This is a genomic window from Bowmanella denitrificans, from assembly GCF_039522935.1.
In the GTDB taxonomy this organism is placed as follows: domain Bacteria; phylum Pseudomonadota; class Gammaproteobacteria; order Enterobacterales; family Alteromonadaceae; genus Bowmanella; species Bowmanella denitrificans.
The window spans coordinates 1-115,343 of record NZ_BAAAEI010000024.1 but is presented as its reverse complement, the minus strand read 5'-3'; the positions used below and the strand labels follow the sequence as shown (position 1 = coordinate 115,343).

General features: G+C 51.6%; 94 protein-coding genes and 1 riboswitch (1 of these 95 running past the window's edge). Of the genes, 53 read left to right on the top strand and 41 right to left on the bottom strand.

The annotated features are described in order from the left end of the window. Nucleotides 1-737, top strand: the 3' portion of a protein-coding gene (locus ABD028_RS20140) for an ATP-grasp domain-containing protein (RefSeq protein WP_343847237.1). It extends 127 nt beyond the left edge of the window; only the last 737 of its 864 coding nucleotides appear in the window; its start codon lies beyond the left edge, outside the window; it ends in the stop codon at nucleotides 735-737. A 211-nt stretch (nucleotides 738-948) separates the two neighbouring features. Here ABD028_RS20140 and ABD028_RS20135 read toward each other — a convergent pair whose 3' ends face one another. The 4 genes from ABD028_RS20135 to ABD028_RS20120 all read right to left on the bottom strand — a co-directional run bounded on the left by ABD028_RS20135 (nucleotide 949) and on the right by ABD028_RS20120 (nucleotide 7,270). Beyond that, nucleotides 949-1,464, bottom strand: a complete 516-nt coding sequence (locus ABD028_RS20135) for a GAF domain-containing protein (protein WP_343847236.1) — start codon at nucleotides 1,462-1,464, stop codon at nucleotides 949-951. A gap of 102 nt (nucleotides 1,465-1,566) precedes the next feature. Further along, nucleotides 1,567-2,184: a GTP cyclohydrolase II gene (gene ribA, locus ABD028_RS20130; protein ID WP_102797650.1), complete on the bottom strand. Its 618-nt coding sequence runs from the start codon at nucleotides 2,182-2,184 to the stop codon at nucleotides 1,567-1,569. Nucleotides 2,185-2,832: 648 nt separating this feature from the next. Continuing rightward, nucleotides 2,833-5,613, bottom strand: coding sequence for an EAL domain-containing protein (locus tag ABD028_RS20125; RefSeq protein WP_343847235.1), 2,781 nt, complete (start codon nucleotides 5,611-5,613; stop codon nucleotides 2,833-2,835). A gap of 208 nt (nucleotides 5,614-5,821) precedes the next feature. Next, nucleotides 5,822-7,270 (bottom strand): protein adenylyltransferase SelO, encoded by a 1,449-nt coding sequence (locus tag ABD028_RS20120; RefSeq protein ID WP_343847234.1) that lies wholly within the window; start codon nucleotides 7,268-7,270, stop codon nucleotides 5,822-5,824. 71 nt (nucleotides 7,271-7,341) lie between these two features. On the opposite strand from ABD028_RS20120, the gene ABD028_RS20115 reads away from it, so the two are divergent. After that, nucleotides 7,342-7,647 carry a c-type cytochrome gene (locus ABD028_RS20115; protein ID WP_343847233.1) on the top strand — a complete coding sequence of 102 codons (306 nt, stop codon included), beginning with the start codon at nucleotides 7,342-7,344 and terminating at the stop codon, nucleotides 7,645-7,647. Then, nucleotides 7,647-7,958 carry a response regulator gene (locus ABD028_RS20110; protein WP_343847232.1) on the top strand — a complete coding sequence of 104 codons (312 nt, stop codon included), beginning with the start codon at nucleotides 7,647-7,649 and terminating at the stop codon, nucleotides 7,956-7,958. Before ABD028_RS20115 ends, ABD028_RS20110 begins: the two co-directional genes overlap by 1 nt. Nucleotides 7,959-7,985: 27 nt before the next feature. On the opposite strand, the gene recQ is transcribed toward ABD028_RS20110, so the two are convergent. Further along, complete coding sequence (gene recQ, locus ABD028_RS20105; protein ID WP_343847231.1) at nucleotides 7,986-9,800, bottom strand: DNA helicase RecQ; 1,815 nt, start codon at nucleotides 9,798-9,800, stop codon at nucleotides 7,986-7,988. A gap of 194 nt (nucleotides 9,801-9,994) precedes the next feature. On the opposite strand from recQ, the gene ABD028_RS20100 reads away from it, so the two are divergent. Next, complete coding sequence (locus tag ABD028_RS20100) at nucleotides 9,995-10,468, top strand: thioesterase family protein (RefSeq protein ID WP_102797642.1); 474 nt, start codon at nucleotides 9,995-9,997, stop codon at nucleotides 10,466-10,468. A gap of 112 nt (nucleotides 10,469-10,580) precedes the next feature. On the opposite strand, the gene ABD028_RS20095 is transcribed toward ABD028_RS20100, so the two are convergent. Then, nucleotides 10,581-14,489 (bottom strand): chitinase N-terminal domain-containing protein, encoded by a 3,909-nt coding sequence (locus ABD028_RS20095; RefSeq protein ID WP_343847230.1) that lies wholly within the window; start codon nucleotides 14,487-14,489, stop codon nucleotides 10,581-10,583. 213 nt (nucleotides 14,490-14,702) lie between these two features. Beyond that, nucleotides 14,703-16,187 carry a ketol-acid reductoisomerase gene (ilvC, locus tag ABD028_RS20090; RefSeq protein WP_343847229.1) on the bottom strand — a complete coding sequence of 495 codons (1,485 nt, stop codon included), beginning with the start codon at nucleotides 16,185-16,187 and terminating at the stop codon, nucleotides 14,703-14,705. Nucleotides 16,188-16,335: 148 nt separating this feature from the next. Here ilvC and ilvY point away from each other — a divergent pair, with 148 nt between their 5' ends. Beyond that, nucleotides 16,336-17,193, top strand: a complete 858-nt coding sequence (gene ilvY, locus ABD028_RS20085) for an HTH-type transcriptional activator IlvY (RefSeq protein WP_343847228.1) — start codon at nucleotides 16,336-16,338, stop codon at nucleotides 17,191-17,193. A gap of 85 nt (nucleotides 17,194-17,278) precedes the next feature. Continuing rightward, nucleotides 17,279-18,130: an EamA family transporter gene (locus ABD028_RS20080; RefSeq protein ID WP_343847248.1), complete on the top strand. Its 852-nt coding sequence runs from the start codon at nucleotides 17,279-17,281 to the stop codon at nucleotides 18,128-18,130. 290 nt (nucleotides 18,131-18,420) lie between these two features. Here the strand turns inward: ABD028_RS20080 and ABD028_RS20075 are convergent, their stop codons facing one another. The 3 genes from ABD028_RS20075 to ABD028_RS20065 all read right to left on the bottom strand — a co-directional run bounded on the left by ABD028_RS20075 (nucleotide 18,421) and on the right by ABD028_RS20065 (nucleotide 22,710). Next, nucleotides 18,421-20,307, bottom strand: a complete 1,887-nt coding sequence (locus ABD028_RS20075) for an SUMF1/EgtB/PvdO family nonheme iron enzyme (RefSeq protein ID WP_343847227.1) — start codon at nucleotides 20,305-20,307, stop codon at nucleotides 18,421-18,423. Nucleotides 20,308-20,510: 203 nt separating this feature from the next. Beyond that, on the bottom strand, nucleotides 20,511-22,025 hold the full coding sequence (locus tag ABD028_RS20070; protein ID WP_343847226.1) for a YifB family Mg chelatase-like AAA ATPase: 1,515 nt from the start codon (nucleotides 22,023-22,025) through the stop codon (nucleotides 20,511-20,513). A gap of 70 nt (nucleotides 22,026-22,095) precedes the next feature. Continuing rightward, a complete protein-coding gene (locus tag ABD028_RS20065) occupies nucleotides 22,096-22,710 on the bottom strand; it encodes a trimeric intracellular cation channel family protein (RefSeq protein WP_343847225.1) in 615 nt (204 codons plus the stop codon). Between the two features lie 349 nt (nucleotides 22,711-23,059). On the opposite strand from ABD028_RS20065, the gene ilvG reads away from it, so the two are divergent. The 5 genes from ilvG (at nucleotide 23,060) to ilvA (ending at nucleotide 29,503) form a co-directional block, all read left to right on the top strand. Then, the gene (ilvG, locus tag ABD028_RS20060; RefSeq protein ID WP_343847224.1) at nucleotides 23,060-24,718 is read left to right on the top strand and encodes an acetolactate synthase 2 catalytic subunit; all 1,659 of its coding nucleotides are present in this window, start codon (nucleotides 23,060-23,062) and stop codon (nucleotides 24,716-24,718) included. Continuing rightward, nucleotides 24,715-25,014: an acetolactate synthase 2 small subunit gene (ilvM, locus tag ABD028_RS20055; RefSeq protein ID WP_102797634.1), complete on the top strand. Its 300-nt coding sequence runs from the start codon at nucleotides 24,715-24,717 to the stop codon at nucleotides 25,012-25,014. Before ilvG ends, ilvM begins: the two co-directional genes overlap by 4 nt. A 13-nt stretch (nucleotides 25,015-25,027) precedes the next feature. Next, the gene (locus ABD028_RS20050; RefSeq protein WP_102797633.1) at nucleotides 25,028-25,957 is read left to right on the top strand and encodes a branched-chain amino acid transaminase; all 930 of its coding nucleotides are present in this window, start codon (nucleotides 25,028-25,030) and stop codon (nucleotides 25,955-25,957) included. Nucleotides 25,958-26,102: 145 nt separating this feature from the next. Next, a complete protein-coding gene (ilvD, locus tag ABD028_RS20045; protein WP_343847223.1) occupies nucleotides 26,103-27,956 on the top strand; it encodes a dihydroxy-acid dehydratase in 1,854 nt (617 codons plus the stop codon). After that, nucleotides 27,953-29,503, top strand: a complete 1,551-nt coding sequence (ilvA, locus tag ABD028_RS20040) for a threonine ammonia-lyase, biosynthetic (RefSeq protein ID WP_343847222.1) — start codon at nucleotides 27,953-27,955, stop codon at nucleotides 29,501-29,503. The genes ilvD and ilvA overlap by 4 nt, the downstream gene beginning before the upstream one ends. Nucleotides 29,504-29,549: 46 nt before the next feature. Here ilvA and ABD028_RS20035 read toward each other — a convergent pair whose 3' ends face one another. Beyond that, entirely contained in the window at nucleotides 29,550-29,732 is a 183-nt protein-coding gene (locus ABD028_RS20035; RefSeq protein ID WP_343847221.1) for a hypothetical protein, read from the bottom strand. A gap of 30 nt (nucleotides 29,733-29,762) precedes the next feature. Then, nucleotides 29,763-30,143, bottom strand: coding sequence for an MAPEG family protein (locus tag ABD028_RS20030; protein ID WP_343847220.1), 381 nt, complete (start codon nucleotides 30,141-30,143; stop codon nucleotides 29,763-29,765). 107 nt (nucleotides 30,144-30,250) lie between these two features. Between ABD028_RS20030 and ABD028_RS20025 the strand changes: the two genes are divergently transcribed. Then, nucleotides 30,251-31,246, top strand: a complete 996-nt coding sequence (locus tag ABD028_RS20025) for a GlxA family transcriptional regulator (protein ID WP_343847219.1) — start codon at nucleotides 30,251-30,253, stop codon at nucleotides 31,244-31,246. Nucleotides 31,247-31,607: 361 nt separating this feature from the next. Here the strand turns inward: ABD028_RS20025 and ubiK are convergent, their stop codons facing one another. The 4 genes from ubiK to ABD028_RS20005 all read right to left on the bottom strand — a co-directional run bounded on the left by ubiK (nucleotide 31,608) and on the right by ABD028_RS20005 (nucleotide 33,091). Further along, nucleotides 31,608-31,862: a ubiquinone biosynthesis accessory factor UbiK gene (gene ubiK / locus ABD028_RS20020; RefSeq protein WP_102797626.1), complete on the bottom strand. Its 255-nt coding sequence runs from the start codon at nucleotides 31,860-31,862 to the stop codon at nucleotides 31,608-31,610. A 76-nt stretch (nucleotides 31,863-31,938) separates the two neighbouring features. Continuing rightward, on the bottom strand, nucleotides 31,939-32,310 hold the full coding sequence (locus ABD028_RS20015; protein ID WP_102797625.1) for a DUF2750 domain-containing protein: 372 nt from the start codon (nucleotides 32,308-32,310) through the stop codon (nucleotides 31,939-31,941). A gap of 4 nt (nucleotides 32,311-32,314) precedes the next feature. Beyond that, the gene (locus ABD028_RS20010; protein WP_102797624.1) at nucleotides 32,315-32,563 is read right to left on the bottom strand and encodes a TIGR02647 family protein; all 249 of its coding nucleotides are present in this window, start codon (nucleotides 32,561-32,563) and stop codon (nucleotides 32,315-32,317) included. Nucleotides 32,564-32,599: 36 nt separating this feature from the next. Continuing rightward, nucleotides 32,600-33,091, bottom strand: coding sequence for a hypothetical protein (locus tag ABD028_RS20005; protein ID WP_343847218.1), 492 nt, complete (start codon nucleotides 33,089-33,091; stop codon nucleotides 32,600-32,602). A 47-nt stretch (nucleotides 33,092-33,138) separates the two neighbouring features. On the opposite strand from ABD028_RS20005, the gene ubiD reads away from it, so the two are divergent. Together ubiD and fre are read left to right on the top strand one after the other, a co-directional pair. Then, nucleotides 33,139-34,620: a 4-hydroxy-3-polyprenylbenzoate decarboxylase gene (gene ubiD, locus ABD028_RS20000; protein WP_343847217.1), complete on the top strand. Its 1,482-nt coding sequence runs from the start codon at nucleotides 33,139-33,141 to the stop codon at nucleotides 34,618-34,620. A 6-nt stretch (nucleotides 34,621-34,626) separates the two neighbouring features. Continuing rightward, nucleotides 34,627-35,325, top strand: coding sequence for an NAD(P)H-flavin reductase (gene fre, locus ABD028_RS19995; protein ID WP_102797621.1), 699 nt, complete (start codon nucleotides 34,627-34,629; stop codon nucleotides 35,323-35,325). A gap of 88 nt (nucleotides 35,326-35,413) precedes the next feature. On the opposite strand, the gene ABD028_RS19990 is transcribed toward fre, so the two are convergent. From ABD028_RS19990 to ccoG, 6 genes are all read right to left on the bottom strand, one after another. Next, nucleotides 35,414-36,037 (bottom strand): thiol:disulfide interchange protein DsbA/DsbL, encoded by a 624-nt coding sequence (locus ABD028_RS19990; protein WP_343847216.1) that lies wholly within the window; start codon nucleotides 36,035-36,037, stop codon nucleotides 35,414-35,416. Between the two features lie 117 nt (nucleotides 36,038-36,154). Then, nucleotides 36,155-36,778: a thiol:disulfide interchange protein DsbA/DsbL gene (locus tag ABD028_RS19985; protein WP_102797619.1), complete on the bottom strand. Its 624-nt coding sequence runs from the start codon at nucleotides 36,776-36,778 to the stop codon at nucleotides 36,155-36,157. 151 nt (nucleotides 36,779-36,929) lie between these two features. Continuing rightward, the gene (gene glsB, locus ABD028_RS19980; protein WP_343847215.1) at nucleotides 36,930-37,853 is read right to left on the bottom strand and encodes a glutaminase B; all 924 of its coding nucleotides are present in this window, start codon (nucleotides 37,851-37,853) and stop codon (nucleotides 36,930-36,932) included. Between the two features lie 106 nt (nucleotides 37,854-37,959). Continuing rightward, entirely contained in the window at nucleotides 37,960-39,882 is a 1,923-nt protein-coding gene (locus tag ABD028_RS19975) for a TonB-dependent receptor domain-containing protein (protein ID WP_343847214.1), read from the bottom strand. Nucleotides 39,883-39,979: 97 nt separating this feature from the next. Next, nucleotides 39,980-40,170: riboswitch (cobalamin riboswitch) on the bottom strand. Nucleotides 40,171-40,223: 53 nt separating this feature from the next. Beyond that, on the bottom strand, nucleotides 40,224-41,195 hold the full coding sequence (locus tag ABD028_RS19970; RefSeq protein ID WP_343847213.1) for a serine/threonine protein kinase: 972 nt from the start codon (nucleotides 41,193-41,195) through the stop codon (nucleotides 40,224-40,226). 7 nt (nucleotides 41,196-41,202) lie between these two features. Then, nucleotides 41,203-42,630 (bottom strand): cytochrome c oxidase accessory protein CcoG, encoded by a 1,428-nt coding sequence (gene ccoG / locus ABD028_RS19965; protein ID WP_102797615.1) that lies wholly within the window; start codon nucleotides 42,628-42,630, stop codon nucleotides 41,203-41,205. A gap of 437 nt (nucleotides 42,631-43,067) precedes the next feature. Here ccoG and ABD028_RS19960 point away from each other — a divergent pair, with 437 nt between their 5' ends. Beyond that, nucleotides 43,068-43,421, top strand: a complete 354-nt coding sequence (locus ABD028_RS19960; protein WP_102797614.1) for a hypothetical protein — start codon at nucleotides 43,068-43,070, stop codon at nucleotides 43,419-43,421. Between the two features lie 9 nt (nucleotides 43,422-43,430). Here the strand turns inward: ABD028_RS19960 and ABD028_RS19955 are convergent, their stop codons facing one another. Next, entirely contained in the window at nucleotides 43,431-44,039 is a 609-nt protein-coding gene (locus ABD028_RS19955) for a TetR/AcrR family transcriptional regulator (protein WP_343847212.1), read from the bottom strand. Between the two features lie 178 nt (nucleotides 44,040-44,217). Between ABD028_RS19955 and ABD028_RS19950 the strand changes: the two genes are divergently transcribed. The 4 genes from ABD028_RS19950 to ABD028_RS19935 all read left to right on the top strand — a co-directional run bounded on the left by ABD028_RS19950 (nucleotide 44,218) and on the right by ABD028_RS19935 (nucleotide 49,555). Beyond that, nucleotides 44,218-45,423 carry an efflux RND transporter periplasmic adaptor subunit gene (locus ABD028_RS19950; RefSeq protein ID WP_343847211.1) on the top strand — a complete coding sequence of 402 codons (1,206 nt, stop codon included), beginning with the start codon at nucleotides 44,218-44,220 and terminating at the stop codon, nucleotides 45,421-45,423. Between the two features lie 12 nt (nucleotides 45,424-45,435). Next, a complete protein-coding gene (locus ABD028_RS19945; RefSeq protein ID WP_343847210.1) occupies nucleotides 45,436-48,609 on the top strand; it encodes an efflux RND transporter permease subunit in 3,174 nt (1,057 codons plus the stop codon). A 28-nt stretch (nucleotides 48,610-48,637) separates the two neighbouring features. Next, entirely contained in the window at nucleotides 48,638-48,838 is a 201-nt protein-coding gene (locus tag ABD028_RS19940; protein ID WP_343847209.1) for a tautomerase family protein, read from the top strand. A 96-nt stretch (nucleotides 48,839-48,934) separates the two neighbouring features. After that, nucleotides 48,935-49,555, top strand: a complete 621-nt coding sequence (locus ABD028_RS19935) for a TetR family transcriptional regulator (protein WP_102797738.1) — start codon at nucleotides 48,935-48,937, stop codon at nucleotides 49,553-49,555. A gap of 15 nt (nucleotides 49,556-49,570) precedes the next feature. On the opposite strand, the gene ABD028_RS19930 is transcribed toward ABD028_RS19935, so the two are convergent. Both ABD028_RS19930 and ABD028_RS19925 read right to left on the bottom strand, forming a co-directional pair. Further along, a complete protein-coding gene (locus ABD028_RS19930) occupies nucleotides 49,571-52,666 on the bottom strand; it encodes an efflux RND transporter permease subunit (RefSeq protein WP_343847208.1) in 3,096 nt (1,031 codons plus the stop codon). Between the two features lie 4 nt (nucleotides 52,667-52,670). Further along, a complete protein-coding gene (locus ABD028_RS19925) occupies nucleotides 52,671-53,825 on the bottom strand; it encodes an efflux RND transporter periplasmic adaptor subunit (RefSeq protein WP_343847207.1) in 1,155 nt (384 codons plus the stop codon). A gap of 335 nt (nucleotides 53,826-54,160) precedes the next feature. Here ABD028_RS19925 and ABD028_RS19920 point away from each other — a divergent pair, with 335 nt between their 5' ends. The 4 genes from ABD028_RS19920 (at nucleotide 54,161) to ABD028_RS19905 (ending at nucleotide 62,276) form a co-directional block, all read left to right on the top strand. Continuing rightward, nucleotides 54,161-57,814: a PAS domain-containing protein gene (locus ABD028_RS19920; protein ID WP_343847206.1), complete on the top strand. Its 3,654-nt coding sequence runs from the start codon at nucleotides 54,161-54,163 to the stop codon at nucleotides 57,812-57,814. A gap of 58 nt (nucleotides 57,815-57,872) precedes the next feature. After that, on the top strand, nucleotides 57,873-58,706 hold the full coding sequence (locus ABD028_RS19915) for an arylamine N-acetyltransferase family protein (protein ID WP_343847205.1): 834 nt from the start codon (nucleotides 57,873-57,875) through the stop codon (nucleotides 58,704-58,706). A 119-nt stretch (nucleotides 58,707-58,825) separates the two neighbouring features. Next, complete coding sequence (locus tag ABD028_RS19910; RefSeq protein WP_343847204.1) at nucleotides 58,826-59,941, top strand: M14 family metallopeptidase; 1,116 nt, start codon at nucleotides 58,826-58,828, stop codon at nucleotides 59,939-59,941. A 322-nt stretch (nucleotides 59,942-60,263) separates the two neighbouring features. Further along, the gene (locus ABD028_RS19905; protein ID WP_343847203.1) at nucleotides 60,264-62,276 is read left to right on the top strand and encodes a S8 family serine peptidase; all 2,013 of its coding nucleotides are present in this window, start codon (nucleotides 60,264-60,266) and stop codon (nucleotides 62,274-62,276) included. 36 nt (nucleotides 62,277-62,312) lie between these two features. Here the strand turns inward: ABD028_RS19905 and ABD028_RS19900 are convergent, their stop codons facing one another. Next, on the bottom strand, nucleotides 62,313-63,212 hold the full coding sequence (locus tag ABD028_RS19900) for a LysR family transcriptional regulator (RefSeq protein ID WP_343847202.1): 900 nt from the start codon (nucleotides 63,210-63,212) through the stop codon (nucleotides 62,313-62,315). A gap of 91 nt (nucleotides 63,213-63,303) precedes the next feature. On the opposite strand from ABD028_RS19900, the gene ABD028_RS19895 reads away from it, so the two are divergent. Both ABD028_RS19895 and ABD028_RS19890 read left to right on the top strand, forming a co-directional pair. Continuing rightward, a complete protein-coding gene (locus tag ABD028_RS19895) occupies nucleotides 63,304-64,224 on the top strand; it encodes a DMT family transporter (RefSeq protein WP_343847201.1) in 921 nt (306 codons plus the stop codon). Between the two features lie 8 nt (nucleotides 64,225-64,232). Continuing rightward, complete coding sequence (locus tag ABD028_RS19890) at nucleotides 64,233-65,669, top strand: MFS transporter (protein ID WP_343847200.1); 1,437 nt, start codon at nucleotides 64,233-64,235, stop codon at nucleotides 65,667-65,669. A gap of 2 nt (nucleotides 65,670-65,671) precedes the next feature. Here the strand turns inward: ABD028_RS19890 and ABD028_RS19885 are convergent, their stop codons facing one another. The 8 genes from ABD028_RS19885 to gmk form a co-directional block, all read right to left on the bottom strand. Further along, complete coding sequence (locus ABD028_RS19885) at nucleotides 65,672-66,433, bottom strand: class I SAM-dependent methyltransferase (RefSeq protein WP_343847199.1); 762 nt, start codon at nucleotides 66,431-66,433, stop codon at nucleotides 65,672-65,674. Beyond that, the gene (gene recG, locus ABD028_RS19880) at nucleotides 66,433-68,511 is read right to left on the bottom strand and encodes an ATP-dependent DNA helicase RecG (RefSeq protein ID WP_343847198.1); all 2,079 of its coding nucleotides are present in this window, start codon (nucleotides 68,509-68,511) and stop codon (nucleotides 66,433-66,435) included. Before recG ends, ABD028_RS19885 begins: the two co-directional genes overlap by 1 nt. A 3-nt stretch (nucleotides 68,512-68,514) precedes the next feature. Then, the gene (locus ABD028_RS19875; protein ID WP_343847197.1) at nucleotides 68,515-69,147 is read right to left on the bottom strand and encodes a peroxiredoxin-like family protein; all 633 of its coding nucleotides are present in this window, start codon (nucleotides 69,145-69,147) and stop codon (nucleotides 68,515-68,517) included. 56 nt (nucleotides 69,148-69,203) lie between these two features. After that, nucleotides 69,204-69,947: a tRNA (guanosine(18)-2'-O)-methyltransferase TrmH gene (trmH, locus tag ABD028_RS19870; RefSeq protein ID WP_343847196.1), complete on the bottom strand. Its 744-nt coding sequence runs from the start codon at nucleotides 69,945-69,947 to the stop codon at nucleotides 69,204-69,206. Between the two features lie 4 nt (nucleotides 69,948-69,951). Further along, on the bottom strand, nucleotides 69,952-70,338 hold the full coding sequence (locus tag ABD028_RS19865; RefSeq protein WP_343847195.1) for a RidA family protein: 387 nt from the start codon (nucleotides 70,336-70,338) through the stop codon (nucleotides 69,952-69,954). Nucleotides 70,339-70,349: 11 nt separating this feature from the next. Next, nucleotides 70,350-72,470, bottom strand: a complete 2,121-nt coding sequence (gene spoT, locus ABD028_RS19860) for a bifunctional GTP diphosphokinase/guanosine-3',5'-bis pyrophosphate 3'-pyrophosphohydrolase (protein WP_102797597.1) — start codon at nucleotides 72,468-72,470, stop codon at nucleotides 70,350-70,352. 119 nt (nucleotides 72,471-72,589) lie between these two features. Continuing rightward, a complete protein-coding gene (rpoZ, locus tag ABD028_RS19855; RefSeq protein WP_102797596.1) occupies nucleotides 72,590-72,865 on the bottom strand; it encodes a DNA-directed RNA polymerase subunit omega in 276 nt (91 codons plus the stop codon). A 97-nt stretch (nucleotides 72,866-72,962) separates the two neighbouring features. After that, complete coding sequence (gene gmk, locus ABD028_RS19850) at nucleotides 72,963-73,595, bottom strand: guanylate kinase (RefSeq protein ID WP_425427705.1); 633 nt, start codon at nucleotides 73,593-73,595, stop codon at nucleotides 72,963-72,965. Nucleotides 73,596-73,697: 102 nt separating this feature from the next. Between gmk and ABD028_RS19845 the strand changes: the two genes are divergently transcribed. The 4 genes from ABD028_RS19845 (at nucleotide 73,698) to ABD028_RS19830 (ending at nucleotide 78,530) form a co-directional block, all read left to right on the top strand. Next, entirely contained in the window at nucleotides 73,698-74,366 is a 669-nt protein-coding gene (locus tag ABD028_RS19845) for an alpha/beta hydrolase (RefSeq protein WP_343847194.1), read from the top strand. A 198-nt stretch (nucleotides 74,367-74,564) separates the two neighbouring features. Next, nucleotides 74,565-75,500, top strand: a complete 936-nt coding sequence (gene hemC / locus ABD028_RS19840; protein ID WP_343847193.1) for a hydroxymethylbilane synthase — start codon at nucleotides 74,565-74,567, stop codon at nucleotides 75,498-75,500. Next, nucleotides 75,493-77,367: a uroporphyrinogen-III C-methyltransferase gene (locus tag ABD028_RS19835; RefSeq protein ID WP_343847192.1), complete on the top strand. Its 1,875-nt coding sequence runs from the start codon at nucleotides 75,493-75,495 to the stop codon at nucleotides 77,365-77,367. The genes hemC and ABD028_RS19835 overlap by 8 nt, the downstream gene beginning before the upstream one ends. Next, complete coding sequence (locus ABD028_RS19830) at nucleotides 77,364-78,530, top strand: heme biosynthesis HemY N-terminal domain-containing protein (protein WP_343847191.1); 1,167 nt, start codon at nucleotides 77,364-77,366, stop codon at nucleotides 78,528-78,530. The genes ABD028_RS19835 and ABD028_RS19830 overlap by 4 nt, the downstream gene beginning before the upstream one ends. Here the strand turns inward: ABD028_RS19830 and ABD028_RS19825 are convergent. Further along, a complete protein-coding gene (locus ABD028_RS19825; protein WP_343847190.1) occupies nucleotides 78,527-79,417 on the bottom strand; it encodes a LysR family transcriptional regulator in 891 nt (296 codons plus the stop codon). The two genes, ABD028_RS19830 and ABD028_RS19825, sit on opposite strands and share 4 nt — an antisense overlap. Before the next feature lie 94 nt (nucleotides 79,418-79,511). Here ABD028_RS19825 and ABD028_RS19820 point away from each other — a divergent pair, with 94 nt between their 5' ends. The 3 genes from ABD028_RS19820 (at nucleotide 79,512) to ABD028_RS19810 (ending at nucleotide 82,509) form a co-directional block, all read left to right on the top strand. Further along, nucleotides 79,512-80,720 (top strand): multidrug effflux MFS transporter, encoded by a 1,209-nt coding sequence (locus ABD028_RS19820; RefSeq protein ID WP_343847189.1) that lies wholly within the window; start codon nucleotides 79,512-79,514, stop codon nucleotides 80,718-80,720. 84 nt (nucleotides 80,721-80,804) lie between these two features. Beyond that, entirely contained in the window at nucleotides 80,805-81,665 is an 861-nt protein-coding gene (locus ABD028_RS19815) for a discoidin domain-containing protein (protein WP_343847188.1), read from the top strand. A gap of 52 nt (nucleotides 81,666-81,717) precedes the next feature. After that, complete coding sequence (locus tag ABD028_RS19810; protein ID WP_343847187.1) at nucleotides 81,718-82,509, top strand: substrate-binding periplasmic protein; 792 nt, start codon at nucleotides 81,718-81,720, stop codon at nucleotides 82,507-82,509. An 11-nt stretch (nucleotides 82,510-82,520) separates the two neighbouring features. On the opposite strand, the gene ABD028_RS19805 is transcribed toward ABD028_RS19810, so the two are convergent. The 3 genes from ABD028_RS19805 to ABD028_RS19795 form a co-directional block, all read right to left on the bottom strand. Beyond that, nucleotides 82,521-84,551: a GGDEF domain-containing protein gene (locus ABD028_RS19805; RefSeq protein ID WP_343847186.1), complete on the bottom strand. Its 2,031-nt coding sequence runs from the start codon at nucleotides 84,549-84,551 to the stop codon at nucleotides 82,521-82,523. Nucleotides 84,552-84,878: 327 nt separating this feature from the next. Beyond that, nucleotides 84,879-86,516 carry a chaperonin GroEL gene (gene groL / locus ABD028_RS19800; RefSeq protein WP_343847185.1) on the bottom strand — a complete coding sequence of 546 codons (1,638 nt, stop codon included), beginning with the start codon at nucleotides 86,514-86,516 and terminating at the stop codon, nucleotides 84,879-84,881. 38 nt (nucleotides 86,517-86,554) lie between these two features. Next, on the bottom strand, nucleotides 86,555-86,848 hold the full coding sequence (locus ABD028_RS19795; protein WP_102797584.1) for a co-chaperone GroES: 294 nt from the start codon (nucleotides 86,846-86,848) through the stop codon (nucleotides 86,555-86,557). Nucleotides 86,849-87,065: 217 nt separating this feature from the next. On the opposite strand from ABD028_RS19795, the gene ABD028_RS19790 reads away from it, so the two are divergent. The 7 genes from ABD028_RS19790 (at nucleotide 87,066) to ABD028_RS19760 (ending at nucleotide 91,823) form a co-directional block, all read left to right on the top strand. Next, nucleotides 87,066-87,611, top strand: coding sequence for a GNAT family N-acetyltransferase (locus tag ABD028_RS19790; RefSeq protein ID WP_343847184.1), 546 nt, complete (start codon nucleotides 87,066-87,068; stop codon nucleotides 87,609-87,611). 734 nt (nucleotides 87,612-88,345) lie between these two features. After that, nucleotides 88,346-88,663 (top strand): hypothetical protein, encoded by a 318-nt coding sequence (locus ABD028_RS19785; protein WP_343847183.1) that lies wholly within the window; start codon nucleotides 88,346-88,348, stop codon nucleotides 88,661-88,663. Nucleotides 88,664-88,790: 127 nt separating this feature from the next. After that, complete coding sequence (locus ABD028_RS19780; RefSeq protein WP_102797579.1) at nucleotides 88,791-89,033, top strand: type II toxin-antitoxin system Phd/YefM family antitoxin; 243 nt, start codon at nucleotides 88,791-88,793, stop codon at nucleotides 89,031-89,033. Then, nucleotides 89,030-89,293, top strand: coding sequence for a Txe/YoeB family addiction module toxin (locus tag ABD028_RS19775; RefSeq protein WP_206593040.1), 264 nt, complete (start codon nucleotides 89,030-89,032; stop codon nucleotides 89,291-89,293). The genes ABD028_RS19780 and ABD028_RS19775 overlap by 4 nt, the downstream gene beginning before the upstream one ends. A 78-nt stretch (nucleotides 89,294-89,371) precedes the next feature. Further along, nucleotides 89,372-89,704 carry a hypothetical protein gene (locus ABD028_RS19770; RefSeq protein ID WP_343847182.1) on the top strand — a complete coding sequence of 111 codons (333 nt, stop codon included), beginning with the start codon at nucleotides 89,372-89,374 and terminating at the stop codon, nucleotides 89,702-89,704. A 1,052-nt stretch (nucleotides 89,705-90,756) separates the two neighbouring features. Further along, the gene (locus tag ABD028_RS19765; protein ID WP_343847181.1) at nucleotides 90,757-91,371 is read left to right on the top strand and encodes a hypothetical protein; all 615 of its coding nucleotides are present in this window, start codon (nucleotides 90,757-90,759) and stop codon (nucleotides 91,369-91,371) included. Further along, nucleotides 91,371-91,823, top strand: a complete 453-nt coding sequence (locus ABD028_RS19760; RefSeq protein ID WP_343847180.1) for a hypothetical protein — start codon at nucleotides 91,371-91,373, stop codon at nucleotides 91,821-91,823. Before ABD028_RS19765 ends, ABD028_RS19760 begins: the two co-directional genes overlap by 1 nt. Nucleotides 91,824-92,085: 262 nt before the next feature. On the opposite strand, the gene ggt is transcribed toward ABD028_RS19760, so the two are convergent. Both ggt and ABD028_RS19750 read right to left on the bottom strand, forming a co-directional pair. Next, nucleotides 92,086-93,732 carry a gamma-glutamyltransferase gene (ggt, locus tag ABD028_RS19755; protein WP_343847179.1) on the bottom strand — a complete coding sequence of 549 codons (1,647 nt, stop codon included), beginning with the start codon at nucleotides 93,730-93,732 and terminating at the stop codon, nucleotides 92,086-92,088. Between the two features lie 62 nt (nucleotides 93,733-93,794). Then, nucleotides 93,795-94,280, bottom strand: a complete 486-nt coding sequence (locus ABD028_RS19750) for an FxsA family protein (protein ID WP_343847178.1) — start codon at nucleotides 94,278-94,280, stop codon at nucleotides 93,795-93,797. 116 nt (nucleotides 94,281-94,396) lie between these two features. Between ABD028_RS19750 and cutA the strand changes: the two genes are divergently transcribed. The 8 genes from cutA (at nucleotide 94,397) to ABD028_RS19710 (ending at nucleotide 104,781) form a co-directional block, all read left to right on the top strand. After that, nucleotides 94,397-94,714 (top strand): divalent-cation tolerance protein CutA, encoded by a 318-nt coding sequence (gene cutA, locus ABD028_RS19745; RefSeq protein WP_343847177.1) that lies wholly within the window; start codon nucleotides 94,397-94,399, stop codon nucleotides 94,712-94,714. After that, nucleotides 94,711-96,480 (top strand): protein-disulfide reductase DsbD, encoded by a 1,770-nt coding sequence (locus ABD028_RS19740; protein ID WP_425542143.1) that lies wholly within the window; start codon nucleotides 94,711-94,713, stop codon nucleotides 96,478-96,480. Before cutA ends, ABD028_RS19740 begins: the two co-directional genes overlap by 4 nt. Nucleotides 96,481-96,705: 225 nt before the next feature. Continuing rightward, nucleotides 96,706-98,133 (top strand): lytic polysaccharide monooxygenase, encoded by a 1,428-nt coding sequence (locus ABD028_RS19735; RefSeq protein WP_343847176.1) that lies wholly within the window; start codon nucleotides 96,706-96,708, stop codon nucleotides 98,131-98,133. A 51-nt stretch (nucleotides 98,134-98,184) separates the two neighbouring features. After that, nucleotides 98,185-100,788, top strand: coding sequence for a glycosyl hydrolase family 18 protein (locus ABD028_RS19730; RefSeq protein WP_343847175.1), 2,604 nt, complete (start codon nucleotides 98,185-98,187; stop codon nucleotides 100,786-100,788). 424 nt (nucleotides 100,789-101,212) lie between these two features. Beyond that, nucleotides 101,213-101,656, top strand: coding sequence for a type II 3-dehydroquinate dehydratase (aroQ, locus tag ABD028_RS19725; RefSeq protein ID WP_343847174.1), 444 nt, complete (start codon nucleotides 101,213-101,215; stop codon nucleotides 101,654-101,656). Between the two features lie 29 nt (nucleotides 101,657-101,685). Next, entirely contained in the window at nucleotides 101,686-102,141 is a 456-nt protein-coding gene (accB, locus tag ABD028_RS19720; RefSeq protein WP_102797568.1) for an acetyl-CoA carboxylase biotin carboxyl carrier protein, read from the top strand. Between the two features lie 14 nt (nucleotides 102,142-102,155). After that, nucleotides 102,156-103,505 carry an acetyl-CoA carboxylase biotin carboxylase subunit gene (accC, locus tag ABD028_RS19715; RefSeq protein WP_102797567.1) on the top strand — a complete coding sequence of 450 codons (1,350 nt, stop codon included), beginning with the start codon at nucleotides 102,156-102,158 and terminating at the stop codon, nucleotides 103,503-103,505. Between the two features lie 97 nt (nucleotides 103,506-103,602). Further along, nucleotides 103,603-104,781 (top strand): methyltransferase, encoded by a 1,179-nt coding sequence (locus tag ABD028_RS19710; protein ID WP_343847173.1) that lies wholly within the window; start codon nucleotides 103,603-103,605, stop codon nucleotides 104,779-104,781. A 25-nt stretch (nucleotides 104,782-104,806) separates the two neighbouring features. Here ABD028_RS19710 and ABD028_RS19705 read toward each other — a convergent pair whose 3' ends face one another. After that, nucleotides 104,807-105,541, bottom strand: a complete 735-nt coding sequence (locus ABD028_RS19705) for a substrate-binding periplasmic protein (protein WP_343847172.1) — start codon at nucleotides 105,539-105,541, stop codon at nucleotides 104,807-104,809. Between the two features lie 132 nt (nucleotides 105,542-105,673). On the opposite strand from ABD028_RS19705, the gene prmA reads away from it, so the two are divergent. The 6 genes from prmA to cobN all read left to right on the top strand — a co-directional run bounded on the left by prmA (nucleotide 105,674) and on the right by cobN (nucleotide 114,974). After that, nucleotides 105,674-106,546 carry a 50S ribosomal protein L11 methyltransferase gene (gene prmA, locus ABD028_RS19700; RefSeq protein ID WP_343847171.1) on the top strand — a complete coding sequence of 291 codons (873 nt, stop codon included), beginning with the start codon at nucleotides 105,674-105,676 and terminating at the stop codon, nucleotides 106,544-106,546. Between the two features lie 351 nt (nucleotides 106,547-106,897). Next, the gene (locus ABD028_RS19695; protein WP_343847170.1) at nucleotides 106,898-108,847 is read left to right on the top strand and encodes a TonB-dependent receptor plug domain-containing protein; all 1,950 of its coding nucleotides are present in this window, start codon (nucleotides 106,898-106,900) and stop codon (nucleotides 108,845-108,847) included. A 24-nt stretch (nucleotides 108,848-108,871) separates the two neighbouring features. Continuing rightward, nucleotides 108,872-110,002 (top strand): HmuY family protein, encoded by a 1,131-nt coding sequence (locus ABD028_RS19690; protein WP_343847169.1) that lies wholly within the window; start codon nucleotides 108,872-108,874, stop codon nucleotides 110,000-110,002. Between the two features lie 85 nt (nucleotides 110,003-110,087). After that, nucleotides 110,088-110,672 (top strand): MotA/TolQ/ExbB proton channel family protein, encoded by a 585-nt coding sequence (locus ABD028_RS19685; RefSeq protein WP_343847168.1) that lies wholly within the window; start codon nucleotides 110,088-110,090, stop codon nucleotides 110,670-110,672. Next, nucleotides 110,659-110,979: a DUF2149 domain-containing protein gene (locus ABD028_RS19680; protein WP_102797561.1), complete on the top strand. Its 321-nt coding sequence runs from the start codon at nucleotides 110,659-110,661 to the stop codon at nucleotides 110,977-110,979. Before ABD028_RS19685 ends, ABD028_RS19680 begins: the two co-directional genes overlap by 14 nt. A 26-nt stretch (nucleotides 110,980-111,005) precedes the next feature. Further along, nucleotides 111,006-114,974, top strand: a complete 3,969-nt coding sequence (gene cobN, locus ABD028_RS19675; protein WP_343847167.1) for a cobaltochelatase subunit CobN — start codon at nucleotides 111,006-111,008, stop codon at nucleotides 114,972-114,974. The last annotated feature ends 369 nt before the right edge of the window (nucleotides 114,975-115,343 follow it).

Sequence of the window (115,343 nt, the reverse complement as noted above, 5' to 3'; positions counted from 1 at the left end):
TTGACTGGGCGCGCTTTGATGTGGTGGTGATCCGCAGCCCCTGGGATTACCAGCAGGATGCCGGGGCTTTTTTGCGCTGCCTGGAAGGTATTGATGCTTCGGGGGCCATGTTGGCCAACTCGTTGGCACTGGTACGCTGGAATATTAACAAAGGTTACTTACGCGATATCCAACAGCGGGGTATCGCTATCGTGCCCAGTTTGTGGCGTGATGACTTTCATCTGGCCGACTGTCACAGCGCGTTTGAGCATTTTGCTTGTGACGAACTGATTATTAAGCCGCTGGTCAGCGCCAATGCAGACGACACTTACCGGCTAAATCGACAAAGGCTGCAAGACCAGGCCGCACTGCTGGCTGAACGTTTTGCCGGTCGTGCTCATATGATACAACCATTTGTACCGGCTATTTTGCAGGAAGGTGAGTATTCACTATTTTTCTTCGGCACCGAGTACAGCCATTGTATTGTTAAGCGGCCCAAGGCGGGAGATTTTCGCGTGCAGGAGGAACATGGCGGTTATCTGCAGGCGGTTGAACCCGAACCGGCCTTGCTGGAACTGGCGCGGCAAACCCTGGCGGCCTTGCCCGAAGCCACCTTGTATGCGCGGCTGGATTATGTGCGTCTGGCAGACGGCCTTGCGGTGATGGAACTGGAGCTGATTGAGCCTTCGTTGTATTTCAATATGGACGCTGCTTCACCCCAGCGCTTTGTGGATGCCTTTGTTGCCCGCTTCGGCTGAACTTTCACCACGAACCTGCGGTAAAGAATTTGTTTACCACAGAGACACAGAGGACACGGAGAAGAGCAGGAGAATAAACTAACTTATTGAAATAAATATTTTTCTTGGTCTCGACTGTGAGTGCAAAGGTCCTCTCGCTAGGATACTACCCTCAAAAACTCTGTGTGCTCTGTGCCTCTGTGGTTTTTATGCTTTTGGTAGGAAAAGCGGGTTATTTGGTCAGGGAGTGCATGGCGGCGCTGATAATGTCGGCAGCCATGGTCAGGATTTGCGCGTCCACTTCGTCAAAGCTGTCGGTTTTAATCGAGAACACCTTAATTACCCCCACTACCTTGTCAGCATACTTGAGCGGTACCACCAACATAGACTGCAACCCCACCGCCTGGCAGGCCTGCCTGTCTACCCGTGGGTCTTGGCTGGCGTCGCGGCAGTTCAGTACTTTATTTTCTTTAATACATAAACCAGACAGGCTGCTGTCCTTATGCAGTCGCATACCCAAACGGCTTTGCGCTTTGCCGGTGGCGGCGCGATAGACCATTTCATCGCCGTCCAGCATCTCTACCACCGCCCCCGAGGCAAAAGTCAGCTGCTCGGCCAGCATGGCCATTTTTTGCATCACTTGGGTAAGGTTTAAGCCGCCGCCAATAATATCGGACTGGGCCTGGATAATGGAAAGTAACTGGTCCTTAGTCACCAGAGAAACAGACTCTGTTGACAGATTTGACATGTTGAAACAACCAATTTATCAATCAGGGATAGATTAAGAATAATGCCAAAGGCTGTGTCTTAACAGCCTTATTTGCGTTTTTGTTGCGGCATTCTTTGTATGTTATTTCAGCAGGTGCGGGTCGAATTCGTGCCCCAGTTTCTGCGTCTTGGTGCGGATATAACCGCGGTTGTCGTCGGTAATACCGTGGTCGATGGGGGTACGGCTGACCACTTCGATTCCGAGGTCGGTCAGGGCCTTGATTTTACGTGGATTATTGGTCATTAACTGAACTTTGCTGATATTCAGGTGATCCAGCATAAAACGGCAAATGCGATAATCGCGCAGGTCGGCGTCAAAGCCCAGATGTTCGTTAGCTTCGACCGTATCCATACCGTTGTCCTGCAAATGATAGGCGCGGATCTTGTTGAGCAGACCAATACCACGCCCTTCCTGGCGCAGATACAGAATCACCCCCTTACCATGCTCGACAATATTCTGCAGGGCCTTTTCAAGCTGGAATCCGCAGTCACAGCGGGTGCTGAACAGGGCGTCGCCGGTCAGGCATTCTGAATGGATGCGAATGGGCACCACTTCGTCTTTTTGCCAATCGCCGTAGGACAGGGCCACATGTTCCTGGTCCGTGGCGACTTCTACAAAGCCATGGATGGTGAACTGGCCAAACCGGGTGGGCAATTTGGCACTGCTGATATATTCGAAAGGCGAATCCGCGTTAGTCATGGTCTGAACTTGGCCGTTTTATCGAGTTTAGTACAGTATCGGGCGCTCGCACTATGCAGGCTGCCCGCCAAGGGAGGCACAATATAGCGGCAAAGGCCGACAATGGAAAATCAAAATAGTGAATTGGTTAATCTAATAAGTTGAATGGTTGGCTTTTATCGCTCGCTTTGTCTGAGCTTTCACCACGACCTTCGGTAAAGATTTCTTTTACCACAGAGGCACAGAGGGCACTGAGAAGAGCAGGAGACAAAACTAATATTATTGAAATGTAGGATTTTTATGTGCCTAGAAGGTGAGAGAATATGGTCTCATCTGGGACTAACACCTTCAGCCACTCTGTGTTCTCCGTGCCTCTTTGGTTATTTACAACTTAGTTCAGATCAATGTCACCACAGAGACTCAGAGGTCACGGAGAAAAGCAGGAAGCTAAACTAATTTATTGAAATATATAGATTTTATAAGTCACGGTGATGAGTGCAGATGCCTTCACAGTGAATTAGCCCCTTCAACCACTCTGTGTTCTCTGTGCCTCTGTGGTTATTTATGCTTTTAGGCACATATATTTCCACTAAAGCGGCATACAGTAGATCATTCAATCTATGCCCTGAAGACTCGGCGTCCTCTGCGAGAGATGATGTAATATTGTGATCAGGCGAGGGGGGTGAAGTCGCGCAGTGGGGCGGGGCGGGCCACGCCATAGCCCTGGGCGTAATCAACGCCCATTTTGCCCAGTTCCACCATGATTTCCTTACTTTCAACAAACTCGGCCACGGTTTTCATGCCCATGGCCTTGGCTACGTCTTTAATGGAACTGACCATCGCCATGTCCACCGGGTCGACCAACAGGTCTTTCACAAAGCCGCCGTCGATTTTCACGTAATTCACCGGCAAACTCTTCAGGTAACCGTAAGAGGAGAAACCGCTGCCGAAATCGTCCAAAGCGAAGGTGCAGCCTAGCTGGTGGAAGGTTTTAATAAACTCCAGGGTTTCATCCATTTTAATAATGGCCATGCTTTCGGTGATTTCGAAGCAGATTTTATTGTAAGGAATACCGTGTTTTTCAAAGGCGTTAAGTACAAACAGGCGCAGTTCCTTGTCGCCCAGAGAATGGCCGCTTAAATTGATATTGGCCCGCACCAGACTGTTTTTATGCTCCGGATTGGCGGCCAGCCAGCGGAAATAATGCTCCACTACCCAGCGGTCGATTTGCGCAGTCAGATTATAATGTTCGGCGGCCGGTAAAAACGATGCTGGCGACACAATCTGCTCGGGTTCGTCGCCCTGCATACGTAGCAGTATTTCATAATGGTAGCCGCGGGAGATTTTATTCAGCGGATGGTAGTGCTGGTAGTACAGTTCAAACCTGTCTTCCTGCAGGGCCTTATTAATCAGTGAAACCCAATGCAATTCGGTTTCATAGCGCTGAATTTTGTCATCCTGCTTGGAGTAGGTATGAATCTGATTGCGGCCCTGTTCCTTGGCCATATAACAGGCCGAATCAGCCATGCTGAGCAATTGCTCGGGCGAATGAATGGCACGGTGGTATGGCACCAGGCCGATGCTGATACCCAGGGTAAAAATACGGTTGTCCCATACAAAGCGGAATTGCTGCACCACATTCAGCAGTTTGTTGGCCAGCAGGTAGGCATGTTGATCATTAGCCTGTTCACCTTCCAGCAACACGCCGAATTCGTCGCCACCTAAGCGGGCCAGAATACCTTTGTTTTCCACTACCTGATTTAACTGCTGGGACAACTGCTTGATCAGGATGTCGCCGGCCTTATGGCCACAGGTGTCGTTGACCACTTTAAACTGGTCCAGATCCATATACAGCAGTGTTAATTCCTGTTCAGCATCTCTGGCCTGGCTCAGGCCCCGGCGCAGACGCAATTCAAATTCGCGGCGGTTATATACTCCGGTGAGCGGGTCATGCGTGGCCATGTATTCCAGGCTCATGCTGGATTCTTTGCGCTCGGTAATATCGAAGATGGTGCCGAACAGGTAATCCTCGTTGTGCTCATGGCGCAACTGTACCGAAATGGAGAACCAGAACTGGCTGCCGTCACGGCGTACTCCGCGGATCTCGCGGCCCATCACCACCCCTTGTTTAACCAGTTCTTCCACTAAGGTCAGCCTGTCCACCTGGTTGGCATAAAACTGTGAGGTATTGCCGCATTCTTTCAGCATCTGCTGTTCGTTGTCATAGCCAAACAGCTTACACATGGCAGGGTTGGTGGTAATCAGTTTGCCAGCCAGGGTTGAGGTATACAGCCCCTCGGCCGAGTTGCGGAACAGCTCGTAAAAGCGCCTTAAGTCATTGATGGTGTTGCTCTGGCGTTCGTAACGGGACAGCACCTGGGCTTGTTGATGGGCTTCTACCGCCAGGGCAATCAACAAGATGCCAAATAAGGTCAGTAAGGTCAGATATAGGCTCAGGGTGGATTCCAGAATCACGCCACTTAAATAGAAACCCGACTGCAATAAGGCAATCAGGCTGATGCTGGACCAGCCGATGGCGTAAAGGCGGTTGGGGCGGCCGTCCTTACGGTCGCTGTAGCGCCAGGCCACGCCCAGTTGCACTACCAAGGTTGCGCCAGCCAGGCCGATAGCAGCAATAATCTGCCAGTAATCGTTCAGTACAAAGGCGCACAACAGCAGCAGGTAAGAGGCACTGTAAGACACATAGCGCCAGTACATAGGTACGCCGCGCAACATCAGATGCGACACTTTGGATGCATTGAAAAGTGCCAGGGCCACCAGGCATAGGGTTAGCAGCGAGATATAGCCAGACAGCCCCGGTACAATCTGTACCAGCACCCCTTCCACATTTAAAAACAGCAGTAAGAAGCTGAAACTGGCCATGGAAAACCAGAAGCGTACCGGACTGCGCAGCAGCACATAGGTAATCAGGTAATAAAATGCCAGAATCGACAGGGCGCCGCCGATCATGCCGATAATAGCCAGGTTGGCCTGTTCTTCGGCAATCAGTACTTCGTCACGCCATAACTGCACGGGGAATACCAGCGGACCTTTGTCGGCAATGCGGAAATAAATATCCAGCTGTTCCCCTGGCGTCATATCCAGGCGGATCAGAAAATGTCGGTGATTCAGTTCTCTGGCGCTGAAAGGTCGCAAAGCCCCCATCATTAACGAGCGGCGGATACGGCCCCGGTCATCCAGCAGGTACAGATCCACTTCGTCCAGGGTTGGATTGGCAATCACAAAAGCGAATCTGGCCTGATTGCCTGCCTGCTGCACAACCTTGAAACGGCCCCACAGGCTCTGCTGCGGCGACAGAGGTTGAATATCCAATTGGCGCTGCCAGTCGGGGCTGGCTTGTACGTCAGACAACTGCGCGTATTTTTCGGCACGCAGATATTCGATCTGGCCGTTGAGTTCCTGACTGGTAAAGGCCGAATCCAGAATCAAAGGCTGTCCCTGACATGGCAACATCGAACCGAGCAGCAGGCATGCAAGCAGCAGAATGTAAGAGGTGAGTTTCAACGTTGGCTTTGATTACTTTTTTATCGTTGTAGCCACAGTATAAATTCTTTGGCGGCGCTTAAAAGCCCTGATTTGTAATTGGTTATCAAACCCTTGGCTCAGGCTTGGCCCTGCAGGCGAAATTGCAGCGTCTCTAACTGCTGCATGAAATCTCCAGCGACTTACCCCAATCCGGCGGTGGTTTGGCATAAGTGTCAAACTGTGGTTGCTCAGTAAAAGGGTGTTTCAGTACCTCAAACAGGCGCTCAAATTCGTCAAACTCGCCTTGCTGTGCTTGTTCAATGGCCTGCTGGGCCAGGTAATTACGCAGCACGAATTTGGGGTTAATGGCCTGCATGGCCTGTTGACGCTCCTGGTGCGACTGCGGCTGGGTCGCCAGTTTTTGTTGATATCGGGTAAGCCACTGGCTGGCCTGGTCACGGTTGATAAAGTAATCCAACAACGGCGCTTCCTGGCCGGGCTGGTAGTGACTGAGCAGCCGAAACGCGCAGTGATAATCGCGTCGCTGCTGACTGAGCATGCTTAGCCAGTCGCCAATCAGTTTTTCATCCCGGTTGTCCTGCTCATCGGCATTCTGCAGGCCCAGCTTTTTTGCCATCAGGTCGAAATAGTGACTTAGCAGGTGGGGCTCGTAGTGGGCCAACGCCTGTTTGAGCTGGTCAATATCCAGATGACCACTAAAGGCATGGGCCAGCGCATTGAGGTTCCACAGGGCAATGCCGGGCTGACGGTCAAAAGCATAACGGCCCTGATGATCAGAATGATTACAGATAAAGTCCTGCTGAAAGTCGTCTAAAAAAGCGTAAGGCCCGAAGTCGAAACTGATGCCATGGATAGACATATTGTCGGTATTCATAACCCCGTGGGCAAAACCGAAGGCCTGCCATTTGGCAACCAGTTCGGCGGTGGTCAGTACAATGCGCTCAAGCAGGGCCAAATACGGATTGTCGCAGCCCTGCAGGTCTGAAAAATGCTGGGTCAGGCAATAATCAAACAGTCTTTGCAGCTTGTCGCTCTGACCACTATGGAAAAAATACTCGAAATGGCCGAAGCGAATATGGCTCTGGCAGGTGCGGATCATCATTGCCGCGGTTTCTTGTTGCTCACGTTGCACCGGTTCCTGACTGGCAATCAGACACAAGGAGCGGGAACTGGGAATGCCAAGGTGGTGCATGGCTTCGCCCACCAGGTACTCACGCAGGGTGGAACGCAGCACGGCGCGGCCGTCACCAAATCTGGAATAGGGTGTTTGGCCGGCCCCTTTTAGATGCAGGTCTACCGGCTTACCTTGCATATCCCGGGTTTCGCCAAGCAGCAATCCGCGCCCGTCGCCCAGTTGCGGGTTCCATTGGCCAAACTGGTGGCCACCGTATTTTTGTGCCATGGCCTGACGGTTAAGGATTCCCTGTGCTTCGAACAATTCAGCAAATAATCTTTTTTGTTCAAACAGTTGTGGATCCAGATCAAGATCGGCTAGCAGGGCATGGTTAACATGGGCTAACCAAGCCTCCTGCGGCGCTTGTACCCGCACCTGACTTCCCAGGTCTGCCAATTGTTGGGCGTAAGTGTGAGCCAAATACACAGTGTTGCCGTATGGAAAAGTGAAAACTTGGGCTATTGTAACATTCAATAAGACCACTACCCGGAGTTGTTATGAAGAAACTTGCTGTACTGTTCGCTTTGTTTGCATCCTATCCTGCGCTGGCCGGTGATATTGCCGCCGGTAAAGCCAAGTCGGCGACTTGTGCGGCTTGCCACGGGGCCAATGGTATATCTCCAATCCCCATGTACCCCAATCTGGCTGGCCAGAAAGAGCAATATCTGGTGCTGCAACTGAAAGCCTTTCGTGACGGTGAGCGTAAAAATATGGTGATGGCGCCTATGGCCAAACCCTTGTCTGACGACGATATCGCTAATTTGGCCGCCTATTACGCCAGTCTCGACCCTGTCGGAAAATAGTGCGGATTCTGCTTGTTGAGCAGCAAGCCCGGCTTAGAAAGGACCTGACCCTGGTGCTGCAAAGCACCGGTGGTTTTGATGTGATGGACTTCGCTACACCGGAGCAGGCCGTGGTGGCTATGATTGCCAGGCCCTTTGATGTCTTGCTGGGCAGGCAACCAGTGCTGGCTACTATGCCTGCCAGTATCACCAAAATAGGCTATGGGGCTGCGCCTGACACTCTGCCCGAACATTGTCTGGGGTGGGTAGCAAACTGGCAGCCACTGCCTGGCTTTGCCGAGCAGGTGCGACGTTTGCTGCAGAAGTTATAGCAGCAGGGATCGTGCTGATTTAGCCTGTTACCCTGCCAAATGATCGCGGATCAGACTTAAAAAGGCCTCGCCATAGCGGCTCAGTTTGGTTTGCCCTACACCGCTGACCTGCAACATATCACGCTCGCTGGTGGGCAGGATTTCTGCCATATGCGACAAGGTCATATCGGAAAACACCACAAAAGGCGGTACTTCGTCTTCTTCGGCAATGGCTTTGCGCAGCTTTTTCAATTTGGCAAACAGCGCCCTGTCGTAGTTGCGGTTATCCAGCTTGGCTTTTTTACCCAGATTCAAACTCATTCTGGGCACCGCCAGACTAACAGGTAGTTCCCCTTTGAGTACCGCGCGGGCGGCCTCATTCAGTTTAAGCATGGCATTCTGGGTAATATCCACCCTGACCAGCCCCTGGTGTATCAGTTGATTGATCAGGTTGTGCCACCAGGCATCACTTTCGTCTTTGCCTATACCATAGGTGCTGAGCTGGTCATGGCCGCTGTCGACAATACGTTTCAGCTTTTTACCGCGCAATACATCAATCAGATACTGGCTGGCCACCGATTGGTTCAGGCGGTAAATGCAGGACAGCACTTTCTGCGCGGCTACCGTGCCGTCAAAGGCCTTGGGGGGATCCAGGCAGATATCACAGTTGCCGCAGGCCGAGGCGTTGTATTCACCAAAGTAGTTCAGCAACACCTGGCGTCGACAGGTTTGCGCTTCGGCAAAGGCCTCCATGGCAGCAAAGCGTTGCAACTCCACTTCCTGACGGTGAGGATTGTCGGTGAGACTGATCCATTCACGAATGCGCGCCACATCTTTTTCGTCAAACAACAACAGTGCTTCGGCCGGGCTGCCGTCCCGCCCGGCGCGGCCGGTTTCCTGATAATAAGACTCGATGGTACGGGGCAGATCAAAATGCACCACGTAGCGCACATTCGGTTTATTGATGCCCATGCCGAACGCAACAGTGGCAACAATCACATCAATATTGTCTTTGAGAAAGTTACGCTGGGTAATGTCACGGATCTCGGCTTCCATACCGGCATGGTAACCGGCACAGTTAATCCCACGATTGGCCAGTTTAAAGGCTACATCTTCCACCTTTTTGCGGCTGTTACAGTAAATAATGCCGCTGCCTTCCTGGCCCTTTATATAAGCTTCAAGCTGTTCCATGGGCTTGTATTTCTGCAACTGGGTGTAGCGAATATTGGGGCGGTCAAAACTGCCCTGATAGATCATGGGTTGGTGCAAACGAAGTTGCTGCAGTATATCCATGCGGGTGGCCGGGTCGGCAGTGGCGGTCAGCCCCATCATTGGTACATGGGGAAAGAAATGCTTAAGCTGGCCAAGGGCCATATAGTCATGGCGAAAGTCATGGCCCCAGTGTGACACGCAGTGAGCTTCATCAATGGCAAACAGGCTGACCTGAATATGTTGCAAACGCTGAATAAATTCTGGCTGGACCAGCCGTTCCGGGGCCACATACAACAGTTTGTATTTACCATCCTGCACGCCGGCCAGCACGTTAAGTTGCTCGGGGCGGGTCAGCGCTGAGGTCAGATAGGCGGCACTGACGCCGGAGGCATGTAAGGCATCCACCTGATCTTTCATCAATGAAATCAGCGGAGACACCACCAGGGTCAGGCCGGGTAGCAGCAGTGCCGGCACCTGGTAGCACAGCGACTTACCGCCGCCGGTGGGCATCAGTACCAGACTGTCCTGCCCATCCAGGCAGGCCTGAATGACTTGTTCCTGACCGGGCCTGAAACTGTCGTAGCCGAACACTTCCCGCAATACGCTTGCCGGGGTGGGTTGTGTTAGGGTGGAGGCCAGAACGTCAGACATGGTTTCGGGGTCAGAAAAACAGGGCCGCTAGTCTACCCCAAAGTTATCAGGAATTCATGACTGCTCGCACTCTAATCTGCAAGCTTTGTGAGCTGTGGTTAGGGGGCGTCAGAATTCGTGAATATCTGTATGGCTTGCCAAGTCCCTGGGCCGGGCTGCTATGATGGGAACAGGTCCAACCAGAAAGAATGACAATGCAAAAGACTACCTTGCTGGACAGCCGCCAACTGGCGGATTACGTGGCCGGCGTATTTCGCGACCATATGCCGTTTAACCACTTGCTGGGGCTGCAAATCAGTCAGTTTGACGGTGAAGGTGTGGAAGTGCGTTTACCCTGGCACGACGGGCTGATGGGCAATCCTATCCAGAAAATTCTGCATGGTGGTGTCACGGCCGCTGTGCTGGATACCGTGGGTGGGTTAATGGCCATTTTGCATGTGGTGCGGGACATGGAAGATCTGACCCTGGAGCAATTTCAGCAGCGGCTGGCGCGGATTGGCACCATAGATATGCGGGTTGATTATTTGCGCCCCGGTAAGGGCGAAGAATTTATTGCCACCGCCAGTGTGATCCGTAAAGGCAGCAGGGTGGCGGTATGCAGAATGGAATTGCATAACGAGCACGGTGAGCATATTGCCTTTGGTACTGGTACCTATATGGTGGGTTAAGGGAGATATATTCAGGGTTTGCCCGGCGATAAATCACATGGCGGAAAATGCAGCAAACACAGCAGGGAAGTACCATCACCCGATGTTTATCGGGTGATGGTGTGACTTGCAGTTACTGGGGATTCAGACCCATGGCTTGCAGTACTTTAAAGAAATTGGCTTTTCTGTCAGCCAGACCGTCTACCGGTCCGCTGATGGGGCAGGTGCTGTCGGGACAGCCGCGGTTGACGATACCGGAAATATCATCAATAAAACCACTGCCCTGCAAACCGCCGGCCACATAAGCCTTCAGTTCTTGATAGTAGTTCCAGCCTTCATAGGGGCCACCGGTATTGTCATAGCCCTGTACTTCGTTCATCCAGTAGAACAGGCCGGCAATCCATTTGATTTCTTTGTGTTCCTCGGTGCTGCACACCAGTTCCGGGTTTTGGCACAGGTCCATATCGCCGTACAGCGGGTTGCTGGGGGCGGCGACCACCTGCATACCTTCAACCACCTGACCGACCAAGTCGGGATCCACATGGCTGCGACCCAGGAAGTGATTCAGCTTACCGAAGTTGAAGCGGCCTGTGGTTTGAATCACACCACGACCCCACCAGCCACAGCCTTCTACTGACTTGCCAGCGCTGCCGTCCCAGATAAATTTACCGGCTTTTTGCTCGTCGTACACTTTACACTCGTCACGCAGCCAGGCTTGTTTAGTCAGATCGGCGCTGCCGGTTTGGCCGCTGCAATCTGCAGAGTAGTTCCATTTACCTACATGGCCGTTGACCAGTAAGCCTTGTTCTTCCAGTACCGCATCCGGTGCCACAAACAACGGGGCTGGTGCACCATACCATTTGGCATGGGTCACCGCGGTCATCTCCATCTTCATATTGACCGGACAGGAATACGGGTAGTCATTGCCGGTGGCGGGATTGACGCCATAGTCCGAGTAGTTTTGCTGTAACTGGCCACAAGACGAAGACAACGGATAGTTAACCGGGTCGCCGGTGTTGATTGACCAGTTGTTCTCATCGCAGGCATTGTACTGAATGGTTTCCTTCATACTTTGTGCCAGGAAGGCCGCGATGGCGACTTTGGCATACAGAATGTTGGTGGCTTCATCGGCGTTTTCGTCAATCAGCCAGAACTTCACGTCGCCCACGCCCTGGTTATGCATGGCATTCAGCGCCGACAGGAAGTCGCCCCACTTGTACACCGTAGATGGGATCCACGAATTAGACGGGGTCTGATACAGGAACACCTCATTGTTCACCACAGATTCAATGCTTTCCAACTCGGTGTTCAGCGCGGGAATAGAGGTTAATGGGGTGGAACTGCTTGGCCCGGCGATATGGTATAGCGGCACGCCGCCGTTATCCTGGTAGGCCACAATTTTGTTTTTCAGCCAGCCATTGTCGTTATGACTACCCAGTGGCACCACGGTGGTGCTGGTGGGGCTGCCCCACAAAATGGCGAACACGTTGGCAAAGGCGGCATGACGCAGGCGACTAACCCCCCAGTCATGGTTGCTTTCCTGTCCAAGCAAGGCCGCGACGCTGGTAGCGTTGTCATAGTTGTTGGCATCCAGGGCGATATTCAGTACCGCCGGGCGGATCGCCGACAGGTTAGTGCCAATGTTCTTGTCACCCATAAAGTAGCTGCCGGCACTGGCGGAATGATTTGCCAGATCATAACTACCGGTGGCTTCGCCATTGGTGGCCAGATGGCCGCCTGGCAGTTGCCACAGCATGGCGGGAACTTCGAAGTAGTCGCTGATTTGACGTACATAGTTCAGGTAGTTTTCCCACTGACGGGGGCCAAAACCATGCAGCGCTTTGCCACTTGGCGAGAAACCATCGTCATTACCTTTGTCAAAGGCAAGGAAATCCGGACGCAAATCGACGTCATCAAACAGTCCCAGCTCGTGGATAAAGGCGGCCATAGGTTCAGAAGCGCCGTTCCACACAGCCTGCAGACCTGAATACTGGGCCTGTAATGTCGCGGTGTTGGCTGGTCCTTCCAGATTCACCACCCAGGCGAAGGGCACGTCTGGGCTGAAGCGCTTCAGAATAAAGTGTTGGGACTGGATCCAACCTTTAAGGTCGTCGCTGAGCAGGCCAGCGGCTTCGCTTTGCAAGTTGTTCAGATTGTATAAACTGCCCAGGCTTTGCGGATTGCCGCTGTTATCCAGCAATTGATAACCGCTGTCCAGGCTGATGGCTTCCTGCAGTGCCTGCACTACTTGTACCGGTGTCCAGTTACCCTGGCTGCCAAACAAGGTGGCAAAGTCGTTCTGTGCTTCAAACCATTGGCCCAGCAATTCGCCGTTCAGCAACAGGGTGGCCGGGTGTTGATGGTTGGCGTCTTTGGCCAATTGCATCTGTGCCGCCTGGCGAATCAGATTGCGATAATGCACTACCAGATTTGCATAGGTGAGAATATCTTCAGAGCCCAGATCTGTGCCTGTGCTGGCATTGGCGGTGGTGGCTACCAAGACCGATCGTACCTGACTGCCAATCTGTCTGGCCTGAGCAATAGTCTGGCGGGTGGCATCAGGCGTCAGCAACTGACCTCGCACCGCATCACCGGCATATTGGTAAATAGCATTGACCTTAGAGGCAGCCAGCTCAGCGTTATCAGCCGGGTCATTGTCTACCAGGGTGCCCATGGCCAGCGTATTCGGCCAGCCCTTAACATACAGGTCGACCTGATCGGCACGATAGGGCAAACACAAACCGGCTGCGGTGCCGGGGCCACAATTAACAATAGGTTCACCGCCCCCACCGGCGACGGTGACTGTAGCAGTATTACTGTTGGTACAGGCTTCTTGATTGCCTGATACATTACACAGGGCAACCACAAAGCTATAGCTGCCGCCCTGGGTCAGGGTTACGGTATGTTGACCGGACTGGGCACTGTTACCACTGGCGGTAAGTGGGGCGCTGTGTACCTGCGTACCGTTTTGCAACAGTCGCCATTGGTTGCCGTTTTTACCCCAGTACATATTCCAGCGTACCGTGATATCTACACTGCCATTGGTTAGCTGTGCTTCGGTGGGCATCCAGGCAATAGCGGGCGTGGCCGGGGCTTCTGGAGCAGGACCAGTGGCAACGGTGACATTTAACTGGTCGCTGTCGCTAAACTCCGAGTCATTCACCGTGTAGGCCAGCACATAACTGCCGACCGTATCAAAGGTCACCTGGGTGCTACCGGCATTGGCATTACTGAAACTCACGTTTCCGGGGCCGGATACTTTGCTCCAGGCTTCGGTAACCGGACCGCTCTTGCCGTCATCCTGATAACTGCCAGTCAGTGCCAGCGCCACATTGGGGGACGCATTGGCATCGGCGCCGGCATTGGCCACCGGTGGTTGATTGGCTGCCACATCGGCTACTGTTACCTGAACGTCATCAAAGGCGCTGAATTCGCCGTCGTTTGCCGTCAGCCTGAGCACATAGGTACCTGTTGCACTGAATGTTGCAGTGGTTGTAGGAGCGGTTGCGTCGGCAAAGGTCACGGTGCCCGGGCCTGATTGGCTGGCCCAACTGCTGGTTAAAGGTGATGACAGGCCATCGTCCTGCACGCTGCCATTGAGGCTGGCGGCATTGCCGGTTTCAATGGATTGATCGGCACCGGCATTTACCACGGGGGGCTGATTAACCGCACCGCCGGATACGCTGATGTTGGTGATATTACTTTGACTGCAAGACTCCGGTGTGACCGAGGTATCACATAGTTTGACCTGGTAGGCGAAATTGCCGCCGCCGGTTTTGCTTAGCTGCAATTGCCCATTCTGGGCATTCTGGCCATTAGGGGTCAGACTGGCGGTATGGACGACGGCGCCGTTTTCCAGTAAATACCAGGTGTCGCCATTGTTGCCCCACCACATATTCCACTGCACTGTGTACTGTGCAGGGGCTGCATAAGTGCTTTCCATCCAGGCAATGCTTGGCGTTCCCGGTGCCGCCAACAGGCTGTGGCTGACCAACAGTCCTGCGCTGCCGAGCAGGGCGGTTGGTAATAATCCTCGTCTCATCGGTTGTTGTCCTATGTATTGTGTTGTGGAAAAACCGGCCCTCAGGGCTGGCAAAACACAACAAAACTAGGAGACGAGCAATATTTAGTCAACATAATGGACTAATTATTTTTACATTAAATTAACCTATCAATGACCTATTAGGAATAAAAAAGCCCGGTCAAATTGACCGGGCAAAGGGCTTGGTTAGCACCTAACGACAGAAACGTTTCATCAGCTTGCGGCGACTATGGCCTTCATATCAGTCATATAGCCGCGCAGCTCTTCACCTATCAGTTCGACATGGTGGTCGCGAATGGCTTGGTTTACCGCTACCAGAGTTTTGTTGTCCACACTGTTCGACTTGCTGGCCAGACCCTTACCGAGTAACTCAGCACTCAGACCAGGCATCAGCTTCTGTGCCAGCAGTGGTACGGCGGCATTGGCAAACAGGTAGTTACCGTATTCAGCAGTGTCAGAGATCACCACATTCATCTCGTACAAACGCTTACGGGCAATGGTGTTGGCGATCAGTGGTGTTTCGTGCAGAGACTCATAATAGGCTGACTCAGGCAACATGCCGGACTCCACCATCACGTCAAATGCTAACTCAACACCGGCTTTGATCATGGCGACCAGGAAAATGCCTTTGTCGAAAAACTCCTGCTCGTCGATCTTGCCCTGGTAAACCGGCGCTTGCTCGAAGCCGCTACGACCGGTTTCTTCACGCCATTTCAGCAGGTTGGCATCGCCATTTGCCCAGTCCTGCATCATAGTGCGGGAGAATTCGCCACTGAGAATGTCGTCCTGATGTTTTTCAAACAGCGGGCGCAGCATGGTTTTCAGTTGCTCTGACAGCTCAAAGGCTTTGATCTTGGCCGGGTTGGACAATCTGTCCATCATATTGGTGACACCACCAATCTTCAGGGCTTCGGTAATGGCTTCCAGGCCATATTGCAGCAATGCAGCGGCGTACGCCGGATCTTCACCGTCGGCCACCATCTTCTCATAGCCTAGAATGGCGGCGGTTTGTTGCATACCACATAAAATGGTCTGCTCACCCATCAGGTCGGACTTAACCTCGGCCACAAAGGATGAATGCAGTACACCGGCGCGGTCACCACCTGTCGCCGATGCCAGCGCCTTGGCAATATCCAGGCCCTGACCCTGCGGGTCGTTTTCCGGGTGCACGGCAATCAGGGTAGGCACACCGAAACCACGTTTATACTCTTCGCGAACCTCGGTACCCGGGCACTTAGGCGCGCACATCACTACGGTGATATCGCTACGGATCTGCTGACCTTCTTCAACAATGTTGAAACCATGCGAATAAGACAGCGCGGCGCCTTGCTTCATCAGCGGCATCACCGCTTCGATCACGCTGGCGTGCTGCTTATCCGGAGTCAGGTTATAAACCAGATCGGCCTGAGGGATCAGTTGCTGATAAGTCCCTACCTCAAAACCATTGGAGGTGGCACGCTGATAAGAATCACGTTTTTCATCAATGGCAGACTGGCGCAGGGCGTAAGCCACATCCAGGCCGGAATCACGCATATTCAGACCCTGGTTCAGGCCCTGGGCACCGCAACCGACGATGACAATCTTTTTGCCTTTAAGGAAATCACAGCCATTGGCGAATTCCTGGCGATCCATAAAACGACATTGACCCAGCTGATCTAACTGCTGTCTCAAATTCAGGGAGTTGAAATAATTTGCCATAACTTTCTCCGTGGTCACCCCGCGGGGCAACCGATAATCTTCTTCTTACAAGCCAGTGACGTACTTGTGTTGCAATCAGAATAGGTCATGGCGCTTGTTGAATAAAATGATATATTCGCAAGTATGTGTTTCATAATTTGCAATACTCATGGATATTCGCAACCTGCAGTTGTTTCAGCACCTGGCCACCAGTCTGCACTTTGGTAAAACCGCAGATGCACTGTTTGTCAGCCCGTCCACTTTAAGCCGCGCCATTCAGCGCCTGGAAGAGGAATGCGGGGCCCCGCTGTTTGTCAGGGACAATCGCAAGGTTAAGCTGACAGCGGCCGGTAGCCGTATGCTGCAGTTCAGCCAGCAAACCCTGACAGCCTGGCAGCAAGTGAAAAGTGAGATTCACCGCCATAGTCAGGAACTGGCGGGCGAGCTTAGTCTGTTTTGCTCGGTGACGGCCAGTTACAGCCATTTACCGGCCCTGCTGGCACGTTTTCGCCATTTGTATCCACAAGTGGAGATTAAACTGACCACCGGCGACCCAGGGGTCTCCACCGACAAGGTGCTGACAGGAAAGGCCGATATGGCCATTGCCGTAGATGCGCCCGACTTTCCGCCCGCGCTGGCTTTTCATCATTTGGATACCTTACCGCTGGTGATGATTTGCCCGGCGTCCATGCGCCTGAGTCAGCTTGAACAGGTGGACTGGCGCACCGTTTCCATGGTGTTACCAGAAACCGGGCCGTCCAAGCGCATAGTGCATCATTGGCTGACCGAACACGGCATTCGCCCAAACGTGTATGCCTCTGTGACCGGGCACGAGGCTATTGTCAGTATGGTGGCGCTGGGCTGCGGTATTGGCATTGTGCCCAGGCCAGTGGTGGAGCAATCCATTCTGGCAGATAAGATCAGCATAATTGCCCTGGCCGATATTGAACCCTTTAAACTGGGCCTGTGTTGTCTTAAAGAACGTCTTTCTGAACCGCTGATCAAAGCCTTGTTGCAACAGATCTGACTTGTCAGCTCAGGCTGTTTAGCTGTTATTATCGGGCTCTTTTTGAGCATTGGAGTGCGTTGTGCTTTGGATCCCTTTTACCCTGATGGCCGCATTTATGCAGGCCTGGCGCAACGCTTTCCAAAAGCAGCTTAGCCAGGACGTAGCTGTTAGCGGGGTGACGTTGGCGCGGTTTATCTATGCCGGGCCGTTGGCAGCGTTGTATTTGTTTGTGCTCTATCAGTGGCAGCCTGTTGCTAAACCCGATTTCAGTGGCCTGTTCGGGCTCTACATTCTGGGCGCGGCGCTGATGCAGATTCTGGCCACTGCCTTGATGGTTAAGCTGTTTCAACTACGTAACTATGCCATTGGCGTTGGCCTGGCCAAAAGTGAAGCGATTCTGGCGGCGGCACTGGGGGTAGTATTCTTTGCTGTGTCGTTAGACTGGCTGGGTTGGCTAGGTGTGTTGCTGGGGGCGGTAGCGGTGTTTTTGCTTAGCGGTATTCGCGCGGTGCATGGTTGGTCCTGGCAGACATTGTGCCTGGGACTTGGCAGTGGCCTGGCCTTTGCGTTGACATCACTGTGGGTCAGGGAAGCCAGTCTGGAACTTGGGTTACCTTTCCCGCATGGTGCGGCCTGGGTGCTGTTGTTGGTGATCTTATTGCAATCACTGTTGCTGGTGGCCTGGCTGATAATCCGTGATATGGCGACCTTAAAGGCATTGTGGCAAAGGCCGAAATTAACCCTGACAATCAGCTTTTGCAGCTGTGTTGGCTCTATTGGCTGGTTTACTGCTATGAGTTTGGAGTCGGTGGCGCTGGTGAAAACCCTGGGGCAGGTGGAAGTACTGTTCAGCCTGCTGATTTCTGCCTGGTGGTTTAAGGAAAAACTGGCCCGTGCTGATAAGCTGGGCTTGTTGCTGATAGTGATTGCGGCTATTTGCGTGGTCTGGACATAGTCGATGAATGTTCCTTACAACATCGACATACGACCACCATGGATGGTGGAAGTGCAGAAAATGCAGGAGCAATTATTCTGCCCGTCCATCCCTGGATATCGTCGATGAATGTTCCATACAACATCGACATACGACCGCCATGGATGGTGGAAGTGCAGAAAATGCAGGAGCAACTTTTCTGCCCGTCCATCCCTGGATATCGTCGATGAATGTTCCATACAACATCGACATACCATCCATCCCTGGATATAAAAAAACCGGCGAAGCCGGTTTTTCTATCAGTGTTTTGTTTAACGCTCCCGGACCACACGCATACCAATGTAATTAGCGCGGAAAGTAGGGTCCAGTTCCATACGGGTAGATACCCTGGCCAGACGGGGAGCAAAATTCCAGGCCCCGCCACGTACTACGGCACCGTTGTTTGAGGCGCTGGATACTGTCCATTCCCACACGTTGCCGACCGTGTCAAACAGGCCATAGCTGTTGCGGTCAAAGGAGGCCACGGGCGCTGCGCTGATATTTGACCACTGGCTACCACACCAACCGCAGTTAGCATTACCAGTGCCTACGCTGTCACCCCACCAATAATCGTTTTCTTTACCACCGCGGGCTGCGTATTCCCATTCGGTTTCGCTGGGCAGGCGGTATTTGTTGCCGCTGGCTTCAGACAACCAGTTTACATAGGCGGTGGCATCACGCTGACTGATACAGACCACAGGGTGGTTGTCGGTATTGGCATAACCCGGCGTACGCCAGTTAAGCTGGTCCTGCCATACGGGTTCACCCTGCTCGTAGAAGGCGCAACCACGCTCTTTCTCTGCATCGGTAACATAGCTGGTTTCTTCCACAAAACGGCGGAAGTCGCCCACTGTCACTTCAAACTCACCAATACCAAAGGAGTTATTCAGGGTTTTGGTTTCTACCGGGCGCTCATTTTCCAGGCCTGTGCCATTGATATCACCCATCCGGAAGGAACCAGCCGGTACTACCACCAGTTGTGGACCAGGGATATCACCATTAAGAATGTCCTGCACTTTTTCGCCCTTGTTAAAGGCAAACTGGGCGCGTTTCATTTCCACCTTAATGGTGGTGCTCTCTTTTAGCTGGATATTCTGACGGAAGGTTTCATAGCCGCGTTTGACCACTTCCAGATCGTGCGGACCGGCCGGCAGCATAATCTGCAGGCGGGTAGAACCGTAGCTGACGCCATCGATAAACACTTCATCGTCGTACACATTGGAGCGCACTGTCAGCTCATACATTACGGATTCGTCAACCGGTGCACTGCCGTCTGCTGCTTTCGGTACGGTCACTACTTTGGCCACTTCGGGTGGCGTGCGTTCAGCCACACAGTAACGCTTATCCAGGCCAAGCAACTGGCAGCCCTCGGTGCGCTTCAGGTTGCCTTTCAGCTCAACATTCATCTGTACTGAGTAATTACCGGCACCGCTGAAGCCGTCCTGAGTGACGTCGCTGCGCTGCAGCAGTACGTAGGCCTCTGAATAGGGACGATGTTGCTTGGCTGCTGCGGATTCGGTCAGGCCGTCATACAACTGATCCAGGAAACGTTTGGAGGCTTTTTGTTTGGCCAGAAACTTACCACGCTCGGTACATTTACCGATGGTTTCGTCGCGGTCACAGGTAATTTCATGATTGACCTGCACCTGATCCTGACGGTTAAACTCACGGAACAGCCTGTCTACTCTGGCGTTATTGAGTTTCTCTTTGAGGCTTTCAATTTTGTTCAGCAGGCTGTGTTTGGACAAGCGCAGTTTTTCCACGTCCAACAATTTGCTCTGCCATTCGTTATACTTGGCGGTGATCGCGTCCTTGTTCTCTTTATGCGCCCGCACCGCTGCCAGGTAGGCTTCTCTGGCCTGGTTGATATCGATACTGGGATCTTCAATGGTCCGTTCGTACTGAACGTTCATTTCGTTCAGCCTGACCTGGCGGGTATGTTCCAGCTCTTTGCCTTTAGTACGCATTGTGCCCAAATCTCTTTCCAGACTTGCGGCGTTGGCTATCTCACCTTCCAGCGTTCTATGGTAGCTGTCGTATTCGCTTTGGTTGGCCTGAATTTGCTGTTGGATTTCCTCTACGGATGTATTTTCCGCTGCGATCAGGCCTGCTGGACATACCAGAGCCATCGCCAGAGCAAGATGTGCTATTCGCTTCATTATTCCATTCCAAACGGGTCGCCAGCTGGCAAACTGCTGTTGTTTTTATGGTTCTCTAAACGGCGTTGTGCTTATCTATAGCGCTGCCTTACACGCATGCAAAAATGCCGCAACAAGGCCCTATGCTATTGACTTGTCAAGTAAAGCGCAAGTGTCAGTAACGGGAATTCTGTGGCTTGACTAACAGATATCAGAAATTATCCCTATTGAGCCAGCAATTGCGCCATTAATCGATCAAACGAGCGATATTGCAGGGCCTCCGCCAGATGCGCCCGCACAATGGCCGGTTCGTCCTGCAAATCTGCAATAGTTCGGGCCACCCGCAGCAGCCGATGGTAGCTGCGCACCGACAGGCCCAAACGCTCGCAGGCATTTTCCAGAAACACCTGGTCCTGGCTATTCAACTGACAATCTGCGGCCATTTCTTTGCTATTCAGCGTGACATTGGTTTTACCGCGACGGGCCAGTTGCCGCTGCCTGGCCGCTCTGACCCTGGCTCGGATACTGGCACTGCTGTCGCCCCTGTCCTGTAATTCATCACCCAGGCTGCCCTTGGGCAAACGCGGTACATCCACCTGCAAATCGATACGATCCAGAAAAGGCCCGGATAACTTACTCAGGTAACGCAACACCTGTTGCGGGGAACTGCGTTTGTCATCGGCACTGCCGGTTGGACTGGGGTTCATGGCTGCAACCAACTGGAATCTGGCTGGAAATCTGGCTTGTTGAGCGGCCCGTGAAATACATACGTAACCGGATTCAAGGGGTTCACGTAGTACGTCCAGCACTTTACGGTCAAACTCCGGCAATTCATCCAGAAACAATACGCCATTATGAGCCAGTGAAATCTCCCCCGGACGCGGAATACTGCCACCACCGGCTAAGGCAATGGCTGATGCCGTATGGTGGGGATGGCGAAAAGGTCGTTGCCGCCAATGCTGCGGATCCACCGGTGTACCTGTTACCGAATGAATTGTGGCGGTTTGCAGCGCTTCTTCATCGCTCATAGGGGGCAGAATATCCACCAACCTGTTGGCCAGCATGGTTTTACCCGTACCCGGAGGGCCGGTGAACAACAGGTTATGACCTCCGGCTGCAGCAATTTCCAGCGCCCGTTTGGCCGCGGCCTGGCCGATAACATCGCGCATATCCTGTTGGGCCGTGGTGGCAACAGGCACAGTCTGGAAACTATACAGCGGCAGCGGTTGCTGTCCGCAAAGATGATGATAAACCTGCAGTAATGCCGGTGCAGGGAACAGTTGAATATCTTTGATAAGGCCAGCTTCTTCGGCATTGTTGGCGGGCAGTACCAGGGCTTTGCCTGATTGGCTGCAGGCATAGGCCAGGGGCAGGGCACCGCTGATGGGCGCCAGTTCACCCGACAAGGCCAATTCGCCGGCCAGTTCGTGTTTTTCAAGTTGCTGGGCCGGTATTTGCCCACCCGCTGCAATAATGCCAATGGCGATAGGCAAATCAAAACGACCGCCCTCTTTGGGTAAATCGGCCGGTGCCAGGTTGACTGTGATACGTCTGGCGGGAAACTCAAACCCTGAATTGATCAGGGCGCTGCGCACTCTGTCTCTGGATTCCCGCACGGATGCTTCGGGTAATCCGACAATATTGAAGGCTGGCAGACCATTGGCCAGATGCACTTCCACCCGGATTGGCGGGGCATCAATACCCACGCTGGCACGTGTATGGACGATGGCAAGTGACATATGGTCTTCCCTGGCGGCACTTTTCAAAGCCTAGTCCAGGGATGTGGGAATGCCAACAGCCGGTAAACCGTTAATGGCTGCCCTGAAATACCGGCAATTGCCAGTGCCAGCGAATGGCGCCCAGGCGCAGCAACAAGGTGGCCAGCATTGCGGCAATCATGGCGGGCAAATCCGGCACACCCAACGCCAGGCAGGCGACATACAGCATGCCGCCCACAATACAGGTAGTGGCGTACAATTCCCCTTTGAGAACCAATGGAATTTCCCGGCAGATCACATCGCGGATTAAGCCGCCGAATACCCCGGTCATGGTACCCATCACAATGGCAATAAATGGGCCGGTGCCCTGATCCAGGGCTTTTTGTAGACCCATGATATTAAAAAATGCGATACCCAGGGCGTCTGCCACCAGCAAGGTTTGATAGGGAAACTTATGGGTAACCCGCAGCCACAATATGGTCACGATGGCAGCCACTAATATGGCGTATAAGAAGTCTGGCTGCTGCACCCAGAAGACCGGTAAGTCCAGAATCATATCGCGCAGCGTGCCGCCACCAATGGCGGTGACCGACGCCAGTACAATCACACCAAAGCCGTCCATATGTTTGCGGTAAGCCATCAGGGTGCCTGAAATGGCAAACACCGCCACGCCGAGTAAATCTATCCAATGCAACCAATGGCTCATGCCATTTTTCCTGTGTAATTTGTTACCTTTACTCTAATCCGCCAGCAGCGATTTAAACAAGCTTATGGAACAGCTGTTTTACAAAATTGGAATTTAAGAAAAATTATTGCTTGATCTGGCTTAAAGCACCGTGCTATTTCTAATAGCAGTGACGTAACTTGATTATTTTTAGGGCAACAGCCTTTTTATGAACCTTTTCGCAAACCTTCTTCTTACTGTCGTGGTCGTGGTGATTATTATCTCCGCGGGGGAAGCGTTTGGTCTGAAATAAGTCCAGTTACACGAAAACCCCCCGCGCGAAAGCCCGGGGGGTTTTTTGTTTTATGGGCGCTGAAAAAGAGTGAAGACAATGAAAAAAGGCGCACAAGCCATTTTGCATTTCCTGACAGAGCAAGGCATAGACCAGGTATTCGGCTATCCGGGCGGCGCAATCATGCCCTTGTATGACGCGTTACTGGATTCACCCATTCGTCATTACCTGTGTCGTCATGAGCAAGGTGCGGCTTTTGCGGCTATCGGTTATGCCCGGTCAACCAATCAGGTTGGTGTGTGTATTGCCACTTCTGGTCCTGGTGCCACCAATCTGCTGACCAGCCTGGCCGATGCCAAACTCGACTCCGTACCTCTGGTGATGATTACCGGTCAGGTCGCGCGGTCAGCCATGGGGTCTGATGCTTTCCAGGAAGTCGACGTATTGGGCTTGTCGCTGAGTATCTGTAAGCACAGCATGCTGGTTTTAGAGCCGGAAGAATTACTGCCGACCCTGCAAAAAGCTTTTCAGATTGCCCGGGAAGGACGCCCTGGTCCGGTACTGGTGGATATACCCAAAGATATTCTTACCGGTCTGGTGCCCGAGTCAGATGAGCAGGCCGGGTCTGCGACGGCTATGCCCCTCGCCACACCCGCTCAGCTACAGACAGCCAACCAATTGCTGGCCGAATCCCAGCGCCCCATGTTGTATATCGGCGGCGGTGTGGGTATGGCCGATGCCGTAAATGAATTGCGGGATTTGATCGACCGCACTCAATTGCCTCAGGTCTGCACATTGAAAGGCCTGGGCAGTGCCAACACCGACCACCCTTTGTACTTAGGTATGCTGGGAATGCATGGTCTGGCAGCCGCCAATTTAAGCGTGCAACAATGTGACTTGCTGATTGCTATCGGTGCACGGCTGGATGACAGAGTCACCGGCAAACTGGATGAGTTTGCCCCTCATGCCAAGCTGCTGCACATTGATATCGACCCGGCCGAAATCCACAAACGTCGTCAGGCTGATGTCAGCTTGCTGGGCGATTTGAAAGTGATTCTGCCACAGTTGCACTGCGTTGGTGACAAGCAAGCCTGGCGTGAGCACGTCAGCGAGCTGAAAGTCAGCAAAGCCTTTCCTTATGCCTTTGACCACAGCCCAGGGCAGATAGATGCGCCACAACTGCTGCGGATGCTGAGCGATATGTCTGCCGCCAATGCCATTGTCAGTTGTGATGTTGGGCAGCACCAGATGTGGGTTGCGCAGCATATGCAGTTTTCTCACCCGACCTGCCATTTAAGCAGTGGTGGTCTCGGCACCATGGGGTTTGGCCTGCCTGCGGCGATTGGTGCTCAGGTAGCGAACCCCGACACCCAGGTGGTGGCGGTGTGCGGTGACGGTTCCTTTATGATGAATGTGCAGGAGCTGGGTACGCTGCGTCGTTACCGTATGCCGGTCAAGATTCTGATCCTGGATAACCAGCGTCTGGGCATGGTTAAACAGTGGCAGGAACTCTTTCACGATGAGCGTTACAGTGAAACGGATTTGTCGGACAACCCCGAATTCAGCCGTCTGGCTGCCGCCTTTGATATAGACAGCGATGTGATCCGCTGTCGCAGCCAGGTGCAAACGGCCCTGGAACGTATGCTGGCACATCAGGGACCCTACCTATTACATGTACAGCTGGATCATAAAGACAATGTGTGGCCGATTGTGCCGCCCAATACCGCCAACCATCAAATGTGGGAGCAACCAAAATGAACTATCAACTGGAGATGTTGTTATCGGATCAGCCTGCGGTATTGGAAAGGGTACTGCAAACCACCCGCTACCGTGGCTTTCGTATCAATCAATTAAATATGCAACCGGCCCCGGAACAACTAGCCTCGAGAAAGCTAAAGGTATCGATGCAGGTGTCTGGCAAACAGCCCATTACTATACTTACCAGTCAATTGCATAAACTGTATGACCTGGCGTCCCTTGAGTGCAGGACAGCACTTAGTCCATCCATTGAGCGTCAGTCTACACTGACACAAGCACTGCCCAGAACGGCGTAAGCAGGAAATTATTATGGCTAAGAGACAAGCAGACTTTATCTGGTTTAACGGCGAGATTATGCCCTGGCAAGACGCCACTGTGCATGTTATGACCCATGCTATTCATTATGGGTCCTCGGTGTTTGAAGGGGTGCGTGCTTACCATACCCCCCACCAAGGTACCTGCGTGTTTCGCCTGGCAGAGCACACTCAACGTTTGTTTGACTCCGCCAAAATTTATCGTATGACCATTCCTTACACTCAGGAACAAGTCAACCAGGCGACCAGGGATATTATTCGCACCAACAAGCTTAAATCTGCTTATATTCGTCCCATTGCCTTTTATGGTGATATCGGCATGGGCCTGCAGGTGCCATTCGGGCAGGAAACCGAGCTGGTGATCGCGGCCTTTGAATGGGGCGCTTATCTGGGCGAGGAGGGGCTGAAAAACGGGGTGGACGCCTGTGTTACGTCCTGGAACCGGCTGGCCGCCAATACTATGCCTACCGGGGCTAAGGCGGGTGGTAACTATCTGTCTTCACAGCTTATTTCCATGGAAGCCAGACGCCATGGCTATCAGGAAGGCATTGCCCTGGACATCAACGGCTACCTGAGTGAAGGGGCCGGTGAAAATCTGTTTATTATCCGCAATGGCGTGATCTCTACGCCGCCACGCACTGCGGCAATATTGCCCGGCATTACCCGTGATACGGTTATTACACTGTTGGCCGAGATGGGCTATCAGGTGCGTGAGGAAAATATTCCCCGCGAAGCGCTGTATCTGGCAGATGAGATTTTGATGTGTGGTACCGCGGCTGAAGTGACGCCGGTACGATCCGTCGACGGTATTAAGGTGGGTAATGGTGGTCGTGGACCCATCACCGAGAAAGTGCAAAACGCTTTCTTCGGGTTGTTTGATGGCACTACCGAAGACAAATGGGGCTGGTTGACGCCGGTCGAGTAAATTACAAATATCCTTATTTTTCGCCAAGAGCGCTGAGTATAAAGCGCGCGGACATAGATCTCCGTGCAACCTCAGTGTCTTAGCGAGACAAATTCAGAAATGAGTGGATTCATAAATTCACCTAAGCAAAAGAAGGTTTTACAGCATGCCAAAATTACGTTCAGCAACCACCACTCAGGGCCGCAATATGGCCGGTGCCCGCGCCTTGTGGCGTGCCACAGGTATGACAGAGGCGGATTTTGGCAAACCTATTATTGCGGTGGCAAACTCCTTTACCCAGTTTGTGCCTGGTCATGTGCACCTGAAAGATATGGGCCAGTTGGTGGCCCGCAGTATTGAAGAAGCCGGTGCGGTGGCTAAAGAATTTAATACCATCGCGGTGGATGACGGAATTGCCATGGGCCACGGCGGTATGCTGTACAGCCTGCCGTCCCGTGAGCTGATTGCCGATTCGGTGGAATATATGGTGAATGCCCATTGTGCCGATGCACTGGTATGTATTTCCAACTGCGACAAAATCACCCCAGGGATGTTGATGGCGGCACTGCGCCTGAATATTCCGGTGGTATTTGTATCCGGTGGCCCGATGGAAGCCGGTAAGACCAAATTGTCGGACAAAATTATCCACCTGGATCTGGTGGATGCCATGGTGGCGGCGGCCAATCCTAATGTGTCAGATGCTGACAGCGAAGCCATTGAGCGTTCTGCCTGCCCAACCTGTGGCTCCTGCTCGGGTATGTTTACCGCAAACTCCATGAACTGTCTGACCGAAGCCCTGGGGTTATCTTTGCCCGGTAATGGTTCGATGCTGGCAACTCATGCCGACCGTGAAGGCTTGTTTAAACAGGCCGGTAAGGTTGTGGTGGAACTGTGCAAACGCTATTACCAGGATAACGACAGCAATGCGCTGCCGCGCAATATTGCTGGTCGGGCAGCCTTTGAAAACGCCATGGCGCTGGATATCGCCATGGGCGGCTCGACTAACACTATTTTGCACTTGCTGGCGGCGGCCCAGGAAGCCGAGCTGGACTTCAGCATGGCCGATATTGACCGTCTGTCCCGTAAAGTACCGCACTTATGCAAGGTGGCGCCTGCCACTCAGCAATACCATATGGAAGATGTGCACCGCGCCGGTGGTGTGTTGGGCATTCTGGCCGAACTGAACCGGGGCGGGCTGCTCAACCCGGACAGCCCCCACGTACTTGGTGGCAGTATTGGTGAGGTGATTAGCCAATGGGATGTCACCCAAGGCCAGAATGAAGCGGCCCATACCTTCTTCCGCGCCGGGCCGGCTGGAATTCGTACCACTAAGGCTTTTAGTCAGGACTGTCGTTACCCCAGTCTGGATACCGACAGACAGCAAGGTTGTATTCGGGATATGCAGCATGCCTTTAGTCAGGAAGGTGGTCTGGCCGTGCTGTTCGGTAATCTGGCCGAGGATGGTTGTATTGTGAAAACCGCCGGAGTGGATGAAGACAATCTGCGCTTTACCGGACCAGCACGTATCTATGAAAGCCAGGATGATGCCGTTAATGGCATCTTACGGGATGAAGTGCAGGCCGGTGAGGTGGTGATCATTCGTTACGAAGGCCCTAAAGGTGGTCCGGGTATGCAGGAAATGCTTTACCCCACCTCTTATCTGAAGTCCAAAGGATTGGGTAAGGCTTGTGCCCTGATTACCGATGGGCGTTTTTCCGGTGGTACTTCGGGATTGTCCATTGGCCACGTTTCTCCCGAAGCCGCGTCTGGCGGGGTGATAGCGCTGGTACAGCCGGGCGATATGATTGCCATTGATATTCCCAACCGCAGTATTCAATTACAGGTTAGCGATGAAGAGCTGGCAGGGCGCAGAGAACGCATGAATCAGGCCGACAAACCCTGGCAACCGCTTGATCGCCAGCGTGAAGTGTCTCTGGCCCTGAAAACCTACGCGATGCTGGCTACCAGCGCCGATAAAGGCGCGGTGCGTGACCGGGCCCTGCTGGAGGGCAAGGGATGACCGTATCGGAAGGTGACTATCTAAAGAAGATTCTGCTTTCGCCCGTTTATGATGTGGCGGTAAAAAGCGACCTGGTGCATCTGGATAAGCTGTCCGCTGCGCTTGGCAACGATATCTGGTTAAAGCGTGAAGACCAGCAGCCGGTAAAATCGTTTAAGCTGCGTGGAGCCTACAACCGTATCTGCCAGTTAAGCGAACAGCAGAAGCAGGCCGGTGTAATTGCCGCCTCGGCGGGCAACCATGCCCAGGGCGTGGCTTATTCGGCCCGTATTAAGCAGATTCGCGCCATTATTGTGATGCCGGAAACCACCCCGGATATCAAAGTCGAGGCGGTGCGCACCTTCGGCGGGGAATACGCTGAAGTGGTATTGCATGGCACCAGCTTTGATGCGGCTAAAGCCGAAGCCAGCCGCCTGGCCGATCTGCATGGCTATACCTTTATTCCACCCTTTGATGACGCCGACGTGATTGCCGGGCAAGGCACCATAGGACGAGAGTTGCTGGAGCAGAATCCGCATCTGGATACTTTGTTTATTGCGGTGGGCGGTGGTGGTTTGGCCGCCGGCATTGCGGTGTATCTAAAGCAACTGAAACCCGAGTTGAAAATCATCGCGGTGGAGTCAGAAGAATCCGCCTGTTTGCAGGCAGCATTGGCAGCAGGACAACCTACCGAACTTGCCAGTGTTGGCATTTTTGCCGACGGTGTGGCGGTGAAACTGATCGGCAGTGAAACCTTCAGGTTATGCCAGAAGTATGTGGATGAAGTGATTACCGTCAGCAGCGACGAAATCTGTGCGGCGATTAAGGATATCTTTGATGATACCCGGGTAATCGCCGAACCCGCTGGAGCCTTGTCTATTGCCGGTATTCGTAAGTATGTGCAACAGCAGGGTTTACAAGGTCGCAAGTTGGGCGGCATTTTATGTGGCGCCAATATCAACTTCCACACCTTGCGCTATGTGTCGGAGCGCTGTGAGCTGGGTGAACAAAAAGAAGTGGTGTTTGCGGTCAAGATCCCGGAGCGGGCTGGTGCCTTCCGGCATTTCTGTCGCTTGCTGGGTGGTCGGGCCATTACCGAGTTTAACTATCGTTTTGCCAGCGACAAGGAAGCACATATTTTTGTTGGCCTGAAACTGCGTGAAGGCCGCGCTGAATTTGCCCGTATCAGTGACCTGCTGCATAAGGAAGGCTATCAGCTGTTTGACCTGTCAGACAATGAACTGGCCAAACTGCATGTGCGTTATATGGTGGGGGGGCGCCCGCCCAGTTTACTCAATGAGCATGTGTTCTCATTTGAGTTCCCCGAGCATCCCGGCGCGCTGATGAAGTTCCTCGATACCCTGGGTGAGCGCTGGAACATTACCTTGTTTCACTATCGTAATCATGGTGCGGCGGAAGGCTTGGTACTGGTAGGGTTTGATATTCCCGACGACTCGCGTGCTGAGTTTGACCAGCATGTGGCGCAACTGGGCTATAGCTTTGCTGAACAAACCGACAACCCCGCCTATCGGTTCTTTTTGTCTGATCTGAATGGGGTATTTGCCTGACGGTCAGTCAGATACGCCCCAAAGTTTGGGGCGTATCTACTGGCATCTAGTTGTCCTCACTTTCCATCGCCAGAGCGGCCAGCAAGGCGGTCAGAATCAGTAGCATCGGCACGCAAATCAGGTGAATGGATAACGGCATGGATACCGTCCATTGCAGCCAAAGTACCAACAACCAGATACCAAGTAGGCTGGCCGTTACTATTGTCACTTTGAGTTTGTTCGCAGTCATATTGGGTCTCCATAAAGTAAAATAAACCGTTCAGCTGCCGTGCTGTACCAGCAGTAAAATTGCGCTACTAACCAGTATCAATTGCGTCAGCACCGTACCCGTCACCCGAAATTTCAGTTGCTCCCGAATGGCGCTGATGCCTAAGCCATGCACCAGTCTGGCCATTAACAGGCCTGTACCCAGGCTGTGCAGTACCCACGCACTATTGCCTTGTTGCTCAAGCAGCAGCAGTAAAATCAACGCCAAAGGTACGTACTCAATAAAATTGCCATGTGCCCTGATCGCCCTGCTCAGTGCCACATTGGCACCGTCTCCCAACGACACTTTGTTGGTGGTACGCAGTGTGATCACGCGAATGCTCAGCGCGCTATACATCAGAGTCAGTAAGGCGGCGTAAATCGGCGTTACCATCTTGGTTTTCCATTTCGGCTAGATGAAACCAGTTTAGGGCTTGCTATGTCTGAAGGTCAGTGGCAATAATGATAAAAAAGGTGTCAATAGTGACATTGAGGTGGAAGATGAAGAATATTGCTGTGCTGGTAACCGACAATGCTGTGGGTTCACATCTGATGGGAGTCAGGGACTTTTTCGACTATGCCAATACTCTCTGGCGTTATCTGCATCCCAACGACGACAATGTGTTATTTGATACGCGTATTTATTCCGCTGACGGTTCTCAGATTCAGTGCTCTAACGGCTTTCTTCTGCCTGCCAGACCAATTCAGGAAATCGATAAGGCTGATGTTCTGTTAGCGGTGCCTGCATTCACTTATGACAAGACCGGTCTGACAGACTATCTATATCAGGCCCAGCCTATGTTTGAGTTATTAGCTCAGGCTTCTGCCGAGGGCGCCTTGGTTGCCAGCCACTGCAGTGGCACCTTTGCTATGGCTGAGGCTGGTATTCTGAATGGTCGCCAGGCTACGACCTGCTGGTGGCTCAAAGAAGTCTTTGCCAGTCGTTACCCCCAAGTAGAATTACGTATGGATGAACTGGTGGTGAGTGACGAGCATTTGCTGACGGGCGGTGCCACTACATCGTTAACCAGTCTGTGCCTGGCAATATTGGAACGTTTATATGGGTATCAGCTCGCGACCAATCTGTCCAAGGTGTTGCTACTTGACAGGCACCGTCTTTCTCAACAGGCTTTTATTGACCCACATTTTGTCATAGGCCACAGGGATAGCTTGATCGAAAAAATCCAGCATTGGATGCAGCAGAACTATGCCCAAACCATTGGCCTGGATGATATTTGTGACCAGTTTGCTGTAACCAAACGTACATTGATCCGTCGCTTCAAGGCTGCCTGTGGCGAGACTCCCCTCGTCTATTTACAACAAATCCGGGTGGAAAAGGCTAAACAACTGCTGGAGGGTACAGATATGCCAGTGGAGCGCATTGTTGAAATGGTAGGGTATGGCGATCCGGCTTCTTTCCGCAAATTATTCAGTACTCTGACGCAACTAACCCCAAAAGCCTACCGGCAACGCTTTAGTTACCGGCAGACTGCGTAGCACTGCAGGTAACGATGAACGCCATCTAAAAAGCAAGTGTATTATTTATTCGGATAGTTTAGAAACATTTATTCTTATTAATAAACTTTCGCTAATTCAGTGTGATATGCAACGTCTTGATAGAGAACGAGATTGTGGGCGAATCATTCCTATATTTGGTAATAAACATTCTCAAAGGCGAATTACCCATTAAAGGGAGCGTAGAGAGCTAGCTTTGATGCGGCCAAACAAGCCACTTCAGCCAATGATATCCATACGATTCCAATATATGTGTATCGTTCACTGGTCGAGGTAGCAGTGCATGGTCTTTAGTGTTTTGCGCCTGTTAGATGCTTTGCCACGAAAGCATTAGGCCGATAACTTAGTCCTGCTCACGCAGTTGCTTTTCCAGCTCTGCCAAACGCTCTTCCATGGCGGTAAGCTTTTCTCGGGTACGTACCAGAACCTGAGTTTGTACGTCAAATTCCTCGCGGCTGACAAAGTCCAACTTACTCAATTGCGTCTGCAGCACTTGCTTTACCTTGGCTTCGGCCCCTTCGGCCATGGACTTCACGCCAGGGGGAATGGCGTCGGAAATATGCTTGGCAATCTCTTCAATTTTCTTCGGGTCTAACATGTTGGGGTCCTGACGGGATCAATTAGCGGAATTAGAACCCAGCCAGGGGCTGGGTTCAAGTCTGTTGAAGCTAAGTTTAGGCCAGCTCTTCGGCCATTTCCCAGGGGGCCAGTACCAGACCGTCTTCACCTGGTACCGGGAACGCGACTATTTGAATTTCATCGTCTTCCAATCCCGGCAGCCATTTATGTTGCCAGTCATGCAAAGATATTTTGTGGGGTTTGCAGTGGGACCAATCGCCGTTTATCCAGTCGCGGGCGAAATCTGCATCGGGCCAGACTGGTATGCAATCCTCCTCGTCTGTGGTGAGGATCATGGCGCCGTCGTTATCGACCAGCGTCCAGATCTCTTCGGTAATGACCATGCGCTTCAGCAGATAATCACTGCGTTGCTCTGGTGTTTTAGCCAGAATGTCATATTTGCTGTCCAGATTAGGTTGTGCCGACATGGGGTTACTCCTGTGCGGGTGAATTGGACAAGGCGGACGCCAGAATTTGCGCATGTTCGTGCAAATCATGGCCAAGATCGGTCAGGTAGCCGCCATCTACCTGATCGATAATTCCTTTGTCAAAAAGTCGTTTGGCGGCATCCACCACTGCCGGGTCGGCGTCATGGTGGATTTTCAGGCCTTGCCTGAGGCTACCAAGGGGAAATTTCAGAAGCAGATTGATTTCTTCTAGCATGGGGTGGGTAAAAGGCATGGCATTCTCCCATAGGGCCGGTGCGAAAATCGCGTCTTATTGTTGGTCTGGCTGCCGTTTCTGATAGTGGCCGTCGAACAGGCTTGACCAGGTTTTGCCTGCATCTTTGCTGACTTGCCAATGCTGCCTGACGCTGCCGTCCATATTGGGCGTCCAACTGATGCGGTGCAAGTGTTTTTCACCATTATTGGTCAGTGTATAACCGTCCAGTTGCATTTGCTGCCCATTCCAACGCCCATCCAGTTGCAGCAGCAGTCCCTGATTGTCTACCCAGGTCTGATGCCAGCGTTGCTGGCTGGCATCGTAAATATTCAGACTGCGTCCCTCATAACCGGACGGCGTTTGATAATGTTCATGCAGCACACAATTATTCAGATCCTGTTTAATCTGATTGGTTCCGGCTATTTTGCCATTGGCTGTGACTTGCCAGTGACCAAGCCAGAAATCAAACTGATCAAATTCCGGGCTGTTGCAATTGGCGTACAGCATGGGGCTGACAAAGATAAGCAGGCTAAGCAGGATTCTCATGGGTATCTCAGGTATAATGGCTGGCAATTCAAATATAGTTCAAGCACATGAAATACAAAGACTTACGGGATTTTATTGAACAGCTTGAAAAAGCCGGTGAACTCAAGCGGGTACAGATGGAAATTGATCCCCGGCTTGAGATGACGGAAATAGCCGACCGCACCTTGCGTGCCGGTGGCCCGGCCATTCTGTTCGAAAACCCCAAGGGCTTCTCTATGCCGGTGCTGGCTAACCTGTTTGGCACCCCAAAGCGGGTTGCCATGGGGATGGGGCAGGACAAGGTTGAGAGTTTGCGCGAGGTGGGTAAATTGCTGGCCTACCTGAAAGAGCCTGATCCACCCAAAGGCTTTAAGGAACTGTGGGACAAGTTGCCGGTGTTTAAGCAGGTACTGAATATGCCGGCTAAAGAGCTGAGCAAGGCACCTTGTCAGCAGGTGGTGTTAAGCGGTGAACAGGTGGATCTGCACCAGATTCCCATCCAAACCTGTTGGCCGGAAGACGCGGCACCGCTGATTACCTGGGGCTTGACGGTAACCCGAGGGCCACATAAAAAGCGCCAGAATCTGGGCATTTACCGCCAGCAACTGCTGGGTGCCAATAAACTGATTATGCGTTGGTTATCGCATCGCGGTGGCGCGCTGGATTTTCGGGAATGGTGTGAGCAGCATCCTGGGGAAAACTTCCCTGTGTCTGTTGCCTTGGGGGCCGATCCTGCCACCATTCTTGGGGCGGTAACTCCGGTACCTGATACGCTTTCCGAATATGCCTTTGCCGGTTTGCTGCGTGGCGATAAGACCGAAGTCGTCAAGTGCATCAGCAATGATTTACAAGTGCCTGCCAGTGCCGAGATTGTGTTGGAAGGTTATATTGCGCCCGGGGAAACTGCGCCGGAAGGGCCGTATGGCGACCACACCGGCTATTACAACGAAGTGGATGATTTCCCGGTCTTTACCGTGACCCATATCACCCATCGAAAAGATCCTATTTATCATTCCACTTATACCGGTAGACCGCCGGATGAACCGGCTATTCTTGGTGTGGCCCTGAATGAAGTGTTTGTGCCCATATTGCAAAAGCAGTTTCCGGAAATAGTGGATTTCTATCTGCCACCTGAGGGGTGCTCGTACCGTATGGCAGTAGTAACCATGAAGAAGCAGTACCCCGGCCATGCTAAGCGGGTTATGCTGGGGGTCTGGTCTTTCCTGCGCCAGTTTATGTACACAAAATTTGTGATTGTGTGTGACGATGACGTTAACGCCAGGGATTGGAATGATGTGATATGGGCCATTACCACCAGAATGGATCCTGCCCGTGACACCACCATGATTGAAAATACCCCTATCGACTACTTGGATTTTGCCTCGCCGGTTTCCGGTTTGGGCTCCAAGATGGGGCTGGATGCCACTAACAAATGGCCAGGTGAAACCGACCGTGAATGGGGGCGTCCTATTGTGATGGACCCAGCGGTTAAACAGAAAATAGACAGCATCTGGGAAGACCTGGGGCTTGTCGATTCAGCAAAAGATTAAGCAACGATGTCAGAATTTGAATGCAAAATTGCCCAGATGGAAGCTCTTACACCTTATGTGTGGCGGATTCTGCTGGAACCCCAGGTACCGGTGGCGTTTAAAGCCGGTCAGTATATTCGTGTGGTCATGGGTGAGACCGATAAACGCCCCTTCTCCATTGCCAATGGGGCACAGAACAATGGCCTGATTGAGCTGCACATCGGCGCTTCGGAGCATAATCCCTGGGCTATGCAAGTGATTGACCGGCTCAAGCAGGGTGACAACATTTGTCTGGATGGACCGCACGGCAAGGCTTTTTTGCGTAGCGAACAGCCCAAGCCAACCATTCTGATGGCTGGCGGCACCGGCTTCTCTTATACCTGGAGTATTCTGCAAACTCTGTTGACCAGTCCGTTAAAAGAACCGGTATTTTTATATTGGGGCACCAAAACCCGTGAAGACATGTATGCGCTGGAACAGTTGCAGGTACTGGCCACTCAACATGCCAAACTGAGCTTTATTCCGGTGCTGGAAATGCCTGATAAAGACTGGCCGGGCCGGTCAGGTTTGGTACATCAGGCAATATTGGATGACTTTATCAGCCTGGAACCTTATCAGGTCTATGTAGCAGGACGTTTTGAAATGGCTGGTGTGGCCAGGGATGCTTTCCACCAACAAGGCTTGTTGTTGAGCAATTTGTTTGGTGATGCTTTTGAATTTATCTGACCGATGTCAGGGCTGAATACAAACAGCGTTGTTTTATCTGTTCTGCAGCCTCAAGGTTGAGTGCCGGCCATACCGGCACTCAGACTATTTAGATTTTCTGCTTAGCCAACCAAACCACTAACTCAATCACTTGATCTGGTGTCATATCGCGGGTGAACATGGCCCGGTACTTACCGTTAACAATAAAGGCCGGTACCCCTTTGTTTAAATGACGGGCATTTTGTTCCAGGGTTTTGTTGTTTCTGGAAAACAGGCTGTTGACCGAAAAACTGCCAGCCAGCTCGTCAAAGCGCTTGGGTTCGACGCCCTGATCAACAAAAATAGCCTTCAGATCGTCCATGGACGTAATCGGCTGGCGTTTTTTATGGATATGGGCAAAGATTGCGCTGTTCAGTTTCTCTTCCTGTTTCAATGCCCGGCCAATCATCATGGCGCGTGTGGCTGCATCCTGGGTTTCCGGCTCGGCAAAGCGCATAAAATTGGCATGCACTTTTTCAAATTTGATCCCTTCGCTGGCAAGACGAGTTTTCATTTGCTGAACAATAGGCTCCACGGCATTACAAGCCGGACACCAAAATGAATAAAACTCCTGTACCAGCATCTTGCCGCTGGCCTTGTCGTCTATCACCTCATAATGCGTGCCTTCCTGCCAGTTAGCCGCCAGTAGCTGTATAGGTAGCAGCATAGCCAACACCGCAAGTAACTTTTTCATTGTTGATTCTCCATTTAAACCGGCTGTGAATTTACCACAGGGATTGGTGCTGGGAAGGGGCGGAGACGGTTGAATTGTAAATAAAATTAAAAAGGGACCTGCCGGTCCCTTACCACATTACTTCTGTTTACTTAGCCAGACAATCAGGTCAACCATATCGTCCGGGCCCATCTCGCGGGTAAATTTGGCCTTATATTTGCCATTGACGATAAAGGTGGGTACCCCGGTCAGGTGGCTGCGGTACTGTTCAATGGCCTTGTTGTTCTTCGATACCATGCTGTTTACACCAAAACTGGAGGCCAGTTTTTCAAATTCACCTGAATCAACACCATTGATAATAAAGATGTTTTCCAAATCTTTCAGGGAGGTGACGGGGGAGCGTTGCACATGAATATAGTTAAAGATGGCTTTATTCAGGGCGTCTTCGCGTTTTAATGCCCGGCCAACCATCATGGCTTTGGTGGCTTCATCCTGGGTTTCAGTTTTGGCGAAGTTCATAAAGTTAACGTGCACTTTTTCGAAACTAACGTCTTTATCCAACTTCTGTTTCATTTGCGCTACCAGCGGTTCAAACGCGTGGCAATGTGGACACCAGAAGGAGAAAAACTCCAGCACCTCAGCTTTATCGGTAGCTTTATCGTTGATAACTTCAAAATGCTCGCCTTCCTTGTACATTTCCTGGGCACAGGCTTGCAGGGGGAGCATAAGGACCAGTATCAGCAGGCTGAACAGCTTTTTCATCGGCACAATCTCTTAATTGGTAAAGAAAACGCACAAGAGGTTACCACAGCTTTGGGCAAATGCCGACTAGGTGCAGCCTTCTGCTGGTCGCCGGTCAGCTGTCGTTCATCTAACGGGCAAAGCTGCATTTCCCCGGTAAGGAACCAACAGCTTAGAACGCATTGAACTCCAGTTTATCTGACAGCGCTGCCAGGGCTTCTATGCCTGCAACAGAGTTACCTACGCTATCCAGCCCGGGTGACCAAACGGCAACGGTAAAGCGCCCGGGAACAACGGCGATGATGGCACCGGATACACCAGATTTGCCCGGCATACCCACCCGATAGGCAAAATCTCCTGCTGCGTCATACAGACCGCTGGTAAACAGCAGCGAATTTAACTGCTTGGTCTGGCGCGGCGACAGAATTTGTCGCTGACAAAACTGGCAATAACCCTGGTTAGATAAATAGCTGTAAGCTTTGGCCAGTTCGACAATGTTTAGCTCAATGGCACAGTAACTAAAATAGGCTTTAAGCACATCGTCCACATTATTGTGGAAATTACCAAAGGACTTCATTAAGTGGGCCATGGCGGCATTGCGGTGACGATGCTCATATTCCGAGGCTGCGACTTTGACATCTACACCAATTTTGGGGTTGCCGGCCTGAGCCCGAAAGGTTTCCAGCATACTATGCACTGGTGCGGATAACCTTGAATACAGGGCATCGCAGGTGACCAGCGCGCCTGCATTGATAAACGGATTGCGTGGAATACCTTGTTCAAATTCCAGTTGAGTCAGAGAGTTAAACGCGGTACCGGATGGCTCCTTACCCACTCGCTGCCATAAGGTTTCACCATACCGCTGCAGCGCCATCGTCAGGGTCATGGCTTTGGACACGGACTGGATAGTAAAACGGGCCTGCTCATCCCCGGTGCTGTAACATTGCCCGTCAGTGGTGACCAGGGCCATAGCAAATTGCCTGGCATCCACATCTGCCAGAGCAGGAATATAGTCTGCCACCTTGCCCTGGCCTATATAGGGCTGCACACCTTGAGCTAACAGATCTATCAGTGATTGGTAATCAGGTTTATCCATCGTATTAACCATAGTTGTTATGACCGTGAAGTTAAATCAGAACAATCCGCATGCCACTTAAAAAAAAGCCGGTCATTAAAAGACCGGCATTGTAGAGTCGTTCTGCTTAGAACTGGTAGCCCGCACTTAAGTAAGCCGTGCGGCCCTGACGCTGATAGCCGACCACTTCTTCGTACTCATGGTCAAAAAGGTTCTCGGCACGCACAGCAAAGGTCCAGTGTTGATCCGGCCTGAAGGTCAGGGCTGCGTTGACTATGGTGGCTGCACTCAGCGCTACCCGGGTAGCTGGAAAGGTGGCAAAGAAATCATCCTGACGTGTACCCTGATAGTTAGCCTGTAAATAGATGTTGGCTTTGTTGTCGAAGAACGGATAATTCAGCACTAAATTGGCTGAGTGCCGGGCACGACGGACTTCTATCTTATTCGTCTGACCGTCTTCTTCCCTGGCATCAAGGTAGCTATAACTCAAATCTACTGACAGGTTTGCTAACTGACCGGAAAGCTGCCATTCCAAACCGTCACGCGCACTTTCACCGACAATATTCTTTGCTGTTGCGCCGCCAAGCTCAGTGTCAAACACATAACCATTTATTTCATTTTCAAGGTCTGTGTGATAGATACTGAGTTCTGTCTGCCAGCCTGCAGACAGATTGGCACGCAGGCCTACTTCTGAACTGCTGGACTCTTCCGGTTCAAGATGAGAGTTGCCAATAAAACTGGCCGGTGTGTAGCCAAAACGTTCGATAAAACTGGGATTTTTAACCGCCTTACCGTGGCTGACAAACAGGCTGTATTCGGCGGTGATATCAAAAGTACCACCAATACGATAGGTAAGGGCATCATCGAATATCTGGTTGTTGTCGTGGCGCACACTTGCGGTTAAGGTCAGACTGTCATTGAGCTGATGAAGAATGTCGGCCGCAATGGAATTGGTGTGGCTATCCTGCTGTTGATTTGGATCGCCCCAGCTTTGTGCCTGGGCAATTTGCTCGAAATCTTCATTTACGTGCTCCAGCACCAGACTGGCTCTGTTAGCCTGGCCATAACTGAGGTTATTTTGCCAGAACCAACGCTGCTTATTACTGTCTACTTCCGATTGCTGATACTGGGCATCACCACCAAAGGCGGGGCTATAGTTGATACTGTTATTGCGACTGTGCTGCACACCTAATGTCTGACTCCAGGCGCTGTTAGCTGGTGCAAAATGCCATTCCAGTTTGCCACTGGCGAAGCGGCCATGGGTAAAGTTGTCAGCATCGGTACTTAGACCCGTAGTATAGTCAGAACCATCGTACTCATTGAACGTGTCCAGGTTGCGATACTGAAGCAGCACTTTAGATGCGTCGGAAAGCAGCCAACCCAGTTTTGCTGACACTTCATTGTTGCGATAGCCATCGCGTTCCTCTCCGGTTCGGGCGATATTTTGTCCTTTGGTGGAAAAATGATTTGCCGCCAGTGCGTAGCTCAGACTTTCGCTCTGACCTTGCAGGCTACCAGCCAGTCTCTTACTGCTGTCCTGACCCACTTCAAGCTTGGAAGAACCTTGTAACTTACCTTGTGCTTCCCGGGTAGTGATACTGATGACACCACCTACTGCGGCACTGCCCCACAACGCACTTTGTGGGCCGCGCAGCAATTCAATACGTTGCACATTATCCGGATTGAGATGGGCAAAATTGACACCGCCATCGGCACCCAGGTCGTTTACTTCGACACCATCTACCAGCACCAGTACATGATTGGCTTCGCTGCCGCGTAAACGCACCTGAGTTTGAGAACCTTTAACGCCATCCTGGCTGATGCTGACACCGGGCAGACCGCGCAGTAGATCTGACAAACTGATAGCGCCTGAATTTTCAATTTCTGCACGATCAATAACGGACACCGATGCGCTTAAGCGGCTCAGCTCTATCGGCTGGCGCGCGCCAATCACGCTAATAGTTTCAATATCGTCCTGCGCAATAGCTGCAGAAGTGCCGAACAGGCTGGCGAACACCGCCAACCCTAAAGTTGTGTGTTTGAATTGCATAGTTTTGTGCCTAGGTTGGCGCTCCACCCGAGCGCTGGTTTCCTGTGGCGGCAATGGGATTGTCTGAGTATGGATCTATTTAAATCCAGCCCTTTGCGCCGTTGATTGGATTAAGGCCGGTCTCCGGGCTGGCAAGTGCCTGACTGGCTCAGGGATCGCCTTCCCATAGCGCTTGGCTACAGTGGCATAGTGATCCCGATTCTTGCGTACCGTTGCGGGGGCAGCGTCAAATGACTTCCCGTTTCACCTTCTTTTATTACAGAAGACACCTTAATCAGGGCGGATTATAAAGGATAGCTATAAAAAAACCAGTTGGATTCAACTGGTCTGACAGTCAGCCATCAGGGCATCAGCGACAATGGCGGTTCCTGCAAGGTGGCATATTGTTCCTTCAAAGCCAGGATCTGCTGTTCCCAATATTTGTCGGTGGCAAACCAGGGGAAAGCCTGAGGAAAGGCCGGGTCTTCCCAGCGTCTGCTCAGCCAGGCCATATAGTGCACCATGCGCATGGCGCGTAGTGGCTCTATCAAACTGAGTTCTTTGTGGTTGAAGTCAAAAAACTCTTCGTAGGCGTTGACCAGTGTGTCCAATTGCAATAACTGCTGCTGACGGTCACCAGACAACATCATCCATAAATCCTGTATCGCCGGACCCATACGACAGTCATCCAGATCGACAAAAGTGGGCTCGTCACGCCACAGAATATTGCCTGGGTGGCAATCCCCATGCAGACGGATTTGCTTAGCCGGTTTGTATTGCTTGGCGGTCTTGTCGATCACCATGTCCATAATGGTAAACAGCGGATTCATCAGCGCAGTTGGTACCAATGTACTGTGTTCAAGTTCTTTCCTGGACTCAAATAAGAAGCTGTCCAGGTCAATCTGCGGTCTGTGCGTAAACGGGCGACTGGCCGCCACTGCATGCAGGCGGCCAATAAAGCGCCCCATCCATTCCAACTGATCCAGATTGTCTACTTCAAACTGACGGCCCCCCACCGAAGGGAACAGGGCAAAATAGTAGCCCTGATGAAGATGCAGGGTTTGCCCATTCAAGCGCATGGGGGCAGCGATGGGGATCTCCTGCGTAAGCAGCTCTTCGGCAAAATCGTGTTCTTCCTGAATTTGCTCTGAGCTCCAGCGATTGGGGCGGTAAAATTTAGCCACATAGCGATGCCGGTCTTCGTCGATAAACTGATAAACCCGATTTTCGTAGCTGTTTAAAGCCAGTAACCCGGAATCAACCCGAATGCCGGTACTTTCAACGGCATCCAGGATCAAATCCGGGGTCAGATTGTGGAAACTGAAATCGGACATTAGGTTCCTAGCGGTACAGGAATTTGGTCGGTGCGACCACATTCAGATCTTCATCGTCCAGGGATTGTACCTTAATGCGGATTTCCACGATGCTGCTTTCTAACTGGTAAGGGTCGATTGCCACGCTGATCGGTTCGACATATACCTCACCGCTATGTACGGTGAACTCCCGGTTGCCGGTCAGGCGGTGCCCGTCCAGGCCTTCGACCGTGATAAAATAACGGCCGTCCTGCTGCGACTTATTGAGAATTTTCAGGGTATAGACGTTTTCCACCAGGCCGTCATTGGTTTCACGGTATAGCTGGTTGCGATCACGAATGATATCCACATCCAACGGGATACGGGTGAACAGGTCCAGCGCCAGAAAACCGACCATCACCAACAGAACCACGGCATAGCCCACCAGTTTGGGCCTGACAATATGGGTGTGCCCACCTTTTACTTTCGTTTCCGTGGTATAGCTGATCAGGCCTTTGGGGTAACCCATTTTATCCATTACGCCATTACAGGCATCCACACAGGCCCCACAGTTTATGCACTCATACTGCAAGCCGTTGCGAATATCGATACCCGTTGGGCAAACCTGCACGCACAGGCTGCAATCAATACAGTCGCCGACACCGTCCGCAGCCAGTGCTTCACGGCTGACTTTGCGGCCTCTTGGCCCACGCTTCTCACCTCGGTTGGTATCGTAAGTGACGGTGAAGGTATCCTTATCAAACATCACCGACTGGAAACGGGCATAAGGGCAAATATGGGTACACATGATTTCCCGCATCCAGCCAGCATTGCCATAGGTACAAACAGCGAAGAACCACACCCACAAGCTCACCCAAAAACCGGTTTGCAGGGTAAAGAATTCGACAAATAAAGTATCAACGGGGGTGAAGTAGCCGACAAAGGTCAGTGAGGTCAGTATTGCCACCAACCACCAGCACAAGTGTTTGAGGCTTTTGCGCCAGAATTTATCAAAGTCCATGGACCGTTCATCCAGCTTCATACGCTGATGCCGGCTACCTTCGATTTTTTCTTCAAACCACACATACATATAGGTCCAGGTGGTTTGCGGACAAAGAAAACCACACCATACGCGACCAGCAAAGGTGGTGACAAAGAACAGGGCAAATGCGCCGATAATGAAGATCCAGGCCAGAATGGTCAGGTCCTGAGGCCACAATGTCAGGCCGAATATATTGAAACGCTGTTCGCCAATGTCCAGCAAAATGGCTTGATGACCGTTATATCTGAGCCAGGGTAACAGGGCAAACAGGGCCAGAAAGAAAAAGCCGAAGTAGCGGCGGAAGGTTTCAAGCGGCCCTTTAACCGCACGCACATAAATATGGCTGCGGGGGGAATAATTATTGTCATGCTCCCGGCTATCCGGCTTATGAATTTGTACAGGCGAAACGTCTTTTACGGGGATTCTTTCACTCATGGTTCCTGGTCTCTGTCTCGCATTGGGAATCTTTTTTTGTTGTTCCCTTTCGATATGCAGTTGCAAAAGCCTGCTTGGCTACTACACAGAGTGTAATTCAAGTTGTGCTTGCTACACTCTTTCGTAATTTTTGAAGTTTCAAAAATTTCTGAAAATTATAAATTTTTATCGCCACGACGCAAGGACATCTACCACAAGAATAAACCAGTTTTTGCTGATTTATTGTTAAAATGTTGTTAATTGTCAATGAGTTGTGCTATCCGGCAAAGTCGCTGAATGACTATTATGACTGTCTTGCAGTGTATCTCGATAGTTAGGCCTTAAGGGATAGTAATAAATACTCATGGCTAGTTATTCTGCCGCATAATCAAGCAATCTGTGCCTTTCTGTTGGTTTAAGGTATGATTTTTACCGTAGTGAGTTATTGATGCAGCACAATGAAACGCACCTTTATTGTTATTCTGGAAATTGCCCTGTTGGTGGTCATCCTGCGATCGTCATTTGTGCAGTATTGGCTGGGCGATATGCAGGACAGTTTGTCGGACTGGATGACAGAGATAGCCAGTATGGCCGAGCGACAAAAGCTGAATGAACTGCAGGAAAGGGTCAGGCCGCATATATCGGCCATGAACGATTATCAAAAAGACTATGTGATGGATATTCTGTCCAGCCGCACTAAGTTGGAACACTTCCAGCGCTACTACTGCATAGAGCAAGACAAAAACCCTTATGTCTATGGGGCGACCTTGTTGTATTTATGCTCCGAAATAAACAAGGTCAGTTTTGATTAGCCTTCTGGGTTACATGCCTTGGTTACTAGCAATCGCAGCGAGAAAGAATCTGCAACTTTGCTCCAGTAGTTTTTCTGCTTCGGCTTTGTTCAGCAATGGCTTCCAGCAGATAGCCTGATCCCAGAAAGCCACTTCTTTGATGGCGCCGTAGAAAAAGGCGGCCGCCATGCCTGGCTCAAAATTGCCCAGCGCCCCGGCCTCAGACGCCTGGATAAACCAGTTATGCATGTCTTTTTCACAATCCGCGAATTTGTCATTCAGGCGGGTGGCTTCTTTTTCCGAGCGCATGGATTCGATTATCACTATTTTGGATAAACGCAAATAGTGCTCGTCACAAAGCAATTGCAGCACTTTCTGACTGAGTTCCTGCAGTTGCTCCGCCAGGGAGCGGTTAGGATCAAATGCCAGTTTTTGCAACGGTTCAACCCGCTCCAGTAACAGGTCAACCACGGCGTCCAGCAAATCTTCCTTACATGGATAATGTTTGTACAGAGTTCTTTTGGAGACACTGGCGCGGCAGGCAATGGCTTCCATGGTCGTGGCCATCATGCCTTTTTCGCAAAACTCCCGGATCGCTGCACACAAAATATCATTGTGCTTCTCATCACTTCGACCCAAACTAAACTCCTCTGTAATGCGTTCGGCAGGATGCCGATACATTTTGAAACGAATAAACGAATAGCTAAAGTATACGTGATCGTGTACTTTAATGCCGTTATTATATCTGTTGTTATTGTCTCATAACCTGAGCTTTTATAAGGTTATTCGGTCCAGCTTCTCTACTATCGGTGCTCCTATGGGTAAATACAAAAGGAATTTTTCGTTTTGCGTTAAGCTAACAGCGGTTTCCCTGGTTGGCTTTCTGACCGCTTGCGGTGAACAGTCGCCTCAGGGTGGCGGTATGGGTGGTATGCAACCCGCAGCGGTGGAAGTGCGCACCATGCAGTCGCAAACCGTACCTTTTGCCCTGGAGCTGCCGGCGACTTTGTCCGGCTCGAAAGAGGTGGAAATCCGTGCCCGGGTGGCTGGCATTATCGAATCGCGCAACTTCGAGGAAGGTGACAAGGTTGAACAGGGGCAGTCATTGTTTACCCTGGATCTTAAGCCTTTTGAGGTTGAAGTAGCCCGTACCCAGGCTGATTTGCTGGCGGCACAGGCCAGACTCGAAAGTGCCCGTCGTGATGTCAAGCGTCTGACCCCACTGCGTAAGCAGAACAGCGTCTCCCAGCAGGATCTGGATAACGCTATGTCGGCAGAAGAAATTGCCCAGGCTGATGTTAAATCGGCCGAGGCCAAGCTGCAGGATGCCCGGCTTAATCTGGAGTATGCACGGGTGGAATCACCGGTAAATGGAGTGGCCGGACGCGAACAGGTGTCTGAGGGTACTTATGTACCGGGACCGGATGTATTGCTGACCCAGGTTACCCAGCTTGATCCCATTCGTATTCGCTTTGGTTTGTCAGAGCGGGAGCAGTTAGCCATGCGTAAAGATGCAGAAAATGGCCTGCTGACCCTGCCCAAAGATGGCCATTGGAAAACCCGTATCAAACTGCAAGATGGTTCTTTCTATGAACATGTGGGTGAAGTGAATTTCCGTGACGTGCGTATCAATACCATGACCGGCACATCTGAATTGCAGGCCATTGTGCCTAATCCTGATTTTAAATTACGTCCAGGCCAGTTTGTACGCGTGGTGCTGGAAGGCGCCAGTCGCGAAAATACCTTTGTGGTGCCACAGCGTGCGGTGCTGGACAGCGGTACCGGTAAATATGTGTACCTGATGGCCAAAGGCGAGCAAGGCTCCATCGCCCAACCTGCCCCGGTGGAAGTGGGGGAATGGGTGCGCCAGGAAACCGCCAATGGTATCGAGAATAGTTGGGTAATCCACAATGGTCTGAAAGCTGGCGATCAGGTTATCGTGGATGGTATGGCGCATATTTTCTTCCCAGGCATGCCGGTAGTACTGGCCGGACAGCAACCGGCCGCCGCTGGCGCCAAGTAACAGGGAGTTTGCATGTTTTCTCGTTATTTTATCGACAGGCCTATATTCGCCTTCGTTATCTCTATATTCGTGGTGTTGGCGGGGCTGGCAGCAATGCGCAGCCTGCCCATTGCCCAGTATCCTGAAATTTCGCCACCTGTGGTGCAGGTGATGGCGGTGTATCCCGGCGCTTCGGCCGAAGTTTTGGAGCAAACCGTCGCTACGCCAATTGAGAATGCCATTACCGGTGTGGAAGGCATGATGTATATGTCATCCACTTCAACCAGTTCAGGGGTGACCACTATTATGGTGACCTTTGAAATTGGTACAGACCCGGATCAGGCTGCGGTGAACGTGAATAACCGCATCAAACAGGTTGAAGCCCGGTTACCGGAAGAAACCCGCCGTCAGGGCGTGGTGGTGGAGAAGGGCTCGTCCAGCTTCTTGCAGGTGCATGCCTTTTATTCACCTGATGGCAGCCGCGAATCCTTATGGACGTCCAACTACGTTACCCTGAATATTCTTGACCAGATTAAACGTATTCCCGGCACCACCAATGTACAGATCTTCGGTGCCAAGGATTACGCCATGCGTATCTGGCTCAAGCCCGATCTGATGAGTCAGCTAGGGGTGACGGTGGAAGAAATTGCCGGTGCCATCAGGGAGCAGAATTCCCAGTATGCAGCGGGTAAGATTGGTTCGACTCCAACATCCAGTAGTCCACAGGAGCTGGTGTACAGCGTGACCGCTCAAGGCCGTCTGACTTCCGCCGAAGAATTTGAACAGATCCTGATTCGCTCTAATCCAGATGGCAGTGCGTTGCGCCTCAAAGATGTGGCCAGAGTGGAGTTGGGCTCTAAAGACTACGACTTCGCCGGACGGATAAACGGCAAAGACGCCGTACTGGTGGGTATTTTCCTGCAGCCTGGCGCTAACGCCCTGGATGTGGCCAAGGAAGTCAATCAAACCGTTGCAGATTTGAAAACCCGTTTCCCGGCCGGCCTGGAACACTCGGTACCTTATGACACCACGCGTTTCGTAGAGGTGTCGATCCGTGAAGTACTGAAAACGCTGGTCGAAGCCATGGTGCTGGTATTCCTGGTGGTGTTCCTGTTCCTGCAGAACTGGCGCGCCACCCTGATCCCGACGCTGGCGGTTCCGGTGTCTTTATTGGGGACCTTTGCTGGTTTGTATATGCTGGGGTATTCCATTAACACCCTGACCTTGTTCGGCATGGTGTTGTCTATTGGTATCGTGGTGGATGACGCCATTGTGGTACTGGAGAACGTCGAACGTATTATGCACGAGGAACACCTGAACGCCCGTGATGCCGCCATTAAGGCCATGCATGAGGTGAGTGGGCCGGTGGTGGCCATCGTGCTGGTGCTTTGTAGTGTATTTGTCCCTATTGCTTTCTTAGGTGGATTGACAGGTGAGCTGTTCCGCCAGTTTGCTATTACTATCTCGATCGCGGTGTCTTTGTCAGGTGTGGTGGCATTGACCATGACACCGGCTTTGTGCGTTATGATTCTGCGTGCAGAGCACAAGAAAACGTCCGGCTTTTTCCAGGGTTTCAACAATTGGTTTCACCGTGTCACCAACAGGTATGTGGGATCCGTCAGCTTCTTCCTGCGTCGCGGTTTACTGGGGCTGACATTGGTCACGGGGATGATTTTAATTACCGGATTTATGTGGAAAGCCACGCCGGGCTCTTTGGTGCCAGACGAAGATCAGGGTTTTTATATTTCTGCGATTTTCCTGCCAGACGGCGCATCTCTGGAGCGTACTGAGGAAGTTGTAGCTGAAGTCCTGGCGGCCATTCAGTCCAATCCGGCCAATGAAAACGTGGTGGCCTTTACCGGTTTTGATTTCATCGGGGGCGGCTATAAAAACAGTGCAGCGACGATTTTCGTCACACAAAAGCATTGGGATGAAAGAGATATCAGTACGCCAGAGCTGGTGGGGGAACTCTTTATGAAGACCGCCCATATTAAAGAAGCACTGGTGCTGGCCTTTAACCCACCGCCGATTTTTGGTTTGAGCAATACCGGCGGATTTGAATTCTACCTGCAGAATCGCGGTGAAGGCGGCACTGAAAAGCTGGTGCAGGCTATGCAGACCATGCAAGGCGCTGCCCAGCAAAGTCCGATTCTGTCAGGGGTACAAACCCTGTGGCGGCCCAATACCCCACAGCTCAAGATCGATGTGGATCGCGAGCAGGCCCACGCTATGGGCGTGCCTATTGATGGTGCTTTTAACGCCCTGGCTGGTACTTTGGGTACTTACTACGTAAATGACTTTAATAAGTTCGGCCGGGCCTGGCAGGTGCTGATGTCAGCCGATGCTGACTATCGGATGTCGCCAGAGGATATTGGCCGCATTTACGTGCGTAGCAAGACCGGTGAAATGGTGCCTATTTCTGCCTTTGCCAATATTGAGTACAGCACAGGGCCTGACAGCCTGGATCGCTACAATAACCTGCCAGCGGTCAAACTGATGGGGGAACCGGCACCAGGCTACAGCTCAGGTCAGGCAATTGCTGAGATTGAACGGATTGCCGCTCAGGTATTACCCCCGGATATCAGCTATGACTGGACAGGCTCAGCCTTCCAGGAAAAGCGTAGCTCAGGTACCACCGGACTGGCGCTGGGTATGGCCGCTATCATGGTGTTCCTGATTCTGGCCGCCTTGTATGAACGCTGGTCATTGCCTTTGTCCGTAATGCTGGCCTTGCCCTTTGGTACTTTCGGTGCCTTGGTGGCGGTCTGGGTCGCTGGGCTGACCAACGACGTCTATTTCCAGATTGGTCTGGTGACGTTATTGGGATTAGCCGGCAAGAACGCGATTTTGATTGTGGAATATGCGCTGATGAAGACGCAGCAGGGCTGGAGTACCAGTACCGCAGCACTGGAAGCGGCGCGCCTGAGGTTCAGACCTATTATTATGACCTCGCTGGCCTTTATTCTTGGGGTGGTGCCACTGGCCTTCAGTTCAGGTGCGGGGGCCGGAGCCAGACATAGTGTGGGTACCGGGGTAATGGGCGGCATGCTGGCTGCCACCTTCCTGGCGGTGTTCTTTCTGCCGTTGTTCTTCTTCTGGCTGACGGAGCGCAAGCTCACCGAAAAACGCAGTCGTCAGCAATTGTCTGACGAGATCGCCAAACACCACAAAGAAGAACATGTGGATACTGATGAGGGGCTGGCGTAAGTCGCCCCTTTTTTCTGGGAGTCAGAATATGCCCTACATTAATGTGCAAATCACCAAAGGTGCCAGCCGTGAACAAAAGGCTGAGTTGGTGAAAGATTTTACCGAATCGCTACAGCGGGTATTAGGTAAGAATCCTGAGCATACCCATATTGTGATCCAGGAAATTGAGGAAGCTGACTGGGGCTTTGCCGGCATGCTGACCGACGACTGGAAACAGCAGCAACAATAACCTGGCTCTTTTCTGCCGGTTTGGCGACTGCCAAAATCGTCTGGGACTATGTTAATATCTTGTCTACAAAACAAGAAAAACATTGAGACCAGTCATATGGTAAGGCGCACTAAAGCCGATGCCGAAGCGACCCGCAGCACCATTTTGGACGCTGCAGAACAGCTTTTCTATGAACAGGGAGTGTCGCGCACTACCCTGGAAAAGATCGCCCGGGCTGCTGGTGTTACCCGCGGCGCAATTTATTGGCACTTTACCGACAAGGCCGACCTGTTCAACGCCATGCTGGAGCGTATCCGGCTGCCATTCAGACAAATGTTGTCTGAACTGGATGAGTCAACCGAAACCGATCCCTTCCTGCGCATTCGCGATGTGATGATCCGCTCACTGCAAATGGTGGGAAGCAGTGAGCAGCACCGCCGGGTACTGACCATTGTCTTTCACCGTTGTGAGTATATTGACGAGCTGAATCCCGCCGTGCGTCAGCAGGAACGTCTCAACAATGAAGTGCATGACACCATGCAGCGTGCTTTCGGCCGGGCAGCCAAGGTAGGGCTGCTTAATCCGGCCATAACACCAACCCTGGCCGCCAGTGCCCTAAATGCCTATCTTAGCGGCCTGATTGCTAAGTATTTATTGCATCCGGAACAATGTGACCTTGCCAATCATGCGGCCGATCTGATCGACGGCCTGCTGCAGGGATTAAAAAAGCCGGGCTAAGCCCGGCTAATGTTTTTATTGCTTCTGTGGTACAAAGAGCTTCTGCACGACCAGGTAGAATACCGGCACCAGGAAGATGGCCAGGAAAGTGGCTGATAACATACCACCTAATACGCCAATACCAATGGCATTGCGGCTGGCTGAACCGGCGCCGCTGCTGATTGCCAGAGGCAGAACCCCTAAAGAGAAGGCCAGTGAGGTCATAATAATAGGGCGTAAACGCAAGCGAATGGCTTCCAGTATCGCCGCTACCAATTCACGTCCCTGGGCTTGCAGTTCACGGGCAAATTCCACAATCAGAATGGCGTTTTTGGATGCCAGTCCCATGGTTGTCAGCAGGCCAACCTGAAAGTACACATCATTTCTCAGCCCCATTGTATGTGCGGCAATCAATGCACCCACTATACCCAGTGGCACCACCAGAATAACCGAAAACGGAATGGCCCAGCTCTCATACAATGCCGCCAGACACAAAAATACCACTAATATGGAAAGTGCATAGAGTCCGGGAGCTTGTGAGCCCGACAGTTTCTCCTGATAGGACGTTGCGGTCCATTCGAAGTCAATGCCGATGGGCAGTTGCGCGATTAACTGCTCCATGCTGGCCATGGCGTCACCTGAGCTGGTGCCAGGTGCCGGTTCGCCCTGAATTTCCATGGCCGGTACGCCGTTGTAGCGTTCCAGACGCTGAGGACCGTAAGTCCAGTGGCTGCTGGCAAAGGAACTAAAGGCAACCATCTCACCGGCATGATTGCGTACATACCAATGTTTCAGGTCTTGTGGGGTCATGCGGAAGCCCGCTTCGGCCTGCACATAGACTTTTTTAACCCGGCCACGGTCGATAAAATCATTTACATAGGTCGAACCCCAGCCCACTGACAATGTCTGGTTGATTTCTGTCAGCGATACACCCAAAGCCTGCGCTTTTAGTTGATCCACGTCGATTTGTAACTGTGGCGCATCCTCCATGCCATTGGGGCGGACCGCCATCAGATTTGGCTGCTGTGCTGCCATGCCCAGCAATTGGTTGCGGGCTTGCAGCAGGGCTTCATGTCCTAATCCGCCACGATCCTGCAGGTACAGATTGAATCCGGTGGCTCTGCCCAGTTCCATAATTGGTGGCAAATTGAAAGCAAAAATCTGTGCATCTTTGACGGTGGAAAAATAGCCCATGGCGCGACCAATTACCGCTTGCACGCTTTGCGTGTCGTCACGTTCTGACCAGTCTTTCAGGCGCACAAACGCCAGACCCACATTCTGCCCGCGGCCAGCAAAGCTAAAGCCGGTAACGGTAAAGGCCGACTGTACTGCCTCTTCCTTGTCGTAATAAGCAGCAACTTTGCGCATCACCTCTTCAGTACGTTCCTGGCTGGCACCTGTGGGGAGCTGCACCATGGTCAGAAAAATTCCCTGATCTTCTTCCGGCAGGAAGGATGAAGGCAGCCGCACAAACAGCAGAGCCATCACGCCAATAATGGCCGCGTAAACCAACATGGAACGCACCGGGCGTTTCAGCATACCGCCAACCATACGCTGATAGCCCTGATTACTGTTGTCAAAACCGCGATTAAACGCGCCGAAGAAACCGCCTTTGTGATGGTGATCGCCCTTGATCGGTTTGAGCATGGTGGCGCACAGCGCCGGGGTAAAGACCAGGGCAACCAGCACAGACAGTGCCATGGCCGACACAATGGTGATAGAAAATTGTTTGTAAATTGAACCCGTGGCGCCACCGAAAAACGCCATGGGTACAAATACCGCCGACAATACCAGGCCTATCCCTACCAGCGCGCCGGTAATCTGGCCCATGGATTTACGGGTGGCTTCTACGGCAGACAAGCCTTCTTCCTGCATCACCCGTTCGACGTTTTCCACTACTACAATGGCATCGTCGACCAACAGACCGATGGCCAATACCATGCCGAACATGGTCAGAGTGTTAATGCTGAAACCAAAAGCGGTCATAATGGCAAAAGTACCGAGCAGCACAACAGGCACGGCCAGGGTTGGGATCAGGGTCGCGCGCAGGTTTTGCAGGAACAGATACATCACCACAAACACCAGTAAGATGGCTTCAAACAGGGTTTGCACTACAGAACTGATGGAAATCTCCACGAAGGGTGTGGTGTCATAGGGGATCTCGACCTTAAGACCTTGCGGGAAATAGGGCTCCAGGTCTGCCAGCGTGGCTCGTACTGCCTTTGCCGTGTCCAGAGCATTGGCACCTGTAGCCATTTCAATCGCAATACCCGACGCTTCCATGCCGTTAAACTTAGCGGACACCGAATAGTCTTCACCGCCAAGTTCAATGCGGGCCACGTCTTTGAGTCGGACCTGCGAACCGTCGGCATTGACCCGCAGCAGAATATTGCCAAATTCTTCAGGGCTGCTCAGACGGCTTTGCGCCAGAATGGCGGCATTGAATTGCTGGCCGGGCAGCGCCGGGGCGCCGCCAAGTTGTCCGGCGGTTACCTGATTATTCTGCACTTTGATGGCGGCGGTTACATCGGCGGGTGTCAACTGATACTGATTGAGTCGGTTGGCATCCAGCCAGACCCGCATCGCATACTGACTGCCAAACACGCGGACATTGCCCACGCCGTTGGTGCGACTGATGGGATCTTTGATATTGGACACCACAAAATCGGCAATATCTGCCCGGCTCATATTGCCGTCTTCAGAAATAAAGCCCAGTACCATCAGGAAGCTACCATTGGACTTAGCCACAGACACACCCTGCTGTTGCACTTCCTGGGGCAGCAATGGAATGGCCCTTTGCAATTTGTTTTGTACCTGCACCTGGGCGATATCTGGATCGGTGCCGGTTTCAAAGGTCAGAGTTACCGTGACATTACCCACGGAATCGCTTTGTGCAGACATATACATCAGGTTGTCCAATCCGTTCATGGATTGTTCTACCACCTGAGTGACCGCGTCTTCAGCCGTACGTGCCGATGCGCCTGGATAGCTGGCACTGATGGTGACGGCGGGTGGCGCAATACGCGGATATTGCTCAACGGGCAGTTGCTTTATCGACAACAGTCCCATCAGCATAATGACAATGGCAATCACCCAGGCGAAAATGGGCCTGTTAATAAAGAAGTTAGCCATGGCGTTATTCTCCTGCCGCTACTGTGGCAGAAGCGGGGGAAGTCGTATCGACAACCTTCACCGTTGCACCGGGCCTGACTTTCTGTAAGCCAGCTACAATGACCCGCTCACCAGTCTGAATACCGCCTTGTGCCAGCCAGCTCTGCTGCACTGGCCTGCCAACCTGGACGATGCGGCTTTCCACCTGATTTTGCGCATTGACCAACATCACAGAAGCTTCGCCTTTGGGAGTGCGAATCAGGGCGCGCTGTGGAATTAACAAGCCCTGCGGCTCAACCCCCAGTTCAACTTTCGCTCTGACAAACATGCCGGGCAGCAATTCGCCGCTGTCGTTGGGGAAAACGGCCCGAATAGTGACCATGCCGGTGCCCGGGTCGACATTGACTTCGGAAAACTGCAGCTTGCCCGGGAAAGGGTAAGTGCTGCCATCATCCAGAATCAGACTGACTTGTGTGCCCTGGTCTTTTTGCAGCTCACCATTTTGCACCTGGCGTTTCAGGGCCATGAGCTCCGTGCTGGACTGGGTCAGATCCACGTAAATGGGGTCCAGTTGGCGGATGGTCGCCAGTCCCTGCGCCTGGTTTGCTGTCAGCAGTGCGCCTTCGGTAACCGCTGAGCGTCCAATCTGACCACTGATGGGGGCAACAATACGGGTGTAGTCAAGGTTGATCTGTGCACTTAGCAGGCTGGCCTTGGCGGCCGCTAATTCCGCTTTGGCTTGCAGCTGCGCAGCCTGAGCATCGTCATAATCCTGGGGGCTGACGGCGTTGGTACTTAGCAGATTGCTGATCCGTTTTGCCTTCAGACCCGCGTTGCGCAGCACGGCTTCGGCTTTAGCCAGATTGGCTTTGGCAGCACTTAAGGTTGCCTGGTAAGGCGCCGGATCGATCTGATACAGCACCTGGCCGGCCTCGACCATCTGACCTTCCTCAAACAGGCGCTTTTGCAGTATGCCACTGACCTGGGGGCGGATCTCTGCCTGGCGAAAGTCCACTGTGCGCCCCGGTAATTCTGTGGACAGGTTGACGGCCTGATGAGTCAGGGTTACAACTTCCACTTCAGGCACGCCCTGAGCCTGTGTCGGCGCTTGATTTTTTTCACACCCGGTCAGACTGATTGCCATCATGCCCGCCAGCACCCAACCTGAATTGCCCCGCATATTTGCCACCTTAAGCATTTGAAAAACGTCCAGTCAGAAATCTAACTTAAGCATTATACATACAAGAATGTATGTATAAAGTGCGTTGACCTTGTTCCACCGGTCAGTGGTCGTGAATTGTACTGCTGAAATATGTACCTTGCGGTTCAGGCTTGTATAACTAAAGAGCTGACTGTTGCTGTAGCCGGTTACCCGAATGGGCTGATGTGCTTGCCTGAGTTGCTTGTTACCGCTAGGCGGGGAGGGGTTGTGACGGGATTTCAACAAAATCCATACTCAAAAGGCAAACAGCCTCTAAACTTTGGGTTATCTGTAGGCTGCAAGTTATTGGCAATATGAAGAAAAGCTGGTGGGGTGCCTGTTGGTTAATAGTGATGTTGTTTGCCCAATGCGGATGGTCTGCCACTCACAGTATGATGCCGCTACTCGCCGTTAGTCAGACCCCTTTGCAACAAAGTATTCAACGCTACGGCGCCGTATCGGCGATACGCCAGGATCCTCAGGGCTACTTCTGGATTGCCACCCGAAATGGCCTGCTCAAGTACAATGGCTATGAAATACGTCGCTTCGCCCATCAGTTTGGTACTCAGGGCGGAATGTCTGCCAATGCCGTCTACGATTTAGAAACCGGCGACCCCGATGCGCTCTGGTTTACTACCCTGGACAAAGGGCTGCACCGGCTGGACTATCGGACTGAGCAGATAGAACACATTGACCTTAGCCGGGCCTTTAGCGACGAAGAGTTTTCGGTTCTGAATATCAGTATGAGCGATAACAAAATCTGGTTGCTCGGCGAATCTAAGCTCAGGTATTTCTCAACCGAGGACAGATTATTACACCAGCTCAATCTGCCACTACCAGGTCGCATTACGCATACCGCCACTGTGGGTGAAACTTTGTATCTGGCATTAGACAATGGTGCGTTGTACCGCTATCAACAGCAACAATTGCAGTTGCTTTTCAACACAGGTGTCGCCAGTGCAATTGATGCTCTGTTTGTTGATGATCGGCATGTTTTTGCGGCGCAAAAAAATCGTCTGTGGACTTATGATCTCAAACAGTCGCACTTGCTACCTTGGCTGGACCTGCAAACCTTTGGCTCAGGTACTTCTGTACACACCATGCACTCGGCGGGGAAAAACGCACTGTGGCTGGCCGGTATAGGATTTGGCCTGGCCGAGTACCGAATCGACACTGGCACCCTGACGCTATATCGGCCCACCCCTGGTATGCCGGAGAGCTTACAGGACTTCCTCACTTCAGCATTGTATCTGGATAACCTGCAAAATCTTTGGGTCGGTAGTGTCTCTTTCGGTGTCTTTCGGGTGCCGCTAAGGCATCGGCAGGTTGAACAGTTTGTTTTTGCAGAAAATCATAGCCCTGCACCGCAACGCATACAGTTATTGTCGGTCAGCGCACAAGGAAGCCTGCTGTTTAACGACAGCAAACAAAAACTGTGGCAATGGTCTGGCAATAGCAGTGAAAGCTTGCAGGATACCGGCATGCGGGATGTGCAGAAGATCCTGGCTTTAGCCAATGGGCAGTCTGTTGTGGTGCGCGGGGAAAAGATTGGCGTGGCAGACAGTCAGTTTAACGTCAGTAAGTGGCATGCATTGCAGGCCCTGCAGGGTAAGCGTTACAACAACATCACTGATGTACTGCAGGATAAAGATGGTTCGCGCGTCTGGTTGGCCAGTTATTACGGCCTGATTGAAGTGGCGTTAAGCACATGGCAGCAAAGGTTACATCCACTTACGCCCATGCAGGGGCGTCTGAGCAGTATCAGCCGTTTACAGCAGACCTCAGACGGGGCTATTTGGGTGGCCTTGCAAAGCCAGGGGCTGCTTAGATTCGATGTTGACGGCGGCCAATGGTCTTATTTTCGTGATGCTCCTTTGCCAGCCAATGGGCTGATGGATATGCAAATTGATGCGCAGGACCGTATTTGGCTGGCCACTAACAGCGGCTGTATGGGGTTTGTTTATCAACAGGCGGGGCTTTCACCGGTTTCGCCCCTGCTTGGGGAGCATGCGCAAACCTCAGAAATTACCTCAGTGCTGGTTAATGGCCGCAGTGAACTTTGGCTCACCTCGGCACAAGGACTGTTTGTTTATGATATGCAGTCCTGGAATTACAGGCTATTCAGTGCAGCTTCCGGCGTGTCTGAAACAATCAGGCCTAAGCAGCTAATGGCGTCTGGCAACCTTGTCTATGCTGCAGGGTCACAGAGCATTAACCGCATCAATCTTAATGTGAGCACGGCATGGTTACCGGCCGACTTCCAATTTTTTGTCGGGGAACTGCAAACTGTCTCAAACAAATTTAATTTGTTGAACCACAGCGGCAGCTTGCCACCTATAAGCTATGACCAGCGACAGGTAAGGTTATCATTGGCCGCCAACTCCAGTGATGATCTGGCAAAGCTGTTTTTTCAATACAAGCTGGGTGACAGTGCCATTGCCTGGAGTCTGCCCACCGACAACAACCGACTGGATTTGCTGGGCCTGGGGCCGGGGCAGCATATATTAAGCATTCGTGCCTTTTCAGTGGACAATCCTGAAACCTATGCACAACACCAGCTTTCACTGCATATTCTGCCGCCATGGTGGAAGAGCACGCTGGCTTATTTATGCTACTGGGCGGTCGCAATATCTGTGGCTTCGCTGGCATTGTATCTTTGGTGGCAAAGGAAGCGCGCTCAGGATGCCTGGCTGGCCAGTTTGCAGGAAAAAGAGCAGCAACTCAGCCTGGCACTATGGGGTACCGGGGATGAACTATGGGACTGGCAACTGCACAAAGCCAGCCTGCAAAGACGTAATGCTCTGGCGGAATTCCCCCATCTTTGCGGGGCAAACAGTATGGATGAGCGGAGCCAGCACATTCACCCCTCTGATCAGGCCCAAATGCAGGCAGCGCTGCAAAGTCATCTGCAGGGTAATTCTCAGTATTATCAGGCCTCGTATCGTTTGCGCACCCGAAGTGGAGAATGGCTGTGGGTGCTAGACAGAGGAAAAGTCACCGAACGAACCGCCGATGGCCAGGCCCGGCGCATGGTGGGGACTTTGCAGATTATTCATAAGCTAAAAACCGCAGAATTGTCATTAAAGCAGCTTAATGAAAATCTGGAGCACCTGGTGCAGGAACGAACGGCCGAACTGGCCAGTGCCAATGGACTGCTGCAAACAACCATTGAGGAACTGAAACACACCCAGCGTGAATTGGTGGAAGTGGAGAAAATGGCTTCGCTTGGCTCTCTGGTGGCAGGTTTGGCTCATGAAATAAATACCCCGCTAGGCGTGGTGATCACCTCTATTTCCAGTGTTGAACATCTGGTCGTGACCTTGCAAGACATGCGCAAACAAAAAACCTTGTCAGCCGCTGAATTTGATCAGCGAAATAAGCAAATTTTGCAGGGGTGTCTGCTGGCCAGTGAAAATCTGCGCAGAATTAACCGACTGGTCGAGTCTTTCAAAAAGCTGGCGGTGAACTTTGCTGATAAGCGACTGCAACCTGTTCATTTGGCTTCTTTGTTTGGCACCATTAAAAGTGCGATTCAGGGGCAGTTGAACCAGGCTGGGTTCAAGCTGGACATCAAGGTGCCTGCCGATTTGACCATTCAAAGCTATCCGGCCGTTTTGCAGGATATTATGCTGGAGATGGTAAACAACAGTCTGAAACATGCAAAAACCAGCAGCGAAGGAACCATTCTGATCCAAGTACAATATGCCAAGGGAGAGTGCCGATGGTGCTATGCCGATAATGGCCAGCCTATTGCCCCGGAGTTGTCCAACAGCATGTTCGAACCTTTTGTGACCGGGGCCAGGCGGGAAGGCAATGCCGGGCTGGGACTGAACCTGGTATTCAATCTGGTTACCCAAACTCTGAAAGGCAAAATTCGCTATGAGGTCAGCGGCGATACCGGTCAGTTTGTGATGGTCTGGCCATGTGATGCTGAAGCCGGAAAAAAGGAATGGGCAATTAACTCTTGACCTCAACTTAGCTTGAGGAATTAGCCTGCGCTAAATTTCAAAACAAAGGCGCAGTAATATGACTCCAATAGATTTGCAACAGTACTTACAACGTATTGCTTTCCAGCAATCATTAGCCCCCGACCTGGACACTCTGTCTGCACTGGTACAAAAACACACCCAAACTATTCCTTTTGAGAATTTGGATGCGTACCTGGGGCTGCCGGTAGAGCTGTCAACTGAGGTGATTCAACACAAATTGGTCGGACAAAGCCGCGGTGGTTATTGTTATGAGCAAAATGCGCTGTTTCGCTCCGTGCTAAACGCCATTGGCATGCAAGTAACCAGTCTGGCAGCCAGAGTCAGATGGGGTGTACCGGAGGAAGTCGAAACCCCTGCATCACATATGTTGTTGCTGGTTAACCTGGCTGGGGTGGACTACCTGGTAGATGTAGGCTTTGGTGTGACAACGCCGACAGCGCCCTTACAACTGAACAAACGCGAGGTTCAGGTCACCCCGCATGGCAATTACAAAATAACGGAACAGGCCGGTAGTTATGAACTGGCCTTTCAGCAAGCAGATGGCTGGCTGACCTTGTATCGGTTTACCTTACAGCCACAACAAAACGCCGACTATAAGGTGTTTAACTGGTATGTTTCCACTCACCCTGACTCTGTGTTTGTGAAAAATCTGGTGGCGGCAAAAGTGATAGATGAACGCCGTTATACCCTGCGAAACAACGAGCTAAAATGTTATCGCCAGGGCCACCCGCCACAAGTGACGGTACTGGCTGGCGCCGAGCAGATCCAGACGTGTTTGCGTGACTATTTTAATATCACTCCGCCAGCCGGTCTGTATAACAAACTCGTTCAGTTGACGGAGGAGCAAGCGCTGCTGGCGGATGCCTGCTGACGCTGACAGATAGTACCAGGGTATGGCTTCTTAACATTAAGGAATAGGCGCTAAATACTGATTTTGGCTAAGGTGGTCATAGTTAAGACCAAGGCGGCACCGCCCAAGAGAAAGCTCCGATGAAGTATGCGCTGATACTGCTGTTACTCAGTCAACTGGCCTTTGCCGAAACAGATTGCCGGTTTAACAAGCTGAGCATTGACAAGGCCTTTGCTATGGGACGCTTTAAACAATGTCAGCAGTTAGCGCCTAATCGCTATAAGCTCACCCTGGCACCGGAAAATCTGCCTATTAATCCCAGCCCTTGGTACGCCTTTCGACTGGACAGTGCCCAGTCACAGCGTATTGAACTGGAATTGCAGACTGAGCATGGCACCCCCAGGTATCTGCCTAAATTCAGTCTGGATAAACTGCACTGGCAACCGCTGGAATACCAACTGGAAGGTAACAGCATGCTGGTAAGCATGACACTGAATAAGGGACAGGTCTGGGTGGCCGGGCAGGAGATTCTGGACAACCAACACTACCAGCACTGGTTGTCGGCACCATCCTTTGCCGACCTGAGTGAATTTGAGCTGGGTAGAACGGTTAATGGCCAGCCGTTACAGGGTTTGGTGCATAGGGGGCAAAGTAACGAGTGGCTTATCTTGATTGGGCGTCAACATCCCCCGGAAATTACCGGTGCTATGGCCATGACAGCCTTTGTCGATGAGTTATTTACGGTTAATTCGCAAAGCGCTAAGTTTCTTCAGCATTTTAACCTGCTGCTGGTGCCGAATATGAATCCCGATGGTGTGGCGGCCGGCAACTGGCGTCATAACGCCGGGGGCGTCGATTTGAACCGTGACTGGTTTAGTCGCGAGCAACCTGAAACGCAGGCTGTGCACCAATATTTGCAACAGATTCAGGCGCAGGGCGGCAAAATACGTTTTGCCGTGGATTTTCACTCTACCCATAAGGACGTTTTCTATACCATGCCCGCGGATTATGGGCTGGCATCTGCGGATCTGGCAGAACGGTGGCTGACCGGCCTGGCCGATAAGGTGAAACCTTTCCCTATCCGCATTCAGCCCGGTCATAACAAAAACCGCGGCGTATTTAAGCAATATATCGCGGATACCTACGCCGTGCATGCGGTTACCTATGAGGTCGGTGACAATACTGACAGACAAGATATTCAGCTTGTGGCCCGGGCTGCGGCTCAGGAGCTGATGCAACTGCTGCTTGCCAACTAACTGTATCGTCTTGCTTACACCTTGGAGGGAAGGCGGCGCGCTAACTAAGCTGCGCTGTGCTGTGGAGACTGATTCTCTGCAGGTTGTTAGCTTTCAACACGGGGTTAACATCTCTAAAATTAAAAAGTAACAAAATATTTACAATTTGACAGCGTTGTCATATAGATTTTTTGCTGTTTTATAAGCATCAATCGATCTAGCAGAATCTTTGCTTAATTTTTGACCATTATTTTTACTTATTGCGCCCATAGATTTTGGGTTAACGGCAGTAAAACAATAAATAATCAGAGGAATCAAAATGTTAAGTGAAAGGAAAAAAAGTTTGTTGGCAACATTAGTCACACTTGCCTTCAGCCCACAACTGCTTGCCGATGCACAACTGCTCAGCACTCCCGCCGACACCACAGTAGCCAATCAATACATAGTGGTGTTAAAAGACAGCGCAGTGTCTCCCTTTGCATCCAGCGCTGATTTTGTCACGCAAAGTGCCAGAAGTGCCGCAGGTGTTACCGCTGGTCAGGTGACTGCGGAGTTTCATCACAGTGTCAAAGGCTATGCCATTACCACCGACGCACAGAGTATTCAGCAGTTGTTACAGCGAGATGAAGTGGATTACATCGAGCCGGTACAAATTTTTCGTACCACCGCGCAACAATCAAACCCACCCTGGGGGCTGGACAGGCTGGATCAACAGAATCTGCCTCTGAGTAATAGCTATCGTTATGACCTCAACGGCAGCGGCGTTAATGCTTATGTTATTGATACAGGCATTAATACCAGCCACACTCAGTTCAGTGGCCGCATTGGCAGCACTGTCACTACTGTGGGAAATAGTGCCGAAGACTGTAATGGCCATGGTACTCATGTGGCCGGTACGATTGGTGCGTCCACCTATGGGGTGGCTAAACAGGTACGCTTGAACTCCGTTAAGGTGTTTGGTTGCAGTGGCGAAACGACTTCAACCGCCATAGTGCAGGGCATTGATTGGGTGGTGGCCAATGCGCAGCGTCCGGCAGTGGCGAATATGAGCCTTGGTGGCGGTGCTTCCACCGTATTGGATCAGGCCACCAACCGCCTGATTCAGCAGGGCATCGTTACGGTAGTGGCGGCAGGCAACGACAATTCAGATGCCTGCTCTTTCTCGCCAGCCAGGGTGTCCGGTGCAATGACGGTAGGGTCGACGACCAGCAGCGACAGCCGCTCGTCTTTTTCCAACTGGGGGAGTTGCGTCAACATCTTTGCGCCAGGTTCGAATATTCTGTCGACCTGGATTGGTGGTAGCAGTGCCACCAACAGTATCAGCGGTACCTCAATGGCCAGTCCGCATGTGGCCGGTGTAGCAGCATTGTATCTGCAACAGAATCCACAGGCCGGTACTTCACAGGTTGCCCAGGCCATATACAGCAATGCAGCTAGTGGCAAAATTTCCGGTACCAATGGTACTGTCAACCGTCTGGCCAACACCGAATTCTTGTTTGGTGGGGTTGGCGACAATCAGCCACCGGTGGCTTCATTCAGTGTCAGTACCAATGGTCTGACCGTTAACCTGCAGGACAGCTCCACCGACGACGGTGGGGTCGTCAGTTGGAACTGGCAATTTGGTGATGGGCAAACATCGACGCAGCAAAACCCCAGCCACACATACGCATCCTCTGGTAGCTACCAGATCAACCTGACCGTAGCTGATCAACAAGGATTGCAAAACAGTACCAGCCGCACCGTGAATGTCAGCGATGGCAATAACGGTGGTTGTAACGGCGTACCTGCCTGGTCTGCGACTACCTCGTATCAGGCCGGCGATAAAGTGGTGTACAACGGCCGTACTTATGAAGCAACCTGGTGGTCAACCGGCGCCCGCCCTGATGTATTCAGCAATGTCTGGCGTGATCTCGGTGTATGCGATGGCAATGGTGGTGATCAACCACCGGTGGCTGATTTCAGCTATAGTGTTAGCGGCTTGACCGTGACCTTCAGCGATCAGAGTAGCGACGACCAGGGTATTGCATCCAGGGCCTGGAATTTTGGTGATGGGCAAAACTCGACTCAGCAGAATCCGGTGCATCAATACGCTCAGGCGGGTAACTACAGCGTTCAGCTCAGTGTCACTGATACCAATGGAGCGACGCGCAGCACCACCAAACTGGTGAATGTCTCGACCGGCGGTGGAGACTGCCAGGGGCTGCCGGTATGGAGCGCTTCAACAGTGTATCTGGCTGGTGCCCAGGTGCAGCATAACAATCAGGGTTATCAGGCTAAGTGGTGGACACAAGGCGATGATCCGGCCAGTAACTCAGGCACCTGGGATGTCTGGGAATCGCTGGGCAGTTGCCAGTAAGCGAATTTGAAGGGGGCATCGCCCCCTTTTTATCTATCAGTTGGCCTGGTACTGCTCTGTCCAGTGCACAACAAAGTCAATCAAAGTACGCAATCGGGTAGAAATCAAGTCTCTGTCACGATACAGCAGGTATATGGGTCTGGTTTGTCCCTGCCAGTCGGGTAGGCAATTCAATAATTTTTCCTGCTCCGGTTGATGGTACTGATACCCGGGCAGCAGGCATATACCCTGATTCGCTGCCGTCAACTTCAGGGCCACCAGATTGTCGTCCACGCTGATATGGGGATGTGGTCTGAAGGTGAAGTCTTCAGCGTTATGTATGTGCCTGAAATGCCAGAGGTTGATGGGATCGGAGACGATCAGGCGGTGTTGCGCCAGTTGCCGTGGGTGGGTCAGCGAACCTGCCTGTTGCAGATAATCGCGGGTAGCCAGCAGATGCAAACTGGTTTGCCAGACTTGTCTTGCCACCCAATCACTGTCGGCTGGAATACCGGCACGAAATGCCAAATCTACTCTGTCACTAACCAAATCCAGATTGTGGTTGGACAGCTTCAGTTGTAAGCGCAGATTGGGGTGCTGGTGTAAAAAGTCGCTCAGACACTGGCCCAGCCAGTTTTGCACCATGGTATTGGGAGCGGTCACGCAAAGTCGGCCACACATACCGTGATGCTGAACATTCAGGCTATCACCGGCACGGGTTAAATCGGCAACCAGCGGCCCGCATTGTTCAATATAGCTCTGGCCCGCCGCCGTGAGCTTGAACTGGTGAGCGTTACGTTCCAGCAAGCGACTTCCTAGTTGTTGCTCCAGTCGTTTCAGCCGTCGGCTTAGTGTGGCAATGGGGATGTCCATGACCTGCGCCGCCTGTGTCAGACTGGGGTACTGGGCCGCCATCACAAACAGGTGCAAGTCATCCAATGAATAGTTAGTTTTCATTTTTGAGAATTCAACTTGAAAAATTGCTTATATCTTGATGAAAGCAAAATATATAAGCTGCCTTTCTGCTCATCAAGCGATTGAAATATTCATGCACATTCGTGAGTCCTGGCTGTGGTTAATGGCCATAACCTGTATTTTTTTCTGGGGAGGCAATTTCAATGCGGCCGAAGCCATAGCCGGGGAAGTCCCCGCCCTGACGGCAGCGGCCGAACGTTTTGTGATTGCTGCAGCGATTTTGTTACTGCTCAGGTTGATGCGTGGTCGAGGCGAATCCATATTAAGTGCCAATCAGCAGCTTTGGCTGATTGCCTTGGGTGGATTAGGTGTGTTTGGTTTTAATTATGCCTTTTTCCTTGGCTTGCAGCAGACATCTGCTCTAAATGGTGCATTGATAATGGCGGCCAGCCCGCTGGTGACTAATCTGTTGTCGGTGTGGATATTGGGCACCCGCATGCGCTGGATAAGCGTGCTGGGCATACTGGTCGGCCTGGCGGGCGTCAGTCTGGTTATAACCGGTAATCAATGGCAGAGCATTCAGGTGGCCAAAGGGGACCTGTACATGTTGGTTGCCTGTTTGTGCATGTGCAGTTTTACCGTGCTAAGCAAAAAACACGCTGCGGCTGTTCCGCCCATGCAGTTAACTCGCTGGACCATCACGGTGGGCACCCTGATGCTTTGTGTTGCGGCGCTGCTGGTGGAACAACCCCTTACACTGATACCTGCACTCAGTCTGCATACCCATTTGTTATTGGTGTATATGGGCGTGTTTGGTACGTTTGTGGCTTATGCATTCTGGTTACAGGCGTTGCAAGGCATAGGTCCTGACAGATTGTCACTATGTTTTAACCTGGTACCGGTATTTACCTTACTTATCAGCCTCGTGATGGGCCACTATCCCAATGCTGCCCAGATGGTGGGGATGATGCTGGTTATCACCGGTGTTATGCTTGGCAGCGGCTTGTTTCGCCGCCTGGTCACTCCGGGTTTGGGTTTTCAAAAAAGCAATTGAGTGCAGGAATGAAGAAAGGACATCTTAAGGTTGGCAGCAAAGGCTGGTGGGCATTAGCCGTATTGCTGGTGGGCGGATTTGTCACCATATTTGATGCCTTTGTGGTGAATGTGGCCATGCCCAGTATTCAGCAGGACTTACAGGCTGACTTTTCCGATCTGGCTATGGTGATCGCCGGCTATGAGCTGGCATTAGGCGCGTTGCTGATTGCCGGGTGCAGGTTGGGTGACCGCTTTGGACGCAAACGAGTATATCTGCTTGGCATGCTGGGGTTTGGGCTGGCATCCGGGCTTTGTGGTATTGCTGTCACGGCCTGGCACCTGATTGTAGCCAGGCTGATACAAGGTGCGGCGGCGGCCATGCTGTTGCCGCAGATCTATGCCCTGATTCGGGTGAATTTTGACCAGCATGCCAGCGCTAAAGCATTTGGCCTGCTGGGTATGACGCTTGGACTGGCGGCCATTGCCGGACAAGTGCTGGGTGGCTGGATGGTGGAAGCCAATCTGCTGGGATGGGGCTGGCGCAGTGTGTTTCTGGTTAACCTGCCGATTGCACTGGCAGTGTTATTGGCCGGGGTGCTGATCGCAGAATCAAAAGGACCTCAGGGGATCGGGATGGATTGGCCGGGGATATTGATTGCGAGCACTGCTCTGCTGGCCTTGCTACTGCCCATGCTTAAAGGCCCGGCACTAAACTGGCCGGTTTGGACCTGGTGTTCGCTGGGATTGTCTTTGTTGCTGCTTTACTGGTTTGTCAGACATCAGGCCAGGTTAAGGGCGCGGGGACAATGGGCGGTAATGGATTTGTCATTGCTCAGGCAACCTGGCCTGGCGATGGGCACCTGTCTGGTGTTGTTGATTTATTCTGCTGCGGCCTCGTTGTTTCTTTGTATCGCACTGCTGCTGCAACAAGTGATGGGCTTAACCCCTTCTGCCGCCGGTTATGCATTCGCGCCAGCCAGTCTGGCCTTTCTGCTGGCCTCCTGGGTGTCACCGAAGCTGGTCAGACGAATCGGCATTTATGCCATGGCCATTGGCGCCGGCATGTATGCGCTGGGAATCGGCCTGGTGATCTGGCAGGTGAACAGTGCTGAGTTGGCTGCGTTGTCGCTGCTGCCCGCCTTTATTCTGATTGGTGCCGGGCAGGGGCTGTGCATGACGCCATTACTGAATTTGCTGCTGGGCAGGTTGCCAACGGAACTGGCTGGTATGGCGTCAGGCTGGATATCAACCATGCAACAAGTGGGTGGTGCTATCGGTGTGGCCCTGGTGGGCATCTTGTATGCTGATGCGTTGGCCCAGTGGAATGGCAATCAGGGCCAGGCGTTTGCCCAGGCTATGCTGTTTAATCTTTGCGCCACCTCGCTGGCGTCTATTATGTTTCTCCGCATGGCCTGGCATAGTCGTCAGCAGCGATTAGCCTCTGCTGTGCAGGATGCCGGATAGTGTCAGGCGTGTCGCAGGTAAATATCAAAGCGATTGGCTTTACCTTGCATTTCCAACTGCGGTTTGTGGTTGTTTAGATAAGGGGCACCAGACGGGCGTTTAACCACCACACGTTTTTGTGCTAACTGCAGTGCAGGCGTCAGCAACGTATCTGCGTCAAGGTCCGGCCCAAGCAGTAATTGAAACAGGCGCATTTCTTTTTTAACCAGCGCCGATTTTTTGCGATGTGGAAACATCGGATCCAGGTACACCACATCGGGCGGTGTGCCTTCCCAGCTATGCAGCTTGTCCAGGGCAGACGCAGGCAACAGCCTGAGTCTGTCCGGTAGCCACTGCCCCAGCTCCGGGTCCTGAGCCGCGCGCCGCAGACCGTCATCCAGCAAGGCCGCGACGGCATTGACCCGCTCCAGCATAGTAACCTGACAACCCAGGCTGGCCAGAATAAAGGCGTCACGACCAAGACCCGCGGTGGCGTCCAGTACTTGTGGACGATAGCCTGGCTTAATGCCTACCGCCTTGGCCACGGCTTCGTTTTTGCCGCCGCCATGCTGGCGCCGCCAGGCCATGGCATCACTGGCAAAATCCACTTGTACTGTGCCCATTTTGGCATCATCCAGGGTTTTCAGATGCAGGCCCTGGTCGTCCAGCCACAATACCAGACCCATTGCTGCATCAGGATTGATTGGCAACTGCCAGCGTTCTGCCAGGCTTTGTGCCTGAGCCGACAAACTGGGATCGGCGGGTAACAGTGGAATTTGACTCATCAGGCGTGTCCGTAGTCTTCGCGGTGGGCCAGCCAGCGGTTAATCACCGCCTGAGCCTGGGCCGGATAATGCTGCCACAGTTGATTGGCCATCTGCTGCACCTGCGGAATAAGGTGAGCATCTCGCACCAAATCGGCAATTTTCAAGTCTGCCAGGCCGGTTTGTTTGGTTCCCAGCAGCTCGCCGGGGCCGCGGATCTCCAGATCGCGCTGGGCGATAAGAAAGCCGTCATTACTTTCGCGCAAGACCGCCAGGCGTTTACTCGCGGTTTTAGATAAGGGCGACTGGTACATCAGCACACAATGACTTTCCACCGAACCACGTCCAACCCGGCCGCGCAATTGGTGCAGTTGTGCCAAACCCAGACGCTCGGGATTTTCAATGATCATCAGGCTGGCATTAGGCACATCTACCCCCACCTCAATGACCGTGGTGGCTACCAGTAAATCCAGTTCACCGTCTTTGAAAGCTTGCATAACCTGCTGTTTTTCTTTGGCTTTCAGGCGACCGTGGACCAGGCCGACTTTCAGTTCAGGCAGTGCCATGGCGAGCGCCTGAGCGGTATCTTCGGCGGCCTGGCATTGCAGCACTTCGGATTCTTCAATCAAGGTGCACACCCAGTACACCTGGCGGCCTTCGCTCTGGCAAGCTTCCCGCACCCGGTAGACCACCTCGTCGCGGCGACTGTCAGGAATCACTACGGTTTTCACCGGCGTTCTTCCTGGCGGCAGCTCGTCAATCACTGAGGTATCTAAATCTGCATAGGCCGTCATGGCCAGTGTGCGGGGAATCGGCGTGGCCGTCATAATCAACTGATGCGGTGCCATGCCCTGTTGCTGACCTTTCTCGCGCAGCGCCAGGCGCTGATGCACACCAAATCTGTGTTGCTCGTCGATGATCACCAGCGCCAGATGGTGGAAGGTCACGGTTTGCTGGAAAATGGCATGGGTGCCCACCAACATTTTAATGTCCCCGCCCTCTAACTGGGTAAGCAGGGCCTCACGAGCTTTGCCTTTCAGCTTGCCAGCCAGCCAACCCACCTCAATGCCCAGTGGTGCAAGCCAGTGACGGAAGTTATTGGCATGTTGTTCGGCCAACAGTTCGGTGGGCGCCATCATTGCCACCTGATAGCCGCTGCCAATGGCTGTCAGGGCGGCAAGCGCTGCCACCAGGGTTTTTCCCGAGCCCACATCGCCTTGCACCAGTCGCATCATCGGCCGCGGCCTGAGCATATCCTGTTGAATCTCTTCCACCACTCTGCGCTGTGCGCCGGTGGGGGCAAATGGCAGCGAGCCGAGAAAACGTTGCAACATCGCAAAGTCAGGTTGCAGCGACAGCGCAGGCTGTAAATCGCTGTTTTGCCGCACTTTTAATACGCTCAAATGATGAGCCAGCAGCTCTTCCAGGATCAGACGTTGCTGGGCCGGATGTTCACCGTTTTCCAGCAAGGCCAGACTGACCTCGGGACCTGGCCTGTGCACCAGCTGCAAGGCCTGTTCCAGGCTAATCTGGTTTTGGTACATACCGTCGGGCAGTAATTCTGCCAGGCCACCTTTGTGCAGCAAAGCCAGCGCCTGTTCAGTGAGGTTACGCAGACTTAACTGCTTCAACCCTTCAGTGGTAGGGTAAATAGGTGTATAGGCTTCTTCCACAGCCTGCTCGGGGCTGTCTTGTTTGTGTATCCTGTACTCTGGGTGCATCATTTCCAGGCCGTATTTGCCGCGGCGAATCTCACCAAAACAACGGATACTCAGGCCTGGCTTTAGTGATTCCCGCTGGGCGGCATTGAAATGAAAAAATCTCAGGGTCAGGCTGCCGGTGGCATCCTTAACCCTGACGGTGAGCATTCGTTTTTTACCAAACTGAATGTCACTGGAGATTATTTCAGCCTCGATGCTGGCATGGATCAGTGGCATCAAGTCCGCTATCGGGTATATACGGGTACGGTCCTCGTAGCGCAGCGGCAGATGAAACAGCAGGTCCTGTACTGTGACCAGACCAAGCTTCTGCAACTTTTCCGCAACCTTGCTTCCTACCCCTTTAAGCTCGGTAACTTTCCGATATGCCAGTGACTGCATCCATTATTTTTTTATCGCCTGTTTGGCGGCATGATACATCAACTGTGGGTCGACTCGTACCTTGTAGTTGGGATTCACATACTGGAACTGAATAATACCCTGCTGATCCAGCACATAAGCGGCAGGAACCGGCAGTACAATGCGGTCATCGCCGGGTAGGGTTGGGAAGATATTGCCTTTCCAGTCCCGGTACTTGGCAGTGACATCATCGGGTAGATAAAACGCCAGACCGAAGGCTCTGACGGCGTCCAGCCCCGGATCCGCCAGCAGTTTCACCTGATAGTCGGTGTCAAACTTCTGTTCATTTAAGCGCGCGGGTGAGTCAGGTGATACCGCCAGTACCTGATAGCCTAATGCGCTGAGCTGCTTCTCCACATCCTGAAAGCCGGCTAACTGCGCATTGCAGTAAGGACACCAGCCGCCGCGGTAAAACAGCATCACGGTGGGTTTAGCTGCCACCAGGTCGCGCAGTCTGACGTTTTTACCTTGTGGGGTCTGCAGGCTGACATCGGGGATTTGCTGGCCGTTCAGCAGTGGGGTGACGTTTTCCGGGCTGTCTGCCACCTGGGTTCTGTCCAGGGCATAAAGCGGGCTGCTGACAATCAGTAGCAGAACAAATAGCTGTCGTAATCGCATAGGGGCTCCATATTAATATTCGCGCCCCATTGGACCTGCCTGCGCAAGGATTAATTTCAATTGCCGAGCATTTTCCGTTGCCAGCCACTCAGAATTTGCGGGGCTTCCTGTAACGCCACGCGACCATCCTGTTGCATGATCTGCCACCAGTCAGCATCAGCCTGTATTTGCCCCTCATCGTCAATATGCGGGTAATCCAGGCCTTTAATCCGGCACAGATAGGCAAGCTTGGGATAGCCTCCTTCGAATAAAATACGCTGGCATTCGGCTTCATCCAGCCTCGGAGTGGCAAACAACCCGGCCTGCTGACGTTGCCGCTGCGCCTCATACAGAATAAGTGAGCCTGCTACCGATACATTCAGCGACTGCACCATACCCAGCATTGGGATAATGATTTCCTGATCCGCCGCGGCAATGGCTTCTTCACTGGCGCCGGTGCGTTCCTGGCCAAACAGAATGGCGGTGGGCCTGGTGTAATCCACCTGACGAAAGTCCACTGCTTTGTCAGATAAATGCGTAACCAGAAGCTGCATGCCTTGTGCTTTAAACTGGCCAATAGCATCGGCGCTGGTTTTGTGGGAATGCAGTTTAAGCCAGTTCTGACTACCTACTGCCGTGCCGCGCCGAATTTGGTGTTTGGTGGCCCAGATGGCATGCAGGTGGTGTACACCCGTGGCATCGCAGTTGCGCATCATGGCCGCCAGATTGTGCGGCTTGTGAACCTTCTCCAGGCAGACCGCCAGATCAGGTTGGCGCAGCCCCAGCATATGGCGGATGCGCCGATAACGATTCGGTGTCACCGGATTATTCCGGCAACTCCATAATACCGTCGATCTCAATCTGTGAACCTTTGGGCAGTTCTTTTACGCCGATGGCTGCGCGAGCCGGGTAGGGCTGTTTAAAATACTGACTCATGATCTCGTTGACCTTGGCAAAGTTGGACAGGTCGGTGAGGAAAATATTCACCTTGGTCAAATCGTTAGTACTGCCACCGGCTGCTTCACAGACGGCTTTAACATTTTCAAATACCTGACGGGCCTGGGCTTCGAAGTCCTCAGAAACCATCTCCATGGTTTCCGGTACCAGCGGGATTTGGCCGGACAGGTAAACAGTAGTACCTGACTTAACGGCCTGGCTGTAAGTACCAATAGCTTTGGGGGCCCTGTCAGTGTGAATAACGGACTTAGACATAAAAGGTTTCCTTAGGAATTTTGCTTCGATTGGCTATGACGAGAGACTTTTTGTACTTCCGGCATGGTGCGGATTTTGCGCATGATATTTGCCAGATGTATACGGTTGCTGGTCGTAAGCTCCAAATCAATATAGTAAATGTTACTTTCTTTTTCTTCTGTTTGCAGACTGATGACATCCGCGTCTGCCGCGGCAATAGCGTTAGTCAGTTTGGCCAGTGTACCCTGGCGGTTCACCAGTTCAACCCTTACGGACGCCTTGAATTCACCCTGTGCATCGGCTTCCCAGTTCATTGGCAATACCCGATGCGGTTCTTCACGCGTCAGCTTGCGTATATTACGACAGCCACTTTGGTGGATCACCATGCCGCGGCCAGGGCTGAGCATGGCGATAATATCGTCCCCAGGGATGGGATGACAACAGCGACCATAGCTGACCAGTAATCCTTCTGTGCCTTTGATTGCCACTTTACGACTCTTATCCGCGGTATCAGGATCGTTATCCCCTAATAAGCGGCGGGCGACTATGGCCGACAACTCATTACCCAGGCCAATATCTGCCAACAGCGAATAAAAGTTGTCGTGTTTGGTTTCTTTCACCACCCTGTCGATATCCTGCTGTGGAATATCGTCCAGTTTGACACTGCCCAAGGCATGGCGCAGCAGCCTGCTACCCATATTGATAGCTTCTTCCGAGCGCTGCTTTTTCAGATACTGGCGTATATAGGAACGTGCTTTGGCACTCACCACAAAATTCAGCCAGCTAGCATTGGGCTTAGCCCGGGGGGACGTGATAATTTCCACTGACTGGCCGTTTTCCAGTGGTCGGTTAAGGGAATAATTGCGTCTGTCGACCCGCACACCGACACAGGAATTACCGATATCTGAATGCACGGCATAGGCAAAATCCACCGCAGTCGCGCCCATTGGTAATTCAATAATGCGGCCATCCGGGGTAAATACGTAGATCTCTTCCGGAAACAAATCGGTTTTAACGTTTTCGATAAATTCAACGGAGGAGCTGGCACTGTGCTGTAACTCCAGCAGGGAATGCATCCATTTCCTGGCTCTGACCTGGGCGGTTGTGCCTTTGGCATCCCCGGGTTCCTTGTACAGCCAGTGGGCTGCCACCCCTTTATCGGCCATATGGTCCATTTCAGGGGTACGGATCTGGATTTCTACCGGAATACCATGGGGCCCCACCAGTGAGGTGTGTAAAGACTGGTAGCCGTTGGTGCGGGGAATGGCAATATAATCTTTGAATCGTCCTTCGATGGGTTTGTACAGACCATGCATCGAACCCAGTGCCCGGTAACAGTTGTCAATATTGTCAACAATCAGCCGAAAGGCGTAGATGTCCATCACTTCATTGAACAACAATTCCTTGTTCTTCATTTTACGGTAGATGGAGTACAGATGTTTTTCCCGCCCCTTTACTTCTGACTGAATGCCGCTTTCCTGCAGGCGGGATTCAATTTCACCCTGAGTATTTTCGATAATTTCCTTGCGGTTGCCACGGGCCAACTTCACTGCCGATTTCAGTGCCCGGTAGCGCATTGGATACATGGCCTGAAAGCCAAGGTCTTCCAGCTCGTTTTTAATATCGTGAATACCCAGACGATGGGCAATTGGGGCATAGATTTCCAACGTTTCCAGCGCGATGCGACGGCGCTTGTCGGGCCGCAACGAGCCCAGCGTGCGCATATTATGAGTGCGGTCCGCCAATTTTATCAGTATGACCCGGATATCCTGGGTCATGGCCATGATCATTTTACGGAAGTTTTCGGCCTGTGCTTCTTTCTTACTGCGAAACTGGATCTTGTCCAGTTTGCTGACCCCTTCCACCAAATCCGCCACGGATTCACCGAAGTGGTCGATCAGATCCTGTTTGGAGACATGGGTGTCTTCGATGGTGTCATGCAGCAGTGCAGACATCAGTGTTTCATGATCCAGACGCATATCGGCCAGAATACCAGCCACGGCCACCGGGTGGGTGATATAAGGATCGCCGCTGGAACGCATCTGGCCGTCGTGGGCATCACGAGCCACCACATAGGCACGCTGTATATCTGACACCTGCTCGGCGGGCAGGTATTCTGAGACTTTTTGTTTCAGGCCTTCAAACAGATACACGTTGGCGTTAATTCGATTTGGTGAGTGTTAGAAATAGAATACGGAGATTTTGACTGGAAGCCAACGGCGGAACGCTAATCGGACTAATCTGTCCTGACGATTAACGTTCCGTACAGGTTTTACTGATGACCGGCCAGGATATTGGCCACAGAAGCAAACTCGGCGCGCTCCTGCTCTTCCTGTGAACGCATTTCATCGGCGTCCATGCTGTCGGCAGTGACCAGGCCTTTTTCAATTTCGCGCAGGGCGACTACTGTGGGTTTGTCGTTTTCCCACTCAACTCTGGCGTCTTTGCCTTCAGTGGCCAGTTGGCGCGCCCGACGAGCGGCGACCAGCACCAGGTCAAAACGATTGCCAATCTGTTCTACTGCATCTTCTACGGTTACACGGGCCATTTAACACTCCGTCAGGCATGATTCGAAAAAGGTCGCGTAGTTTACCGGGATTTGCGACCAATGGAAAGGTCAAAGCTTAAACAATGCTCGCTTAAATTCAGTCTTGTTTCAACAGCTCGGCAAAGAGTCTGCTATGGCGGCTGGCCTGCTTGGTTTGCTGCAGACGATGGCTGATAACCAGCGCCTCAACTTCTGCCAGCGCAGTAGCGAAATCATCATTGACCACAATATAGTCAAATTCATGGTAGTGGGAAATCTCCGCCCGCGCTTTGTCCATGCGATCGGCAATAACGTCGGCGCTATCCTGGCCACGACCTTGCAAACGGCGCAGCAACTCATCACGGGAAGGCGGCGCAATAAAAACGGTGGCTGTCTGTGGCATCAGTTTTTTCACCTGACGGGCACCCTGCCAGTCAATATCCAAAAAGACATCTATACCCTGTTGCAGAGTGTCTGCAATGGCCTGTTTGGATGTGCCGTAATAATTGCCGAACACTTCCGCCCATTCAAAAAAGGCGTTCTGGGCAATAAGCTGCTCGAACTCTGCCTTGCTGACAAAGTGATAATGCACGCCATTTTGCTCGCCCGGCCTGGGCTGGCGAGTGGTATGGGACACCGAGACCTGCATGGAGCCGTCCTGGTGACGCTCCAGCAAGGCTTTGATCAAACTGGATTTGCCCGCACCCGAGGGGGCGGCAAGAATAAACAGGTTTCCAGAGGCCATGCTGATAAAAACTCGTGAGGCGGTAAAAAAGCAATGTTAGCATAAGTTTTTACATGCATATCAAACCAATAGCCGTAGTGACGGCAAACCGGTGACAAGGAGCACAAAATGAGTTCGACTCTTCCGTTTGTTGAGGTTAATCCCACGGGCAAGGCTGATGCCGTGGTGATCTGGTTACATGGCCTTGGTGATTCAGGCAATGGTTTTGCCCCTATCGTGCCGGAACTTAAGTTGCCTCAGAGTCTGAATGTCCGCTTTGTTTTCCCCCATGCGCCGGTGCGCCCGGTCACTATCAACAATGGCATGGAAATGCGCGCCTGGTATGACATTAAGTCACTGGATTTTGAAAACCGTGCCGATGTGGAAGGGGTAACGGAATCCATGGCCCTGGTCAGAGAACTGGTGGAAGCGGAAATGGCCAGGGGCATCCCATCAGAACGTATTTTGCTGGCCGGATTTTCTCAGGGTGGGGTGATCGCCTATCACCTCGGGCTACGTTTTGAGCATAAACTGGCTGGCATTCTGGCGTTGTCCACTTATATGTGCCAGCCGGAAAAACTGGCCGAACAGCGCCATCCCGCCAATCAGGATACGCCGATCCTGGTGGCTCATGGGTTGTACGACGAAGTGGTACCCTGTGCGCTGGGCAAATCAGCTTTTTCTTTGCTTGAGAGTTTGGGATATCCGGCAAAGTGGCGTGATTACCCGATGCAACACAATGTGTGCCTGGAAGAAATTCAGGAAGTTTCCCAGTGGCTGGTTAAACGCTTCGGCTAGTCTGTGCGCCAGTAACAACTGGTTGGCTGGCAAGCGCTGTCCTACACTGATTGCCAGCCAGGATTTGTTTTCAACCTGGCGATAGCCAATTATTAGTCGGTTCCGGTTGACCCACATCAGTGCCAAACATGCCGGGTCAATGGTATTATTCTGCCATCTATCCGGCGGCGCAGTGGCGCCATGCAGTAAAGGCAAGCTATGACATCCAGAGTGATTCGTATCGCTACCCGTAAAAGTGCCCTGGCCCTCTGGCAGGCTGAATTCGTCCAAGATGCACTGATCAAAGCGCATCCCGGTTTGCAGGTGGAACTGGTGCCTATGACCACCCAGGGCGATAGGATCCTGGATACACCCTTGGCCAAAATTGGTGGTAAGGGCTTGTTTATCAAGGAACTGGAAGTGGCGATGCAGGAAGGCCGTGCAGATATTGCCGTGCACTCTATGAAAGATGTGCCGGTAGAATTTCCTGAGGGCTTTGGCCTGCATGCTATTTGTCAGCGTGAAGATCCACTTGATGCCTTTGTATCTAATCAATTCAGTCACCTGGATGAATTGCCTCAGGGGGCCGTGGTGGGCACATCCAGTTTGCGGCGTCAGTGTCAGCTAAAAGCCAGGCGCCCGGATTTGCAGATACGTGACCTACGTGGCAACGTTAATACCCGTCTGGCCAAGCTGGATAATGGTGACTACGATGCCATTATTCTGGCTGCCGCCGGCTTAATCCGCTTGGGTATGCAACCGCGTATTCGCCATCGTATCGATGCCGGCCAATCTCTGCCTGCGGTGGGGCAGGGGGCCGTGGGGATTGAATGTCGCAATGATGATGCCGAGCTGATTGCTTTGCTGGCGCCATTAAATCATGCCGATACCGCCACCAGAGTCGCGGCAGAACGGGCCTTGAATGCAACTTTACAGGGGGGCTGCCAGGTGCCCATTGGCAGTTTTGCCGAATTGCAGGGTGAGCAGTTGTGGTTACGTGGTTTGGTTGGTGCGCTGGACGGCTCGCAAATCATCCAGGGAGAAATGCGGGGCCATCGTGACGAAGCGCAAGCCATGGGCAAGGCGCTGGCTGAGGAACTGCTGAGCAAGGGCGCGCGTGAGATTCTTCAGGCGCTGTATCACCCCCATGGCTAAATTTCTGTTACTGCGCCCTGAGGGCAAATGTCAGGCCAGTAGCAAGGCGCTGAATGATGCCGGTGTTGCCACCGTGGGGTTGCCGCTGATTGATATTGCCCCCGACCGCGCGCAGATATCGGCCTTTGCCGAATGCCTCAGCACACTGGCTGCACAGAGCAAAGTGCTGTTTGTCAGTACCTCAGCGGCAGAACTAGCCCTGCAAGCCATGCAGGGCAAAGCATGGCCGCAGCATGTCAGTTACTTTGCTGTTGGGCAAAGTACGGCTGCAAAACTGTTGGCCGGTGGGTTACAGGTGCAGTTTCCCGAACAGGAAGATTCAGAAGGTTTACTTGCCCTTGCCGAACTGAAGGTTGTCAACAGTCTTCAGGTGCTTCTGGTGAAAGGTCAGGGGGGGCGTGAGTTAATCGCCGATACCCTGACCGAACGGGGCGCAGAGGTGCAAAGCGTAGCACTTTACCAACGGGTGCAGGTAAAGGACCCGGTGCCTACCCAGGCATGGCAAAAACATGAAATACAATGCATTATGGCCACAAGTGGCGAGCTATTAGAGGCCGCCTTTGCGCAATTGGAGCCGGATTGGCTTCGTGCTGTTCCCTGGATCCTGGTCAGCCCCCGCTTACAGGATAAGGCCAGGGACAAAGGTATACGGCAAGTGTCTTTAAGCCGCAATGCCTCGGATGAGGCGCTGATCCAAGCCGCCAGACAGTTTATGGAGCAACATGCTATGGCTGACGCCCAGCAAAAATCAACAGAAGTGCCTGTAAAGCCAACCTCTTCGCCATCCGTACCCAAGGCGCCGGACAAGAAAACGCCTGCAAACAGTCGCCCGGCCACAGCGGCATTGTGGTTGATGACCTTATTGAATCTGCTGTTGGTGCTGGTAGTGGCAGCCGGTGGCTATTGGTTGTGGCAGCAACAACAGGGGCAACAGCAGAATGAACAGCGCCTGTTACAGGAAGCCAACCAAATGGTCAGCCGCCAGGAAAGCGCCCTGCAGCAGAAGCTGGACGCAGGTTTGCAGAATATCAGCCAGCAACGTCAGCAGAGTCTGCAGCCTATCCAGGAAAAACAACGCTTACTGGAACAACAGATTCTGGCTAATCATCAAAGTCTGCAGGATATGACCGGACGTCGCCCCAGCGACTGGTTACTGGCCGAAGCCGATTATCTGGTGCGTATGGCGGGGCGTAAGTTATGGTTGGAAAAAGACGCAAAAACTGCACTATTGCTGTTGCAGAATGCTGATGCCAGGCTGGCCGATTTAGCTGACCCCAGCTTATTGCCGGTGCGCCAGTTACTGGCCAATGATATGCAAAGTGTTAAGCAACTGGACACTGAAACACCCATCAAAATCAGCCTTGAGCTTGGCGCATTGATGGCGGGTGTCGATGCTTTACCTCTGGATATGGTGGTTCTGCCAGAAGTGGATGGCGATAATCCGGCAAATCAAGCTTTGTCAGACGATGTGGCGGACTGGCAGGCAAACCTGCAACGTAGTTGGCGGGCACTGGTGGATGACTTTATTACAATACGCAGGCGTGATGCAGAAACCCGGCCATTATTGAGCGATAAACAGCAGTGGCTCGTCAAAGAACAATTGCGTCATTACCTGATGCTGGCACAGCAAGCTGTTACGCGGGAACAAAGTCAGCAATATCGTCAGGCCATTGAGCAGGCGCAGACACTGTTAGCATTTTATTTTGCCCAGCAGGACAACCGCGTAGCTGCATTCGCGCAGGCGTTGCAACAGCTGCATCAAACCGATATTGAGCTGGCACTGCCAGAACGACTGCAAGCTGCTAAGCCCCTGGAACAAATGCTGGAAGACAGAGTCGCTGGCGCATTTTCAGGTAAGCAATCATGATCCGCTTTGCCCTGCTGATTGTCATTCTGTTAACCGGTTTGGTGGCCGGTCCTATGCTGGCTGGTCAGAAAGGTTATGTATTGATTGCCCTTGACCAGTGGACCATTGAGATGAGTGTAATTTCACTCGGTCTCACCTTGCTTTTTGGCATAGTGGCATTTCTGCTGCTCGAATGGCTGGTCAAACGTTTGCTGACCCTGCTCACCGGTTCCAGACGCTGGTTAGGTGGCTGGAGCGAGCGTAAGCGGCAAAAGGCCTTTACCCGAGGTTTGGTGGCGCTGGAGGAAGCTAATTACCAGGAAGCAGAAAAACAACTTAGCAGAGTGGACAGCGCCGCATTTAACGGCCTGGATTTGCTAGCCTCTGCCCAGGCAGCTGCCAAGCGTAAGCAATGGGATAAAGCCCGCGAGCTATGGATGCAGGCGCGAGCGTTTCCAGCCAGTGAACTGGCCGCCACCTTGCATCTGGTCAAACTGGAAATTCAGCAGCAGCAAGCCGCTGAGGCCCTGCAATTACTGGAAGCCTTGTCGGAAAAACACCAGCAACACCCCAGGGTGGCGCTGCTGTGGGCCAAGGCACTGGCGCATGCTGGTCGTTGGCATGAACTGCAGGACAGGTTGAAAGGCTGGAAGAAAACCCTGGGCCTGGAGAAATACGACTTCTGGATGCGTCAGGCCGCACAGGGGGTCTTCGCCGAGATTGCTAGCAAGGAAGGGGCTAATCAGCTTAAGCTTAACTGGCAGGGGTTGCCCAGAGCCAAGCGGCAGGACCCGGCGCATCAGGCTGCCTATGCTGAGCAGCTGATGGAACAAGGTATGCACCAAGACGCCGAACAGGTGCTGGTGGAAGGGCAAAAACAAGGTCCACACCCGTTATTGCTGCCGTTGTTTAAAAAGCTACGCAGTAGCAATCCGGTCGCGGCCATGCGCAAACTGGAAGAATGGCTGAAGAAGGATGAGCAGAATGCCGAATTGCTGTCGGCCCTGGGGCATCTGGCCAAACACACCAGGGACTTTAGCCTGGCAGAAAAAGCCCTGACGAAAGCGCTTAGTATCCGCAGCAGTCAGGATGACCTGCTGGCCCTGGCAGAAATTAAAGAAGCTCAGCAGGATAATAAACAGGCTCTGGCACTTTATAAGCAAAGCCTGCAGTTACATCCTTAGTCGGAATGAGAGGTATCCTTCGCCAATAGCCTGTCTCTAAGCCAGCGGTGCAGAGTACTTTGGTGCAATCTATGGTGCCAGTAGAGATATGCGTTCATCGGTTCAATATAGAAAGGTAGCGGCAGGATCTTGATGGGATAGCGCGAGGCCAGGTAGTGGGCGAAGCTCTCAGGTAGGGTGAAGATAAGCGGAGAGCCTTTCAGCAAGGGAGGGATCTGGCTGAAAGTAGGCAGCCGCAAAGTAACATTTCTGGCCTTACCTATACTGGCCAGGGCAGAATCAACCCGCCCTACCAGACTCTCGGTAACATTAAACACACCATGACGATGGGCAAGGTAAGTGTCCAGGTCCAGACTGTTTTCGGTCAGTGAACTGCTTTGTTCCAATACCGCTACAAAGCCATCACTTCTAATCAACTGCCGATGCAATCCGCTGCGGCTGGTGTCCATAGGGGTCATGGCAAAATCCAGATCACCGGCAATCAACTGATCGAAAAACGCAGGGCCTTTCTGGCTGAATGAAAGTACCAGATTTGGCGCTTCGATCTGGATATGTTGAATCTGATCAGCCAAAAGCAATACATCCATATCTGTACTGGCAATGCGCACGGTTTGTGTGGCCGTGGTGGGTGAAAAAAAGCTGGCCCGCCCCAACTGCTGAATGGCCGGCAGCAATTCGTTAAGCTGCTGCTCAATTTCAATGGCCTTGGGGGTCAGTTGATAATCGTTACCGGCCCTGACCAATAATTCATCGCCAAATTGCTGGCGCAGTTTAGCCAGAATCCGGCTCATGGCTGACTGACTCAGATGGCATTGTTGGGCGGCCCGGCTGACATGCCTTTCGCGCAGCAGGCTATGCAGGGCGGGTAATAAATTGAGATCGATCATCGCTTAATGTATTAATAAATTGCATATCACCTATACGGATTATGCATTGGAGGCATGAGCTTGTCTGCCCTAATATATGCAGACGGAGGAATTCATGCATACAAACACCACTAAAACGGCCGGTTGGATTATTTTACTGCTGGCATCCATTACCGCGGTCACCCCCTTAGCCATTGATATGTATCTGCCTGCTTTTGGCGTGATAGCGCAAAGTCTTAACAGCGATATCGCCCTGGTACAGGTATCCCTTAGTACCTATCTGGCCGGGTTTGCCTTGTCTATGTTGGTTTGTGGTCCAATTGCCGATATTGTCGGCCGTCGTCCCCTGGCGTTGATTGGACTGGGGGGCTTTTGCGCAGCCAGTATCGCGCTGTGCTTCACCTCCAGTATGGAAATGTTCTGGGTGTTGCGTACCCTGCAAGCTATGGCTGGTGGTGCAGCTGCCGTGGTGGTGCCTGGCATTGTAAGGCATATTTATGGTGAAAATACCGCCAAGGGCATGTCCTATGTGTCGATGATTATGATGATCGCGCCATTGGTAGCGCCCAGTATTGGCAGTTTGATCATGCACTGGTTCGACTGGCGGGCGATCTTTGCCGCTTTAGCGGTGTATGCCGTGCTGCTACTGTTACCTTCGTTTAAATGGCTACCTGAGGTGGCCACGCGGCAACGCAGCGGCTCCTGGAGCCGGTTGTTCTTTGCCAGCTATGTTGAAGTGCTGGGCAACAGAAAGGCACAGCCCTATATCGCCACGTCGATGTTTGCCTCGTTTGCGTTCTTTGCCTATCTGACCGCGGTGCCTGTGGTGTATATGGACGTATATGGTGTATCCAAGGAAATGTTTGGCATTCTGTTCGCTGCCAATGTAATCGCCCTGATTGGCGGTAACTTTGTGAATAGTCGTCTGGTTGGCCGATTGGGCACCAAAACTATGTTGATTGCGGCCCTGAGTCTGGCATTGGTTTCTGCTCTGAGCCTGGTCACCGTTAATATGCTCGGATTGGGACTGTATGCAACGGTCGCCTGCATCTTGCCTTTGATGGCTGGCTTGAGTCTGACCGCGGTCAATTCCGATGCCCTGATCCTTATTGCGTTTCCGCATCATACCGGTACGGCCACCGCCGTAATAGGTACACTGCGATTTGGTAGTGGTGCGCTGACGGGGCCGTTACTGGCGGTATTTCATGATGGTACGGCGTTGCCATTTGCGGTTCTGATGTTAGGTGCGGTGATGGCCGCAGTACTGGTACAAACAATAAGTACGCTGCTAGGCCGCCGCAGCCAACCCGTTCAGGCGGTCTGAGGCCGCCAATTTTCTGTCGATTGCTATTGGGTATAAAACTTGCTGTAGGGCATGCAGGGAGTGAGAACCCAATAAGGAGTCGTAATGAAAGCTTTAGTCGTTGCTTTGGCGCTCTTACCTGCTGTGTCTCAGGGGGCAGAAAGCAAAGAGTTTGTTGGCAAACTCAACAACCTGCGTATCGGTAAATCCGGTAGCATCCTGCTAGGGGTTAAACAGGATGAAGAAAATCCGCTGGTCTGCCGTGAAGGAGACTGGCCTATAGGTTTTCATCTGGATCAGGCCTATGCCCAGAATTGGCTGGATTTTTTAATGCTGGCCAGAAGCAGCAATCAAACTATTCGTCTCGGTTATCTACCTGACAGCAGCGGGCTGTGTGAGCTTGAGTATGTGGCAGCCATGCAAGGCGATGGTTTCGGCGATATCGGCGACGAAGATGACCTGCTGGTGGAAACGGGTGCCTTAGGTAATGTGGCTTTGATCAATTCCAACGGTCTTACCGAAGAAAGTTACACCGCCAGTGGCCATTATGGCAGCGATGTTGCTGCTGCCGCTTTCGACGGCCATACCTTTGACGAGCAAATAAATGACGATGCCGGTGAATCCATTCATCGGGGCTTGTGGCTGATCAAATTAGACAAAGACACCCCCAACTGGTTACAGATAGATTTTGGCCGCAAGGTTAAAATTGCCGGTATGCGCGTGGTGCTGAATCAAAAATCCACAGATCTTGGCCGTGGACCGCGGGATGTGACCTTGCAGGTATCAAATGACGGTGAGAGTTATGCCGATCATGAGTCTTTCCGACTTTCCCGAGTGGCTGATCAAACCGGTAGTCTGGCATCGCCGGTGTCTGCCCGCTATTTCAGACTGAAGGTGATCAACAACCATGGGGATCGTACCTTTATCGAAATTGACGAATTGGAGTTATTCCAGAAGCAGCAGTGACAAAGCCATGCTGGTCAGCTATAGCTGATAGATGGCTGAAGCTTGAGGATTGATGCAGTGCCTGCTGGTTGCTGCGGCTATTTGTGCAATGAAAGTGCTTTTTCTGGTGTATTTTATCTGCGGCTGGGCATGGGCCCGGCCAGCTATTCTGGTGGCGTATCATCATTCTCCTCCCTATAGCGTAGTGCATGCCGATGGTGGGGCATCGGGTATGGATCTGGAAATCCTGCAGTTGGTAGCGGCACAAATGGATATTGAGATTCGCACCGTAAATTGTCCACTGAGCCGCTGTCTGTTGATGATGGAACAAAGCCAACTGGATCTGATGATGGGGTTGTTGAAAACATCTGAGCGTCAGACATTTCTCAATTATATTGAACCTCCTTACTATCAATTACGTTCATCTTACTCTTTCTACACCAGAGCCGACCGCAATATACGAGTTGAGCATTACGATGACCTTAAAAACTACAGCATCGGTTTAACCCGTGGTGCGGTATATTTTCCCCGTTTTAATCAGGATCAGACCCTGCGTAAGGTGCCTTTGGCCACTGAAGAAATGCAAATTCAGTTGTTGTTAAAAGGGCGGGTGGACCTGGTGATCAGTGTGGATTCCACCTTCGAGTATATGCTGGTGTCATTGGGTGGAGCAGATCAAATTCGTAAAGTGGCTTACCAGGAGTGGCTGCCTGTTCGCAGCTATATGGTATTGTCCAAGGAATCGCCATTTAACGAAAAAATGCCCGAGTTCTATCAGGCTTTAAGAAAACTGCAGGCCGATGGCAGCCTGCAGGCTATTCTGTCCCGCTATGGGATTGAATCGCTGTCGGATGCCGAGTTTTAGTGTTCTGTCTGTCAGCTCGTTTGCAGGCTGACGACACAGTTTCTGCCCTGCGCCTTGGCTGCATAGAGTAACTCGTCCACTTTGCTACATAACTCAGTAAAGTCTGTACCCTTGGCCGGGCTGGTGGTTAACACGCCAAAACTTGCCGTTACTTGTACAAATTGGCCACTGTCCAGGGCCACAGGCTGTTCGGCCACACGTTCTCTTAATGTCTCGGCAATGCGCAATCCAGCTTGATAGTCGGTATTAGGCAGCATAATCATAAATTCTTCGCCACCTACCCGGGCCACCACATCAGTGCTTCTGACATTGTCTTTAAACACCGCCGCTACTTTGGCTAACACCCTGTCACCACTGTCATGGCCGTGGTTGTCATTAATATTCTTAAAATAATCTATGTCGGTCAGAATCAGGGTAAAGGGACCACTTTGTTGCTCCTGAATGGCTGCTCGCTTTAAGCGGCGCATGTGCTTGGCCAGTTTGGCCCCCAAGTCCTCAGATGCCATCTGTTTCGTTGAGTCCTGCTTAAACTGTGAAGCAAGTCCGGTTAGTCGGAAGATCAAGCGCTGGGTAAAGGGTAGTCCTTCTCCCTGATAAAACTGTCTGCTGTACCACTCGGTTAAGTAGCGCCTGTTGTAGAGCCCCGTCAGGGTGTCGGTTCTGGCCAGCTTTCCCCACTTTACCCTTGAACGATTTATCCACAATATCACCAGCAGAAGTGTCACGGCAAAAAGCAACAGCCAGGTCAGGGTTGAAGCAAGATTTGACACGGTACTTTGTGACTCTTCAATTTCCAGCTTCTGCAACACGTTTTTCCAGTTCAGGTTATGGTTTTCGTATTCCAGTCGCTCCAGTTCAAACAATACCTGTTGGCGGGCCAGATCCTGCAAATGCTGTTGGTTGTTAAAGCTTGAATATTTGCGGTGGTATTCACTGAAAAGCTGGTAGGCCAGCTGATAGTCTCCTTTTCCGGCATATCCTTGTGCAGCCACTTTTAGCAGTTCCACTTGCGAGCGGTAAAGCGGTGCGCTGGATTGCAGAGCGGGTATCACCCCGGCCAGAAAGCTCACCAGGTTGTCCAGGTCATTTCTATCCAACAGGTTTTGTGCCTTGAGCAGTTGGAATTTAGCCATGTAGTAGGGCAGGATTTCACGGTTTTGCAACTCATCGGCTGCTTGCAAATGTTGTTGCATCTGTTGCTTTTGCTCGGTGTCCCGGTAAAGGTCGGCCAGATGCAGGTGAATGCGGAAACGATAACGCCCGTCACCCAGAATGTCGGCCAGCATCAATGCCGACTGATAGGACGCTAACGCCTGGTCCAACTGTTGTTGTTTTTCATGTAAGGCGGCGATATCCAGTAATGCCAGCATTTGGCTGAAAGACATTTTTCGACTTTCAAAAAAGCTTTGCGCTTCCTGCAACATTACCTGGGAACGTTCAAAACCATTTAGCTTCAACAGCACTCTGCCCAAGGCAAATGCTGCCCGGCCGGCTAATTCACTATTACCGCTAGCTTCAGCACTGTTGATTGAAGACAATATCGCCGCATAGGAACGTTTCAACGCCCCCTGCGAATCCAGATGCATGCCCTTGGTCAGTAGCGCTTCAGCCTCAACCAGCTTGTCGCCGCGTGACTGAGCGATCTGCAAAAGCGTATCTAATTGCGCTACGGCTTCTTGTGGCTGGCCTAAGTTGAGCATGGCCTGAATAACTTTGAGGTTGAGTTGCAGGCCCTCTGAGCTATCCGGCTGCGCCAGTTTCAGCCCTTGCCTGGCTGCCTGCAGACTTAAGTTGTAATCCTGCAGCAGGTAATAAATAGTGGATTTAGTCAGATAATATCGAATCAGCAAATCATCTGTCTGATTGTCTATCAGCAACTCTTCTTCCATTTGTGCCAATTCGGCCTGAGCTTTACTGGGGATGGCATAAACCAGTTTTTCAATACCAGACAGACGGCTTTCAAATTCTTGTTGCGAAGTGGCTGAGGCAAAACTGTTAATAGAAAAACTTGCCACAGCCAGAAAAAATACAATGGCTTTCATGTCAGATTTTCAATCCGGAAATGATTCAGACAATACAGGGGATTAGATTCTGATTATCAGGCTACGAGCGAGAATCTCCCTATTTCTATTGCTTTTTAGAATGGGTTATTAGCAGCAATTAAGCGGCACTGTAGAGAATTTTAACCGCTAATAAAAGAAAAATGTTCTGTGCAGACAGAAAAGTACCGAAGAAAAGTCGAGAGGTATTTGGGATATTGATAAAGGGATGAATTTACTTTTGAGCCATATAACCTTTATCAATGCAGTAATAAAAAACCCGGCACTGAGGCCGGGTTTTAAAAGCTTAGATAGCCTTGGCTGGCTTGATTACATCATGCCGCCCATGCCACCCATACCGCCCATATCAGGCATGGCAGGTGCATCTTCTTTAGGCAGCTCGGCTACCATGGCTTCTGTGGTGATCATCAGGCTGGCCACAGAGGCAGCGAATTGCAGGGCGCTGCGGGTTACTTTGGTTGGATCCAGAATACCCATTTCCAGCATATCGCCGTAGCTGTCGTTACCTGCGTTGTAACCAAAGTTACCTGAACCGGCTTTAACTTTGTTTACCACTACAGAAGCTTCTGCACCGGCGTTGGTAGAGATTTGACGCAGCGGCGCTTCCATGGCGCGCAGCGCCAGTTTGATACCGTGAGTCTGATCTTCGTTGTCGCCTTTCAGCTCGCCAACTTTGGCTGCTGCGCGAACCAGGGCTACGCCACCACCAGGGACCACACCTTCTTCAACCGCAGCACGGGTTGCATGCAGGGCATCTTCAACGCGGGCTTTCTTCTCTTTCATTTCCATCTCGGTGGCTGCGCCAACCTTGATGACAGCTACACCGCCAGCCAGTTTGGCCAGACGCTCTTGCAGCTTCTCTTTATCGTAATCTGAAGTAGATTCTTCCACTTGGGCACGGATTTGACCGCAGCGGGCTTCAATTGCAGCCTGCTCGCCAGCACCGTCAACGATAGTGGTGTTGTCTTTGTTGATAACCACACGTTTGGCGGTACCCAGATCTTCCAGGCTGGCTTTTTCCAGATCCAGACCGATTTCTTCAGAAATAACCGTACCACCGGTCAGAACCGCGATGTCCTGCAGCATGGCTTTACGACGGTCACCGAAACCAGGTGCTTTAACCGCAGCCACTTTCACGATACCGCGCATATTGTTAACCACCAGAGTGGCCAGCGCTTCGCCTTCTACATCTTCAGCGATGATCAGCAGCGGCTTGGACGACTTGGCTACACCTTCCAGAACTGGCAGCAGTTCACGGATATTGGACACTTTCTTGTCAACCAGCAGGATGAAAGGGTTGTCCAGCTCAACGGTGCCGTTTTCAGCTTTGTTGATGAAGTAAGGAGACAGGTAACCACGGTCGAACTGCATACCTTCTACTACGTCCAGCTCATTTTGCAGAGCCTGGCCTTCTTCAACAGTGATAACGCCTTCTTTACCCACTTTGTCCATGGCATCAGCAATGATCTTGCCGATTTCTTCGTCGGAGTTGGCAGAAATAGTACCTACCTGAGCGATAGCTTTGCTGTCTGCACAAGGTACAGACAGGGTTTTGAGCTCTTCAACGGCGACGGCGACGGCTTTGTCGATACCGCGCTTCAGATCCATTGGGTTCATACCCGCAGCAACAGACTTCAGACCTTCAACTACGATGGCCTGGGCCAGCACGGTAGCGGTAGTAGTACCGTCACCCGCTTCGTCATTGGCTTTGGAAGCAACTTCCTTAACCATCTGCGCGCCCATGTTCTCGAACTTGTCTTCCAGCTCGATCTCTTTGGCCACAGATACACCATCTTTAGTGATGGTAGGAGCGCCGAAGGATTTTTCCAGCACTACGTTGCGGCCTTTTGGACCCAGGGTAACTTTAACGGCATTAGCCAGGATATTTACGCCTTTCAGCATTCTTGTGCGGGCGTCATCACCAAAACGAACTTCTTTCGCTGCCATGTTTACATTCCTCTAAATTCAGTTAATCGGTGGGTTTATCAGGCTTCAACTACGGCCAGGATGTCGCTTTCACTCATGATCAGCACTTCCTCGCCGTCGACTTTCTGGGTCTTGACGCCGTAACCATCGTTGAAAATCACGATATCGCCAACTTTTACGTCCAGCGCTTTCACGTCACCGTTATCCAGAATACGGCCATTGCCGACTGCGATAACTTCACCACGGGTAGATTTCTCTGCGGCTGAACCAGTCAGGACGATACCACCAGCAGATTTGCTTTCCTGCTCTTGGCGCTTGACGATAACGCGGTCGTGTAAAGGACGGATTTTCATGCTCAAATCTCCTGAAAAATTCCAATATAGGATGATATATCCCGAAGTCTCGGGGAAAGTGTGGCAAGCCGATAGTTCGGCTCGCCTGAAACTTGTCTGCCAGCCTATTTGGGGGTCGTCGAATCGATCTCAAGAGCCACAAGCAAAAAATTTGTGATTTTTTTTGCTTTCAACCAAAGTGGCACAGCCATCAGTATTTTGAACAAGGAGTGAAGTTATGCCTGCCTATCTCAACACCGAACGGTTGCTGCTACGACCAATAAGTACGGAGGATGCACAGGCAGTATACAGTTATCGCAGTTTGCCTGAAGTGGCCCGGTATCAAGGCTGGGTGCCAGCCAGTGCAGAGGAAGTGGCAGTGTATGCCAACAACATGGCAGATTTACCTGCGGACAGCAAAGAACAGTGGTGGCAATGGGTAATAATCAATCAACCCGGGCAAACACTGCTGGGGGATCTGGCCTTTTGTGTAGATGCTGACGGCCAGCAGGCCGAGCTTGGCGTGGCGGTTGCGCCGCATTATCAGGGACAGGGCTATGCCACTGAGGCGCTACGGGCACTGATTTCGCATTTGTTCCAGCACTATGGACTGCATCGCATTCATGTCTCTATCGATCCACGTAATCAGCCTTCGGTACTGTTATTTGAACGTCTGGGTTTTCGCCATGAAGGTCTGCTGAAACAGTCGCTCTGGTTTAAAGGACAGTGGTGTGATGATTTGTTGATGGCGGTTTTGGCGGATGAATGGCCAGGCTCATCGTGAAAGTTGTAGTGAAAAAAACAATCTGTACTTGGTACATAATGCGTTCACAGGCAATGCGTAAAAAATATCAGCACAGTTTTTTATCGATAGCAGATGGCCAGCCTGTTGCCCGGCGGGCCAGCTAACGCTGCTTAATCTGGCGCCTGAACGCCTCATTAATAAGTAAAATGTGTTTCACCACGAAAAAGCCCTTCTCGCAAAGTCGCTGAGAACCCAGAGGAGCTAAAAGCAGTAAATACCTCTGCGAGCTTTTCTTTGCGCTTCTTGCGTCACCGCGAGAGGTATTCCAATATCGGCCAAAGGCACGGTCCGTGTTCTTTTGATTTTCGTGGTAGAGAAATAATTACCTGTACAAGGCTTGATACATGACGTCCTTGTCTTATATGACGCGCCGTCCTTGGCGCGCCAGTCCCATTTCTTTGATACGCCTCCAAGAAACGAGACGCAAAGAAAAGGCGCCCGCTGGATTCCCAACTACGTCAGTCCAGGGCACTACTAAAAGGCGGTCGTGAAAACGACGTTCCCGACGCGTCTTCCACTCAATTTGCTCCCAGCAAATTGCCCCCCTTTTAGCAGCACCCTGAACCGACTGGGAATTTTTTAGCGGGGAGCAAAGCGGCTTGGGCCGCTTAGGGGATACAGCCGTTGATATACAGAACATGGCTAATGGCCTTTAGCTGCTGCTGATTTTTCTGGCAAACCCAGCAATGCTGAAATAGAGTTGATAAATCAATATGTATAAAGAGGCGCTAAAACCGTTTATCAAACAGATAGTTGAAAAAGAATTAGTAGCAGCATCTAACAAAAACTCAGCTTTTGATGTTGTGTGGTATATATTCTTCTCTCGCTATATCGGATTAGGGATCACCAACTTTAAAGACTTAGTCACTAATAAGAAGGTAACTAGCAACACTTTTGTTCAGTGCATTATTACTAGTCAAGACAAACTGTTTAGTGATTCCGGAGTTAAACTATATAGAAAACCATCAGAATGTAAGGGTGTTAGTCTTGCTCATAGACTTGATGTATTCAAACGTCACGATCGGGTATAACAAGTTACTGCACCCGGAAAAAATTACTCGCTGCGCTCACAATTTTCCGATGAGCAAGGCGTTATAGCTACTAGCACCTTGACCTAGCGTACGATATGGCGTACGCTTTCCGGTCTGGAGGTGAATCATGACCACATTAAATGCTACAGAAGCCCGTTCTAAGCTATATGCACTGATAGACGAGGCGTCCACCAGTCACCAACCTATTGTTATTACAGGAAAAAGAGGTAATGCCGTGCTCCTGTCTGAAGAGGACTGGAATGCTATAAACGAGACATTACACCTGGTATCGATCCCTGGTATGCGTGAATCAATCCGCGAAGGTATGGAGGCCGACTTGGGGGAGTGTGACCAGGAGCTTGATTGGTGACGTGGAAAGTTTATTACACAAAGCAGGCACAAAAAGACGCGCGCAAACTAGCTTCTTCTGGATTAAAAGATAAGGCCAAGGAGTTGCTCCAAATTATTGAAGAAAACCCCTATCAGAATCCGCCGCCCTATGAAAAATTAGTTGGTGATTTGGCAGGTGCCTACTCACGCAGAATCAATATACAGCACCGGTTGGTATACCAAGTATTAGAAAAAGAAAAATCCATTAAGGTACTTCGGTTGTGGACCCACTATGAATGAAAGCTATAACAATCAAAAGCAGCGGATCACCAGCAAGCTGGTTCCCCACTGTTTTGGGCGTTAGGTGCCTAATAGAAAATGGACTCCGAAATCGAAAGTTTGCTGAATTTTGAATGGATACCAGATGAATTAAAAGATTATGTTTATGACAAATATAAATCAGACTCAATTTATCTGAAAATCCTTGGGAAAATAAATCAAGATTACATTTGGGTTGTAGTCGTGTATGACTCAGATGAGGCCGAAAAGAACTTTACTTCCTATAAAGGCTTTGAAGAATCACTTAACCAAAATATTTTTAAAACCTTTCCTGAAATAGGTGAAGGTAAGTATTTAATAGAAGATAACTTTAAAGTAACCGTTGAGGTTTTCTCTCAGATACAAGCATTAAATTTGTTAGGTCATAAATGAAGCGGCACTTAACAAAGCCGTTAAACGAAGGACACAAAACAGCAGGCTTGTGCTCCTTAGTCGCCAATTTTAGCCTGCTATTTTGTGCCGTTTACGGCAAGCGTTATACGCTATGAACTGGAGCTAGTTGAGAAAAATATGGATATTTTGAGCACTGCGATTCAAGTAAACCTTTCAACAATCATACTTTCCTGCATTTCTGGAATTATTGTCTGGAGATTCCAACACTAAGGAAAGGTTCGTTTTACTTTGGGTTTATCCGTTGTCTGTCTAAGTGGTTTACTGGCAATTCCAGCGACTGAATATTTTGTAGGTTCATCTATTTCAATAATTACCCTAAGTAACATAATCGGCATATTTCATGGTGCTGGTTTGTTAATTTGTGCAACAGCTTTTAAGCCAAATGAAAAACGTGTATAACAAGTTAAGTCATCGGAAAATCACTCGCTGCGATCAACGGGGTCAGGTTCATTGATATTAGGTTCATTGATATTGGAGTTGGGTCAACTGAACCAAAGCTTTGCCCCCAAGCGGCCCGAGCCGCTTTACTCCCCGCTAAAAAATTCCCGGTCGGTTCAGGGCGCTGCTAAAGGGGGGGCAATTTGCTGGGAGCAAATTGAGTGGAAGACGCGTCTGGAACGTCGTTTTCACGACCGCCTTTTGGTAGTGGCCTGGACTGACGTTGTTGGGAATCCAGCGGGCGCGCTTTCTTTGCGTCTCGTTTCTTTACCGCGCAGTAAAGACAATCTGGTCAGGAACCAGATTGAACAGCTTTAGCTGGCCTGCAAGGCAACAGGCAGAGTGCTTGTTGTAAATGGGACTGGCATGCCATGGAGGGCATGTCATAAAGGACAAGGAAGTCATGTTATTCAAACCTTGTCAGGCAAGCTTTCGCCGTGGATACTAAAATTCAGTTTGGCTAACCCAATGCCATAGTAATAGTTAAAGTTTGACATGGACGGTTCACCTCAATGGTTGCCACCTAAGCGTGGTAAAACCCTGGGAAAGGGGGAGTCCATATCCTTTGTTAGGACTACAAGAGGATCTACTGAATGAATCAGGTTTACGATAGAAGTTTATTGGAAGGCTCCTTATCTCAAATGGAGTCAGCTGCACTGAATTTTGCCCAAAGGTTTATAAATGATGGCAAGGTCAGGATGAGTTACATCAGTCAAACCAGAGAGTTATCTCGAGAATACCGTGCGAAGGTTAGTTCTGGAGCAATAACGGCAGAGGAAGCAGCAAAGCAGGTGCAAGGGATGCGAAATCAAATTCTTGAAGCACAACGTTTACGAACAAGTGATGTAGGCAAGGCGATAGCGGTAAAGTTAAAGAAGACTGGACTAACACTTTCAGAATTAACTGATAAATATTCAATGAACATGTTCGCAAAGTCATTTTCGAATTTATCCGCCGCAAATAAAAATAGGGTATATCTCGAGATTATAGAAAGCTCCGGCAGACCAAGACCATCTATGAATGCAGCGGCCAGTAATTATAGTAAGCTAGGTCGGGGATTGTTGGTTGTTACTATCGGCGTTGCTGGCGGTGCGTTGGCAGGACTCGCTTGTGGGCCAGGTGCTCCTGTTTGTGTAACTATCGGGGTGTTTGTAGGAGGGGCATTGGGTGCGCTAGGTGCTGATTTCACTTTTGGGTGGTTTTTCTGATGCCCACAAAGGAAATAAAGGAATTTCATGTAATAGATACGATAGAAAAGCCTGATGAAATGCCAAGAGTTTTGCTTGAAAATGAAAAATTAAAAAAGCAATTTTACGTTCAAGGAAAAGTTCTGGAAGCACAGTATAAAATAGGAGAAAACTTCCTTGTCTTGGTCACAGAAGGAAACCCTTTCGAAGAGGCTCTATACATATACTACTTTAGCGATAGTTTAAATCTTATGGATTCACTGGAGCTCTCTGTCATGTATTCAGAAGGAATGCTCAGAAATCTTTCTCTTACCGATTCGGGAGATATTGTTTTTTCGTTTTTTGATAACGATGAGCAATGGATTTTGAAAGTATATTCACATCCTAAGTACACTTTATTTAATAATAAGTACCCAGTCAAAAGAAAAATGTCGCTTTTTCATAAAAGCTGGCTAGACCTAAAGAAGCTCTAAATAAAGCATATTAAATTGGTGCGCAGTGTGGATTTTATCGAGCCTTATCAATCTCCACTTGCGTGACTGCGCTTAGTCACACAAGGATCTCAAGATTGAGTGGCTGTGAACTGTTAACAGCTCAACAGCTGCCAGTTAAGCGTGGCAGAACCTCAGGAAAGGGGAGTCCATATCATTCGTTATAAGCCGAGGATACGTTGAGAATACCAATATTTTTTCTCATGTATTTTTGCTGGGGCCAATAGGACTTCTCATTCCAACATCAAAACACCACAGATTTACCGCGCCCACTACTTTGTGAAGCCGCTTCCAGTTCGCCCTGGCTATTACGGCTGATCACCTGTAAATCACCAAAGCCGCGGTTTTTCAGATGATAGCCCATATCTTGCAAGCGGGACTGCACGTCTGCTGCCAGGCCATTGTGATGACGGATCTCATCTTTTGGTAACAACTGATGGTGAATTCTTGGCGCATCTACCAGTTGCTGTGCATGCATATCAAAGAGTACGCGATTCAGCATCGACTGAAATACCGAGCTGATAATAGTGGTACCACCGGGGGAACCGGTCACCATCTCAACTTTGTTGCCTTTCAGCAGGATACTGGGGGTCATAGACGATAACATGCGTTTTTGTGGGGCGATTTCGTTGGCTTCTTTGCCGACCGCACCGAAGAAATTCGGTACCCCCGGCTTAGCACTGAAATCGTCCATTTCGTCATTCAGCAGAAAGCCCGCGCCGTCCACCACCATGCCACTGCCAAAGCTGAGGTTGATGGTGGTGGTAGTGGAGACCGCATTCCCCCATTTATCCACCACTGAGTAGTGAGTGGTGTCTTCGCTTTCCTTCAGACCGGGTTTAACCTTTTCGGTGCTGGAGATGGCTTTGCTGTTAACCAACTTTGCACGTTCGGCCAGATAGTTATCCGCCAGCAAGTCTTTAACCGGCACCTGATAAAAATCCGGATCGCCCATATACTCCGCGCGGTCAGCAAAACCCAGCTTGGCCAGTTCGGCCAGTAAGTGAATATACTGGGCAGAGTTGTGGGCCAGGCCCTGGAATTCCTTGCTGAGCAACGCCTGCATTTTCAGCATCTGTACCAATACTATGCCGCCTGAACTGGGTGGTGGTGCGGATAGGACCTGATAGCCCTGCCAGTCAGCACTAATAGGTGTGCGCCAGATAGCCTGGTAACTGGCCATATCCTGCTTATTGATCAGGCCGCCGTGCTTTTGCATAAAGCTCACCAGCAAATCTGCGGTTTTTCCCTGATAGAAATCCTTGGGACCATGCTCGGCGATGCGTTTAAGGGTGGCGGCCAGTTCCGGTTGCTTAAACGGCACATCGCTTTGCATGGCTGAAAAATACTGATCAAAGTTACGACCATGGCGGTCTTTTTGAACCCGCTCAATATAGCCATTTACATGACGGACCAGTTTTTCATGGGGAATAAAGCCTTGTTCGGCCAGTTGGATGGCGGGCTGCAGCAAGTCTTTCCAGGGCTTACTGCCATATTTCTGGTGTGCTTGCCACATACCCATCACCGAGCCGGGTACGCCGGAGGCCAGAATACCGTAAAGGGGCTTGTTACGGAGCACCTGCCCCTGGTCATCCAGATACATATCGCGGTGGGCCTTTAACGGCGCTTTTTCGCGGTAGTCGAGAAAATCAGCCTTGCCGTCTTGATGGATCAGCATAAAGCCACCACCACCAATATTACCGGCTTCGGGCAGGGTCACGGCCAGCACAAAACCTGCCGTTACGGCTGCGTCCACGGCGTTACCGCCATCTTTAAGTACCGCAACCGCCGCATCGGCACTATAGCTATCCGGCATGGCGACTGCCGCTTGTTCGGCAGCCTGAGTGGTGAAGGACAGAAAAATCAGGATGAAGGAAAACAGCCTGCGCATGGCGACTCCTTAGCAGTTATTTGCTTAACACCTTATCGGGGCCGGTGGGGGAAGTCCATGTATCAGCGATTATCAGGGGGTAATTTAGGATCACGGCCATCCCGCTTAACCTCATATTCCCCTTCAAAGGTGCTGCCCTGATCACCTCTTTGCTGATACTGGTAAAAGCCTGATGTCTGAGTGGTGGAGCCTGCCACCACCGCACGTTTCATCAGCCAACGGGCAATGACCGGGCGACTGAAAGGCAGCACTAAAAACAGCCCCAAGGCATCGGTGACAAAACCCGGCGTGAGCAGCAATACCCCCGACACAGCCAACATCAGGCCTTCGAGCATTTCCTGGCCAGGCAGTTGACCATTATCCATTTTGCGTCTGGCCTGCATCAACGTGGCAACACCCTGCTGGCGAACCAATGCCGCGCCAATGGCAGCAGTGAGGATCACCAGTCCTATGGTGGGCCAACCACCAATTTGCTCACCAACTTCTATCAACAGGGCAATCTCCACGATGGGCATCAGTACAAATAACGAGAACAGGAGTTTTCCCATGAGACATCCAAAAAGCTGTGAATTAGAGGTATAGTTTGGGCGCGTTCACCCAAATCCAAGGCTGTCACTGTTACAAAGTGTGGCAATGAAAGTGTTTAACCTGTTCCAAGGTCCTTATGTCTGAATTTTGCCTGGTGCTGTGCACCTGCCCTGATCTGGAAAGTGCCAGAAATATTGCCCGACAGTCGGTTGAGCAAGGATTGGCAGCCTGTGTCAATATTATTCCTGGCCTGGAATCCGTTTATCAGTGGCGGGGTGAGTTACAGACCGACAGTGAAGTGCAGTTGGTGTCGAAAACCTACAAGCCGAAGCTCGACGCCTTGTATAAGCTGGTGGTCGGATTGCACCCCTATGATGAGCCGGAATGGTTAATCATAGAGATTGCCGATGGCAGCCCTACTTATCTGGAATGGATTAAAAGTTGTACAAAATGATGAAAACATTGTTGCAAGTCACCTGGATGGTCCTATTGCTGGGCCTTTCCCCCCTTAGCCACGCGCAGGACCCACTGGGTGATCTGTTCGCTGACCAGCCGACCTTTTTACCGGTGGACGAAGCATTTAAGTTTGATTTTCGCCAGCAGGGTAATGAACTGGTACTGAGCTGGGAAATAGCCGAGGGTTACTATCTCTACAAAAAGCAATTTAAAACCGTAGTAAAAGACGCCACCCTGGGTGAACCTGCTTTTCCGCCAGCCAGACAGATTGAAGATGACTATTTTGGCGTGTCTGATGTGTTTTTTAATCAGCTGGATATACGCTTTCCCATCCAGGCGGCTGAGCAGGATGCCGTGGTTAAAGTCAGTTTCCAGGGCTGCGCCGAAGCGGGTTTATGTTATCCGGCCACTGTTAAAGTTGTTTACCTGGAGCAAGTCAGCGGTAACGTGACACCAGCGGCTGATGCACCGCTGGCCAATCAGTCCCAGCAATTTGAGTTGGCTGATTTGCTGTCCAGCGAGCAAAGTCTGCTCTGGACCCTGGCGCTGTTTGTGTTGCTGGGCGCGGGTTTGGCACTGACGCCCTGCGTGTTTCCCATGTATCCGATTTTGTCCGGCATTATTCTTGGGCAGGGTAAGCAGGTGAGTACGTCTAAAGCCTTTAGCCTGAGCTTTGTGTATGTGCAGGGTATGGCCATCACCTACTCGATTCTTGGTCTGATTGTGGCCTCTGCCGGTGTGCAGTTTCAGGCGGCTCTGCAGCATCCCGCCATATTAATTACCCTGATCCTGTTATTTGCACTGCTGGCGTTGGTGATGTTCGGAGTGTGGGAGTTGCAGTTGCCCTCCGGCTGGCAGGAAAAGCTGAATAGTCTGAGCAATCAGCAAAAGGGCGGCAGTTATTTTGGTGTCTTCCTGATGGGCGCCATATCCGGCCTGGTGGCTTCACCTTGTACCACCGCGCCTTTAACCGGCATTTTACTGTTCGTGGCGCAAAGTGGCGATTTGCTGCTGGGATTCAGCGCCCTGTATGCCCTGAGTATTGGCATGGGGATTCCGCTGGTGTTATTTGGTATTACCGGAGGCAAGTTGTTGCCTAAGGCTGGCAACTGGATGAATGTAGTGAAGGTGACTTTCGGCTTTATGATGCTGGCGGTGGCCCTGCTATTTGTTGAGCGGATGGTAGAGAACCTATGGACGAATCTGGCCTGGGCGGTGTTGGGACTGGCGACCTTCAGCTACTGGCAGGTTATGAACCAGAACACGCCGGTAAGTTTCTTTAAAGGCGTCAGAAGCCTGGTGATTTTTCTTGGCCTGCTGGCTTCTGCACTCTATGGCTACCAGCATCTGGGGTTTAAGGCCGGGCCAGTCAACGTCAGTAGCGTAACAACTGCTGCGCACACTGAATTTGTGCGGGTAAAAGATCTGGAAGACTTCCAGGCTAAGTTAGCCGCGGCTAATGCCGAGGGTAAGTCGGTGATGATCGATCTCTATGCTGACTGGTGCGTAGCTTGTAAGGAGTTTGAGAAATATACCTTTCCAGATCCTGAGGTGCAACAAGCCCTGGCCAATACGGTATTGATGCAAATCGACCTTACCGACAATACCCCACAGAGCCTGGCATTTCAGGAGCATTTCTTTGTTCTGGGCCTGCCTACCATTTTGTTTTTCGATACCCAGGGACAAGAGATTGGCAAAGGCCGGGTAACCGGGTTTATGCAAGCTAAGGCGTTTGCTGCCCACCTGGCTAAGCTGCCTCTGTAAAAAGTTCTCTGCTTCAGATATGGGGCCAATCTGCATATTGGCCCTGAATCAATAGTTAAGAACATTCGCTAATAAATTATATCGATATAATTAGTCAAAATATTATACAAATGCTTTACTTGTTGTTTACAACTGCCAGGTAAGGCAATAAGCCCTTTGTTGCTCCTGGTTGGTTCTTCGTTGAAAAACCAGCGGTATATAGCCGCATAACAGCAGGAGATAAAAATGAAACAACAGTGCAAAGCCTGGCTTCCTCTGGTCACCCTGTTGGGTGCCATGGGATACAGTCAATTGGCATCTGCCCACGGTTACATGCAAGTGCCGAAGGCCCGGCAGGTATTTTGTGAAGAGCAGGGGGGCTATTGGTGGCCGCAGGATGGTTCTGCCATTCCCAATGCAGCCTGCCGCGCGGCATTTTTGCAAACCGGCACCTTCCAGTTTGTGCAGTCTATTGAGTTCTCTGTCAATGTGGCTGATTACTACAACCAGGCCGCTGTTGAAGCCGCGGTGCCAAATGGCAGCTTGTGCAGTGCCGGCGATCCGCAAAAGCAGGGTATTAACGTCCCTTCTCCCCACTGGCAACGCAGTCAGGTGGTACCCAATGCCAATAATGAACTGAATGTGCGCTTTTATGCCAGCACCCCGCACAACCCCAGCTTCTGGAAGTTTTACCTGAGCAAGCCAGGGTTTGACGGCAGCACACAGGCCCTGAATTGGTCTGATCTGGACCATATCCAGGATGTGGGTAATGTCGGTGTGATCCTCGCACCCGATGGTAAGCGTTATTACGATATGACCATCTCCATTCCGGCCAACCGCAGTGGTGATGCCATTCTGTATACCAGATGGCAACGGCAGGATGTGGCGGGCGAAGGTTTCTATAACTGCAGTGATATCACTATTGTGCGCGACACCAACCCACCAGATCAGTGGTATCCGGTGAGTTACTTTGTTCGTCAGGGCCAGGATGCCAGCCCGGGCGATACCGTCTGGGCCCGACTGTTTGACGGTAGCGGCCAGGAAATCATCAGCGAGTTGCTGCCCATCACCGCGCAGAATAGCCAAAGCTGGCAGGCAGATTTAGCCGCCAAACTGAATATGGATTATGCGTTGGACATTAAGGTCGGGGTGCAGGACCAAAACGGCAACGTGCAATTTGACAGTCAAAATCTGCTCAGCAATCAGGTTTTTGCTGCTCAGTCTTCCCATAGTTTTAATTTAAGCATTCAGCCGCCACAGGGTAACACGGCGCCTATCGTGCACACGCCCGGCGACTTGCAGTTGCCCGAAGGGCAAAGTACGGCTGTGAATGTGCATGCTTATGATGATCAGCAGGATCCCCTTACCTTCACCTGGCAGGTGCCCGCACCGTTAAGCTACACGGGCTCAGGCGCAAATATCACCTTAAGTGCCGGGCAGGTGAATCAGAACACCACAGTGACCGTCAGTCTGTCAGTGTCAGACGGTCAACTGAGTACCAGCGCCAGTTTTGACGTAGAAATACAGAACGACAGTGGCAATGTCCCTGCCTGGGACGCCAATACTGTGTATGTCAGAGACGATCTGGTCAGCTATCAGGGGCTTATTTACCGGGCCAAGTGGTGGACATTGGGCGAACTGCCAGACCAAGCCGACGTTTGGGAAGCGCAGTAAATCAATCTGGCCGGCCATTCAGCCGGCCTTCTTTTCTGAGAGGGAATTTTTATGAAACCAGCATCAATAGGTATGCTGGCGCTGTTTGCCAGCACAGTAGTTCAAAGCGCACCATCTACCCCCAGCATTGGCTGGGAGCCTCAGGCCTACTCCCTGATACAGGTCAATCTTGATGGTAATGGCGCGTATAAAGATCTTGTGCAACGGCTGTCGCAGGTGAATATCAGCATTGGCTGGAACGCCTGGTCGGGGGAAGGTGGTGATAACATCAGGGTGTATTTTGATGGCCAGCAAGTGCATCAGGAATCAGTGGCGGCGGGAACACGCAGTGGCACTATTCAGTTTTCCTGGTCACAGTCGGGTCGTCATGATCTGACCATTGCTTTGTGTCAGGCAGAAGACTGCGCAACCAGTGCGGTTAAGCCCCTGGTGATAGCCGATTCCGACGGTGGACATCTGGACCCGCTACCACTCAACGTAGACCCTAATAACGGCAACTATCCACCACCGCCTGATACAGTGGTGGGGGCCTACTTTGTTGAATGGGGTATTTATGGCCGGGCATTTGATGTCAGTCGCATTCCGGTCAACAACCTCACCCATATTCTGTACGGTTTTATCCCCATTTGTGGCCCTAATGAATCGTTACGGGAAATTGAAAACGGTAATAGCTTGCGGGCGCTGCAAACCGCCTGTGGCCGTTCCCAGGATTATGAAGTGGTGATCCACGACCCCTGGGCGGCAATACAAAAAGCCTTACCTGGCACCGATACTAACGATCCTATCCGCGGTACTTATGCCCAGTTAATGGCCCTGAAGAAACACAATCCGGCCCTGAAGATATTGCCGTCTATCGGCGGCTGGACATTATCTGATCCTTTTCATGGCTTTACCCAAAAACAAAATCGCGATGTGTTTATCGCGTCGGTGAAAGAGTTTTTACAAACCTGGAAGTTCTATGACGGTGTGGACATTGACTGGGAATATCCGGGTGGAAGCGGAGCTAACCCGAACCTGGGCGACAGGGTGAATGACGGCCCTGCCTATGTGGCCCTGATGGCGGAACTGCGGGCCATGCTGGATGAGCTGGAAGCCGAAACCGGTCGCCAGTACCAACTGACATCAGCCATAGGTGTGGGTTACGACAAGCTGGAGGATGTGGACTATCTGCAGGCGCAGCAATACATGGATTATCTGTTTGCCATGACTTACGACTTTTACGGTGGTTGGAACAATGTCACCGGCCACCACACGGCCGTGTATTGCGGCAGCCATATGAGTCAGGATGAGTGCAATGGCACTGGGGTGGACGATGACGGGCAACCCCGTCAGGGCCCAGCTTATACACTGGACAACGGCATACAACTTTTACTGCAACAAGGTGTACCACCTGAAAAGATCGTGCTGGGAGCGGCCATGTATGGTCGGGGATGGGAAGGGGTGTTTGCTGCCGACGCGGCCAATGGCAATCCCATGACCGCCACCGCCAGCGGCAAACTTACCGGTACCAATGCACAAGGGGTGTGGGAGCCTGGGGTGATTGATTACAAAGGCATTAAGACTTATATGCTGGGTAGCAATAATACTGGTGTTAACGGCTTTGAGGCGGGCTATGACGAGCAGGCCGAAGCCGCCTATGTGTGGAACAGCCAGAATGGCAAACTGGTGACTTACGACAGCCCCCGCTCGGTTTTATATAAAGGACAGTACACCCGCAGCCTGAATCTGGCTGGGATGTTTGCCTGGGAAATCGATGCAGATAACGGCGATATACTCAATGCCATGCATCAGGGACTGGCCGGTGGTGGGCTGCCTAATCGTCCGCCGGTTATACAATTAGACGCCCTTTATCAGGTTACTGGTGGGCAAAGCATTGATTTGGCAGCAGCGGCCAGCGACCCGGATCAGGATCCCCTGACGTTTCAGTGGCAACTGGACAGCAGTCTGAATGCCTCTGGGCAAAATAGCGCAACGCTCAGGGTAAATGCCCCAGTGCTGGCTCAAACAACGGACTATGCCGTGACGCTGCAGGTCTCTGATGGTCAGCACCAGGTCAGCCGGGCCACGACACTCAGAGTCATCGGCGAACAAGGCAACCAGCCACCAGTTGTGGCGCCGGTTGCTGATCAAGTGGTGGACGAAAATGCAGTGTTAGCCATTAACCTGCAATCATCTGACCCTGATGGTGATAGCTTGTCCTATGACTGGCAGGTTCCCCAGGGGCTGACGTTAAGCGGCAGCGGCGCGAATGTGCAGTTACAAGCCGGCAATGTTGATGCAGACACGCAATATCCGGTGTCTGTAAGTGTTTCCGACGGTCAGGCCCAGACGACTGTGCAATTTACTGTTACTGTGCGTAATCTGGATGGCGGACAAACCACCTGGCAGGCCGGTGCGGTGTATACCGCAGGTGATATTGTGCTGTATGAAGGTGTGGAATACAGAGCCAAATGGTGGACACAAGGCGACAGACCGGATCTGGGCGGGCCCTGGGAAGTCAGGATTCCTGACAATGGTCAGCCGCAAGCCTGGAACGCCAATCAAGCCTACAATGGTGGCGCCCGGGTTAGTTATCAGGGCAGTGTCTATCAGGCCAGATGGTGGACACAAGGGGAAGAACCTGGTGTTGCCGCAGTCTGGCTGTTACAACCCTGAATACAACTCTAGCCGCCGGTTCAGGCGGCTTTTATCTGCAAATTCAACGAAAATAGCCATGCTTTCCCCGCCGGTTGGCTGAAGATACCCAGCTCGCGGCAGGTATTTCCACCTTTATTTATACATGTTTTTAGCCGTTTTGACTGTTACATACTTTGTAACAAAGCGGGAAGGGATAAATTTTCATCACTAAAGGTCTGAATTTAACTCACAAATGGCAGTCTTGTCTGATAAGGTAACAAGCAAATAGCAGTAAACGTCGCTGATAAGACCAGTATTTTGCTGAGATTTATGAATCTGTCTCTATAATGGACTGCAATTGAAGTTGGCTTGGCTAATATTTGGTCAGCGCTTGACGATGAGACTCGAAATTTTCTGAAAAATAGTTAAACATAGAGTTTTAGCTACAGATGGACGCACATTCGTGAACTTTTTGCTGATTAATGGTCCTAACCTGAACTTGCTGGGTAAGCGTGAGCCACATATTTATGGTCATCAAAGTCTGGCCGACATTGTGCTGGTGCTACAGGAACAGGCGAATGATGCAGGCGTTAAGCTTGAACATGTGCAATCCAATGCCGAGCATGTACTGATTGATGCCATTCACCAAGCCATGGGGAAAGTGGACTTTATTGTGATTAATCCGGGTGCGTTCACTCACACCAGTGTGGCACTGCGGGACGCCTTATTGGGTGTGAATATTCCCTTTATTGAAGTGCACCTTTCTAATGTCCACGCCCGGGAAGCCTTCAGACGCCATTCTTACCTGTCGGATGTGGCCAAAGGCGTCATCTGTGGCTTAGGTGCCCAGGGATATGAATTTGCTTTACAGGCAGGCATTAAGTACTGCCAGGAACATTCTGTATAACAGCCTACAAATATAAGAGAGACCTGACGATGGATATTCGGAAAATAAAGAAACTGATTGAGCTGGTTGAAGAATCCGGCATTGCTGAGCTGGAAATTACCGAAGGTGAAGAATCGGTACGTATCCACCGTGGCAGCTCTGCCATGGCGCAACCTGTGCACTACAGTGCGCCTGTTCATATGCCTGCTCCAGTGGCCGCGCCAGCAGCACCTGCCCCAGCTGCCGCACCTGCTGCTGCCGCTGAGCCGGCCGGACATATTGTGCGCTCACCCATGGTTGGTACTTTCTACCGCGCATCTTCACCGGGCGCCAAGAACTTCGTTGAGGTCGGTTCTCAGGTTAAAGTCGGCGATACCTTGTGTATCGTTGAAGCCATGAAGATGATGAACCAGATTGAAGCGGACAAAGCAGGTGTGGTTAAGCAGGTGCTGGTGGACAACCAGGAACCTGTGGAGTTTGACCAGCCTCTGTTCGTGATTGAATAAGCGGGCTTAAGCTGATGCTGGATAAAGTACTGATAGCCAACCGGGGTGAAATTGCATTGCGCGTGCTGCGCGCCTGCAAGGAACTCGGGATAAAAACCGTGGCGGTGCATTCCACTGCCGACCGTAACCTCAAACATGTGCTGCTGGCCGATGAGTCCATTTGTATCGGCAGCCCGGCAGCCACCCAAAGCTACCTGAATATTCCGGCCATTATCGCCGCTGCGGAAGTGACCAACTCCATTGCCATTCACCCTGGCTACGGCTTTTTGTCCGAGAACGCCGATTTTGCTGAGCAGGTGGAAAAGAGTGGTTTTGTGTTTATCGGCCCTAAAGCCGACACAATCCGTTTGATGGGCGACAAAGTGTCTGCCATTTCCGCCATGAAGAAGGCGGGGGTTCCTTGTGTACCTGGCTCTGATGGTCCGGTGGGTGACGATGAAGCCAAAAACAAAGCCATAGCCAAGCGTATTGGCTACCCCATTATTGTTAAAGCTGCTGGCGGCGGCGGTGGCCGTGGTATGCGCGTGGTGCGTAGCGAAGCGGAACTGCAATCTGCTATCGCCATGACCAAGAGCGAGGCCGGTGCCGCCTTTGGTAATGATATGGTGTATATGGAAAAGTTCCTGGAAAACCCACGTCACGTGGAAATTCAGGTACTGGCAGATGGTCAGGGCAATGCGATTCACCTGGGTGAACGGGACTGCTCCATGCAGCGCCGCCACCAGAAAGTGGTGGAAGAAGCGCCTGCACCTGGTATTACCGCCGAAATGCGTGAAAAAATTGGTGATCGCTGCCGCCGTGCCTGTATTGAAATAGGCTATCGTGGTGCGGGCACCTTTGAGTTCCTGTATGAAAACGGTGAGTTCTACTTTATTGAGATGAATACCCGTATTCAGGTGGAGCACCCGGTGTCCGAGATGATTACCGGGGTGGATTTGATTAAGGAGCAATTGCGTATTGCAGCCGGACAGCCACTGGCCATTGAGCAGTCGCAGATTCAAATTCGTGGCCATGCCATCGAATGTCGTATCAACGCCGAAGATCCAGAACGCTTTATTCCTTCACCAGGCAAAATCGATATGTTCCATCCGCCTGGTGGTCTGGGTGTGCGCTGGGATTCACATATTTATGCCGGTTACAGCGTGCCGCCTAACTACGACTCCATGATCGGTAAGCTAATCACTTATGGTGAGAACCGTGACGTGGCGATTGCCCGTATGCGCCATGCTCTGAATGAGCTGGTGATTGAAGGCATAAAAACCAATGTGCCGTTGCAGCAAAAAATCATGGCAGATGAAAACTTCAGAAATGGTGGAACGAATATCCACTATCTGGAAAAGAAACTGGGCATGCAAAAAGGCTAATCAGGCTTAAATCTAAAAAAGGTGCGCAAGCACCTTTTTTATTGGCCGCAAGCTACACTGCAGATAGAATTCAGCACCTTTCTCTTCGCACTCGATTATGCTGGCAGCACCCTTTCAGCGCCTTGACCGCTATCTGACGGACCATTGTCTGTATTGGCAGTTTTCGCCTTTCGCTGTCAATGACTATCCCTGGCGGCAGCAGAATCCGGCCCTGGCACAGTGGTTGGATGAATTGCCCGATGAACAGCTGGCAAGCTGGCAGATTAATGCCGAGCAGGCACTACCAGCCTGCAAGCGCTTTTTGCCAGAGCTAATGGCTGCGGATGCGCTGTATCCATTACAAAAACACCAACAGTCTTTGCCAGCGCCATTTTGGCTGCAATCCGGTATAAAAGGTCGAAAATGGCAGCAGATCAGCGCTTTCGCCGCCCTGTTTAATCGCAGGCCAGGCCCTATTTTGGAATGGTGTGCCGGTAAAGGGCACTTGGGTCGATTGCTGGCCTGGCAATTTGCCCAGCCTGTTATCTCAGTGGAATGGCAGGCTGAACTTTGTCAGCAAGGCCAGCAAGTGGCCAGGCAGCAGCATGTTAACCAACGCTTTGTTTGTGCAGATGTACTTAAGGATAAGTTGGATGAGTATGTGCAAGCCGACCAGCAACTTGTCGCCTTGCACGCCTGTGGACAGCTGCATATAAAAATGTTGCAGGAAGCGGTTAAGAACCGGGTTCAGGCTGTGTATCTTTGCCCTTGTTGTTACCAGCTTATTACACAGGAAACTTATCACCCCCTGAGCCAGGCCGGGCAATACACCCAGTTGCAATTGAGCCGGGCAGATCTGCGATTGGCGGTGCAGGAAACGGTTACCGCACCGCATCGGGACCGACACAAGCGTTTACAGGAAAGACTGTACCGGCAGATGTTTGATATTTGGCAGCGCCAGCATCTGGGGCAAGACAATTATCTGCCGGTCCCTTCAGCACCGGATTACTTGTTTCGCCAACCTCCCCAGGCCTTTTTGCAATGGGCGGCGCAGCAAAAAGGGCTGGTATTCGTGCCTTCTGTCGACTTGTCTGGTCTGGAAGTGACAGCCAGGCAGCGACTTAAGTTGCTTGAACGTATGGAGTTAGTACAGCATCTGTTTCGTCGTGCGCTGGAATTGTGGTTAGTGTTGGACAGAAGTCTTTATCTTGAGGAACATGGTTATCATGTTCAGATATTGGAGTTTTGTACTCGACAAATTACCCCCCGGAATCTGGTGATTGTGGCGCAAACCTAAACGGCGTTCCGGTTTGCTATGGGCTTCAGAATCCGGGCTGCCAGATATCGTAGGTGGCAATCAAAGCCGGGTACTGGTCTGAACTTCTATAGGCTTGCAAGGCTTTATCAAATTCCTGCAGAAGCGCTTTGTCCTTAAAGCCAACCCGATAGCCTGTGGGTGGGAAAAGCCAGTGGATATCGACCAGATCCAAAGCGTCATCACGGAATTTGGTCGAAATATGGCGGAAAATATTAATATCCATCACTGCCAAATCAATTCGCCCTTCCAACAGCATCTTAACCTGTTTACTTTGATCCGGTAGTTCTGTGTAGAGTCGACTGTCTGATACTTCCTTGGCGAATTCCTGCCCAAGTACAATGGATGCATTCTGAAAGGCGACTATGCTGAAGCCTTTCATATCCGCCATGCTATCCAGTTTCACCCGGCTAACCTTGAGACTAATGACTACATTGCGATAGGTGACATACACCTGGCTGAGCTGTTCATGGGGTACGGGCATGCGCTCGGTCATATTCAGGGCCATATCCACCTGACCATGATTGAGCATACCGGCCGAGCGGCCAAAAGGCACATAGACGGGATCCACCTGATGCCCCAGATTTTGCAAAATAGCGCGAACCAGGTCCAGTTCGAAGCCTTTATCCTGGTCCGCAATCACATAAGGAGGTTTGGTCCAGCCAACGGCCATCACAAGAGAACTAGCCTGCGCGACTGTACTCATTAGCAGCAGGCTGGTCAGCAAGATGATCCTGTTCATGCAGACATCGATTCTCTTATCCATAGAAACAGGTTAAGACAGGTTCCTCTGGTAATCCAGCTCTGTATACTTATACTCTCGTTCCCAACAAGAATTGGCGACTTTTATCTCGCCCTGACCGCTGAGAACCCTATGGCCTGGATTCAATTACGTATCAACAGCAATGCCCAATCCGCCGAACCCATTGGTGAACTGTTATCGGATTGGGGCGCCCAGGCCGTTACGTTTGTGGATGCCAAAGATACCCCCTGGTACGAGCCTAAGCCCGGCGAGGTACAATTGTGGCCTGATACTCAGGTGGTGGGTTTGTTTGATGCTGAAGAAGACTTAACCGCGCTGTTGTTGCAACTGAAAAGCCAACTGCCAGCAGGCACCCTGATTAAATTGGACCCACTGGAGGACAAGGATTGGGAGCGGGAGTGGATGGATAATTTCCACCCCATGCAATTTGGTCAGCGCCTGTGGATTTGCCCAAGCTGGCGCGAGGTGCCAGATCCTGACGCCGTTAATGTCATGCTCGACCCCGGTCTGGCCTTTGGTACTGGTACTCACCCTACCACGGCACTGTGTTTGCGCTGGCTGGATGGTCTGGAATTGGGTAACAGTCTGGTGGTGGATTTTGGTTGTGGCTCGGGCATCTTGGGCATTGCCGCGCTTAAACTTGGCGCCAAACGCGTGGTTGGCGTCGATATTGACCCGCAAGCTATTCAGGCCAGCCAGGACAATGCCAATCGCAATCAGGTTGGCGATCTTATCGAACTTTATTTACCCAAAGATCAGCCACAACTGCAGGCCGATGTGGTGGTGGCCAATATTCTGGCCGGGCCGCTAAGAGAACTGCGCCAGGTGATTACCAGCTACTGTCGTGCTGGCGGCAAACTGGCCCTGTCAGGCATTTTAAAGGAGCAGGCTGAGGAAATCAGTGCGCTGTACAGCCAGGACTTTGAAATGGACCCGATAGCCATTGATGGTGACTGGGCCAGAGTTAGCGGTACCCGCCGCTGATCTCGTCAGGTATCTGGCTTGCGTTTCTGATATTGCCCTGCGACATAACAGTCGCAGGTAGCTAAACCGATATTTATACCAGCCATGCTGTTGTTGGCAGTCTTTAAAAGCCCATCGTTTATTCCCGCCCTGTGTTCTGAGATAAAAACTACGCCGCCTACTGCTGGCCTGAATACCATCATTTTCTAACACCTAACACCTAACACCTAACACCTAACACTTAACACCTAACACCTGCAGGTATTCATTCTGAATCAACGCTGCATCGATCAGAGAACAAGAAACTCCTTGATCCCAGCATTTAAATGATTACAATCACAAACACAAATGATAACGGTTATCAGTAGTGTTATGATGTATCGCGAAATCTCAATCTTGGCATTACTTGCCGTTACTTTAGTGCCCAATGCGTTGGCCAACGAGATTCAACAAGTGGAGAGGCTGGTTGTGTCTGGTACCCGCACCCCTAAATTGTTGAACAATTCACCAGTGGCGGTGGATGTGGTCAGTGGTGAGCTACTGCAGCAAGTCAGCCGTGGCACATTAGCCCAGGCCCTGAACTTTTTGCCTGGGGTGGTAGTAAAACGCAGCGTTAAAGACGGCTATAACGTCATGATGCAGGGCTTTGACTCCGATCATGTGCTGATCCTGTTGGACGGTCAGCCGTTAATCTCACCCTCTGGTTCCTCGGTGGATTTGGATCAGATCAGTGCCGACGAGATTGAACAGATTGAAATCGTCAAAGGTGCTGGCTCGGTATTGTATGGCAGTTCCGCCATGGGCGGGGTAATCAATATCATTAGCCGTCAGGATAAGGGCAATAGCCTGAGCAGTGAGTATCAAGTGTCCCGCTATCTGGGCAATGAGGTGGACGGCGATACGCTGGGCCATCTCTACAAACTGCGTGGCTCCGCCAAAGTGGCACAGTGGCAGGCTAAGCTCAGCCTGCAGAAAATTGACGATCCTGGCTTTGATTATGAGCCTGCCAGCATTGCACAGACATCTGCTTCCCTGGATAAACACTTTGCGCGTTTTGAGCTGGCCCGCAATCTGGATGGCCTCAGGCTGGGATACAAGCTTCAGTATTTTGAGGAAGAAAAACTCAAGGACAGATTTAAAGTCCCCGGCCAGGACTCGGTTGTCTACTATCTGTCCGATGTGGAGCAGTGGCAACAGGATGTGCTGGTTAGCCAGCAGCATGACTGGCAACTGAAAGGCCGCTACATCAAGCACAATGAAACCAGTGGCGATTCCAATGGCTTGCGCGAAACCGATATATCCCTGGCCGAGCTGGATGCTCAGAAAGTCTGGATGCTGGATGGCATGGAGGTGGTTGGCGGGGTTATCTGGCATACCGATACCCTGGATCAGAGCAAACTCACCGATGGACTGGTGGAGGTAGCGGATAAAGACCGCCAATCACTGGAAGCTTATAGCCAAATTAACTGGATGCTGGATAAAGTGGACTGGCTGGCCGGCTTGCGGGTTCAGCATGATACGGATTTCGGCTGGCATTCGGCACTGCGTGCCAGTGGCATGTATAAGTATATCGATACTGCACAGAACACCTGGCAATGGCGGGCTGGTTTGGGGCAAAGCTATCGTGTGCCTACGCTAAAGGAAAGGTTCTATGTGTTTGACCACAGTAACCTTGGCTACATGGTGCTGGGTAATGAAAACCTTAACCCCGAGACGGCCCTGTCGGCAAACGCTGGCTTAACCCTGACGGTTCCGGTTATGGATGACAGCCATGATCTGCAATTTGAGATAGCCGGCCATTACACCCGCACCGACGATTTTATTAACACTATCAGAGATGCGGCGGCGTCAGCGGAGCTGGGCCTGGATGTGTCCCGCTATGCCAATGTGGCCGAATCCACAATCGCCGGGCTGGATCTGTCGGCCGAACTGACTCTGGATAACTGGCGATATCAGCTCAGTTACGCTTATCTGCACACCGAAAACGAACAAGGCGAGCCACTGACGGGCCGCCCCAAACACCAGCTTAAATTCAACCTTGGCTGGTCTTACCCGGCATGGCAACTGGATAGCCTGTTTTATGCAGTCTACGAGGCTGGCGAACAAGCAGGTCAGGACTATCAGGGCATTCTTAAGGATGACTGGCTGAGCCTTAACCTGAGTTTATCCCAACACCTTAGCCAAAGCCTGAGCTGGCGACTGGCTGTTGACAATCTGCTTGATGAGCACAGAGATGCCAGCGCCGATGCGGCAGGCTTATTTGATGTGCGTCCAATCAGCAGCCGTCGCCTGACACTGGGCGTTAATTACCAATTCCTGTAAAGATAACAATTCAAGGAGCACCCGATGAAATTTTCTCTGTCTGTTACTGCCATGGCACTATGCCTGGCGCTGGCCGGTTGTGGCGGTTCTGACTCAAGCACGCCCACGCCGACCCCGAATCCGACCCCTGAGCCAACCCCGGAACCAACCCCAGAACAGGGTGTGATCAAAGGTCCATTCAGCACCGGTACGACGGCCGCGCCTGTTGCGGTGTTCTTTGATTTGGACAGCGGTGAAGTACTGCCACTGACAGAGGAGCAAGCGCTGACCAATCAGGATTGGGATATTGCCTTTAAACGCACCAAAATGTGGACCAATCACCAGGCCGGGACACCGGTCAGTGTGTTTAAAACCGATATAAACAGTGATTTTTTTGATGCTCAAGGCAACGCCATAACAGATAAATTTATCAATGCCACCCCAGATTCTGAGCTGGACAAATACCAAGGCATTACCGCCACAGATATTCCCGCTGATGAAGCCTTTGTCAGTGACAGTGAAGAGTTAGTGATTGGCGGCAAGTTCTACCATTACGATATGGCCACCCACACCGTTACCGCTGCGGACGATAAGTTTTTTATTGTCCAGTCAGACCAGGCCTTCAGCAAAATCCGCGCCAAGCACATCACCACCGCTGGTCGCACTATGGCTACCCTGACACTGGGAATCGCCCACCAAAGCCCCGCCGATGGTGATACGGCATTCCGCCCTGAAGTGGATCTTGAAGTGGATACCAGTGCCTGCACGGACGATGTCTATATCGACTTTGACCTGGCTCAGGTGATGTCTGAAACCGATAACTGGGATTTGCGCATACCCTGCACCACTGTATCAGGCACCACGGGTGGTGCTTTTGAGCTGCATATTGCCGACGACGCCAGTGCGATTGAAGACAGCGCCGAAGGTTACCCGGGCATTGACGAAGAAGCTGTGCCCTATATGGGCTTTCAGTCTAACCAAACCATGCTGCGCTTCTTTGACGACAACAGTTGGTATCAATACAACCTGCAGGGCGGCCATAAGCTGTGGTCGCAATATGGGGTGTATCTGATTCGTACCGGCACGGCCACTTATAAGTTCCAGGTCACCAGCTATTACGACGAGGCTGGTGCTTCAGGCCACTATAGCTTCCGCGCCGACAGCCTGAACGAATAATCACGACGGGGCAGGAAGCCCGATTGTCATCAAAGGGAGTGAATTGTCACTCCCTTTTGCTATTGATTGACCCGGAGATAACACCTTGATCAAACAATTAGAAGAACTGATGTACCAGCTGTCCGATCTGTTTATGGCGCCGGTACTGGTATTACTGATTTTATTATTTGCTTACAGCCTGTTTGCCCTGGGGGCATTGCTGATGCAATGGCAACAGCGTCGGCGTCAGCGCAGGGGCTATATCAATGCGTTGCAAAACAACCTGAATACATCCGGACCACTGCATGGCTATCCGCTTTTATGTTTGCGACTGGCGCAGCCGCAAGTCAGCCGCGATGAACTGGATGTGGCGGCCTTTAACCTGTTGGAAAATGCCAGAATGGTCAGCCGCCTGGCACCGATGCTGGGCTTGGTTGCGACCATGGTCCCTATGGGGCCGGCGCTGAAAAGTCTGGCCAACGGCAATATTCAGGGTATCAGCGAAAATCTGATTGTGGCCTTTTCAGCGGTGATTTTTGGCCTGGTGACGGCATCCGTTACCTTCTGGATTGCCAGCGTCAGAAAACGCTGGCTGGCTTCTGAGTTGGTAGCGCTGGCCCCCTTTATCCGGGAACAGTCCGCTTATGATACTTCCATTCGCAAGGAGGTAGAGCACGATGCGGCTGCTTGATGAAGATGAAGCCGGTAATCCGGTGCTGTCTGTGGTCAATCTGGTGGATGTGTTTCTGATCCTGATTGCCGCATTGCTGATTGCCATCGCCCAAAATCCACTTAATCCCTTTTTGGATGAAAACGTCACGGTGATTAAAAATGCCGGGCAGCCGGATATGCAGATGATCATAAAAAACGGCGAAAGCATAGAAACCTATCAAAGCAGTGGCGAAATTGGTGCCGGTGATGGGGTGAAGGCCGGGGTGGCCTATCGCATGGCCGATGGCAGTATTGTTTATGTGCCAGAAACTCAGGGGCAGCCATAATGTCAGGTAGGCACATAAATATCAGCATGAAGACGTTAATAGTATGGGGCCTGCTGCTGAGTACATTCAGCATGCCTTCTCTGGCACAGCAATCAGTCACACAAGCCAAACCTAAGGTACTGATTCTGGGCGCCGCTCATAGCAACAAAGCCAAGGTCAGTCTGTTTAAAGAACTGGCGGGAGAAACGCTGGATATTGAGCACAAAGCCGAGTCGGCGATTAAAGACGACATGTCTGCCGCTAAGAGGTTATTTGACGAAGTTGACTTGGTGCTGTTTGATGCGGTCTCAGCCAGGGAGTCTGCGGCAACGTATGCCAAGTATCAGGCACTGATAACCCAGAGCAACAGCCGCTTTATCACTATTCAGCAACCACAAGTGGATAGCCTGCGTAAAGGTATTGACCCGCAGCAGGCTATGGATTTGTTTGCCTATTGGGATAATGGCGGCACACAAAATCTTCAGCGTATGGGTCAATACCTGCAACATCGGTTGCTTAGCCCCACTGACACAGTCGTTGAAGCGCCATTGATTTACCCGGAGATTGGCCTGTATCACCCGGATTTCAGCAAGCAAATCTTCGCAGATCTGGACAGTTTTCTGAGCTGGCGAAAACCTTCTGAAGGTGCCCCCAGAGTGGGTATCTTGCTGCAACGTTCATTAATTGAAACTGCGCAAACCCAGGTAGTGGATAGGGCTATTCGTCAGTTGGAACAGCAAGGGGCGGTGGCGGTACCGTTTTTCTTTGAGCTAAGTCCGGTGGTGTCTGACTATCGTCCGCTTATCAGCAAAGATGGGCAAACTTATGTGGACCTGATTGTCAGTTTCCGCAATTTTCATTGGGCCGCCAAACGCAAAGCCGAATTTGAACAGCTTGGCGTACCTGTGATGCAGGCACTGACCTACTACGACGGTGACCAGCAGACCTGGGAGCAGGACAAGCAGGGGATCAGCATTGGTATGACACCTTTTACCCTGGTTTTGCCGGAAGGCGCCGGAGTTGTGGACCCCATGATAGTGGCGGCACTTAACCAGCAAACCGGCCGGGTAGAAGCCATTGACTATCAGCTTGAACGCCTGACCAGCAAAGCAATTAAGCTGGCGAACCTGCGGCATAAAGCTAACGCCGACAAACGACTGACCTTGTTTATGTGGGGTAGCCAGGATGTGGGGGCGTCATTTTTGAATATTCCTGACAGTCTGTATCACATTGGTGAACGTTTGCATCAGGAAGGTTATCAGGTAGCGCCACATAATGGGGATTATTACACGCAGCGGGTTAATCATATCCTTGACCCCTTCTATCGCGATTATCAACTGGATGAACTTCTGCAGCAGGATCTGGCCGAATTGATGCCGGTGCAAGACTATCTGAGCTGGTTTAATCAACTACCCAAATCGGTCACCGAGCCTATTAATGCACACTGGGGAAAACCCCAGGATAACTTTATGGCTGTCAAACGTGATGGGGTGGATTATTTTGTCCTGCCGCGCATTCGTAACGGTAATTTGCTGATTATGCGTCAGCCGCCGCGTTCGGACAAAAAGGATAACGAAAGCGATATCTACCATGTGGGCACGGTGCCAATTAACCACTTCTATCTGGCGGCCTATTACTATGCCCGGGAATACTGGCATAGCGACGCCATTATTCATTTGGGCACCCATGGCTCGCAGGAATATTTAGGCGGCAAGGAACGCGGTTTGTCCATCTTTGACCAGGGCAACCTGGCAGTTTGGGATACCCCGGTAGTCTACCCCTTTATTGTCGATGATGTGGGCGAGGCGATGCAGACCAAGCGTCGTGGCCGCGCCACGGTCATCTCGCATATGACCGCGCCTTTTGCCGCAGCGGGCTTGCAAGGGGTGATGGCGGATATACATGAACTAATGCATCAGTATGACTCGCTGGACGAAGGCGGAGTGAAGCTGCGCACCGGCGAGCAAATCCATCAGCGTTGTATTGAAGAAAATATCTGTGCCGACTTTGGCTGGAGTGACCCACAGATCAAAGCCGATTTTGATGGATTCATTCAGGCCTTGCATGAGCATTTGAAGGAAATCGCCGGCACCAATCAGCCGCTTGGTTTACACAGCTTTGGTATGTTGCCTGAACAAGCCCTGCTGACCACTACCCTGGTACAGATGCAGGGACAGGACTTTATTCAACAGGCATTGGCTTTTGAGCGTAAGCACTATCAGGCCCATCAGGCTGTACATGATGGGGATAATCAGGCCATGACCGATGAGGTAGCGCTGGAGAACACCCCTGGGTTTAAGCTGATGCATGACTATGTGGTAGCCCTGGATGGCAGTAAGTCAGTGCCCCTGCCGGTCGCCTTTGAGAAGTTGGACGATACGCTACAAAGCCAACTACTAAAAGCCCGTGAACAGTATCAGGCCATGCAGGGTATCGCCGAGCTGGATAATCTGATTGGTTTTTTACAGGGCCGTTATGTGCCGGTTAAAACCGGCGGCGACCCGATACGCCATCCCGAGTCTGTGCCCACAGGATTCAATCTGCAGGGCTTTGATCCGGCCAGGGTACCCACCCAGGCAGCCTGGGAGCAGGGTAAGGCACTGACCGAGGAATTGATTGCCGATTACTATCAGGAGCATGGCCGATATCCGGATAAACTGGCGTTTTCTTTGTGGAGTATTGAAACCATGCGCCACTACGGTGTGCTGGAAAGCCAGGCCTTGTATGCCATGGGGGTACGACCTACCTGGACGCCGGATGGGCGGGTGACCGGCACCGAAGTTATCCCCTACAGCGAATTGAAACGGCCCAGAGTGGATGTGGTTCTGTCTGCGACCGGCCTTTACCGTGATGCTTTTCCTAATGTGATGCAATTGCTGGCCAAGGCAGTACAGCAAGTGGCTGAACTGCAGGAACAGGGCAACAGTATCTGGGCCAACAGCCAACGTATTGGCAAACAGCTGGTGGAGCAAGGTGTGGCCCCGGACGAAGCCGAGTACTTGTCGACCATGCGATTGTTTTCCAATGCCTCCGGCGATTACGGCTCGGGCGTGGATGGCGCCGCCTGGGCCAGCGATAGCTGGGAGCAGGACAGTAAAATTGCCGATCTTTACCTGGATAAGATGGGTTATTTCTTTGGCCCTGATGACAAACGTTGGGGGGAAAAGCTGGACGGCATTAACCTGTATGCACAGCAACTGTCCGGTACCGACGTGGCGCTGTTTGCCCGCTCATCCAATCTGTTTGGCATGTTATCCAGCGATGATCCCTTTGAATATTTCGGTTCACTGTCGCTGGCGGTGCGCAATATTGACGGCAAAAGCCCACAGATGCGCATCAGCAACTTACGTAATGCCAGCAGCGCCAAAACCGAGAAAGCCGATCAGTTTCTGGCCAAGGAGCTGCGCACCCGGGTATTTCACAAGCGCTGGATCCAGGAGATGCAAAAAGAAGGCTACTCAGGTGCAGTGGGGATGAGTTCGCGTATGGACAATTTCTGGGGCTGGCAGGTAGTGGACCCGGATATTATTCGCGATGATCAATGGCAGGAGTATTTCGACGTCTATGTCAACGACAAGCTGGATCTGGAGTTGGATAAGTGGTTCGAACAAACGAATCCTGCTGCCCTGGCTCGTATGCTGGAACGGATGCTGGAAGCGAATCGCAAAGATTACTGGGAGGCGGATGCACACACTCTGCAAACCCTGGTTGAGCGCTATATCGACCTGGTGAACCAGCATGAGCTGTATCAGGACAATGACAAGCTCAGAGACTTTGTGAATCAGTCAGCCAGTGGCTTTGGTCTGATTAAGCAATTGGCGGCGCCGATGCCGTTGGAAGCCTCACTATCAGAAGCGGTACAAGGCCAGAAGCTGGAAAAAGTGCAGGCCAGCGAGCAGCCCATCGACTGGAACTGGACCCTGATCTGGTCCTGCTTGGCGATGTTGTTATTAATGGTGGCGGGCATGCTGTGGCAAGGGCGCCCGCCCCGGCCACAGCTGAGACTTTCGCTCTGATAACAAGTCAGCCTGACGGCCAATAAACGAATTCTTTACCGCTGAGACACAGAGTATGCAGAGTAAAGTTCGCGGTGACGCCACTCTGTGTGCTCCGTGCCTCTGTGATTATCTATAAAATTTGTTCAGTTCAATTTCACCACAGAGGCACAGAGGTTACAGAGAAAAGCAGGAAATTTAACGGTGTATATGTTTGAAAAATGAACACTTTATTTGTCTCGGTGGTGGGTGGTAAGAGGCATCTCTTCGAGTGTGCAGAGGAAAGCGCGCGGTGATAACACCTTCAAATACTCTGTGCTCTTCGTGCCTTATATGGACTCCCTCGGTGTTGTCAACGAGATCGCATTGAAAACCAGATCAGATGCGGAC

Bases quoted from the DNA above. Each gene is read 5' to 3' on its own strand.
- ABD028_RS20135 (WP_343847236.1), bottom strand. From the start codon at position 1,464: ATGTCAAATCTGTCAACAGAGTCTGTTTCTCTGGTGACTAAGGACCAG.
- ribA (WP_102797650.1), bottom strand. From the start codon at position 2,184: ATGACTAACGCGGATTCGCCTTTCGAATATATCAGCAGTGCCAAATTG.
- ABD028_RS20115 (WP_343847233.1), top strand. From the start codon at position 7,342: ATGAAGAAACTTGCTGTACTGTTCGCTTTGTTTGCATCCTATCCTGCG.
- recQ (WP_343847231.1), bottom strand. From the start codon at position 9,800: ATGTCTGACGTTCTGGCCTCCACCCTAACACAACCCACCCCGGCAAGC.
- ABD028_RS20100 (WP_102797642.1), top strand. From the start codon at position 9,995: ATGCAAAAGACTACCTTGCTGGACAGCCGCCAACTGGCGGATTACGTG.
- ABD028_RS20095 (WP_343847230.1), bottom strand. From the start codon at position 14,489: ATGAGACGAGGATTATTACCAACCGCCCTGCTCGGCAGCGCAGGACTG.
- ilvC (WP_343847229.1), bottom strand. From the start codon at position 16,187: ATGGCAAATTATTTCAACTCCCTGAATTTGAGACAGCAGTTAGATCAG.
- ilvY (WP_343847228.1), top strand. From the start codon at position 16,336: ATGGATATTCGCAACCTGCAGTTGTTTCAGCACCTGGCCACCAGTCTG.
- ABD028_RS20080 (WP_343847248.1), top strand. From the start codon at position 17,279: ATGGCCGCATTTATGCAGGCCTGGCGCAACGCTTTCCAAAAGCAGCTT.
- ABD028_RS20075 (WP_343847227.1), bottom strand. From the start codon at position 20,307: ATGAAGCGAATAGCACATCTTGCTCTGGCGATGGCTCTGGTATGTCCA.
- ABD028_RS20070 (WP_343847226.1), bottom strand. From the start codon at position 22,025: ATGTCACTTGCCATCGTCCATACACGTGCCAGCGTGGGTATTGATGCC.
- ABD028_RS20065 (WP_343847225.1), bottom strand. From the start codon at position 22,710: ATGAGCCATTGGTTGCATTGGATAGATTTACTCGGCGTGGCGGTGTTT.
- ilvG (WP_343847224.1), top strand. From the start codon at position 23,060: ATGAAAAAAGGCGCACAAGCCATTTTGCATTTCCTGACAGAGCAAGGC.
- ilvM (WP_102797634.1), top strand. From the start codon at position 24,715: ATGAACTATCAACTGGAGATGTTGTTATCGGATCAGCCTGCGGTATTG.
- ABD028_RS20050 (WP_102797633.1), top strand. From the start codon at position 25,028: ATGGCTAAGAGACAAGCAGACTTTATCTGGTTTAACGGCGAGATTATG.
- ilvD (WP_343847223.1), top strand. From the start codon at position 26,103: ATGCCAAAATTACGTTCAGCAACCACCACTCAGGGCCGCAATATGGCC.
- ilvA (WP_343847222.1), top strand. From the start codon at position 27,953: ATGACCGTATCGGAAGGTGACTATCTAAAGAAGATTCTGCTTTCGCCC.
- ABD028_RS20035 (WP_343847221.1), bottom strand. From the start codon at position 29,732: ATGACTGCGAACAAACTCAAAGTGACAATAGTAACGGCCAGCCTACTT.
- ABD028_RS20030 (WP_343847220.1), bottom strand. From the start codon at position 30,143: ATGGTAACGCCGATTTACGCCGCCTTACTGACTCTGATGTATAGCGCG.
- ABD028_RS20025 (WP_343847219.1), top strand. From the start codon at position 30,251: ATGAAGAATATTGCTGTGCTGGTAACCGACAATGCTGTGGGTTCACAT.
- ubiK (WP_102797626.1), bottom strand. From the start codon at position 31,862: ATGTTAGACCCGAAGAAAATTGAAGAGATTGCCAAGCATATTTCCGAC.
- ABD028_RS20015 (WP_102797625.1), bottom strand. From the start codon at position 32,310: ATGTCGGCACAACCTAATCTGGACAGCAAATATGACATTCTGGCTAAA.
- ABD028_RS20010 (WP_102797624.1), bottom strand. From the start codon at position 32,563: ATGCCTTTTACCCACCCCATGCTAGAAGAAATCAATCTGCTTCTGAAA.
- ABD028_RS20005 (WP_343847218.1), bottom strand. From the start codon at position 33,091: ATGAGAATCCTGCTTAGCCTGCTTATCTTTGTCAGCCCCATGCTGTAC.
- ubiD (WP_343847217.1), top strand. From the start codon at position 33,139: ATGAAATACAAAGACTTACGGGATTTTATTGAACAGCTTGAAAAAGCC.
- fre (WP_102797621.1), top strand. From the start codon at position 34,627: ATGTCAGAATTTGAATGCAAAATTGCCCAGATGGAAGCTCTTACACCT.
- ABD028_RS19990 (WP_343847216.1), bottom strand. From the start codon at position 36,037: ATGAAAAAGTTACTTGCGGTGTTGGCTATGCTGCTACCTATACAGCTA.
- ABD028_RS19985 (WP_102797619.1), bottom strand. From the start codon at position 36,778: ATGAAAAAGCTGTTCAGCCTGCTGATACTGGTCCTTATGCTCCCCCTG.
- glsB (WP_343847215.1), bottom strand. From the start codon at position 37,853: ATGGATAAACCTGATTACCAATCACTGATAGATCTGTTAGCTCAAGGT.
- ABD028_RS19975 (WP_343847214.1), bottom strand. From the start codon at position 39,882: ATGCAATTCAAACACACAACTTTAGGGTTGGCGGTGTTCGCCAGCCTG.
- ABD028_RS19970 (WP_343847213.1), bottom strand. From the start codon at position 41,195: ATGTCCGATTTCAGTTTCCACAATCTGACCCCGGATTTGATCCTGGAT.
- ccoG (WP_102797615.1), bottom strand. From the start codon at position 42,630: ATGAGTGAAAGAATCCCCGTAAAAGACGTTTCGCCTGTACAAATTCAT.
- ABD028_RS19960 (WP_102797614.1), top strand. From the start codon at position 43,068: ATGAAACGCACCTTTATTGTTATTCTGGAAATTGCCCTGTTGGTGGTC.
- ABD028_RS19950 (WP_343847211.1), top strand. From the start codon at position 44,218: ATGGGTAAATACAAAAGGAATTTTTCGTTTTGCGTTAAGCTAACAGCG.
- ABD028_RS19945 (WP_343847210.1), top strand. From the start codon at position 45,436: ATGTTTTCTCGTTATTTTATCGACAGGCCTATATTCGCCTTCGTTATC.
- ABD028_RS19940 (WP_343847209.1), top strand. From the start codon at position 48,638: ATGCCCTACATTAATGTGCAAATCACCAAAGGTGCCAGCCGTGAACAA.
- ABD028_RS19935 (WP_102797738.1), top strand. From the start codon at position 48,935: ATGGTAAGGCGCACTAAAGCCGATGCCGAAGCGACCCGCAGCACCATT.
- ABD028_RS19930 (WP_343847208.1), bottom strand. From the start codon at position 52,666: ATGGCTAACTTCTTTATTAACAGGCCCATTTTCGCCTGGGTGATTGCC.
- ABD028_RS19925 (WP_343847207.1), bottom strand. From the start codon at position 53,825: ATGCGGGGCAATTCAGGTTGGGTGCTGGCGGGCATGATGGCAATCAGT.
- ABD028_RS19920 (WP_343847206.1), top strand. From the start codon at position 54,161: ATGAAGAAAAGCTGGTGGGGTGCCTGTTGGTTAATAGTGATGTTGTTT.
- ABD028_RS19915 (WP_343847205.1), top strand. From the start codon at position 57,873: ATGACTCCAATAGATTTGCAACAGTACTTACAACGTATTGCTTTCCAG.
- ABD028_RS19910 (WP_343847204.1), top strand. From the start codon at position 58,826: ATGAAGTATGCGCTGATACTGCTGTTACTCAGTCAACTGGCCTTTGCC.
- ABD028_RS19900 (WP_343847202.1), bottom strand. From the start codon at position 63,212: ATGAAAACTAACTATTCATTGGATGACTTGCACCTGTTTGTGATGGCG.
- ABD028_RS19895 (WP_343847201.1), top strand. From the start codon at position 63,304: ATGCACATTCGTGAGTCCTGGCTGTGGTTAATGGCCATAACCTGTATT.
- ABD028_RS19890 (WP_343847200.1), top strand. From the start codon at position 64,233: ATGAAGAAAGGACATCTTAAGGTTGGCAGCAAAGGCTGGTGGGCATTA.
- ABD028_RS19885 (WP_343847199.1), bottom strand. From the start codon at position 66,433: ATGAGTCAAATTCCACTGTTACCCGCCGATCCCAGTTTGTCGGCTCAG.
- recG (WP_343847198.1), bottom strand. From the start codon at position 68,511: ATGCAGTCACTGGCATATCGGAAAGTTACCGAGCTTAAAGGGGTAGGA.
- ABD028_RS19875 (WP_343847197.1), bottom strand. From the start codon at position 69,147: ATGCGATTACGACAGCTATTTGTTCTGCTACTGATTGTCAGCAGCCCG.
- ABD028_RS19865 (WP_343847195.1), bottom strand. From the start codon at position 70,338: ATGTCTAAGTCCGTTATTCACACTGACAGGGCCCCCAAAGCTATTGGT.
- rpoZ (WP_102797596.1), bottom strand. From the start codon at position 72,865: ATGGCCCGTGTAACCGTAGAAGATGCAGTAGAACAGATTGGCAATCGT.
- ABD028_RS19845 (WP_343847194.1), top strand. From the start codon at position 73,698: ATGAGTTCGACTCTTCCGTTTGTTGAGGTTAATCCCACGGGCAAGGCT.
- hemC (WP_343847193.1), top strand. From the start codon at position 74,565: ATGACATCCAGAGTGATTCGTATCGCTACCCGTAAAAGTGCCCTGGCC.
- ABD028_RS19835 (WP_343847192.1), top strand. From the start codon at position 75,493: ATGGCTAAATTTCTGTTACTGCGCCCTGAGGGCAAATGTCAGGCCAGT.
- ABD028_RS19830 (WP_343847191.1), top strand. From the start codon at position 77,364: ATGATCCGCTTTGCCCTGCTGATTGTCATTCTGTTAACCGGTTTGGTG.
- ABD028_RS19825 (WP_343847190.1), bottom strand. From the start codon at position 79,417: ATGATCGATCTCAATTTATTACCCGCCCTGCATAGCCTGCTGCGCGAA.
- ABD028_RS19820 (WP_343847189.1), top strand. From the start codon at position 79,512: ATGCATACAAACACCACTAAAACGGCCGGTTGGATTATTTTACTGCTG.
- ABD028_RS19815 (WP_343847188.1), top strand. From the start codon at position 80,805: ATGAAAGCTTTAGTCGTTGCTTTGGCGCTCTTACCTGCTGTGTCTCAG.
- ABD028_RS19810 (WP_343847187.1), top strand. From the start codon at position 81,718: ATGCAGTGCCTGCTGGTTGCTGCGGCTATTTGTGCAATGAAAGTGCTT.
- ABD028_RS19805 (WP_343847186.1), bottom strand. From the start codon at position 84,551: ATGAAAGCCATTGTATTTTTTCTGGCTGTGGCAAGTTTTTCTATTAAC.
- groL (WP_343847185.1), bottom strand. From the start codon at position 86,516: ATGGCAGCGAAAGAAGTTCGTTTTGGTGATGACGCCCGCACAAGAATG.
- ABD028_RS19795 (WP_102797584.1), bottom strand. From the start codon at position 86,848: ATGAAAATCCGTCCTTTACACGACCGCGTTATCGTCAAGCGCCAAGAG.
- ABD028_RS19790 (WP_343847184.1), top strand. From the start codon at position 87,066: ATGCCTGCCTATCTCAACACCGAACGGTTGCTGCTACGACCAATAAGT.
- ABD028_RS19785 (WP_343847183.1), top strand. From the start codon at position 88,346: ATGTATAAAGAGGCGCTAAAACCGTTTATCAAACAGATAGTTGAAAAA.
- ABD028_RS19780 (WP_102797579.1), top strand. From the start codon at position 88,791: ATGACCACATTAAATGCTACAGAAGCCCGTTCTAAGCTATATGCACTG.
- ABD028_RS19770 (WP_343847182.1), top strand. From the start codon at position 89,372: ATGGACTCCGAAATCGAAAGTTTGCTGAATTTTGAATGGATACCAGAT.
- ABD028_RS19765 (WP_343847181.1), top strand. From the start codon at position 90,757: ATGAATCAGGTTTACGATAGAAGTTTATTGGAAGGCTCCTTATCTCAA.
- ABD028_RS19760 (WP_343847180.1), top strand. From the start codon at position 91,371: ATGCCCACAAAGGAAATAAAGGAATTTCATGTAATAGATACGATAGAA.
- ggt (WP_343847179.1), bottom strand. From the start codon at position 93,732: ATGCGCAGGCTGTTTTCCTTCATCCTGATTTTTCTGTCCTTCACCACT.
- ABD028_RS19750 (WP_343847178.1), bottom strand. From the start codon at position 94,280: ATGGGAAAACTCCTGTTCTCGTTATTTGTACTGATGCCCATCGTGGAG.
- cutA (WP_343847177.1), top strand. From the start codon at position 94,397: ATGTCTGAATTTTGCCTGGTGCTGTGCACCTGCCCTGATCTGGAAAGT.
- ABD028_RS19740 (WP_425542143.1), top strand. From the start codon at position 94,711: ATGATGAAAACATTGTTGCAAGTCACCTGGATGGTCCTATTGCTGGGC.
- ABD028_RS19735 (WP_343847176.1), top strand. From the start codon at position 96,706: ATGAAACAACAGTGCAAAGCCTGGCTTCCTCTGGTCACCCTGTTGGGT.
- ABD028_RS19730 (WP_343847175.1), top strand. From the start codon at position 98,185: ATGAAACCAGCATCAATAGGTATGCTGGCGCTGTTTGCCAGCACAGTA.
- accB (WP_102797568.1), top strand. From the start codon at position 101,686: ATGGATATTCGGAAAATAAAGAAACTGATTGAGCTGGTTGAAGAATCC.
- accC (WP_102797567.1), top strand. From the start codon at position 102,156: ATGCTGGATAAAGTACTGATAGCCAACCGGGGTGAAATTGCATTGCGC.
- ABD028_RS19710 (WP_343847173.1), top strand. From the start codon at position 103,603: ATGCTGGCAGCACCCTTTCAGCGCCTTGACCGCTATCTGACGGACCAT.
- ABD028_RS19705 (WP_343847172.1), bottom strand. From the start codon at position 105,541: ATGAACAGGATCATCTTGCTGACCAGCCTGCTGCTAATGAGTACAGTC.
- prmA (WP_343847171.1), top strand. From the start codon at position 105,674: ATGGCCTGGATTCAATTACGTATCAACAGCAATGCCCAATCCGCCGAA.
- ABD028_RS19695 (WP_343847170.1), top strand. From the start codon at position 106,898: ATGATGTATCGCGAAATCTCAATCTTGGCATTACTTGCCGTTACTTTA.
- ABD028_RS19690 (WP_343847169.1), top strand. From the start codon at position 108,872: ATGAAATTTTCTCTGTCTGTTACTGCCATGGCACTATGCCTGGCGCTG.
- ABD028_RS19680 (WP_102797561.1), top strand. From the start codon at position 110,659: ATGCGGCTGCTTGATGAAGATGAAGCCGGTAATCCGGTGCTGTCTGTG.
- cobN (WP_343847167.1), top strand. From the start codon at position 111,006: ATGAAGACGTTAATAGTATGGGGCCTGCTGCTGAGTACATTCAGCATG.